This window comes from Cellvibrio sp. BR (assembly GCF_000263355.1).
Lineage (GTDB): Bacteria > Pseudomonadota > Gammaproteobacteria > Pseudomonadales > Cellvibrionaceae > Cellvibrio.
This window is the reverse complement of sequence record NZ_JH668200.1, coordinates 1-115,343: the sequence shown is the minus strand read 5'-3', so window position 1 is coordinate 115,343 and position 115,343 is coordinate 1. Positions and strand designations below refer to the sequence as shown.

The window sequence follows — 115,343 nt, the reverse complement described above, 5'->3', positions numbered from 1 at the left end:
TCTTTTTGTGCTGACATATCAGCCCCCTGTCATATTCATAAACCGCACTATCTGCGGTTCGTCATTGTTGATATCAAAGGTGTGTTTCTCGGGTTTGTGCTGCATGGCGGCGATGATTTGCGCGCGCAGGTCGCTATTGGGATTGCTACTGCCGCGTAAGGTCGCACGCAGATCCACGCTATTTTCCTGCCCTAAACACAGCAGCAGGCGACCGGTGGCGGTGACGCGCACGCGGTTGCAGCTGCCGCAAAAATTGTTGGAGTGGGGCGAGATAAATCCGATCTGACTGCTATAGCCAGCGGCCTGCCAATAGCGCGCTGGACCGGCATTATCGCTACTGTGGTCATCGTTGGCGGCAAGGGGCTGCAATTGCAGGTCGTGTAGCTGCGCGCGCAGTTCATCGCTGCTGATAAATTCCGCCGCGCGCCCGTGTTCATCAATTCGTCCGAGCGGCATCTCCTCGATAAAGCTGATATCCAGACCTTCATCCAATGCAAAGCGCACCAATGCCGGTACTTCATCGGCGTTGTAGTGTTTGAGTGCAACGCAGTTGAGTTTGATGCGCTTAAAGCCAGCCGCTTGCGCGGCTTTGATCCCGGCTAATACCTGGTTGATATCGCCAAAGCGGGTGAGCTGGCGAAAACGCGCCGGGCTCAAGCTGTCGAGGCTGATATTGATGCGTTCAACGCCCGCATCCCTAATCGCCTGGGCATATTGCGGCAAGTGGGTGCCATTGGTGGTGAGGCACAGCTCTTTTAATCCGTTCAACTGGCCGAGGCGTTGTAGTAAATCGATGGTGCCTTTGCGTACCAGTGGCTCACCGCCGGTAATACGCAGTTTGGTCACGCCCAGAGCCACAAAGGTTTCGCCCAAGGTGGTCAGCTCTTCAATGCTCAATACCTCACTGCGCGGCAGAAATTGCATCTCCTCCGCCATGCAGTAGACGCAGCGCAGGTCGCAGCGGTCAGTCACCGACAGGCGCACATAATTAATGGTTCGACCAAAACTATCGACTAGTGACATATAAGGAAGGTAGTTCCCCGTTGCAAAGCAACATTAACAAGTGACAAGGCTGCCGCCGTAGGCGGCCAAACAACTCTAGCGAGCCGTGTCTATTCGCTCAAGGCTTTTTCGGCCCTGCAGCTCTTGCTGGCGCGCAGAATTGTCATTCAAAGCCTGTTCCAAAATGGTGAATAGTTGCAGTGTAAACCGCTTGCGGCCTATTGCAGGGATTTATTTCATCGGAGCTTGATCTGCATCCAACGCAAAAATAGTTTGGTTAATGACTAAAAAATCAAAAATGCAATCCTATGGTGCGCAGTGCACCATCACTTTGTTTTTATATGGTGCATTTTGCGGAAATCAAATTTTTGCATTTTGCTTTTATCTGGTGCGCTCATGCACCAATAAAAAACAGAAAAACAAATTTTATCCCAAGGGGGATCGCGCCGGGCTGTGGCATGTCGGCTGCGTTGTATTTATAAGCATATGAAAATAAAAGGAAAATAATTTTTTTGTAGAAAAAAATGGATATGGCACTGCGTTTGCAATTCCCTGATTGTAAACAACAGGCAGGTAATGTCATGAACCATTTCTTCAAAGCCAATATTCAGGTACTGCCCTCGGCGCTGATAAAAGCGCGCGGCGTAAAGAAAACAGGCGACAGTCAGGAGCGAGCCAAAAAATCACCTGCCGGCAAAGTCTGGTTGGTAGGTGCAGGCCCGGGCGATGCGGAATTGTTAACGCTGAAAGCGCTGCGTGCGATCAATAACGCCGACATTATTTTTTACGATTATCTGGTCAGCCCGGATATTCGCGCGCTGTTCCCTTCGCACATTCCTGCGCACTATGTGGGTAAAGCAAAAAACCACCACAGCATCAAGCAGGAAGATTTAAATCAATTATTGGTTACCCAAGCGCAAGCGGGTTTAAACGTTTGCCGCATTAAAGGTGGTGATCCTTTTGTCTTTGGTCGTGGCGGCGAAGAATTGTTAGAGCTGCGCAGCGCGGGTATCGATGCCGAAGTCATTCCCGGCATTACCTCCGCTTCCGGTTGCAGTACTTACGCCGATATTCCGTTAACTCATCGCGGTTTGTCGCAGGGCTGCACCTTTGTCACCGGTCACGCTGAAAAAAGCTTGGATGTGAATTGGGCTGCACTGGCGCAATTGAATCACACCCTGGTGTTTTACATGGGCCTGACCCGCGCCGATGAAATTGCTACGCAATTATTGGCGGGCGGTTTGGCGGCGGACACGCCGGTTGCGATTATTGAAAACGGTTGCCGCAAAGACCAGCGCGACATTATCTCCACCTTAACTGAATTTCCTGCCGCGGTAATTCGCGAGCAAGTGCAATCACCGGCGCTGATTATTGTGGGCGAAGTGGTGCGCATGAAAGAAAAGTTGCAAGCACAAGTCTGGCAGCACGCCAGCGCAGAGAGTTTGCTGCTGGCCTAGTGGCAGCAGCACAAGAGAAATATTTCAACCGGTTAGCTTTGGCTAGTTAAAACATTCAGTTCAAAGACATAGATAAGCGTTTAATAACGTGAGGCACATATGAAGAAGCGTATTGTTGTAGTCGGTAACGGCATGGTAGGGCACAAGTTTATTGATAATTTGGTAAACCATGCTGAAGCTGATCAATATCAAGTGGTAACTTTTTCAGAGGAGCCGCGCCTTGCTTATGACCGCGTACAGCTCTCCAAATATTTTTCCGGTTCTACCGCTGACGATTTAATGTTGACCAGCGAAGATTATTACCGCGAAAAAAATATCGACTTTATCTTGAAAGATAAAGTGATCGATCTGGATTTTGAAAACAAAGAAGTGATTACCGCATCGGGTCGCCGCGAAGGCTACGACAAATTAGTGTTAGCGACAGGTTCGTTTCCGTTTGTACCGCCAATTCCCGGTAACAATGGTGAGCACTGTTTGGTGTACCGCACTATTGAAGACCTGGAGGCCATTACCAATTCTGCCAGCGTCAGCAAAGTGGGTGTAGTAGTGGGTGGTGGTTTGCTCGGTTTGGAAGCGGCCGCCGCGTTAAAAGCAGCTGGCCTTGAAACTCACGTGGTGGAATTTGCACCGCGCTTGATGGCAGTACAACTCGATGAAGGTGGCGGTAAATTATTGCGCCGCAAAATTGAAGCTATCGGCGTAAAAGTTCACACCCAAAAAGCCACCACCGAAATTGTGGCAGGTACCGAAGCGCGCTATCGCATGAATTTTGCTGATGGCAGCCATTTGGAAACCGATATGATTTTATTCTCTGCCGGTATTCGCCCGCAGGACGAACTCGCGCGCAAATGCGGTTTGGGTGTGGGTGAGCGCGGCGGTATTGTAGTGGACAATAATTGCTTAACCACCATCAAAGATGTCTATGCAATTGGCGAATGTGCGCTGTGGAATAATCGCATTTACGGTTTGGTTGCGCCCGGTTACCAAATGGCAAAAGTAGCGGTATCCCATATTACTGGTGGCAGCGATCAATTTATGGGTGCGGACATGAGCACCAAATTAAAGCTGCTCGGCGTGGATGTGGCATCGATTGGCGATGCTCATGGTACTACTCCGGGTTCATTAAGTTATACCTACAGCAATGATGTCGATGAAGTTTATAAGCGCATGATTGTTTCTGCCGACAATAAAAAATTGTTGGGCGCGGTATTGGTAGGCGATGTAGAGGCTTACGGTACATTGCAACAAATGTGCGTTAACGGTATGGATTTACCGGATGATCCCAACTGCTTAATTCTGCCTAACGTCGATGGCGGCGGCATGGCAATTGGTGTGGATGCACTGCCGGAAACGGCCATGATCTGCTCCTGTTTTGATGTGAGTAAAGGTGCAATTTGTTGTGCCGTACAAGACGGTGCGCGCACCATGGGCGACATCAAAGCCATCACCAAAGCGTCTACCGGTTGCGGTGGTTGCAGCGCATTAACCAAACAAGTGATGGACTCCGAACTGACCAAGTTGGGCGTGGAAGTAAGCAACCATATTTGCGAGCACTTCCCGCATTCGCGTCAGGAATTGGCTGACATAGTGCGCATCAAAAAAATCAAAACCTTTGACCATTTGCTGGATGAACACGGCCATGGTTTGGGTTGTGAAATTTGTAAGCCGGCCGTTGGATCCATTCTTGCTGCTTTCTGGAATGAATATGTGTTGGATGAAAAACACATTGGCTTGCAAGACACTAACGATATTTTCCTGGGCAATATGCAAAAAGACGGCACCTATTCCATCGTGCCGCGTGTTGCCGGTGGCGAGATTACGCCGGACAAATTAATTGTGCTCGGCCAAGTCGCCAAAGATTACAAACTCTACACCAAAATCACTGGCGGCCAGCGTATCGATTTATTCGGCGCGCAATTGCATCAGTTGCCGGCGATTTGGAAAATTTTGGTCGATGCCGGTTTTGAAACGGGTCACGCCTACGGCAAATCATTGCGCACCGTGAAATCCTGTGTGGGTAGCACCTGGTGTCGTTATGGGGTGTTGGATTCAGTGGGCATGGCGATTGAATTGGAAAATCGCTACAAGGGTGTCCGTGCACCGCACAAAATTAAATTTGGTGTGTCGGGTTGTACCCGTGAATGTGCTGAAGCGCAGTCTAAAGATTTCGGGGTTATCGCCACCGAAACGGGTTGGAGTTTATATGTGTGTGGTAACGGCGGTATGCGCCCGCGTCACGCTGATTTATTTGCCACCGGTTTGGATGATGTCACCCTCATTAAATATATCGACCGCGTAATGATGTTCTACATCCGCACCGCTGATCGCCTGCAGCGCACGTCGGTGTGGCTGGAAAATATGGAAGGCGGTTTGGATTACCTGAAGAAAGTGGTGATTGACGATAAGTTATCTATTTGTGCGGAATTGGAAGCGCAAATGGCCTACAACATCAGCCAGTACCAGTGCGAATGGAAAACCACCGTCGAAAACGAAACGCTGCAAAAACGTTTCAAACATTTTATCAACACTGATGCCACCGATGACAATTTGGCTTATGTCGTAGAGCGCGAACAAATTCGCCCCGCGACGGCGCTGGAACGTAGCAACAGCAGCATTCAATTTGTTGAGTTGGTGGATTAGTTATCCGTAGCCCGTATGGAGTCTAACGAAATACGGGGCTTGGAATAAATTAATGATCCCGTAGAGCGCTAGGCGCCATACGGGCTACGAATCAAAAAGTATTTTAGTGAGAAAAAATTATGAGTGATAAACCCTGGGTCAGCGTGTGTGAACTTGATGATTTGTTGCCCGATACCGGTGTTTGTGCGCAGGTAAATAGCAAGCAGGTCGCCATTTTTCGTTCGCGTCGGTTAAATGAAATTTTTGCGATCAGCAATTACGATCCTATCGGCGAGGCGAATGTATTGTCGCGCGGTATTATTGGTTCAATCGGTGATGAAGTGGTTGTCGCTTCGCCACTGTACAAAGAGCACTACAATCTGCGCACCGGTGAGTGTTTGGAAAAACCCGAGTATGCCGTAGCGGTATTTCCAGTGCGGGTTGATGATGGTTTGGTACAAGTGCAGGTCTAGTTAACCGCGCAAAGTGTAAGCGCTGTAGCAATAGTTTTTTGTGAGTACTTCCCCCTCTTCTTCGACTGCTTCATGAGTCGCTTCCACGGGCAAATCGTTTGATTTGCCCTTTTTTATTGCCGCTGATGACGCCTTGCTGGGCAAACATAGCTATTGCCGGCTGCAATCGAGTAAAATTTGGCAAGTTTTATTCCCGCTTTTTTGACGAGACCCCCGTTTATGAGACACGCCCTGGTGTTTATCGCCTTTGCCAGCCTGAGTTTGAGCGCCTATGCCGATGTATTTGCCGTGTTCCGCGAAGAGGACGGCAGTACCCGTTGGCAATATGTGGCCAATACCAGCGCCAGCTTGCTGATATTGGCGTTGCTGATAGTGCTGTTTTTTCTCATTCGCGCCCACTGGCGTGCAGTGCGCTCCAATCGTGCGCTGACCGAAATTAAGGCAACCCTGGAGGAGCGTGTGGCGCACCGCACTGCTGAATTGCAGGAGCGCGAGGCTTATATCGCCAGTATTGTGAATTCCATGCCGGTGATGTTGATTGGCTTGAACCAGAAATTGGAAATTACCCAGTGGAATAAAAAGGCCGAAGAGGTTACTGGTCGCCCACTCAAAGATGTAGTGGGCACAAATTTGTGGAAAGCTTATTCCTCCATCACCCTGACCGAGGCTCAGGTTAAGGCGGTATTGGAATCGGGCGAGACCATGAACATCAAACATGCCCAGCCCGGCCAATACAGTTTTGATATCACGCTTTATCCGCTGGATAAACAGGATGATACCGGCATAGTGATTTTGATTTCCGATGTCACCAAACAAGTCAACGCCGAAAATAAATTAGCCGAGCGCGATAAGGTTTCTGCGATGGGTGAATTGGCCTCGGCGATGGTGTATGACATCAGCCTACCCATCAACAGTATTTTTGCCCGGGTTTCCAGCGCGCGCCAGGAATTGGAAGCGGCGGATTTAGGTGAAGTAAAAGAGTTTTTGTTGAGCGAAGTGGAAATGGTGCGTCAAAGCGCGCAACAAGCTACAGCGATTGCACAAAATTTATTGGAGCTGGCCAGTAGTCATCACGACATCAAGCAGCCCGCAGCAATTGCGCCGATTATGGATCACAGCATTGAATTGGCGAGTCAGTTGTTCAAAGATGCAGAGGGGTTGGCATTTCGCCAGATTAATATCCGTCGCAACTACGCTGCTAATCTGCCGGAAATCCCCTGTTTTCCCGCTGAACTGGCACAGGTATTTGTGCGTTTGATGCGCAATGCATTTTATGCGCTCAACGCCAAACCTTGGCATGACAATGACAAACCCTGGATTAATATTGAGATAGCAGAATTTTACGACTCGCTGTGGATTAAGCTGGCACACAACGGCAAATGTCTCAGCGAAGAAGAACAGTTGGATATTTTCCAGCCCTATTTTGCGATGAACAGTCATCCGGAAAGTTGCCCGGTCGAGCAGCGTTTGTCCTATTCCTACTTCATCATCGCCCATCACCACCGCGGCCAAATGGCAGTCACCTCCGACGAGCAAAACGGCACCTGTTTTAATATTCAATTAGCGCTGGGTTAAGCATTGGCCATGAGTTGTTTGGTGGCGCGCAGTTGCGCCAAATCGCGTACCGGCGGCAAACCAAACAGGCGATGGTATTCGCGATTAAATTGCGATGGGCTTTCGTAGCCGACACGATGGCTGGCTGTCGCCGCATCCAGATTTTCTGCAAACAACAAACGCCGCGCTTCTTGCAAGCGTAAATTTTTTTGATATTGCAGCGGCGTCATATTGGTCACGTTTTTAAAATGGGTGTGCAGTGACGAATTACTCATACACGCCGTTTGCGCCAACTCTTCAATGCGCCAGCTTTTTTGGAAATCCCGTTTCAGCAGTGCAATTACGGCGGCAATTTTTTGCGCGTGGCTATCGGCGAGCGCGATTTGGTGGAGCGCATCAGCCTGGTCGTCTTGCAGCAGGCGGTAGAGTATTTCGCGCTCAAACAGTGGAGCCAGAATCGGCAGGTCAGCGGGATTGTCCAGCAAGCGCAACAGGCGCAGCACAGCATCCAATAAGTGCCCATTGGCCTGGCTTACAAACAGCCCGCGCTGCGACCTGACCGCACGGCTAAGTTTGTCGTGGCTGGTTTGCGGCGAGGTATTTTTGGGTGTGGTTTCAATTAACAAGTCGCTGATTTTTTGTGGCGTTAATTCCAGGCGGACACACAAATAAGGTTTATCCTCGCTCGCCTCAACAACTTGGCCCACCACGGGTAAATCCACAGCGGCGACCAAATAGTGCCTGGGGCTGTAGTTATAAATTTCATCGCCCAGCATGGCGCGTTTACACCCCTGCGCAATAATGCATAGCGCGGGTTCATAGCGCCCATGGATTGCTTCACTCGTGCGGTTGGCGCGATAAATTTGCAGCGGCCCAAACGCGGTTTTGCTCATGCCTTCCTGCGGGGCAAGTTTGAGCGTTCGCGCTACCATCTCCGCCAGAATGGCATCGACACTGGGGCTGGTTATAAGGCTGGGGTCGGCCGCATTCATCGCTTGAATCCTCGTTAATAACACAGCACCGAGTGTAGCGCGTTGGCTTCGTGCCTAGAACCGGTTGCAGCATGAGTCTGGAGGAATAGGCAATAACCCGAGAGTAATTGGCTATCCGCGCGCGCGTGCAAACCCTATATTTACCCTGCCGCTGTGCAATTCCGCCTTGACCTTACCATGGCGGAAGGTTTCAAACTGGCGCTCACCCTATCCGGGCCGGCCAATTTATTTGAGAATCCCCACAAGGGAAGGAGCTGAGTATGCAACACCACCAATCCCTGAATGCTGACATCCGTGAATTTTTACGTGGCGCTTTTTCCGGTTCTGCTGCGCACTTTGAACGCTATGTTGCCGAACAGGTTCGTTGCTGGGGATTTCCGGAGTTTAATCCTGAATGTCGCCATGAGTATCAGGGCTTTTTTAATTTATTGATGGATGTATTTGCTGATGCCAATTGGTCGATTGAGCAATTGTTGACGAGCGATTCAGAGGCCCTGATAACCTTTAGTGTGCAGGGCGTTCATCACGAGGAATTTATGGGGCTGCCAGCAACCGGGTGCCTGCTGACGATGCGCGCGCGTTTGCTCCTGCGGGTAAAAGCCGGGCAAATTAGTGAATCCTGGATGTACGGAAAATCCATTCAACTTATCACCAGCAAGGGTAAGTGTTTTGAGTTGCAGCCCTCGGCTGAGGCGCGTGCGGTAGTTTCATCGCCTCTTACTTCGTTGTGTCACTCGCACCGGTCCCACGCCAGTCGATGACAAAAGCCAACTAACCTGCCGCGCATTTTGTGGAACAATAGTTGTTCCCTAAATACTCGGCAGCTGGTGCTATGGCAGAACAATCCTTGATGAAAGATGGCTTGGGCCGCGCGGCAATCGCGCGTATTGGCAACAGCCTGGCGCAGGTGATTCCACAATTTGATGCGCGGGCATTTGAGGCCGATGCCCGGCGCGGATTGGATCAGCTTGAATTAAAAGCGCGGGTTCATCACCTGATTGATGTTTTGCATCGCCATTACGATTTGCCGTTTAAAAAACTCAGCAACTATTTGCAGCATTTACCCGAGGTGTGGGACAGGGGCAGCGCGGCAGACAATAAAGCCGGTTTTGCCGCTTGGCCGGTGATTGATTACGTCGCCGTACACGGCTTAGCGCACCCCAAAGAAGCGCTGCACACGCTGGAAAAATTAACACCGCTGTTCAGCGCAGAATTTGCGATTCGCCCGTTTATCCAACAACACCCGGATTTTACCTACGCAAAATTAGTGGACTGGTGCGATCACCCTTCCGAGCATGTGCGCCGTTTAGCGTCGGAAGGTTCGCGCCCGCGTTTGCCCTGGGGCATGCGCCTGCCGCAATTTATTCATAACCCCGAACCACTGCTGGGTATTTTGCAAAAATTAAAAACTGACGAGAGTTTATATGTGCGTCGCTCGGTGGCGAATAACCTGAACGACATCAGTAAGGACAATCCGGAATGGATGATCAAGTTGTGTGCAGCCTGGTTGGCCGATTCTCACGAGCATACCAATTGGATTGTAAAACACGCCATGCGCAGTTTGGTAAAAGCGGGCGATGCGCGGGTATTTCCTCTTTTGGGTTATGCCGCTAAACCCAGTGTAACGCTAAGTGATATTACGCTTGCTAAACACACCATTGCCCTGGGCGATGCGCTTGAATTTAATTGCACGCTTAGCGGCGGCAAACGCGCGCAACATGTGGTGGTGGATTATGTGATCTATTTTATGAAAGCCAACGGCAAGCTCGCACCCAAAGTTTTTAAATTAAAAAATATTGCACTTGCTGCCAACGAAACTGTTGTTATTTCCAAGCGCCACTCATTCAAACCTATTACTACCCGCCGCTACTACACTGGTGCACATCAGGTGGCGATCCAAATCAATGGTACAGAAATAGCGCGCCGTGAATTTGAGCTTACACGCTAAGCGCTGACAATTATTTCACCACAATTGATTGGTGTAATCAGAGCAGTGCCAGTGCCTGATTGAGCTTGTCTTCCAGTTCGGATTTCAGGTGCAAATAGTGCCCGAGTTGCAGCCCGGTTTGTTGGGCAATAGTGTCCTGACAGAGCGATAAATCCAGATCGGTAATGTAGCAGGGGTAGCGCTCGCCCTGTTTGCGGCGCTGCACAATGTAATTGGCCACAGCGCTAAATAATTGCTCGCCATAACTGAGCGCAGAAAATTCCTGTTCATCACAAAAAATGGTATAGCGCAGTTGTTGTTCGCTATCCATTTCGGCAATCGCTTTAATGTTGATAAAGTGCAATTGCGACCAGTCTTTTTGCAAGTGACGTGGTTCCGCAATAGCTTGTTGTTGTTTGATGTTGCCGGTGAGTTCGTAAATTAGAATATCTTTCTGTTCACCCGCAGTAATCGTCTGCGCGCTGTTCAATAATTGGCGCTGCAGTGCGGCATTAATAAACGTCACCAGCGGTCGCAATAGGGTTTGTTGGTTGTGATAAGAAGAATGGATGCTAAACAGCGAACCGCGTTCATCAATAATAATGATTTTGGCATCGCTGCCTTCCAGATAATAAAACAAATAAATCGCGCGCTTCTTAGCGGTCTCGCAGATTAAACGCAGGGGTTTGTCGCGCAACCCATAGCGGTCAATCACAATCGGGCTGTAATCGCTCTGTGCTTGCCCCAACCGTTCCAATAATTTTTCGTAACTTTTAAAGCGCTGAATTTGCGGCAGCTGCTGCACAAATTGCAGTACCAAATATTCATCGCCGACTTCCAGCACGTAGCGGCTGGAGCGCGGGCGGGTGCCGGAATAAAAGCAGCTGATCAGGTCGCGCCATAATTCGGTAAGGCGCTGGGTAATATTGTTGCCCTGGCTGCTGCTAAAACAGCGAATGCTCAGCTCGGGCAAACTGAAGGGTTTGCCCGGCGAAAATAAGCGGAAATAATGCAACAGGCAATTGACCAATGCGTCATTGGCATAGTGGCGACAAATCAATTCACCCCAGGAGTTGATGTGAATAACATCGGCATTGATGATCAAATTTTCACGCAGTCCACTGTAACCCAATGCATCGCGTTGGCTGCTGAGCATCTGCATGCCTTTTTTATGTAACTCAACCTGGGGTTCAACGCCGGTATTGATAATGAGCAATATCCGCTCGATGGAAGCCTGGCGGGTAAAGTGTTCGTGCTCTATGGTGAATGGTACCGGCAGCCACTGTTGCAGTGCCTGAATAAGTTGTTGTTTTTGACCGTGGGTAAGTTCAACTTCGCTACCGACAATATCGATTTTGGTGTGGTTTTCCAGAATTTGATTGGCGTGACACCAGAGTAACAATTCCACCAAACTGCGTGAGCGTTTGATGGGCGCCACATCGATATACCGCAGGATCACATCCTGCTGGGTGCCGCGAATCAATTGCCAATTTTTTTCGCCTGCGTTTTTTTGGTCTTGGTTTTTTTCTTCTACCATAAAACACAGTGCATCTTCACTGATGTCGCGCGAAATTCCCGGGTTAATCAATTCTACTTTCCCTGCCTTACGCTCAAAGGCCGCGTGCAGTTTTCGCCCGAGAATCATTAATTCATCGCTGGTGATTGCAATTTCATCGCGATGTTGTTTGCTGAGTTCGTTGAGTAAGCGGTAGCTGTGGTTTAATTCATTCACCAATAACGCGCGCTCGCTAATCACGTGCGGCGCTTTCCAATAGGCGCGGTTGTCCAGCATTAATAGTTGATGGCTGCTCCAACCCCAGTTGGCGGCCATTTTTTCCAACAGTTGTCGCTGCCAGGATTTTTTACGTTTTGCACTGGTGCGGGACAGCGCTTTATTCACCTTAAAATAAAAACAGCGGCGCACTAGATCCAAGCGCTGAAATTGTTGGTGCTGCTCCAGATACTGTTCAATACGCTGGTAGACCATCACATAGGGGTCAAGCAAATCGGCGTCCGGTTCGCTGCTATAAATCGCGCGTTTTAAACTCAGGGCCAATGGCTCGGCGGCGTGAGTGATTGCAGTGGAATTTTCTTCGGACGTAAAACTGCTTAGGCTAGTGCTGCTCGCACTGGCATAGACCTCAAGCAACAATAGTTTCAGCACAGATTTGTAGGGCGATTCAATCGCTTTATAAAGTTGCCAGACGCCCGCGCCAATAAATTCGTTGGCGGGAATATCGGGTAGCCCGCCAAAATCGATTACATCTTGCGATTTAAGAAATCGGCGGCCTACTAATTTTTCACAAAAATCCTGATAGTCGCGCTCGCGTGAAGCGGGCACAAACCACCAGAGTGGAACCTTGCCCGCAAGCCAAAGCGCCGTGCGATAAAACTCGTCCAGTAATAAATAGTGTTGCGCCGAACCGCTGGCTTCGCTGCTTAACCCCTGGTTGCGCTGCTGTGAAAATTCGTCGGCATTCATCAAAAAGAAATGCACTTCCAAGTGAATTTGCTGTGCAGCCCAGGCGCTGATCAATGCGCATTTGCGTTCCAGTTCGTGCAGGGTGGGGTAGTTTGCATCCAGACTGTGGCACACCCATACATCCAAATCGCTGGAGTCGCTTTGGGCAATAGTGCCCACGCTACCCATAATAAACAGTGCATCAATGTAACAATTCTTTTCAGTGAGATCGCGCTGATAATTAAAACTGCGCGCAATAATTTTTGCGTAGCGCAGTTGCTCATCCGTGGGCGAGTATTGGTAAACACCGGCGGGTGTGCTGTGGGAAATATAACCCGGCAGCATGGGGTGATTAACGTGAAACAGCAGCGGCAACAATTGTAAAAATTGCTGCTGACGCTCGGACAGCGCCGCACAAGTGCGGGCATAACGCTGTTGGTTTAAGGTGAGAAATCGCTGCTTCAGTTGGCTGAGTTGTTTGCGGTCAACACCATCGTCTATATCGTGAATATCTATCGGGCGGGAAAACATAGGTCTCAATGTGGCAGATGGTCATTGGTTACACTGTGGGCACGTAAAATATCAGCCAGTGTTGTATAAAGTAACTCCGGGTTCACCGGTTTTGATAAATAACCATCCATGCCGGCGGCTAAACAGCGCTCGCGATCACCGCGCATGGCTTGCGCTGTGACAGCAATAATTGGAATCTGTGCCACGGGAAATTTACTGCTCACCGCACCGGCGCGAATTTGGCGCGTTGCTTCTATGCCATCCATTTCCGGCATTTCCAAATCCATCAACACTGCCGCATAAGGTTGCTCGGCGACTTCCAATAATTGCAGGGCTTCAACGCCGTTGGTGGCAATGGTGCAGCTAATGTTTTTCTTTTTCAAAATACCGCGCAGTACCTGTTGGTTCACCAGATTGTCTTCGGCGATAAGCACGCGGCTATTATCCAGCAGTGCTGTGGTTTCCTGATCGCTGCTGATCGGCGGGCTGATTTCCTGCAGCGATTGCACTTGCGCAATGGTTTGGCCTATCGCATCAAACAGGCGCGATTCACTCACTGGTTTACTTAAAAATTCATCGACTAAAACAGCACTGGGGTCAGCACTGGAAATTTCGTCGCGGTGATAAGCCGAAATTAAAAATACCCAAGGTTTTTTGCGCAGTGTGTGATCGGCTTTAATCAGGCCGGTTAATTGCAAACCATTGATACCCGGCATGCGGTAGTCGAGCAGTACAAAGTGGTAAGGCTGGCCATATTTGTCGGCGTTGCGAATGCGCTCCAGCACATTTAGCGCACAGTCCTCTTCGTCAACTTGCAAGTTAATGCTGCGCGCTGTGCTCGCAATAATAGTGCGCGCGATGGTGTTGTCATCCACAATCAATACACGAATATTGTTTAAGTTGCGCGGTTGGTTGAGCAGGGTTTTTTCGCCCAGATGGCTGTGTTCCAAAACTACGCTGAAACTGACTTTACAACCTTTTTTGGGGCTGGACTCTATTGCAAACTTGCCCTGCATCAAATGCACCAAGTGACTGCAAATACTCAGACCATAAGTATTTTTATCGGTGGAGATGAGGTTTTTGTTAAACACCAGCTGCTCTTTAATCGCCGCCAGTTGTTTGTGGCTCATGCCTGTACCCTTGTCCTCCACGGTGAATTCGAGCATCAGCTGTTTGCGGGTCTGGCGGGTTTTGGCAACGCGCACAATCACTTGATCGGTATTGGAATACTGAAAGGCATTGCTAATTAAATGGCCGAGAATTTGGCTCAAACGCGAGGCGTCACCGCGCAAAAAACGCGGCACATCGGGTTTGATGTCGTACACAATATTGACGTTGCGATGCAGTGCGCTGATTTCAAACAGGCGCGATATTTTTTCAAACAAATGTTCAATATCAAAATGGGCATATTCCAGAATGACTCGTCCCGCTTCAATTTTGGAGAAGTCGAGTAACTGGTTGATAATTTGCAACAATGAATCCGCGGCGGAATTAATACTGGAGAGATAACTCTGTTGCTGCTCATCCAGCGGCGTGTCGTGCAGCAAGTAGCCGATACCGATAATCGCATTCATCGGCGTGCGAATTTCATGGCTGACACGGGCGAGGAATTCGCTTTTGGTTTTGTTGGCCAGGTCGGCTTGCGCTTTGGCGCTGAGCAGGTCTTCGCGAGTTTTAATAAAGTCGCTGATATCGGTATTTACACCCACACAGCGAGTGGCGCGCCCCTCGGCACCGGGTTCAAAAAATTTGGCTTTGGCGTGTACCCAAATCACCTCGCCACTGCGGTGTAGCATGCGGCATTGCAACTGCACGGACTCGCGCCGATTATCCAGCGCAGTGTGGTACTCGGTGAGCATGTTATCCACGTCGTCCGGGTGGACAAAATAATCGCGTAGGGTTTCCAGGTTGCCGGGCAGGTCGCCATAGTCGTAACCGAGCATGCGCAGGTAGCTGCGATTGAAATAAATTTTGCCGCTCGGGATATGCCAATCCCACAGACCGTCGTTAGTCGCCTCCATCGCGTACTGATGGCGCGTATCCCGATCAACCATGGCTTGTTGTTGAAGTTGCTGTTGTTGCAATTCTTGTTTTAGGGAGGCGAGCTCTTCCTCTAGCTGCCGGACTCTGGCTGCCAGTGCTTGCTCAGTTGTTCCTGAATGGGGTGGGTGTTCACTCATATCCCTAACCAGTGCCTCTGTTGTATCCGGGCAAAAACAAGCTGCCAGAATTAAAGCCTAGTTCATTCCGGCGTGAATTCCAGAAATTCAGGCTATCGATCCTGGTTTTGGCGAGGGGAAAATCCACGGCAATAAAAAACGCCGCCCGCGATTAACGGGCGGCGTTTTGAGGTAAGAAACGATCAGTTCAATCAGGCGCGATTGGCAAGGCTTGTTTTGGCGCGCTCAACCGCAGCTTTCACTTGTGCCGGTGCAGTGCCACCGATGTGATTGCGCGCGGCGACGGAACCTTCCAGCGTTAATACAGCAAATACATCCTGCTCGATAACCGTGGAGAAGGCTTGCAGTTCGGCCAGACTCATCTCCGACAAGTCTTTACCGGTTTGCACACCATAACCAACGGATTTTCCGACAATTTCGTGGGCATCGCGGAAGGCAACGCCTTTGCGTACCAGATAGTCCGCGAGGTCAGTGGCAGTGGAGAAGCCGCGTTTGGCGGCTTCGTACATTTTCTCTTTGCGCGGTTGAATCGCGGGAATCATATCGGCGAAGGCGCGCAGGCAGTCTTTCACGGTATCGATTGCATCAAACACCGGCTCTTTGTCTTCCTGATTATCTTTGTTGTAAGCCAAAGGTTGGGATTTCATCAGGGTCAAAAGCGCAGTCAAATGGCCATACACGCGCCCGGTTTTGCCTCGAACCAGTTCAGGCACATCGGGGTTTTTCTTTTGCGGCATGATCGAGGAACCGGTGCAGAAGCGATCCGGTAAATCGATAAAACTGAATTGCGAAGAAGTCCAGAGCACCAGCTCTTCGCTTGCGCGCGACAAGTGCATCATCAGGATGCTGGCGAAAGCGGCAAATTCGATGGCGAAGTCGCGGTCGCTCACTGAATCGAGTGAGTTTTCGGTCGGCGCATCAAAACCCAGTAGCTGCGCAGTGTAGGCACGGTCGATAGGGTAAGTTGTACCGGCGAGTGCCGCAGCGCCCAGCGGTAAATAATTCATGCGCGCACGGCAGTCCATTAAACGTGAATAATCGCGCTGCAGCATTTCAAACCACGCCAACAAATGATGACCAAAAGTCACCGGCTGAGCGGTTTGCAAATGGGTGAAACCGGGCATGATGGTATCGGCATTGGCTTCGGCAACTTGCAGCAGGCCTTGTTGCAAGCGAGTCAATTCTTTTGCGATTGCATCGATTTCGTCGCGCAAATAGAGGCGTATGTCGGTGGCAACTTGATCGTTACGCGAGCGTCCGGTATGCAGCTTTTTACCGGTGATGCCGATGCGCTGGGTGAGCAGCGCTTCAATGTTCATGTGCACGTCTTCAAGGCTGACTGACCAGGTAAATTTACCGGCGACGATTTCTGCACGAATCTCTTCCAAACCGGTGATGATCTGGTCGCGCTCGGCCTCGGTTAGCACTCCCACTTTGGCGAGCATGGTAGCGTGGGCGATGGAGCCGTTGATATCGTGATGGTAGAGGCGGTAATCAAAACCGATAGAAGCGGTAAAGCGCTCTACAAAAGCGTCGGTAGCTTCGCTGAAGCGGCCGCCCCAGGGTTTGATAGGCTGATCGTTTTGGCTCATGAGGAAGTGTCCACAAACTAAAAATAATGAAAGAGATGACGGGCGCGCATAGGCTAAGATTCACCTCTGTACTTTTTACCAAGGTGAGTTACCAAGACAAGTTACCAGAGCTTGCAAATCCAGGCAGGCCGCCGCAGGCCGGGCATTATAGCCCAATGGCCTGTAAATAAGTCGCGGTGCCGCTATGGCTTTTATCCCGCTGTGCAATAGGAATTTATGATGAACACTCAGGACAAAACACCTGCCGCGGGCGCGAGCGAACCAATGCAGCCCTTTCTGACGGATTTATGCAGCAGTCAGTCGGTGTTTTTATTGGTGTTGGTGGCGGAATTACTGGCGCTGCTGCTGACCATTAGCGCCTCGGCCGGGCTACAGCATTTTGACTGGGACAAACTGGCGCTGATCTCGGTGCAAATCCAGTGGGTAGTGCTGTTTAGCGCAATCGCCCTGTGTCGCCTGCGTTTTTGGCTGGGGCGGCAAGATCATGTACGCGCGGGTATTGCCAGTTATGCCCTGGTGCTGGGCATTACCCTGGTGTTATCCAGTGCCGGGCAGTGGATTATCTATGGCGTGAGCGGCCTCGCGTTAGTCGAGGATTACGAATTTGAATTTAACAGCTGGCAGCTGCTGAACAACATGGTTATTGCCGCCATTTTAGGTGGCATTTTGTTGCGCTACCTATATTTGCAGCAGCAGTTGCGCAATCAGCAGCAAGCGGAAATGCAGGCGCGCATTCAAGCCTTGCAATCGCGTATTCGCCCGCACTTTTTATTCAATAGCATGAATTCCATCGCCAGTTTAATTGCGACGGATCCGGATACCGCCGAGCGGGTGGTGGAAGACTTGTCCGAATTATTTCGCGCCAGTCTGGCCGAACCGAGTTTAATTCCGCTCGAACGTGAACTAAGTTTATGTAAACACTATCTGGATATTGAGCAGTTGCGCCTGGGTAGGCGCCTGCAGGTGGATTGGCAAATTGGCGAGTGCAATAAACAGCTAAAAATTCCCAGTTTGATGCTGCAGCCACTGGTTGAAAATGCGATTTTCCACGGTGTGGAGCCATTGCCGCGCGGCGGAAAAATTACGGTTAAGGTATCGCAGAACGATAAGCAGTTGAGCATCGTTATTACCAACCCCTACATGCTCGCGAAAAAAAATCAACCCAATAGCGAACCGGCGCAACGTCACAACCGCATGGCATTGGATAATATCCGCCGCCGCCTGACCGCCCATTTTGGCGCGACGGCGCGGCTCTCCAGCAGTGCAGAAAATGGCGTGTTTACGACTTACATTTTTTGCCCGCTCACACCATAAATTTAACCGGCGATTATTTCCAACAACTGTTCGGAACCACGGGTATGGAATTACTGATTGTTGACGACGAAACTCTGGCGCGGCAGCGCTTGCTGCGCATGGTGGAAAAGATTGATGGCTTTCAGGTGGTGGCCGAGGCCGATAACGCCGAGGCAGCACTCATCGCCATTGCCGAACGCGACCCGGATATTGTATTGCTGGATATTCGCATGCCCGGCCGCGATGGTTTAAGCCTTGCCAAGGACATTAGCCAACTGGAAGATCCGCCTGTTGTTATTTTTTGCACCGCGTTCGATCAATACGCACTTGATGCTTTTGGCACCAATGCTGTCGGCTACTTATTAAAACCAGTCAAAGCAGAGCAATTATTGCAAGTACTGGAGAAAGCAAAAAAGCTCAATAAAATCCAGCGTCTCGCCGTGCAGCAACCAAAAACCACAGAAAATCAGCGCAGTCATATTTCCGCTAAAACTCGCCGCGGCGTGGAGTTAATCGCGCTGGACGATATTCGTTATTTTCAGGCCGATCAAAAATATGTCACGGTTTTTCATCGCGGCGGTGAGCATTTGCTGGATGAAACACTAAAAGAATTGGAAGAAGAATTTAACGGGCGTTTTGTGCGTATCCATCGCAATTCGCTGGTGTCCATCAAACATATTGAAGCGCTGGAGCGCAACGGGCAGGGGCAGTACCACGTGCGTTTGGCCGATACTGCCGCGCGCCCGATTATTAGCCGGCGCCATGTGAGTGATTTAAAAGAATTGTTGAAAATAATCTGATCCTCCCAGTTAATTCATCTGCAATTTATCTGCAAAAAAATCGCCCGTCACTTTCAAAAAGTGCGGGCGATTTTTTTATTTCTTGTGTTGCAGTTATCGCAGCAATCTAAACAATTAACGACAGGTTACTGCCGGCACTTCCACGCTGCCACCGTTGGTATTGCCCTGAAAACCAATCTCCACGGTTTGCCCGGCGGCGATAGTGCCATTCCAGCTCACATTGGTGGCGGTGTAAGGGTTACTGCCACTCAGGTTGGTATTCCAGGAGCTGGTAATACGGTTGTTGCCGGAATACTGCCAGCTGGCGCTCCAGCCCGATTTGCTGGCGGTGCCGGTATTGGTCACTCGAATCGCGCCAGTAAAACCGGAACCCCAGGAATTGGTCACCACATAACTGCAGCTCACGCCGCCGGTATTGGCAAGGCTGCTGGACGCCGCGCTGCTCGATGCCGGTATTGAGCTGGGTGCCGCACTGCTGCTGGACGCTGGCACGGAGCTCGACGCTGCACTGCTGGGGGCTGAGCTACTCGGTGCTGAACTGGCCGTGCCACTACCTTCGATGCCCCAAGGTGCAGGCAATGCCGCACAGCTGGTGCGACCCACACAGCTTTGTTGATTCTCCCAGCCCCACCCACTCGCGGTGGTTACACAAATGGGATAGCGATTACCGTACCAGTTACAGGTTTCGCCGCCCGCGATCGAGCTACTACTAGCCGAGCTTGGCGTGGAGGAAGGTACTGAAGACGACGCTGTTGATGACGAAGGCGCGGAAGACGAACTGGGCGCAATGCTAGAGCTACTGGCAACACTGCTCGCGCTACTGCTGATGCCAGCAAAGTGGGTCGCCAGTTTGGAGGTGGCTTTAATGCCGTTGGCACTGTTGATCAGAAAGTCGCCCCAGATACTTAGCGATGCCGGATTCCAGTTGTTGACTATATCCAGCGGCACGCAACAGCTGCCATTGCCCGACCAGCTCCAACCTAAATAACCGATTCCCATATCCTGCGCGTATTGCAATATCGCCTCTTCCGCCACATTGCTGCCGTTATGCTCGGCGCCAAACTCGCCCACCACAATCGCCAAGCCACGGGTTTGGAAGCTGTTCAAATAGCTCTGCACAATCGCCGCGTTGTTATACACCTCATACATATGCACAGAGAAAACCACATTTTGGAGTGTATCTGCCGCCAAAATGGTGGGCGCGTTGTCGCGCATGGCGTTTTGCCAATCCTGCCCCCAGTTGGCGGCATCCACCATCAACATATGGGTGAGGCCGCCCGCGCGCAGCGCACGGATGGCAGTGATATGGTCATTGGTATAAGTCGCTGCCGAAGTGCTATTGCCAAAGGGTTCGTTGGCGATATTCACAATCACATAATCTTCCTGACCAGTGATGGCGGCTTTGATATCGGCGCTCAGCCAATACTCGGTGGCGCGGCTGATATGGGTGGCAGCCGCGCTCTCGCCGAAGCCAGTAGAGTCATGCACTTCCAGCACACAGACCAGTTTATTGACCTTACATTGATTGATGACGTTGGTGACATCGGCGCCGTTATTACGCGTCCATTGGGTGCCATTGCTCAGTACTACCCGCACCGAGTTGGCGCCAGTCGCTGCGATATCACTGAGCGATTTATTCAGACGGTCGGTGTACCAGGTATGGGCGTGGTTAACCCCGCGAAAGACAAAGCTATTGCCGTTGGGGTCCAGCACCTGGGTGCCATTTACCGTCCAGCCCGCAAAGGCCGGCGCGACCATTGCGGACGCCAGCAGCATTGAAGTGGCTAGCGCCAGAGAAGATTTTTTAACGAGAGATTTTTTGAGCGTTGTCAGGTTTTTCATAATGATTCCTTTTGGCAGTGCGGGTTTTGCCCCATGGGCAAATGACTGCGTTCAAACGTTAGAGTTAGCAAACAGAGTCGTATAAGTGGTTGATTTATTGTTGTAATTAGGTGGTGCCTGGAGCTTGGTGAACAGCTACAAACCCGACCATCGCCCCGATGGGTTATCGGAAAAACGAAACCCTGATGTTATTGTTGGGGGGATGGGTAGATGTTTGTAATCGGTTACATATTAAGCCCATTCATTCGCCAACAACAAGCGCTTGAATGGCGGGAAGGGAGTACTGGTGCACAAAGTGGGAATTCTAAGGAGGATTAAAACGCCAGAAGCTAAGTGAGTTGATTGCTACGGATTGTTTGGCAGTGCATTCAGCGACTTTTAACGGAAACGGAAAAAACTGTTAATGGTCAGGCGCCCCTCGCGCGGGTTTGCGCTTAAACCCAGTGTTGGATTGATATCGCCCGAGTGCAGTAAATTGCTGCGATAAACAATGCAGCGATTAAATTTTACCGGCACCTGTCCAATGCGTTGGAAAAGTTCGGTATCGCCATTGATGTAATCAAATTCGCGTCGGTTCTGCGCCATCAATTCCTGTTTTACTGTCTTGAAATAATCCGCCATGCGCGGTTCGGTAATGGTTTCATAGCCACTGCTACGGTGCCGGTAAAACGAGGTGCCGCCAAATTGTTCCTCGCATAAATAATGCACCATCGCAAATTGCAGTGGGTCTGGTGTGTCTATGTGGGGTACGGCTTGAATGGGGCGCAATTTATCGGCGGGTGTGGTGGTGAGTGAAAATGCACACAAGCTCAGTTCGGCCCGTGAGGGTTCGGCAATTAAAAAATGTTGTTTTACCAGCGGTGCTACCAAGGCAAGGCTTTGTTGTGCGTAAATCGGATCGACCGGTTTGCGCAGGCCGGGATAAAAATCGCTGGCCTGCGCACTAAAACCCGGCGCATTGCAGGCCTCAGCAATTAACTGTTCCGGTGCAGTGGCAAACTGGTCGATAACCAGCAGCGGATTTTTTTCCTGCCCTAAATACTGAACCTGCACTTGCCACTGGTTGTGCATATCACGCCAATCCAAGTTGTGCATTTTTTTTCTGGATCAGTGCGTAAATCTGCCCGAGTGAAGCAATCATGGTGTAGATGGGTTTTAAATAACCCTGCTGCTGTAACTGCATCAGTTGCTCGCTACCCAGTTGTGCCAGTGTTTCTTCATTGATGGTATATAAACCCTGGATGCGCTGTTGCTGTTGGTTGGCAAAACTGATGTCCAGTGCCATGGGCATAATCAAATTTAGCGCCAGTAACGTTTTGATAAACACCTGGGTCTCATTTTCGCCGTTAATGAGCGCGGCGAGGCGTGTTTTTGCTTGCTGTAAATAATCGGTCTCTTGCCCACTGCTATCAAAAATAGCTTCGCCTTTGCCGGTTGTTAATACATTGCTCTCCATATCGATACAAATAATGGTTTGCCCTTGCTGTTCGCCAATAAAAAATGGCTGGCGCATAATTTGTAGCGGTGTGTAAATTCCCTGCCATTGATTGTTTTGCCAAAACAGATTTTCCCCAGCGGTAAAACCTAACAATGCGCTACACACAAACTGGCCGGTCTCGCTATTTTTACTAAATACTATGGGGTAGTGCACCACCAGTTTTAAAAATTCACTCAGCACCACCGGCACCATATGTTGGTGTGCACCCAGCGCTTCAATGCGCTCCGGGTCTATACGCAGTTGTTGGTGGTGTTGATTATGCAGTGCGACAAATTGCGTCATGTGATTGTCTCGTGTGCGATTAAATAATAATTACAATGTTTGCAAACCATGCAGGTGAATTTTTTGCAGCAACTCGCGGTTGCTCGGCAGACTGCGTGTCACCTGTGCAATGGTTTTTTTATTTTTCATAAATTGTTCTTGTGCAAACTGGTTGTCGCGCAGCAGGTGTTCGCTGTAGTCGTAACAGGTTTCAAAACCCATACCGTAAAGCACATATTGATAACTGGCGGCTGGAAACACTTCGTTATTACTGGTGAAGTCGTGATCACCTGGCGGCTGGTAGCGCCACAACTGCATTAATTCTTGCAGACTTGCAGGAATAGTCGCCGGGTCGCGGTTGTCTATCCAGAATGTGTTGTCGGTGCGTTTACTTAAAATGTAATGCAGTTTCAGGAAATCAATAATGCGATCCCAGCGGTAGCGGAAGGTTTCGTTAAAACGTTTGGCGGTGATATCCATCACCGCGCGGCAGGCGGGCAATTGTTCGGCGATCATGCTGGCCGATAGCTCCACTAATACCAGCGCCGAGGCTTCCAGCGGTTCCAGAAAACCGGCAGACAAACCCACGGCCACACAATTATTTTTCCAGAAAATATCGCGGTGGCCGCAGGGCAGGGGGATTTTGCGCAAGCTGGAATTGTTAAACGCCGGGCCAATATAGGCGGCGAGTTGTGCGGTGGCTTGGTCTTCACTGGTATGACGACTGGAATATACGTGACCGACACCACGGCGATGAATTAAGCCTATATCCCAAATCCAACCGGCGTCCTGCGCGGTGGAAATAGTATGCGAGGCGATAGGAGCGTCGTCGCTGTCGTAGGGAATTTGCACGGCAAGTGCATTATCAATAAATAACACATCGCTGCAATCCACAAAGGGCACTTGCAAGTGCTGGCCTAACAACAGTGATTGAAAACCGGTGCAATCCACAAATAAATCACCGGAAATTTCACCGGCTTGTGCGGTAGTGACTGAGCGAATATCGCCATTGTCGGCGGAATTAATACTCACCACATCGGCTAACACATGCAGTACGCCGAGTTTTTCGGTGCAGTGTTTTTGTAAAAAGGTGGAAAATTTTCCCGCATTTAAATGGTAAGCGTAATTGGCGACGGAATTAAATTCCGGGGTGGTAATCATTTTAGGCGCAAGGCCTAATTCGCAAATGGCTTCCTGAAAACAGGTCGCTGCGGAAAACGATTCTTGCAGCTGTTGCTCGTTGCGCAGCGCTTGCCAATGGGCCGCCATATTGGTTTTGCCAAAACCCTGCGGCAGCATTAAGGGGTGATAATAAAAATCATCGGGTGTGCCAGTGACCCAGCGGGCAAATTTTGCACCCTGCTTAAACGAGGCGTCGCACTCGCGAATAAAATCCGTTTCGGAAATGCCCAGTTTCATTAAGGTAGAGCGCATGGTGGGCCAAGTGCCTTCGCCAACGCCGATAATGGGAATAGTGGGGGATTCAACCAGTGTGACACTAATCGTGCTGCCGGTTTGGGTGCGATGTTGCGCCGCGATACGCCCGGCGGTAAGCCAGCCTGCGGTGCCGCCGCCGACAATGACAACTGATGCAATTTTATTATTCATGGTGTGCTCGCAGTTAAAAAACTAAAACAACTAAAGCAGCTGAAATAAAAAGGGCCGCTGCAAATGCAACGGCCTAAAATCATAGCGTTATGGCTATGAGCTGTTTAACAACGGAGAAAGTTTTTAACCGGTTTTGCATTAGAAGCTGGCTCTTACACCAAGTGCCCAGCGACGGCCACTGTCTTCAACCAACAAGAGTTGATTGGCGTAGCGACCACGTTTGTGCACATATTCTTCGGTCAGGTTGATGCCTTCAACAAATACGGTAATTTCATCGGTGATGTCGTAACTCGCACTCAAGTCCCACTGCTCGTAGTCTTCAACAATAGTTGGGCCATTGCCGTTACTTTGGGTGAGCGATTGCACAAAATCACCGCGTTGGTTGTAGGCCAAACGAATCTGGATCGGCCCTTGTTCATAGAATCCCACCAGGTTCATTGAGTCGCTCAAACCGGTCAGTGCGAACACTTGAGTCACATCTGCAGGGTCAAGCTCGGCATCGCTATCTACCAACGTGGTGTTGAACATCACACCAAAACCGGTTTCGCCGAAGGTATGCTGAATACCTAATTCAACACCATCCACGGTGGCATTTTCGCCGTTGTTCGGTAGGGTATTTTTAAATACCGCGACTGAATCACCCGCGTCAGGTGCATTGGTATTGGTACCGGTGGAAGGGTCGGTGAGTAAGCTGCCGTTGGGCAGGGTGAAGGTTTTATCGGCAACCGAGTTAACAATAAAGTTGGCTACATCTTTTTTGAAATAACCCGCGGAGACATAACTCGCATCGTCGTAATACCACTCCCAGGATAAGTCGAAGTTATCAGACTCAAAGGGTTCCAGTGCAGCATTACCACTGGTGGAGGTCAGGTTGCCACCTTGGCGAGTGGTAGTAATAACGGTTACCGGCGCCATGCTGGTGAGTGTAGGGCGCGTCAAACTTTTTGAAGCGGCAGCGCGCACTACCATGTCATCGGTGATTTCCAGTTTGATGCTCATATTCGGCAGAATTGCATCGTAGCTACTGTCTTCGCTAATTGCTTGCGCAGTGCCAAATTCGGCGAGCATTTCGGTTTCATCCAGAATGCGCAGGCCGGTTACTGGTGCTTCGGTACCACGTACTTTTACATCTGTGGATTCAACCCGCACGCCACCAATCGCAGAAATTGGCATGCCGCCCAGATCGCCTGCAAACTCAGATTCCAAATAAAACGAGATAGTGTCTTCATCAACCACAAATGAGTTATCGCGTTTTACGGCGTCAAAATTGCGACCACTGGTGCTTTCCAAATACGCAAATTGCGCTTCCCCGTCGTGTGCCAACCATTGGGTAGGCATACGGCCACTGCCACTGACATCGCTCAGGAAATCGCTACCAGCATCAAACACATATTGCATATCGGCAGGAATAATCGGCGAGTCGGGGTAGCCGCAATAAGTACAGTGAATGCCTACACCTTCGTTGTCCCAGCGATCAAGTGCTTTGCTCTCGGTAGAAAACATGGTGCCGAATTTAACTTTTACCAAACCTGAGTCTGTGCCTTCATCCCAAGTGCCGTCCATTTTTAATTGGCTCACTTCATCTTCAACGGCCCAACCGCGGCGCAACATTACGTGGGCGCGGCTGTTGTCTTTGTCGAGGAAATCACCAACGCCCGCAGGTGCAACATAATTTGGCGCGCTCGGATCGCGATAGGCAGTGCCATCCAATTCCTGTTGACCGGAAAAAATGTCGGGACTGGCGGTATCAAATTCGCTTGCTACCGGAAGTATGCCGTCATCGACCTGGAAGCGAACACGGTTGGCGTAACCAATCAATGACAATTGATCGCCACCGCCGTTATTGGCATCGCGCTCAGCTTTGGAATAGGTTGCGTCAAAATTTAAATTTAATTTATCGCTCACTTGCCAGTCAGCGTTAAATCCGAGCAGCGATGTTTCGGTGAGGCGATCAAATTTTTTCGCGTGCATGTCGGTGGCCAAACCCACTTCCTGACGCAAATCAGTCACTGTGCCATTTTCATCAGTAATGGCATCGGTGATGTTAGGCGCGGTAAACCAGTGGCCGTAAGAGAGCGCGTTGGTTTCAATATCAAAATCAGAATAAATAGCATCGGTGGTGATGGTTAAATCATCCGAGGCGGCAAATTGCAATACCAAGGATGCGTTGGTACGGGTGCGTTCTTCAAAGGTGACTTTGTGATCGTAATTGCGCGGTGAAAAAATGGTAGTGCCAGCGGGAACACCTGCGCCGCCATTTAATTCTTCAGTGGGGATGCCTACGTTTTCCAACCAGCCGTCCATTTGCGCCTGATTTAAACGGGTGTCGCGCTCTTGATGGGAAACAGCAAGCAGTACACCGAATTGACCATCGTTAAATACATTGCTTACCAAGCCGGAAATTTGTGGCGTGGTTTCTTCGCTGTTCTCTTCCATTGCCGCTTTTACACTGCCAGCAACTTTGAAATCGCCAATTGCAAATGGGCGTGCCGTTTTTACGTTAACGGTTGAACCAACACCGCCAGATTGCATGGTGGCAGTTGACGTTTTGTGTACTTCCAAACCGCTCACCAATTCCGATGCAACCGTATCGAAACTAAATGCGCGCGACATATTTTCGGTAGCCATTTGGCGACCATTAATTAACACGGTATTAAATTCCGGGCCAAAACCGCGCACGGTAATTAATTGACCTTCACCGCCAGAACGGTCGATAGATACACCGGTAATGCGTTGTAAAGATTCGGCGACGTTGGTGTCGGGAAACTTACCAATATCTTCCGATGAGATGGCATCCACTACACCGCCTGCGGCGCGCTTAACATCCATTGCGCGCTGCAAACTGCCGCGAATACCGGTAACCATTAATTCTTCGACTTGGTCGTTTGCGCCAAGCGGGGCTGTGGTGTCCTGCGCTAATGCCTGTACACCTGCCATGGAGGTGACAATACCGATAATAGCGCTGAGTTTATTTTTATTGTGCATTGAATCCAACTCCTCAAGAGACTGATGGGTCGTGATAGTCAGCAGACCTTTCTCGTCAATCTTTACACTGAGGTTGGTATTCGCCACTAAAAGCCGTGCGGCTTGTTCGATGGAATAGCGACCGACTAATTTATTCGTAGTTATTTCCATTGCGTCATTAAATGGAAACAGCAACGTAATATCAGCCTGTTCAGCAAACTCAGTGAGCGAAAGATCTGCCCGTTGCTGAGGAATATTGAACTGGATAATTTTGTCGAGGCTATTATTTTCTGCCTGCGCGGACAGCGGTGTGCCGACCGCGAGGGCAAACAGTAACATTCGAAAAATCGCCTGCTCGTTTACCTCAGCCGCGAGCATCTTGCTCGCGTGCTTAATAGACGAGGGGCCATTTTTTTTCCGCCATCTCATAGGAAATATTTGCACAGTAAACACTTTATTCTAGTTATGCGCAGCGGCGGGAGTGTGGCTGGCGGCTGCGTTTTTTGTTAATAGAGCAATAGGCTAGTGCTTGGAGCTTAAAGGCTTGTGTGTCAGGGAACAAGCGTTGGCGCATTAATCTTTATCATAGCCTAGCTTACGGCAGATATTTTGCTGTGTGGTAATCGGTTGCAGTCTGTAAGTGCGGAATAAAAACAGGGTTGGTGACTTTTGGTCAAAGTGTTAATAAGCTGTAAGTGAAGACAAAACGGGAGATAAAAGCACAACATATTAAAAAGCTGGCCGCTAACAACAGGGAGTGCAAGCGGCCAGCCGTGTGCGATTAATTATTTGGCGCTTAAACGGATTTTATTGTTGCCCATGCGCTGGTTATGAATATTAAAATTCTGCTCAAGTGCAGCGAGCAATCCATCCACATCACCCGCTTTAAATAAACCGGCAATGCGCTCCTGTTTGATGCTTTCATCTGCCACTTCAAACTGCACCGAGGTGTAGCGGTTAATTTCCACCAGCGCTTCTTCCAGTGTTTCGCCGCGGAAAACCAAATTGCCTTGGCGCCAGCTGAGCTTGGCGACTATTTCATTGTCATCCACTTTGGCGATGGTCTCGCGCTCGGCGCCGAGCATAATTTTTTCACCCTTGGATACTGCCAGTGCACTGGCAGGTAAGCGTTCGGCTACGATTTTGTCGATAGTTTGTTGTACCGTTTTTTGCGCTACCAATACTTTGCCATCAGTCACCAGCAATGCAACTTGATTGTCGGTTTGCAAACGCACGTTGAACGCCGTACCTACTGCCTGCACCACTTTGTTGCCAGCCATCACGCTCAGGGGGCGATCCTTGTCGTGGGCGACTTCAATATTAATTTCACCGCGTTCCAGTAAAAATAAACGGTGATCATCGCTGTATTTAACGGTGATGCGGCTGTTGGTATTAAGTACCAGTTGCGAGCCGTCGGGTAGGTTAACGTTGGAGTGCTCGCCCACCGCAGTTTCATAAACGCCATCCACCACTTGCTCCTGAAATGGCAGCAGCGCCAGCAATTGCCCGGGGACTTGGGGCGCAAGGTTCCAGCCGATCACCACCGCCAGAAGTGCAACGGATGCCGCAATCGCACCGTAAAAGCGCGGTTGGCGCGTTGGTTTGGCGGGTGCCTGAAACAAATCCGCAAGGCGGGCAAGGCTGTCCATTTTGTCCCACAGCTCGGCCATTTCAAACAGTACGCTGCGATGCTGCTCGCTAGCGGCGAGCCACTGCACCAGTTCTTGTTGCTCGGCACTGGTCAGTTCGCGATCCATACGCGCGATCCATAGGCTCGCCTGGTCGTAAATCGCCTCGCGGTTGGGAAACTCAATAATATTGCTCATGATTTGCTCCTCTCGCTCGGAGCCTTGGGTAACGTCGTTGATAGCGAATCGCCGCCCTGCTTCAAACTGGCCATGTATTGGGCGCAGCGTTTTATGCCGGTTGCGATGTGTTTTTCCACCGTGTTTTCACTGATGTTCAAGCTCAGTGCAATTTCTTTCTGCGTATAGCCGTACACCTTTTTTAGGACGAACGCTTTGCGACATTGTTGTGGCAGTTGGCGCACAGCCTCGCAAAAAAAGCCAAATTCCTGGTTCGCCGCTACCCGGTCAAAGGTATCGTCGGCGCGGGTGGTGTAACCCGCCACCTCCAAATCCAATTCATCATCCAGGCTGACGCTCAGCCGCGTTTCGGCGCGCTTCAGGTGATCCAGCGCCAGGTTTTGCGCTGTGCGCAACATAAATGAACGCGGAAACTGGATCTGTTCCGGCGCATCCACCTGACACACCCGCACATAGGTTTCCTGCACTATGTCTTCCACTTCTTTCGGCGGTACCAGGCGCGAAACCGCGCGCGCCAGGGTGCTGCGCAGGGCGATAAACACATTTGCGATGCTATCGTTCTGCGCCGGTTGATTCGTTATTTTTTGATTATTAGACATGGGCTCTAGCCACCAAGGTGATTTCCTCATAGTCCATGACGATAGACTAAGAATATTCCGCCATCGGCCCCCGCAAATAAAGCAAAAAATCCAGATTAATTGCTCTCCAAAAACAAAAAATCCCGAACTGAACCATTCAGTCCGGGATTTATGTCATAACCCCACAAAAATTTTATTTAAAAGGAGTAAGCGGCGCCGAGCATAAACACCAATGGGTCAATCGCCACATCCACACTCGCGGCGTGGGCGCCATCCACATAAATGCGGGCGGTGGTTTCTATGTCGATTTTCCAAACGGCTGCATTCAAATACCAGTTGTCGGTGAGCTGCAGGTCGGCACCCAGCTGCAAGGCGAGGCCAGTGGAATCTTTGAGTGAGAGGTCGGTATCGCCATTTAGGGCACTGTCCAAGGTAGCGCTGCTGCTGGTATCAAAAAAAGTGGTGTAATTCAGGCCGATACCGGCATAGGGTTGGAATTTGCCTTGGCTCAGCGGGTAATACTGCAGGGAGATGGTGGGCGGTAAATGTTTGGTACTGCCGATATCCACCCCTTTGAGTGCACCGCTGCCGACAATGTCGTGTTCAAACGGCAGGGCGGCCAATACTTCAATACCGATGTGCGGTGTGGCAAACCAGGTGCCGGAGAAACCGAGGCCGGTTGCATCTTCTACATCCACCCCACCGCCTAATACGGTGCCGCTACTGGCGTCGGGTGCAACCTGGGCAACACCGACACGCACTAAAAAATCGCCGGCTTCATGCGCTTGTGCGAGTGGTGCAACGCAGCTGCTGCCGATAACCAATGCCATAACTAATTGACGCATTTTCTTTTCCTCTGCTGTTAAAACTGTTGTTAATTCACAGAGGCAGTGTTACGAAAATTCCCGTTGTTAAAATTGATATATATCAATCAATACCGGCGCAGGAAAAAATAAAAAGTTAAATGAAAATTATTTGATATGACGCAAAGTCGCGCGATTTTTTAAATGGTTAACGAGTTGTTTCCGGCACAAACGAAAATCCGTCCGGGTACTGGTGATAGCCGTCGAAATCGCCTTTGCTCAGTGGCACACCGGCAGCGCGGGCGATGGCGTAAGCCATGCTGAGATGAAAGAAAAAATTGGGCAGAGCATAGAGCTGCGCATATTCCGAGGCGGGTAAATGCAACTTGGTGAAACCTGCCTGGTCGCTAATGATGGTGGTGGCGTGAATAAAATCTGTAGCGGGAATGGCTTGCAAATAATCAATGGTTTGGGTGAGTTGTAACTGCACTCCGGCGTAAGTGTCATCGCTATTATCAAAAGTAATGCGCGGGCGCGCACTGAGCGGGCAACAGCAGCGCAGCGAAAAGTTGGCCGCAGTGCGCAGCTGCGCCAGTAACGGCAACATGCCTGGGTGCAAACTGTGTTGCAGCAGAGCATTGTCGCCACCGCTGTGGCGATCAATTTTTTCCACAATTACTTTCAGTTGTTGCAAGTAATGGCAAAAAATCGCGCCGGGATTAATGCTGTGGTTATTCATGCGTCAGGCAACTATCCACGGTTAAATAACCGGCGCCAACCGGTTTTAGCTTGTTTGCTGGATTGTTCATTGGTTTCAGTGGCGACAGCTTGTTGTTGCTCGGCGCTGTTTTCGGCAAGCTCGCCCGACTCTTTGGCCTGTTGGAAAAAAATTAACAAACGTCCCACCATTTCGCGATCGTAATCAAAGGGTGAAAATTCCGTCAGGCTGTGTTGCGCTAAAAAATCGCGCAGATTTTTTTCAGCGGGTAAATATTTCATGCTCCAATCCTGAAACAGGCGGCGCTTGGTGAAACCTTTCAATAATACTTTAGCGTTCTTGTGGCGCGGGTCGTTGCAAATGCGTTGATAGGTTTCCACTACCGCATCGCGCTGGCCTTCCAAACATTGGAAAAAATAACCATTGCCGTAATAGAGCACACCGCCCACTTCGGCGCGGGCGTTATTGCGGCGCGATTCGGTCAGAATCCGCCCCACTTCCAGCTCAATTCCCTGATCGGCAGCGTCAAAGGTCGCTTCACTGGCGTACACCAGTCTCACTAAATCATCCACAATTGGGCTCCTCTATTGCGGCGGTGCGCGCAGCGGTATGCGCGTGGGTTATTCAACAGCATACTCGGACAACAGCCCGCGTTAATGGTGCCCAATATAGCCCCATTTAACGCGGGCACGAGCTTATTTCTTTCTGAAGAGTAGAGTCACGCGGTTGGATTCACCAATCATCCGGTTCTGGTTTTTCTGCGCCACGGTGCCACTCAAGCTGGGCAACAAGCGCCAGACATTGTCGTCCGCTTGTGGGTTGTCCTTGGGGTTTTTGTTGATGTCGCTGCTGCCCACTAACTCAAAACCGGCGGCGGTCATGGCCGCAACAATCGCCGACTCTTTCAAATAACCACGGCTGCCATCCGCCCAGGCGTCGGGTTTATCTTCACTCATGGCATGTTGCACTACGCCCACCAAACCGCCCGGTTTTAATACGCGATGGGTCTCGGCCAGTGCCTGTTGCAGGTAATTGCCCTTGGCGTCAAAACGCGCCAAATTGTGCAGGGCACGGATAAACAATACCGCATCCGCCTTGCCGGTTAATTCGGCGGGTAAATCCGCAAAGGTATAGGCTTCGGCCTTGGCGCTACCCCAATTTTTGGCATCGCTACTCCATTGCGCGGGCCACGCTTTGCGCTTTTCAATAAATTCCGGCGTGGCAAAACCACCAAATTCCGGCCACATCGCCAGGCTGTAATCCACCCCGATCAAACGGCCATTCGCGCCCAAGTAAGGCATCAGGATTTTGGAATACCAGCCATCGCCCGGCAGGGCTTCAATCACCACATCACCGGGTTTAATGCCAAAAAATGCCAGCGTTTCCACCGGGTTACGTGCCGCGTGACGGGCTTGGTGTTCTGCCGGCATGGCCTGGGTAATCGTTTGCAATTGCTGTTTATTCTGTGCGCTCAAGCCAGTGCCGTCGCTGTCGGTAGCACAGCCGTGAAGCAATATGGCTGCAGCCAATAGGGCGATTTTTTTCATGGGTAAACTCCTTGCAAATTTTGCATTAACAAATGGATTCGTAATCCGCACCAAAACGGATGTCCATTATTCGCAGATTTTTGCAGGGAGATAATTATTTTTTGTAAAGCGGGGGATTTTGGTTGGGCGAGGCAAACCAAACCCGCCATCCGGCGGGTTTGGTTTTTTTGGGCCTAATGTTATTTAAATCAATACACCAAGGTCTGCATTGCATGTGCAGGAATAGTGACTTTGGTTTCCTGATCGCCGATGTACAGGCGGTAGTTGATGGGGGTGTCGTTGCTATTCATCACTACGGTGGCGAGTGTGTTGTCGGTATTTATAAAAGAGGTAACTTGTAACAAGCTGCGACTGGCGGCAGCGCTTACGCGTTTGGCTTCCGGGCGGATAAATTTGGAGAAGTGACCCAAATAATAATAAGTCGGTGTGTAAATTAATTCGCCATTCGTGTCCGCGTGAATCGGTGCGAAACAAAAATTGCCGACGTGGTTAGGGCCGCCAGTGTGGTCGAGCAGAATATTCCAATCCGTCCAGGCGACTGCGCCGGAATTAAAATCGTTAATGATGGAATCACCGTAACGTTCGGCGTTGGGCCAGTAGTGATAGCGCTCGGCGTTGAATTTCTCTACCGTTGCTTCGGTGAGCAATAAATTCACATTGGGGTATGCCTTGGCAACTTCGGCAACGTTGTTGTACATAGGTTTGCCACCCGCCCAGGTTTCATACCAGTGGAAGCCGATGCCCCACACATATTGCGCCGCTTCCGGGTCGCCCATAATGGTGTTGGCGCGATGCACAATTAAATCGCGGTTGTGATCCCACACAATAATTTTTTTATCGCCCATGCCGGCTTTTTTGAGCGTGGGGCCAAGGTGATTTTTTAAAAAGTCGCGCTCTTCATCGGCGGTATAAATCATGGATTCCCACGTCTGTTTTGCCATGGGTTCATTTTGAAGTGTCAGGCCCCAAATCGGGATGCCTGCCTTCTCGTACGCCTGAATAAATTTCACATAATAATTGGCCCAGGCGTCGCGGTACTCGGGCAATAATTTTCCGCCTTGCAGCATGTTGTTGGTGTCTTTCATAAACGCCGGCGCACTCCAGGGGCTGACGTAGGTGGTGATTTCTCCACCGGCCGCTTTAATGGCCTGTTGCAGCATGGGAATGCGATGTTTTTTGTCAGGTGCTATATCAAACGTTTTTAATTCTTTATCACCTTCTTTGATGTAGGTGTGACTGCGGCTGGCAAAGTCGGAGCTGTGAATCGTGGTGCGCAACAGGCTGTAACCTATGCCGTCTTTTTTGTCGTAATAAGCGCGCAAAAATTCCGCTTTTTTCGTGCGGCTGAGTTTGGCGTAAGTCTCGGCACTGGCATCGGTAATAGCGCCGCCGATACCCAAAAAGGTTTGATATTGTTTTTGCGGATTCACAAAAATCGCAATATCCGTTTCCGGTGCTTGTTGTGCCGGTTGCAATGTAAGGTTTTCACCCTGACTCAAACGCAAATTGCTGTCTTTAGCGGTGGTATACACGCTCAGGGTTTTGGTCGCAGAGGCGGTATCTGCGGCGTGCAGCGCACTACTTGCGCCGGTTATCGCCAGTGCGATAAATAATTTTGTAAGCTGTTTTTTCATCGATTTTTCCATCAGGTTAATTAAGCGAGGTGGACGTAATAAAAAACCTCCCGTTTGCGCGGGAGGTACAAGGGGCATTGCTAAATTGCGCTGCCAGGGGGAGTTATTGCGCTTTGATATTGATCCAGTTGAGGTTCCACTCTTTGCCGATGGAGCTGAGCTTGAGTGTGTAATTACCGGGCTGCAGAGCAATCGCCCCACTGCTTTGGGTGATGTAGGTCTGCCAGCCGCCAGTGGGTGCGAGGGTTTGGGTATCCACAATCGCACCGTCAATCAGTGCATTAAAACCGGTGCTACCTGTTTGTGACGCGAGGCGGTACTCAATGATGTAATTACCCGCTGTTTCCACTTTGATTTTGTATTCCACAAAATCGCCCGCTTCAAAATGCCCCACGTTTTGTCCGCCGCCGCTATCACCGGTATTTTCGCTTTGGCTGCCACTCTGGGCGGTGTAATTTTCCGCTTCGATTTTGGCGGGCACCGGGGTGAAAAGTATGGGTGTATTCACTGCATCACTGGCGTAGCTTTCGGCGATGTTGTTGCGCGCGGTCACTGAGTAGTAATAGGTTTGGTCTTCACTCAGGTTGCTGTCGGCATAGCTGGTGACGGCGAGGTCTTCGGCGATTAACGTGCCTTTGCTGCCCGCCGAATTGGAACGGTAGACGTTATAGCTAATGTCGGTACCCGGTGTTGCAGTCCAGGTCAGCGATGCGTTGGTGCCGGTTACTGTCAGTGCCAAACCGGTAGGGCGATCCGGGTAGTCGAACACATCGTTGTGTTCATCGGTCACCAGCCAATGCGCCAGACCTTCATGCACGTCGTAACCGACTTCGCCGTAGCTGGTAAATAACGCTTCAATCTCCTCGATGGGCGCGGTGGTGAAATCCACTTTGCCCGCGCTATCCACCACATCTTTACCGGCGACCGGTTCTTCTTCGATCAGGTAGATCTCGGCCCAGGTATTGGTGCTGCCGTTGCCTTTAAATACGCCGCTAAAGTTGTAGGTTTGGCCGCCTTTCAGGGTGATTTGCTGGTAGAGCGCACCGTTGATTTCACCTTCCACACCGCTCGGGCGAGTGATGTGCAGTACCGCGCCGTCGCTGCCGGTTGGGGCTTTGCTGGTGTCGGTATTGTTGTAGTTAAAATTGAGCGCGCCGCTGATGGTGAGTTCAGACCAACCGCCTGCCGCGCCAAAGTTGCCATTAGCGATCAGCTCCTCGTTGGTGGCGGTGTTTTTGAGGCTGATGCTGTCGAAGGTCACATCCGGGCTCGCGCCGCCGTTGGCACCGGTTTTTATCACCAGGTAATAGGTTTTATCCTCGGTGCCGCCGGTGGTAATGGTGGTGGCTTTTTTGGCGCAGGCCTCGGCAAAACTGGAGTCCCAGTTGTTGCAATCCCAGGTGCTGGCTTTGGTGATCATGCCCACACCTGTGTCCAGGCTGGTGTTGATCTCGTTGGTCACCATGCCCCACAGGCCGTTGCCCTGGCCGCCGGCAATCGTCACTAACTTGTACGACCAACTGGTGGATGCCCAATCGTAGCCCGCAAAAATATCGTAGGTCGCACGGCCGATTTTGCCGCCCAGCTCCAAACCAGCGCCCTGCCAGGGCTGGAATTCACCCATCAACATCGGGGTTTGCAGTTCCTCGAGTTTGGTATCCCAGAAACACACGCCGCCTTTGCCGTCCTGACCGCATTTCAGCCAGTCGCGGTGGATATCGTAATGGCTGTCGTTGGGTCTATCACCAAACAGGCCGGGGTAGGGGTGGAGTTGAAAGGCAACGTTGGTCATACCCTGTTCAGCCGGGTCGCCATACACATCAATGCTGCCGTAATGGCTGTGCAACATAATGATGTGTTTATCGTCGATGGCGCGGATGGTGTCGTACAGCTCCAACACACGCTCGGCCATGTCTTCCGGGGTGGAACCCCAAGGTTCATTGAGCGGGTCATAAGCGGCGACGACGGGTTCATCTTTGTAGCGGGTAGCAATCTGCTCCCACAGCCACTTGGTGCGATCCTGATATTCGCTATTGGTCCAATACTGATTCTGGCCGGAGCAGCCGGTGTGATCATTCGGCGTTTGGCCGCCCAGTGCGCCGTGCAAATCCAGAATCACATACATGCCGCGCTCTTTCGCTTCGGCAATTGCCCAGTCAATGTAATGCCAAGCGTCTGCACGCAGGGTTTTTGGGTTCTTTTCGTCTTCGATCACGTTCCACAAAATCGGCAGGCGTACCACATTAAAACCAAAGGCCTGCAGCTGATCCCAATCGCGCTCCTTGATCCAGTTGTCGCGGAACAGTTTGATCAACCGCTCCTTTTCGTCGTAACCAAAACGCTCGGTCAGCTCGGCCTCCAGCGTACATTGGTCGTGCACACCATTGCCGCCCTGGCCCATCATCCAAAATTCCTGTACCAACCAGTTGCCCAGGTTGGTGCCTTTCAGGTGAACCTGCCTGCCGCTGGCTTTCACCCACTTGGTGCCATCGGTTTTGAGCATGGTCAGCCCTTCGGTATCCGGCGCGAGGCTGCTGCTCGCCGCGCTGGACGACGAAGGCGCAACCGATGACGCCACCGAGGAGCTGGAAGGCAACCCGGCCCGCACCCCCTTGTCGCCCTTATCGCCACCACAGGCCACCAAACCCAGCAAGCAGGCGCTGAGCAGGCTGAATTTAAAAGCAGGGGCGATGATTGAAGAAAGCCGGTTTGTGTTGGTGAGAGTTGTGTCTTGGGGGGATAAATTCTGTTGAGTCATAGCATTGTCTCTTATTCTGTTGATGCTTATTGTTTGCACCCACACGGGTGCTAAACGCATCTTTCCCCAAGACAATGCTCTCCCGCGCCCGACTAAATTTATTCGAACCGAAAAAAGTGAGGTTCGGGTAAATACACCCGAGGTATTTGTTTAGGCGAACGTCCCACCTTGTTATTTTGGATGTGGATCTACCGTAAGTGGGGACGTAGGTTGGAAGAGCGCAGCGACGTCCGGCATAAATCGGCCAAAGTGGTGTTTGGCCGGGTAAGGAATGGTTTTGATAAATGGTTGTGAGGGCTGGTTCAGTGCGCGCCGTTAATTTCTACCGGCGTTTATACCCGCGTTTTGTTGCAGTAAAGTCTGGCCCGGCGCTATCTCGTATCTGGTGGAATGCGGAGGCGTGGTGATCTAACGTTATGAGAGCTAAGGCTGAATATCTTTCCAAACCCAAACAAGACCTTGGGTATAGGCTGAAGCCTTTGCACCCGCATGAGCCATGTTCTCTACACCGTAGTTCATTAGCTGCAGATTCGTGCTTTTCCTATTTTTAATTTTATTCTGGAATTCAGAAACAGATGCTACAAAAGCTGGGGCTTCATTCGACCCAAAGGAGATAAAAAGCCGGGCGCTGAACTTGCTGTTTGCCTTAAAGAATTCATCATCCAATTGACTGATGTATTCATTGTCCCAAGGAATTGCAGGGCTAACTGCAATACATCGCGCAAACAACTCTGGTTCGCTGTACATGGCATAAAGTGCAAATAGTCCGCCAAATGACCAGCCTGCTATAGCGCGCTGACGGGTATCAATCCGGTATTCACTTTCCACTTTCGGGATAATCGTCTCTTTAATAAACGTCAAAAATGCTTCGCCACCGCCCGAATCACGAACAAAATTCTCGTCCTTTGTCGGTGTTAAATCCTTTGTGCGTAGCGCCGTATAGTTGGGCTTTACACCGGAATAGGTAATACCAACCATCACCAATTCCGGTACAGCTTTGTCGAAGGCCAGATCTTGGTAAATGGAATTCAACAATGGCGCGTCCCATTGCGCATCGGTGTAATACACTATGGGGTAGCGTTTATTGGGCGAGTTTTTATAGCTGGCGGGCAGCGATATAACCAACTCATACGCAATACCCGATGGTGACTTTATTGCCACCTTGTGAGTATGCGGTAGCTCAAAAGTTGTTGTGGAATTTAACTCGGCAGCCAAAACCCGTAGCGACAGCATTGCGCACAAACAAAATAAAATCGCGATCCTTAAATTAAACATGATGTAATCCTTGAATTTGTTTCCTGGTGTCGTAAGTTTTTTATGGTTTTCTGGTAAAAATATATTTTTTCAAAGGTATATTTCGGCAAGAAGCTAGCGTTGGCACTTACCGTAGGTTGCCGGTGAGGAACGAACCGCAACATGACATTGCTTCCGATTGCGATTCAAAACCCTCATGTGACCAATCTATAAAAAACGATAACTTTAAAATTGACAATGAGAGCGGTAAAGAAAGCGACCGAACGTCGCAGTTCGGCCAATATCGGACGTTGAGAATAAACTAACTCCTTAAGTAGAAAAGGTAATTTCAGCGTGAGCTTCATGAACTTTCTACCTCGTCGCTTGTTAGTCATTTTTCAAGTCTTTAGGCACTTGAAACCAACTTCCTTTTTTCTTAGTTATAAATCGTTGTAAAGATACAGAATCTAGTTTGTCGATATCAAAATCTGCATAATCGCGATTATTTGCAGGAACCTCTCTAAAACTTTTCACTTGATCGAGAAGTTTGTCGTTACTTTCCTGCGACAAGGGTAGTTCAATCTCTTTAGGTTTACGCCATCCAGTCCCCATGAGATCCCATAATTGAGAAGTTAAGAAGTCACCATCGGTTGGCGGCTTGCTAGCAAAAGACAGTATGCCCTTGTCTTTTATTTCTTGTGGCAAATTCATATAAAGTTTGTTCAAAGCAGTTAAATCAGCCTTCAAATCTGGCCCCCAAACAAATAATTGATCTTTTTTCAGAAATAACGGAGCTGCTCGTTTATGTAAATTATCACCAGAAACAAATAGCTTACAGAATGGCAAATAGTGTAGATAAGCAATATCAATTTTATTTGAAGGCCTGTCAGGGGAAATAAATCCTCTTGACACACAAATATGAAAAAACACCTCCACCTTAATTACATGAGCAACGTAAGGAGCATAACTAGTAAGAGGTGGAAACCCACTTACTTGGTACCGTTGAACAATCTGCCGATGTAATTCTCTGGGAATTGCAAATGAAGTTAAAATAAACTCTATTAAATCATATGGTTTACTATTAGATTTCACTAAAGAGTTGGCCGCAGTATATGCATCATTGATGTTTTTACATTGTGTAATATCTACACCTAATTTTTCTGCATAGCTCTGTGAATTTTCAAATGTCATAGCTTTTACTTGAGCTCGCCATTGTTTAGCGAAGTCACGCTCGATTTCCATATATTCGCGGTTTTGCCATCTGCTAAATGCTTTTGCTTCTGGTGAGACACCAAAAGCTACACCTTTCTTTTCGCCAGAGGTTACAGGCTTACCACCAGCTAAAATAGGCCGACCATCCATAACGATTTTTTGACCAAGCAGGTTGTTTATAAGTAAGTCCATATGATGAACATTTGGTGAACCACCCATTTCAGGTGTTTTTGAGGCTATTTCGCCTACAATTTGATCTGGAGTTCGACCTTTACTCATTTCTTTAGCCAAATCAGCTAATGTTTCGATATAAAAAAGTGGGGAAATATTTACAAGATAGAAGTTATCAAACCAAACTGATTCATCAATGCTCAAGGATTGTAAAAACGATTTATCAAAAATGGTAATAGGGCCCATAGCCTATCCTTAAGTGACTAGTGAAAATTTCAGCGCACATTTCTAACTTTACTCATTTCTATAATACTTACTAATCACCCGAAGCCAGATTAACCCGTCCTATACTCAAAAGTTTTATCTATTAAGACGCGCCAACAGACAATTGCGGGAATTAGATTTTCTGTAAGTCAGGCAACAACGCCTAAAATTTAGGTGATTGAATAGATTTGTTGGGCATGGCTGCCCAACCTACGGCCTAATTGACGCGATTGTCAGGGCTATCTGGGCACTCACCTTGAGGACCACAATGAAAATCAACATTAACGGTGTTGTGTGACCCATCAAAATCCAAGTATGAAAGCTTAGTAGAGCAGACTTTAAATTTTTCTAATTGCTTGGAGAATTTTTTATCCGACAATGCATGAGGATCAAATCCTGCAAATGCTTTATATAGACCCGTCACTTTACTTGAGACACTGTATGTTTTACCGGCCTCGACGACCCTATCTGCAAAATCAACTCTATGCATTGTCCAAATTTTACCGTCGGCACAATTAGTTGAAGGGGGATACTTTATCGTTAAGTCATAGATAATAGCCGGCTTACTACCTATGTTAGATACAGCAATATTAAATGCATCCGTGTCAATATCAGTCACATTAACAACCAAATTAGCTTTTTCACTATCAAGTAATTTCTTTGCTGACTCATATCCCATAATTGCTAACGAAACTACAGCTATAGCAGTACCAACATATAGTGATATTTTTTCTACAATTCTAGGCTTTCCTTGGGAAGTTCCGCAGTGATGGCATTTTTCTGCTTGTTGCTTTATTTCTTGTTTACAAGATTTACATTCTTTTGTTGGCATTTTAGATAAAAGAACCTTAGATAATCATAATGTTTGAAGCCAACCTCGCACGGCAGCGCGTCGGACTGGGCTCATTTGTTATGTTGCGCTTGCGCCATATTTTTTCCAGTCAGCATTTTCAGTAAGCGTAGAACGCCACATTGGAATACTTTTACAACCGTCAATTCGTTTAAGGGACGCAACCACATTTTTTCTCAGGCTCGGATTCAGCCATGGGCTCAGAGTTATTCGCACAATCGATGACAAATTGATAGGTATGTTTAGGAACGTAACTTCTTCAGTCTTGGATTCCCAAAGTGCCCGTGATTCGTTCTCGTGCTTGTATGGAATTCTTTTTATGAATGGAAGCTCAACGGTCTTGGGCCGAGTATTTCGTAGGTCACCAACCTTTAAATAGGACACTTCTTTGAACTTCACGCCTTTCACATTATTGAAAGTGCTTTCTAGTTCGGAAGCGTTGAAGTGAATGCATACACCCGACGAACCTGATGAGAACACACGCCAATGGTGGTATGTCTCAGATTCGCGAGTAAAACAGAGCGCTAATACTGACTTCAGATTTTTCTTGTTCTTGTATGTGGAGAGAAAAAATGAGTCGTTTTTATCGTCCCAAGATGATGGGTCCAAAAGCGTAAGCTCTCTATTTGTCAGTATATGAATAAGAGCCGGTAAATCTGTGTATCTTCTATAGCTTGGACCAACCATGCCAGCTCCTATTTAGCAACATAACAATGTAATTAGATGGAATTTTTCCGCATTTCGAACCGGATTTTTTCCATCTAAGATTTAAAGGTTATTTAATAGCATACCTTCCAATCACGCGCCATTACTGGCTTTCATCCGCGTCATCATATTCTGTTGTCGGATCGAAAGGCGGAATGCTTCCGACTTAAATTCCCTTTTAACGGATTTTATTAAGGTAAAGATCTGCCCAACCATTCATTACTGCACCAACTTCCGCTTTGGCCACACTGCCGACCTTCAATCTGTTGCGGTTCGTAAACTCAGTCGACGCGACCCGCCACAACCTACGGGTACATCGCCGGTATTAATTTCGGCATCAGCTTGCAAATATTTTGGATAATTGGAAATAAAAAAATCTGCGTTGCCAAAGCAAGCAAAAAAACGAGCGAGGGTGTTTGGAGTGGGGAAGGAGCAGTGCTTTTAATATCCGTAATCCATAGCAGCCAAGTCGTGTATCCAAAATCCGTAATACATTTCCTTGTGGTGCTTACTGCTGTCGTCATTCCTGTGACGGGAACCGCATAGGGTATGCGGTTTGATGTGCGGGGTAATATTACAGCTTATTACAATCTGTGCAACGCGCTTTTGGGGAAGGTTGGCGCCTTGGTTTTGGATGAACCAAGGCGCGGTGTTTATTTTAATGGGAAATGAATATCGGTAATAAGGTCGCATTCGTCGACCTCATGGATGAAATTCACGTAGTGGAAAAAGCAGGGGTAGTCGCGAACTTCTTCGCCACTGTTTGGCAGCCATTCGCGATAAAACGCGTAGATGGTCGTGTCGAGGTTATTGTAGCTGCCGGTGTGGCGAATAACGGCGCATTTTCCGCCGGGAATTATTCCTGCTTTTACATCGTAATCGTTCTCGGGGATCTCTGTATCGATGGTGCCGCATACATCCCAACGAAATTCTTCTGGCCCAGTGGTTTTTGGATCGCTATAGGGAATGCCGAATGTCTTGCTGGTTTTTACCGGCGAGAGTCCGGTAGCTTTACGCCATGCAATAAATTTTGCCGCAGTTTCCAGTGTTTTTTCTGGTGCTCCCCGGTGTTCAATGAATGCAATATTTGTTTTTTCAAAATTAATGACGTTGACCTTCATGGTTATTTCTCCGTAAGGTTTCGGCTGAAATTGAAACCGCATATGCCATTCTGGCCAATTGGGTTCCGCCCTGAATTCAGAAGGCGATTTATCAAAAGTGCGTTTAAAGGCCCGCGCAAATGCTTCCGGGCTTTCAAAGCTGGCTTCCAGTGCGATATCAATAATCCGTTTTTCACTTTCAAACGCTAAGCGATAGGAGGCTCGTTTCAGTCTGGTCAACTGAATAAAGCGTGTCACACTCATGCCCGTGTAGGCCATAAATACCCGATGAAAATGGTATTTGGAAAAAGCGGCAACATCACTCATTCGCTCAAGTGTTAAATCCTGATTGAGGTTCTGATTAATGTATTCGCAAACACGGGCGATGCGTTTGTCGTAGTGGTTTGTCGGGTTATTGCTCATGCCAATCCTTCATGTTTCAGGTGCAGTGCATAATGCGAGTTTTTCGCGTGCCTTGTCCTGATTGAGATTGCGCAGTCTAGTGATTTTATGGTGGTGTTGCACAAACAAAAAAGCCGATGCATTGCTGCATCGGCAAAGGACTGTTGTTAATTAACTGCCTTAACAACAGGGCTAGAGAGAAAATATTTTGTTAAAAAATTACAGCGGGTTTAATTGGAACCAGTTGATATTCCAACCGCCTTTTCTGACAAAAATCGATAAATCCTGTTGCCCCGCCGTGAGGTAAACAGTGGTGGAAACGGTTTGCCAGTTTTGCCAGCCGCCGGTGTTGGGCATGTTGATGGTGCCTAAGTCCGAACCGTTTCTACTGAGCACCAAAATGCCGCCGGTATAGGGCGATGCCACACGCACTTGTAGTGTGTAATTGCCGGTGGTGGGGATGTTGATGGGGTGGCTCATCCAGTCGTTGTCGTCGGTGCTGGCGGCGTTGAATCCGCCTCCGGCGTCGGTGGTGGTTTCCATGCGGATGCCGTTGTGGTCTTTAAACATTTCCGCTTCGATGCGCGTGCCCACGGTTGGTTTCCAATTCATCCAGGTGGCGATGCTTTCATTGCGCACCAAGGGTTGGGTGGAGAATTGGCGGAACCAGTTTTCGATTTGCGCGGTGCTGGCATTACTCACGTTAATCGGGCTCATGCCACCGCCATTGCTGCTGTTGGTGACCATGCCCCAATTCCAGCCGCTGGTATCGCCGTTGGAGCCGTTTTGTGAGGTGGTTTTCCACGCCCAGTTGGTCGCCGCCCAGCCGTAGCTGTTGTAGATGTCGTAGGCTTTGCGTGTCATCTGGCCGCCGTAGCTGCCCAGCAGTGTCCAGGGTTGGAATTCGCCGACGAGGAAGGGCGTTTGCAAGCTGGTGATTTTGTTACGCCAATCGCAGCTTTCGCCCAGGCCGTTGGGATTGCAGTGCAGCCAGTTGGCGTACATGTTGGCTTGACCGGCGCCGTAAGCGGCGGTGTCGTTCCAGCCCCAGAGGCCGGGGTAGAAGTGCATCCAGGTGGATACGTTGGTCAGGCCGCGGCTGTTGGGGTTGCCGTAGGCATCGATGCCGCTGTTATGGCCGGGCAGCAAAATCACGCGGGTGGGATCTTTGGCGCGTACCACGTTGAACAGTTCGTAGGAGCGGTTGGCGAGGGTGGTGGCGTCGGTGCCCCAGGGTTCATTCAGCAAGTCATACGCGGCGACGGCGCTGCGGCCGTTGTAGCGCTGGGCGATCATGTCCCACAGCCATTTGGTGCGGTCCCAGTAGCTCGCGTTAGTCCAGAGCTGTGCCGCGCCGATGCAACCGTCGTGCTGCTCACTGGCCGCCGCTTGCCCGCCGACGGTGCCGTGCAAATCGAGGATGGTGTACATGCCGCGTTTTTCCGCTTCATTGATCGCCCAATCCAGGTATTGCCAGGCGTCACTGCGCAAGGTGTAGGGGTTGTATTCGTCCTCGATCAAACTGTACAGGAAGGGGATGCGCACCACGTTCATGCCCATGGCCTGCATCATGTCGAAGTCGCGCGCGGTGATGTAGTTGTCGCGGAACACTTTCATCAAGCGTTCTTTTTCCCCATTGCCAAAGCGCTGCGCCATCACCGATTCCAGTGTGCACTGGTCGTTCACTGCGCCGCCGCTGTGGGAGATGATGCCGCCCATCATCCAGAATTCCTGAATCAACCAGTTGCCCAGATTGGTGCCGCGCAAATCCACGCGCTGGTTGGTAGTGGCGTTCACCCACAGGTGGCCGCTTTGTTTGATCGCGGGCAGCGGCGTCCAGCTTTGGGTTTGCACCGGCACAACCCTGAACCAGTTGAGGTTAAAACCACCGGCATTTACTTTGATGCCAAAGCGATGCACACCCGCGCTCAAATTCACGCGCTGTTTTACCGTCGTCCAGTTCTGCCAACCGCCGGTATTGGGCAGGGCGAAGTTGCCATAGGCCGGTGTGCCGCCCGCTTCTTCAAAGGTGATGTTGCCACCGCCGGTTGCACTGGCGACACGATATTCAATGTCGTATGCGCCAGTGGTGGGGATATTGACCGGGCTATTGCTGTAGGAGAGCCAGTCGTTGGCATCGATCCAGCCGACGTTTTGGCCGCCACCGCTATCGCTGGTATTTTCCAGCTGAATGCCATTCATATGACTGTAGGCTTCGGCTTGTATGGTGGCGGGCACATTGACTTGGCTGGTTGCGAGCTGACTCAGGAGTGCACTGGAAAGGCCCAGTGCAAGCACTGACCAGGTGCGAATTGCTGATGGTTTCATGGGTTTATACCTGTGACGTTATTGTTATTACGGTTTACGCGCCCCCTATTCCGCGTTACTGCGTTTCCTTGTTGTGGTTCTTATTGATGTCGGTCGGGCGGCGTTGGCTGCACTCTAGGCAAGCGTGTAACAGCTGTCGTTCGACAGCGGCGAAAGGGTGCAAAAAAATGTAAAGCGAACCCGTTCGAGCAAACAAAAACTGCTCGAACCATGGGCGTAAAAGCCGCTAAATAGCGGGAATTGATGGGGGTAGAGGCACCCCTTTGCACTGAACCTGGCGGTGGTGTGCCACTTCGCTGCCGCAATAGATTTATGCTGGCTCAGGGCTGGCAGTTTCTATAGTATCCCTTGTGACACAACCAAGGCGCGTTCAACCACTACAACAGCGTCACAATAAAAAGTATTCGGGGATCACCTATGGATTTTGTAGTTTTCAATTTTCACGACGTTATTTTGCTGATGACCGCCATGCTCTGCGGTTTTTTTGCGCTACTGCTGATTGCTACCAACCCGCCCAACAACATCAGCAATTATTTTCTCGCGGCTTTTTTAATCGCCCATGCCTTTATTCCATTGCATGAATTAATTCTGTGGGGAGCCGATTTCAAATTGCAGGTGCGCACCCATGCGCCCGGTATTTATTTTATTGGTGGCTTCGCCTACTACCTGGATGCGGTGCTGCTCTACTTTTATGTGAAGTCACTGGTATTCCGCGATTTCCACCTGCGCCCCAAGGATTATCTGCACCTGCTGCCGCTCGCATTATTCGGTGTATTTATGCTGCTGGCCTTCTACCGTTTCCCCGCCGCTACGCGCCTGGAGTGGATCAACAGCGAAGCCTTTGTGTACAGTTTTGGTTATATCGGGATGGATTTCTTTTGTAAGTTCCTGCGTGTTGGCTACTGCGTGGCAGGCTTTTTGCTGATCTACAAATACAAAGGCATACTCAAAAACACCCATTCCAATATTGAAAAGGTGGATATCCTCTGGCTCAAAATATTGGTGATGGGCTTTTTGGTGGTCACCGCGATGGAGGCATTTCTGGCGCTCTCCAAAGCGATTGGTTTTGCCGCCGGTTATGATTTTCAGGCGCCGCACCCCAGCGGCAACGTGATCGAATACATCGGCTTGAGTGGTTACTACGCGCTGTTTGTATTGGTTTGCACCCTGGTATTTACCAGCATGCGCTACTTCAGCAATTTTGAAGCGGTGCGCCAAAAAGACAGCAGCAATAGCGGTCGTGAACCGGCTAAAAAATCCGCGCAGGAAAAACTGCTCAACCCCGAGTATGCAGAAAAAATCGACAGCATCATGCGCAGCCAAAAAACCTATCTCAATCCGGATTTAACACTGGATATGCTGGCTGAAAACTTGTCGATCCCGGCGAAAGATTTATCCATGATTATCAACCGCCATTTCAATTTAAATTTTTACGAGTTCATCAACGGCTACCGGATCGAGGAAGTGCAAAAGCGCCTGCTGGATCCGGCCAATAAGGATAAAACCATCACCGACATTTATCTGGAAGTGGGGTTTAACAGTAAATCGGTATTTAATACCTTCTTTAAAAAACTGGTAGGGAAAACACCGTCTGAGTATCGCCAAAACCCGCAGAAGGTGGCGCTAGCCGCTAAATAATTTCACTACTGGAGCTAAGGAAAACATGATCAACAGCCACAGCACACACAGCAAGCAAACTACAAAAAAAATCAGCACCAAAACACCACTGGCGATTGCCTGTGCCATATTGCCATTACTTGCAGCACCCAGCTGGGCAGCAAGCGAATCGGCAGCGGTAGAAGAAGTGATTGTCACCGCCGCAAAACGCGAACAGCGCCTGCAGGATTATGCCGGTGCACTCAGTGTGGTGAATAATTTTCAAGGCGTAAAAAACATTGGCGATATCGCCGCGCAAGTGCCGGGTTTAAATATTGTGGATGCCGGCCCGCGCAACCCCACCGGCTTAATTATTCGCGGCCTGCGCATGGATGAAATTGACTCCAATGATTTGGGTGGCGATGGTGCCCTGGTGACAAGCTACGTCGATAATATTCCGCTGCAAGGTTATTTTGTACCGCCGTCTTTCAGCCTGAAAGATCTGCAACAAATAGAAGTGGTACGCGGCCCCCAGGGTACACTTTACGGTAATGCGTCTGTTGGTGGTTTGATTCGCTACGTGACCGCCAAACCGGATTTGGAAAAATATTCAGTACGTGCGAGCGGTGAACTGTCACAAACCAAACACAGCGACGATTTAAGTTACGACACGGATCTGGTAGTGAACACGCCATTAATCGATAACACCCTTGGCCTGCGTTTATTGCTCGGTAAAACCGACAATGCCGGTTTTATCGACAACCCCTATTTATTGAGCGGCGCGCAAGAGGACATCAACGACGACCAAACCAAACAGGCGCGCGTTAGTTTGCTGTGGCAAGCGAGCGATAATTTCTCGCTCAATAGCAGCTATCACTATCAAAAAATAAATGTAGGTGATCGCCAGGCCGCGAATGAAAGTTTTACCGGCGACGACTACACCGCCTCCAGTCGCTACTTGCAACCCATGGAAGGCGAACTGCAATTGGCAAGCATCGACGCCACTTACGATATGGGTTTTGCCACACTCACCGCGAGCGTGAATCGCTACGATTATGCGCATAACGAGCGTGCGGATCAGACGGATTTGTACATAGGTCTGGATGCTGCTTACTACGACAATGCTTACTTTACACCCTTTGAAGATCTTTCCGCTTACAACGCCAGCACGGTGGATGTGGTGAAAGACAGTGCTGAATTGCGTTTGGTCTCTGACAGTGAGCAGCCTTTGCGCTGGCTAATCGGTGGTTTTTATAGCCGCGATGATCTTGATGTTTATATGAGCGATTTTGTGCCCGGCTTTAATGACTATCTGGATGCCGGCCTAGCAAGTGATGCAGAGTACATTGCGACCCAGCAGGAAGTGCTCGATGAATATTCAGCCTATGGTGAGTTGGCTTACGACTTGACATCAAAATGGGAAATCAGTGGCGGTGCTCGCTTTTTCCGTTACGACGATAAATTGAATGTGACTAAGGCTTACCCCTTTGAAGATTTTGCAAGTGTTGAGCGGGGCGATGATGTTATCGATGGCACCCTGGGCAAATTGGGCAGCCGCTATAAATTTAATGAAGATCTGAGTATTTATTTCAGTGCAGCCGAAGGCTTTCGCCGTGGCGGCGCAAACCTGACACCACCCGGTGTAACTACTAATACCTTTTATGATCCGGATAAAGCCACCAGCTATGAGTTGGGGTTACGCAGCGAGTGGTTCAATCAACAATTGCAATTCAACGCCGCGGTGTTCTCCACCGAGTGGGAAGACATCCAAGTAAGCACCACCGCTGAAGATGATGGCCGCTCCATTACCGCCAACGCGGGCGAAGCGCGCTCCCAAGGTGTTGAGCTGGAAGTATTTGCACAATTACCCGGCGGCTTTAGCCTGCGCAGCAATTACACCATTATCGATGCCGAGCTGACCGAAACCGTGGAGGCTGTTGACGCGTTTGACGGTGACCGTTTACCCGGTTCACCACGCACTCAGTTCAGCGTGGCGCTGGATTATTTGCAAGCGATTGGCAGCGTGGAATGGGATGGTAGCCTGAGCTTCCAACGTATGGGCGAGGTATACACCGCACTCAACGAAAGTTATTTCAATTATCAACAATTGGATAGTTACAACACTGCCAATGCACAGGTTGGTGTAACACTGCGTAATTGGCGCTTGGGTGCTTTTGTGAATAACATCGCCAATACCCGTGGGATTACCGGCGGCCGCGCGGATGATTTTTATGGTGACCAAGGTCAGTTCGAATACGTCACTCGCCCGCGCACCGTTGGTCTGTCGGTGAGCTATGAGTATTAACAATTGATAGTACCCTTATTTAAATAATCACGCGGTATCGTTTCAGTCGCTTTCCGGGAAGAGGGCGACTACACAATCAAAAGGCCGTTGTATTTGATGTGTTGTTCACCTAGGGATTCCACATACTTAATGACAGGAAATAATCAAGATGGCAGCAGAAAAAAAGAAAGACAGTGACAAAAAGGCGGAAAAAAAGACTGTTAAAAAAGTCGCCGCCAGTGCAGCTAAACCAGTAAAAGCAAAAAAAACCAGCAAAGCACTGACAACTACTGATTTGGTAATCAACGTGCCGTTGAATGGTCAGGTTATTAAGACCTTTGAATTGATGCCAGCGAAAAGCCTCGCGACTGGGCCGGGGGATTGGATTTTTACCGAAGAGGGCAGCACTACCGATATACAAAATCTGGAAGTGACGTTTGAGCCAAACCCTTCTGCATTAAACCGTCAGTTTGAGCGTGCAGTGCTGGTTGTGAAAATCAAACAGAACCCTGCTTCCGGTGGCACCTGGCGTTTTGCGCTGGGCGGTGTAGCAACTGACAACCCTGATAGTGACCCTAACAACGATGTAGCCTTGGATATCATCGACAATGGCTACACTATGATCGTCTATGTGCACGCGCTGGAGAATGATGCAGAAAATATTCCATTTGGTTTTGTTGCTTCCTTGACGAACCAAAACACCGGTGTTGTCACGATTTATGAATCACAGGATCCGCGCGTAATTATTACTCGTCCGCGCTAGTTGGTTCTCTCTCCGGTGCATCGCTGTGGTGCACCGTAGGCGCTCATTAATTTTATGAACTCAGTGCTTTCGCAGAGCGAGTTAAACCAGGAAAAATTAAACCAAGTTGGGTGGATTTTTTCCTCCAGTGCTTTTTTGATGTTGACTAGTGCTGAAGTTCGTTCATTTGCTTGTGTGTAAACAATTGCTGCTGTGTAGGGCGTGTCAATATTTTCTTTGTCTAGTTTCTGAAGAAGTAACAAGTGTTCAATTGCTTGTGAGTGTTCCCCCAAATGGCTGTGCGCCAATATCTTCGCCTTTAATTCTTCTGGATTTTCACTTGTCGATGAAATTGAGTTGATAATTTTTCGATATTTTTTAAATGCAGAATCTTTTTGATTGTTATGGTGTAGTGCATCGGCAAAATTTAATAGTATTACCATGTTGTTGGGGGCAAGTGAATTTGCTTGCTGTAGTTTTGCCGCAGCTTGTGGAAAATTATTGTCGAGTAGATAAGCTAGCCCGAGATTGCTCAAGTTTGTTGCGTCGATGCGATTTTTAATTGCAGTATTAAAAGATGCAATCGCTTTTTTTGTATCGCCTTCAGATAACGAAATAGCGCCGTGGATTTGGTTTGCTTTGTAAGAGTCAGGTGATTTTTCAAGCGCCAACGCCAAATACTTTCTCGCTTCAGCTAAGTTGCCTGCTTGCCAGTAGGTGATAGCAATGTTCTGATAGTTTGTTGCTGATGGTTTGATTTTCAGTAGCTTTTTGTAAATGGCTATTGCCTTTTTGTAATTGCTTTTTCCCAGCTCTATATAAGCTTCCAAGCTTAAAACAACTCCCAAATTGGACTCCCTGTCTCTTAGTTGTTCAATGATATCCTCTGCTTTTTTCTTGTCGTTTTCGGCATCAGCCAGATAAAAAATATTAATTAAGTGTTGAGTGCTTTCTGCATTTTTTCGTTGGTTGGAAGTCACAATGCGTTTAAATTTTTCGAGATAAATAGGTTCCGATGTTTCATAGTAAAGATCAAGCGCCAAGTCTCGGTATAATGTTTGTGCTTCGATCAATGCACTAACATTATTAATCGAGTCTATCGCTGACAGTCCTTCAGGCGTTGCTCCATTGAGTAAATAATCCTGATAGGTTGACAGATAAGTTGTGTAATCGCTTGGTGTGAATTGAGTGTGATGAGCAATACTATTTTGCTGATAGATCAATTCGATATTTTTGTATACTAAACTCGCCATCGTAAGATAGTTGTCGGTTAGTACATCAAATGTTTTTGAGTGGGATGTGCGCAAGCGTGAATGATCGGCATTGATGCGTGTTAACGCTATTCTGCATATATCATCTTTGCAATTTATATCGGTGCTAATTATTTCATCGGCAGCTGTCGCTCGACGGATGTTATCTATATCACCATTGGTGTCAATTATTTCCTCGCGGGGGATGAGATAGTAGCCATCTTCTATCGCTAAGATACCTTGCTGAATAGAATCAAACACAGCTAATTTCACTAATTCCTGCTGCGACTCCTGCATCCCCTCTGCTGTCAACTTGGGTGGAATCACCGCGATATACTTGGGCGGTTTGGGTTGCAATTGCCACACAATCACACCGGTAATTATCAATACGCTCAGTGCTGCGGAACTCACTACAATTTTATTGGCAGCAATATAGTTTTTAATTTTTTTCCAAGGTGAAACCCTGGGTAGTGCAACCGCTGCAAAGCGCGTTTCAAAGGTGGGGTGGTCTTGTGTGCGTGCGCTGCGCGTGATGCCGTTGTTAATGTTGGTGTGCGGCATTGCCAGTGCTTGGGTGTCATCGCTGGCAATATTGTCGTGCACATTCATTGCACTGAGTTTTTTAAACTGCGCTGCCACCCAATGGGTATTATCCGGGCGTTTGTTCGGATCTTTGGATAATAACTGCCCCAGCAAATCCACAAACTCGGCGGGTAAGTCCGGGTTGTGTTGGTGCGGTGGAGTGGGCGGGTGCGAAATAATGCGCTGCATTATTTGCAGCTTGTTGCCGGTATCGCCAAAGGGGTGTGCGCCGCACAATAATTGGTAGGCCAAAATGCCGAGCGAAAATAAATCGCTTTTAAAGCTGATGCTTTCACCCATCGCCTGTTCGGGCGACATGGAGCAATAACTGCCTGCGACATGGTCGGTGAGCGTCGCATTAAAATCCTGGGATTTGGCGATGCCCAAATCGGTAATTTTTGCCTGGCCGCGTTTATTGATCAGAATATTTTCGGCTTTTAAATCGCGGTGAATAATGCCGGCGTCGTGGGCGATGGCCAAGCCTTCCGCAATTTGGGTCAGCCAGTGCAAACGCTGCGATAGCGGTGTTACATGTTCACGCAAATAAGTTTGCAGGTTCTGGCCATCCACTAATTCCATCACTAGCGCCAGTTGGTCGGGCGCCTCGATAAAATCGTAAATCTGCACAATATTCGGGTGGTTTAATTTGGCAAGCAGCAAGGCTTCGCGCTTAAAACGCTCGATGTAATGCGCTTCAAACAATTCAGTGCGCAAACATTTAATCGCCACCTCGCGCTCCAGGCGGGTATCGCGTGCGCGGTACACCAAACCCATGCCGCCACGGCCAATCGCCTCCTGCACTTGGTAGTGCCCGATTTGCAGGGGGATGGTGGTGTGTGGCTTGCTGTCCATAGGGCGATCAGCAATCCTTCAGGATGGAGGTGGCGGTCAGTTGATCGCCTTTGTAGATTTTAAATTTATCGCAGCCAAAGCGAATTTTGCCACCGCGTCGCTCCAGCAGGCACTGCTGGCCCAGTGCATCGGGCAATAGGTCAGCCAATTGTTTGCGCGCACGGAAAATTTGAATATTCATGTGGGTGCTGTCCAGCCCCAGTTCCGCTGCGAGTTGATCAGCATAAACCCAGCCCTGGCTTTTGCTATCCAGCCCGCGTGCGGCGTCTTCAGCGCGGTGGCGGGCGAGTTGCAATAGCAGGTAGTGATGGGTGCGCACGGCCAGATCCAGCACTTGTTGCTGGCGCAATTCAAGCTGGGTCGTTTCTTCATCCAGGCTCAAATTAAACACAAATTCAAAATCGTTAATGTGGCGCGCGCTTTTTATTTCGGTAGGGCCGTAAATGTTGGCGCGTACAAATTGCCAGTGGCCGGTAGAGAATTGCACCAGGTCGCCATCGTTAAGCGGCAGGGCTTCGCCGTGTTCGGCTATGGCTTCCTGAAACCACTGTTGCGCCTGCTCGTCAAAATAGAGTGCTAATTCGGGGGCGTCGCCATCGGGCAGCAGGTGATAGCGGCTGAGGTAAATCGGTGAGGTTTCGCTCAGCGAGCGATTTAACGGCCACAAGATATCGTTGGGCGCCCGCAGATCCATCACCCGAAAACCGGGGTCAGTTTGCGCGGCGAGCACAATTTCATCGTTAACCGCCAGTTCGCGGGTCTCGCCCTGCGCCATGGCGATGCCATTAATCCAGGTGCCGTTAAGGCCGAGGTTTTTAATGCGCCACTGTTCGCCATTCCATTCAATGGCGGCATGCAATTTGGATACGTAGGGTTTGTCGATATGGGTGTCCACACTGTTGGCGAGTCTGCCAAAGGTGTGATGAGGGGCGAGAGGAAAATAGGCCTCTGCAGCGACATCCAACAAATAAGCCATAGCGGGTCCGGATCAAGTCTTTCTTTGTATTGGTGTAATTGCGTGTAATGGTCAAAAGCGCTCAAGGCTCATAGATTGCCACAAGATGCCGATGTTTTCCCAGTTATCGCCCCTGTGAGTCATGAGAATATCGTTATGATTGCCCTTTTTCAGGCCGTAAGCAGTTACAAAAGTCGGGCGCGCCCAACACGCAAGTTTAATCAGTCCTCGGTGCCGCGCTGGGTGCCGGTGAATAAAAGTTTTATCGCGCTGACTAAAATGATCCTGCGCTCCGCTGCTGCTCGCCTTGGCCTTGAGCAGGCGGCAGTGACTCTGCGCTGCCTGAATCACCAGGGCTATCGCCATTTATTATTAGTTGATGATGTGCGCGATTTATTTGTCGCGGCTTCCGGTGGTGCGGAAGAGTTTATTATTTCTACCCAAGAGGCAAACAGCTCACCTTTTCAAGGCTTTGATGCCGAGGCGGCGCTGAGTTTGCCGGTTAATTTTAATACGCCGGAAAATGCATCCCAGCGTCTGGGCTATTTGGTGGTGCAAATGGCACCCGGTGTTCACCCCAATGATAGCGAGGTCAAACAGGAGTTGGGGTTGGTAATTGAGGAAATTGTGCGGGTTATTAGCCGTTATCAATCCCGCTATCGCTCCATTCACTGGTATGGCGACCAATGTTTTTGGGTCGGCAACAGTACTGTATTGCGCCAATTGGATCAGTGGATAGATCAATTGGCCAAAAGGAAATGTCCGGTGCTCATTCGCGCCGACAAAGGCGCGGGCAAAATTATTGCCGCGCGTCGCTTGCACGACATTTCCTGTAGTGAAAACGCGCCGTTTATTGAATCGGATTGTCGCGAATGGGAGGAGGGTACGGCCACCGCGATTCTGCAATCCCTGCGCAGCTGCGCCACCGGCGGCACTTTGTTTTTGCGCAACCTCGATGCCCTTTCGGTGCGCGATATCCACGCACTGCGACACTTTTGTCTGCAGTGGATGGCTGCTACACGCAGCGGTAATTCCCTCGGTTTGGTATTTAGCTTGAGTCGCGCCAGCATCGACCCGGTTGCCATAGGCTTGGGGTGGATGATGCATTTTGTGCATAGCCTGCAACTGCCCACACTGGTGGAGCGCGAGGATGATTTGCGCGATCTAGTGCAGTTTTTCATCGCCGAATTTGCCCTTGCCGGTGAGTTGGTGCTGGATGAGGCTGCCGTGCAATTGGTGGCAAATCACCCGTTCCCCGATCATGTGGAAGGCCTGAAAAATCTCATCAAACAATTGGCACTGCGCAACAACGGCGATTTGGTGAGTGCCGCGGATGTGGGAGCATTGCTGCCTCGCCATTAGTGCGTCGCTTGGGTTTCTTGCCTGACCTGACCGCTCCTGATTATTCTTTTCCCTCCCAGCATTCTGCACTCCGGCACAGCGGCGTTTTGTTGTGAGCCTGAGGGTGCAGGGTTATACTGCCTCGTCTCTTATCCCGACTCTTTTATTCTGCCCCTGTTTTTTTCCACTTAGGAATCGGGGTGTCATCGGACTTTGGTTATGCAAAAAGTAGTTATGCACAAAGTAGTTCTGCAAAAAGCCCTGGTTTTATCCCTGTTGACTGTGGTGTTTACCGGAGGGCTTATCGCCTGTGGCCAGAAAGGCCCACTCTACTTGCCGCAACAGCAAAGCAAACCGCAACCTCAAGTTGAGCCGCAGCCTGAGGTTGAAACAGCACCTGCCGAAAAACCTGCACCGGTTGTTGCCCCTGAGCCAAATACTGATCCGTCCTAATCCGTCTTACCGCTTTCCAGATCGAGATTTTTTATGCAGCATTTCACTGAACGCAACGGCGAACTCTACGTTGAAGACACTCCACTGAGCGCTGTTGCTGAACGCTTTGGCACACCCTGTTATGTTTACAGCCGCGCCGCTTTTACCCAGCAATATTTAGCTTACGCGCAAGCATTGGGTTCGCACCCGGGCATGATTTGTTATGCGATTAAAGCGAATTCCAATCTCGCGGTTTTAAATATGCTCGCCAAACTCGGCGCCGGTTTTGACATAGTTTCCGGTGGTGAATTAGAGCGTGTATTGCGCGCCGGCGGCCAGCCATCGCGCATTGTGTTTTCCGGCGTGGGTAAAAGTGCCGATGAAATCGCGCGCGCCTTGGATGTAGGTATTTTCTGCTTCAATGTTGAATCCGAAGCGGAGCTGGAATTGCTGGCGCAAATCGCCGCTGAGAAAGGCAAAATCGCCAACGTTTCGCTGCGCGTAAACCCGGATGTGGATGCCAATACCCACCCGTATATTTCCACCGGGTTGAAAGAAAATAAATTCGGTATCGCCATTGAGCGCGCACCCGCAGTTTATGCACGCGCGGCACAGTTGCCCAGTTTGGCGATTAAAGGTTTGGATTGTCACATTGGTTCCCAGCTCACCCAGCTCACACCGTTTTTGGATGCGCTCGATCGTTTATTATTGTTGGTTGATGAGCTTGCTGCCAGCGGTATTACTATTTCGCATTTGGATTTAGGTGGCGGTTTGGGCGTGACTTATCGCAATGAAACCCCACCACCGGTGGCGGATTACATGGCGGCGATCAAAACCAAATTGGGCGATCGTAAATTGTCCTTAATGTTTGAACCCGGCCGTTCCATTTCTGCCAACTCCGGTGTGCTCTTGACCAAGGTGATGTTTTTAAAACCCACCGAGCACAAAAATTTCGCGGTGATTGACGCAGCGATGAACGACAATATTCGTCCGTCCTTGTATCAGGCATGGCAAGACATCCGTCCGGTAAAACCGCGTGTGGGCGACGCGAAAAAATGGGATTTGGTGGGCCCAATTTGTGAGACGGGTGATTTCCTCGGTAAAGATCGCGAGCTGGCAATTGAAGCAGGTGATTTACTGGCGGTAATGTCCACTGGCGCCTATGGTTTCAGCATGAGCTCTAATTACAACACTCGTGGTCGCGCAGCAGAGGTGGTAGTGGATGGCGATCAAATCCATTTGGCGCGTGCGCGCGAAACCTTTGAAGATATGATTCGCGGCGAAGCCCTTTTGCCTGAGTAAGTGTTGCCAGAATAAGCGGGAAAAAATATGCGGTTACGTTTTAGCAAAATGCACGGTTTGGGCAACGACTTCGTAGTTATCGATGGCGTGGGTCAGAGTGTGCGTTTAACACCGGAAAAAATTCGCTACATTGCCGACCGCAATTTTGGTGTGGGCTGTGATCAAATTTTATTAGTAGAAACACCCGAGAATCCCGACGTGGATTTTCGCTATCGCATTTTTAATTGCGACGGCAGCGAAGTGGAAAACTGCGGCAATGGCGCGCGCTGTTTTGCGGTGTTTGTACGTGAGCGCAAACTTACCGGCAAAAGTGTGATTAAAGTAGAAACTGCTGGTGGCCTGATTGAACTGCGTGTGCAGCAGGATGAACAAGTCAGTGTGGATATGGGCGCGCCGCGTTTGCAGCCTGCGCAAATCCCGTTTGTCGCCGATTCACAAGCTGTAACTTATCCGTTTGACGTTGCGGGTAAAACCTACGACATTTCTGCTGTCTCCATGGGTAATCCACATGGTGTGCTGTTGGTGGACGATGTAAAAACCGCACCGGTGGCGGAACTTGGCCCGCTGATTGAAAACCACGCGCGTTTTCCGGCGCGCGTGAATGTTGGTTTTATGCAAATTGTGTCGCGCAATGAAATTAATTTGCGTGTGTTTGAGCGCGGTGTAGGGGAAACTCTTGCCTGCGGCACTGGTGCCTGTGGCGCGGTAGTCGCAGGGCGTTTGCGCGGCTTGCTGGATCAACAGGTAAAGGTAAATTTGCCCGGTGGCAGTTTGCAGATTGATTGGCCGGGCGAAGGTCAGCCGGTAATTATGACGGGGCCAGCGGTTACCGTTTTCCATGGGCAGATAAAAATCTAATAACCTAGAACTAAAGGCTATGACCGAACATAAACCGACACTTGCCGATCCTCTCGAGCCGGAACAAATCGAAGCTTGGTTGCGCGAGCATCCGGAATTTTTTGAAAACCATCCGGATTTATTAGCCGAATTGAGCTTGCCGCACGAATCTGGCTCGGCAATTTCGCTGGTGGAACGGCAGGTAGCGATTCTGCGCGAGCGCAATATCGATATGCGCCATCGCTTGAGCAAACTGCTCGACAATGCGCGCGACAACGACAAGTTATTCGATAAAACCAAGCGCCTCGTGCTCACCCTGTTAGAAGGGCAAGACATGGGCGATATAATCGATGCGCTGCACTACAGTTTTGATAAAGATTTCTCGATTCATTTCACCAGCGTTATTTTGTTTGGCAACCTGGAAAAAGTGCCCAGCAGTCAGGCCCGTGTCGTGAGCATTGCTGAAGCCCGTGAGCATTTGGGCGCACTGTTAAAAAATAGCCGCGCGGTGTGCGGTACGCTGGGCAGCAAAGAATTGGAGTTTGTATTTGGCAATCACGCCAGTGAAATTGGCTCGGTGGCGGTAGTGCCGCTGATGCACGGTAGCGCCTTTGGCCTGCTTGCCATTGGCAACCGCGATCCAAACTATTATCGCTCTAGTATGGGCACCTTATTTTTAGGTTATATTGCAGAAGTTCTGAACCGTTTATTACCTAAATATTTGCCACGCTGATACCCCCGCGCAGCTGGCGTGCCGGAACTACTATGACTGATCAACTGCATGACTGAGCAACTGCCACCTGACCATAAGCTTTCCTCTCCTACCAGTGCTGAAAATCCTGTTGCGGTGCCCGCATTGCCTTTTGCGCATGAATTGGCTGCGTTTCTCACCTACATGCGCAGTGAAAAACAATTCTCTCCGCTCACCCAACAAAACTATCAGCGCGACTTGGAAAAATTCCGCAACTATTGTGCGCAAAAAAATCTCACGGATTTAAATCTGGTAGCGATGAGCCATGTGCGTAACGCGGTTGCGCATTTGCATCGGGAAGGCTTGGGCGGGAAAAGTTTACAGCGCTGGTTGTCATCGCTACGCAGTTTTTTTCAATTTTGTATTCGTCGCGGGTGGATGAAAAATAATGTTGCCGATGGCATCAGTGCACCCAAATCCCCCAAGCTGTTACCCAAAACCATGGACGTGGATCAAACCGCACAATTTGTGGCTGTGGAAGGTGATGACTTTATTAATAAACGCGACCGCGCGCTGCTGGAGTTAATTTATTCATCCGGTTTGCGTTTGGCAGAAGTGACCAGTTTGAATCTGAACGATATCGATTGGGGCGAAGCCATGCTCACTGTCACCGGTAAAGGCCGCAAAACCCGCTTGCTGCCCGTCGGCGCCATGGCAATTGCCGCACTAAAAGAGTGGCTTGTCGCGCGCCGACAATACACCCAAGACAACGAGCCCGCCCTCTTCACCACCCAGCGCGGCGGCCGCATCAGCCATCGCGCGGTGCAAATGCGCATGCAACAATTAAGCATCACCCAGGGTATGGATAACCCGATCCACCCACATATGCTGCGTCACTCTTTCGCCAGCCATATGCTCGAGTCCAGCGGTGATTTACGTCTAGTGCAGGAATTGCTCGGCCACGCCAATATCTCTACTACCCAAATCTACACCCACCTCGACTTCCAACACCTCGCCAAGGTTTACGACAAAGCGCATCCGCGTGCGGGGCGTAAAACTGATCCAGATGCGGAATAATTTTCCACGCTTATCATTCACAACAAGCTTTGCACTTTCATTAACGGATAAGCGCGTTGCACTGCGCTTACGCTTTGCTGCAATAGTTGGTCGGCTTTAATTGGCCCGAGATATTCGCACAAACCCACGTAAGTGAGATTAATCACCTGCTGCATTAAAGGGATAGTAGGGGTGGTGCCGGTGAGTGGTTCGATTTGATTGAGCCAGCTTTGTAATGCGCGGCGGTCGTTGGGTGGCAGCGGGATTTTTTCTATATTTTCCAATACGTACAAACGCACCCGTGTTGCGTTGTCGCCTTTGGCGCTGTTGATTAGTTGCTCTACTAATGCCATAAACATTTGTAGTTCAGGTGAGCTGTGGTTTTTGTTGGCAGCACTTTTGGTTGCTGTCGCAATGGGAGCGTTATGCTGTTCCTGTCGATTGTCTTGCAATGATGAAAAAGCGGCGACTAATGCTTGCAGCATTCGCGAGCGCATATGCGCGAGTTCAATATCGCTACAGAGTTCACGCAGATAATGTTGTAGTGCAAAGGTAGGTTTGTGGGCATATTTTTCATCCCACAATACCAACGCTTGCGCGAGCGTTTGGCCGTGAATAAAGGGCATTAATGCCACTTCAACGGCTTGGCGTTTTTGTTCGGGTGTCACATGAGCCTCGGTTTTATAGAAAGCGATTAGCGAGTGGTTTTTAGTGCGCAGTTAACGCTGGGCGTTTAACGCCTCTTGATTCAGTGCGCGGGTATCCTGAAATTCCGGGTAGCCAATTTCGGCGTGCTCGGTGAAATCCAGCCCGCGTTGTTCATGCAAACTGCTGGCGCGCATGCCCACCAATTTATCAATTAAAAAATATGCGCAATAAGCAATGCCAAAGCCCCACACCAAGGCGACGCCAATACCAATAAGTTGTACGGTAATGCGGCTCATATCAAACATGTCGCCCGCATAAAAAATTCCCGCTGCCAAGGTGCCCCAAGCACCGCAAAAACCATGCACGCTCACTGCGTCCACTACGTCGTCGATTTTGCAACTGGTTAATAATTTCGGGCCGAGGAAACTAATAACACCTGCGATCACTCCGGTGAGCATGGCAAACAGCGGCTCCATGGTGGCGCAACCCGCGGTGATACCAACCAGACCGCCGAGGCTGCCATTGACCGTGCCGGTTAATAAAATCGCCTGCTTACATAATTTGCTGATGAGCATATAGCCCAGCGCGCCGCTGCAGGCCGCCAAGTGAGTATTCAATGCGATTTTGCCGATGCTGCTATTGGCCGCCACCGTGGAGCCAGCGTTAAAACCAAACCAACCGAACCAGAGAATAAAACCGCCCAGTGCGACCATGGTTAAGTTGTGGCCGGGAATGCGTCGCGCTTCCCCGCTGTGACTAAAACGGCCGAGGCGCGGCCCTAAAATTATCACAGCGGCCAAGGCGATCCAGCCTCCCATGGAATGCACAACCGTTGAGCCTGCGAAGTCGACAAACCCCATCGCTTTGAGCCAGCCATCGCCTTGGTAATTACTGCCCCATGCCCAGCTGCCAAATACTGGGTAGATGAACCCGGCAATCACGCAGGCGCCAATTAAATACGCATGAAAATGCACGCGCTCTGCCATGGCGCCGCTGGCGATTGTTGTCGTGGTAGCGGCAAACATCATTTGAAAAAATAAAAAGGTCCAATCCCAATCACTTAAATCTGCCGGTAAAAAATGACTGCTGCCAAACCAGCCGGTGGTATTAATGCCAAACATCAAGCCGTATCCCAGTGCCCAAAAAAGTAAACTGCATACGCACACATCCATGTAGTTTTTCATAATGACATTCACCGCGTTTTTCGCGCGCGACATGCCACTTTCCACCAGCGCAAAACCGGCCTGCATAAAAAACACCAGAACACCTGCGAGCACCACCCAACTGCTGTTGAGTGAGCTGCTTAAATCGGCGATGGAAGTTTCGCTGGCATGACTGCCGGCACTGAGCGAGGAGAAAAAGAAAGCAAGTGCAAGATAAACGAATCGCATAAGCACCACCTTTGATATGAATGAAGGTAGTTTTGCAACTCATGTGCCATTTAGGGTGGCCGCCCAACGGCGTGCTTTAGTTGAGACGTAGCAATGAAATTTGATAGTCCACTGCACTTTTGTTGTGCTTTTTATTTTGTATGGTGCATCGCATTGCACTGAAATGATCAGTGCGATACGGTCGCTGTTGGTTGGCAGGTTTTGCCTATCAAATAACGATTGCGTTCCAACAACTCGGTGAGGTTGTCAGTTTGCAGTGCGCCATCAATTAAAATTTCTTCGGTGCTGTTTTCCTGGCTGCGCAGAATGCCGATTTGGGTAAACATCAGGGCGTCTTTTACTGGCAGGGTTTGGAAATTATTTTTGCCCATGTGTTTGCCGTTGACCCAGACTTCGGTTGAACCCAGTTTTGGGTTTGTTGACCAGTGAATATGCAAGGCGACGCGGTGCCATTGGCCGGGTGCGGCGCCCTTGGGCAATTTCCACAACACATTTTTTGCAGCGGTTTCCTGAAAACTTAATTCACTGCCTTGAATGTTAAAGCGAAACATTTGTTGCCAGCTTTTGTCGGATTCCCAATAACCCAATTCGTGTTTGTGTTTGCTCAATTCTTTCGGCAAATAAAAACTAAATGCAAAAAAAGTATCGCTCCCTTCCTGTGTGCTGCCTTCATTGTTTTCACCTACCGTATAGCGATGGTGAAATTCACTGCGGTTCAAATCTTTATTGCCGTGCCACAAAAATGATTCATCACCGGTGAGTGTGATTTTTCCGGCGTACTTGCCGTCAAATACGCAGTCTGAAATCACCGAATGTCCTGCGGGATTAATCGGTGTGCTCCACTGGCTCATATCGCCGGTTTCAAAATCACCCTGCCAGAGAATGCTGGCGCTGGCATTGAGTGTGTAAAAACATAAGGCTAGGGTTGCTGCTTGGAGTACTTGTTTCATGGGCGTTATTTTCTTTGGTTGTAGGGTTTTTCGATAATTAAGTCTTGCATGTAGCTTGCCTGCTCTGCTTTTTTATCGCTAGTGAAAAGCAGTCGCCAAATGCGAATGCTTTTCGCAGCTAGGCTCACAGAAGGGCAGAGTTCTCTGTGATGTATTTTTTCATTTCTTTGCGGCTGATCCTAAACTCAACTTCACATTGCAAGGTTTCTTGGTCATCACTTTTGTTCACAAAAACCACATCATGTCTTGTTAAGTAGAAGTAACCTGATTCGGTTGGGCACCCCTCCTCTATTTGCTTTATTTTTAATGCTTTGGTCAGGCCGCTATTAAGCTTTTTATTTAACTCTACACTCATGCTGCGTTCAATTTCATTATTGATTTCAATTTCTTCGCCAGTTTTCAAGTTGTATGTTATTGCGCCGGTTCTACCTTTAGTGTACGGCATTCCAGGGCAGTACCAAGAGTCTGAAAACTTGAGGCTGAAAATTTTGTCATTTGTCAGAGTAACTTCTGCATGAAATTGTTTATCCCCATTTTGATCATCGCATTGAAACTCTGTGGTCATTTGTAAAATGGAAGCATTGATTTTCTTAATTGTTGGGCTGTTGTTTAATATTACTGGGTATTCGATATTTGTTTTCCAGTGTCCCATGGGAGAAGCGTCATCTTCTCTAGTGAAGAATATAGTTTTTGTTTCGTATGTTTCCTCTTTCAATATAGGCTCGGCGTTTGGTTTGCATGAGCACAATAGGGGAATTAAGAAAGCAAGGATTCGAAGTGTTATTTTTACGTCATGCATATTTTTTGTATTCGGGGAGGCACTAGTTGCTATCAAATGCCCAAAATTTTGGGCATTTGATGATTGCTGGTGAGGTTAGTTTTATTCTTCTAAAGGACGATCTAGCTCTTTTTTTAATTCAAGTGCCTTTTTTTTGCTTTCTTCCAATCGTTGATAAATGTTTGGCCCAAAAAGAGGGATTAATAATTTATCTTTATGTAATGCCAGGGTTTCATTGTTGGTGGTGTTCAGCCAGTCTTTTTCGACGGCATTTTTAATAGGGTTATTTGAAATGAAATTTACCCGTAAGCTATCTTCTATTGGTTGTGTTGTTTTGTCTGCAACCTCAAAAAACTCATGGGAGGAAATATTTTGATTGGGGCTGTAGGTAAATGTCAGCTCTAAATACGCATCGGAAGTGAGTGGCATGACAAAGCCAATTATTATTTGATTTAAGGGGGCTGATACACTGTATCCTATCCATTTTTGATCATTATAGGTGTAGTCACGATAATGTGATCGCAATTGATCGCCAACTAATGAGCCAATTCCAAAGTGATATGCATTTTCTTCGCCGTAATTTTTTTTGGCTTCAATGTTTAATGGATTATATCTCTGATGTAAATGATCATAAATCATTGTTATAAAGTCCATGCGATCTGCAAGATTAAACTTTTTATCATGAAGTAGCTTTTGTTTGTTGTCTGGAGCCCTCTGAACCGATATGTCCATCATCACAGTACCAATTTCTTTTCCAAAAAAACCTGGTTTTTTAATGTCCCACCAGCGGCGGATAATGTTTCCGTATTCGGGGTCGGTAAATTTCTCCAAGTCCTGAATGTCCAGTTTTTCTACCATGTTTTCCGCAGGCATATCTTTGCTAAAGTTTTCAGGCATTGCAAAATGGAAAATATTGCCTGATAAATCTACCTGCCGTGTATACATTGTTGGTGCGGCGTTAGCGGTTAATCCTAATAATTGACTCAGTCCGAGCATCATAGAAATCATCATCAATTGAAAGGTTTTAGTTGTTGGCATAATGAATTTCGTTAGTTGCTATCGCATGCCGAAATTGTTTAGGCATGTGATAGCAACTGAAAGGTTGGGTTTATTCTTCTAAAGGTTTATTCATTTCTTTTTGCCATTCCAGCGCACTTCGCTTTCCTTCCTCAATTTCTTGATGAATGTTAGCGCCAAACAAAGGTACTAAAATAGCGTTGTAGTTTTCATTCATGACTTCATCGTTGGTTTTATTGAGCCATGCTTTCTCCACCAGATTCTTTATTTCATTTTCTGGTAGATAATCAACTTTAAAACTATTTTCTATAGGTTGAGTTGTTTGATGGGCGATATTTTGAAACTCTCGAGGGGGTACGTTTTGGTTGGGGCTATAAGTAAATATAACTTCCAAATAGCTGTTCTTGTTAATAGGTAAGGCACGTCCAGCAATTAACTGGTTCAGTGGCGCTGCTACTGAGTATCCAAGCCATTTTTGATTGCCATAAATATGGTCTCGATAGTTTGAAAGTATTTTTTCTCCTAGTAAGGAACAGCAACTGAAATAGTATGCATATGTTCCCGGCAGCTCTGGTTCGATTTCACGGTTTAGTTGGTCGAATCGATTGTGGAGTTGCTCGTTGATCATCATCATGAAGTCAAGGCGATTGGTAATATTAAATGTTTTTTCACTAAGGACTTTTTTCTTATTTTTGGGGATTCTTTGAATGGATATATCCATCATTACAGTCCCAAGTTCTTTGCCAAAAAAACCTGGTTTTTTAATGTCCCACCAGCGTCGGATAATGTTGCCGTATTCCGGATTGTCGAATTTTTGCAGATTTTCAATGTTAAGGATTTCAATCATGTTTGCAGCAGGCATGTCTTTGCTGAAATTTTCGGGCATGGAGAAATGAAAAATGTTACCCGACAGGCTCACTTGGCGTGGGTATATTTTTGGTTCGGCGTTAGCTGTTAATCCTAATAATTGGCTCAGTCCAATCGTCATAGAAATTATCATTAATTGAAGGGTTTTATTTGTCGGCATAATGAACTGCGTTGCTTGCTATCAAATACCCAAATTGTTAGGTATTTGATAGTTTCAGATAGATTGGTTTTATTCTTCTAAAGGACGATCCAGCTCTTTCTTTAATTCAAGTGCCTTTTTTTGGCTTTCTTCCAATCGTTGATAAATGTTTGGCCCAAAAAGAGGGATTAATAATTTATCTTTATGTAATGCTAGTGTTTCATTGTTGGTGGTATTAGGCCACTCATTTTCTATCACTTGTTTGATTGGGTTATTTGCCGCGTAATTTACCCGCAGACTATCTTCTATTAGTTGAGTTGTCATATGTGCGACGTCTAAAAATTCATTGGGGCTAGCGTCGTGATTGGGGCTGAATGTAAAAACCAGCTCAATATAAGTATCTTGAGTGACTGGTGTTACCAGTCCCACAATTAGCTGAGCGTTAGGAGCAGTAACTGTATAGCCAATCCATTTTTGACCATTATAATTATAGTCCCTGTAATCAGATTCTATTTCTGATCCAAGTAGGTAGCAAAAGTCTACGCTATAATCGCCGTCGATCCCGCCCTGTCCCCGGTAATTTTTATTAAGCTCATCGTAGCGTTGATGCAATGTGTCATTGATCATCAATAAAAAATCAAGACGGTTTGCAATATTGTATGCATTGATATGAATTAATTTTTTCTTGTTATTCGGTACTCGCTGAACAGAAATATCCATCATTACCGTGCCCAGTTCTTTGCCAAAAAATCCAGGCTTTTTAATGTCCCACCAGCGGCGAATGATGTTGCCGTATTCGGGATTGTCGAATTTTTTCAAATCCTCAATATCCAGTTTTTCTACCATGTTTTCCGCAGGCATATCTTTGCTAAAGTTTTCAGGCATTGCAAAATGAAAAATATTGCCTGATAGATCTACCTGCCGTGGATATATTGTTGGTGCGGCGTTAGCGGTTAATCCTAATAGTTGACTCAGTCCGGACATCATGATTATTCCTAGTAATTTGTAGACCCTGTTAGTTGGCATAATGATTCTTTTCGTCAGGTTTAGGGTAAATAATTGGGGCGCGGTTTTACGAGCTTGGATGCTGTTTTTTCGGTTTTGTTAAATGCTTTTTGGATGATGTTCCGGCCTTTGCCGGGGCCATTGTCCATGTTGGCATCCCAAGCTTTCTGATCTTGCATTAAGGTATGAGGGCTTTGCGCTACTGAGCCATTAAATACATGGCTGGAATATACCAGTGACCCTAACAACTTACGTGGATTTAAGGTGTTCATCCCGATTAAGTTAGGCACCATATCGTAGTCATTGGCGCGAATAGCGAGAACTTTAATTCCTGCGCGGGAAAACAACGGCTTGGAACGCATATTGTTATTGGCGTTAGCATGGAAGGCGACGCTTTGTTTATTCAATAGTTCACCCTTATCCGGGTTGCGTATACCGTTCAGTCGAAGCTTGTTAAGCGCCCAACTGCTCTGGCTATTCAACAAATAACGTACTCCTTCTGCGAAAATAGCACCGCCTTGGCTATGTGCAATCCAGCCGGTCTCATTACCGGCAGCTTGGGTCTCAGCTAAAATTTGTGCGAATTTTTTGGTCACTGGTGTTGTGATTCCCATCTTGTCGCGGAAGGATTCCCAAGTATCACCTGCGCCGCCAACACTCGGGTTGTGGAATAGCGTGTACTCCTGCAGGTTTTTGAATTCGTACTCCAAATGGCTGCCCATTAACCAGGATGCTTTTGCCAAATTATTAGATTGACCATTAACGGCAGCGTAACGGGTGGCGACAGACTCAACACGAGCACTCACTTGCCAAATACCCTGTTCACTTCTCTTTATCTTGTAGAGGGCTGCTTGTTCTTGTCTGTCGCGTTGCTTTTGTAAGCGATCAACTGGTTGTATGTTGTAAACAATTATTTGGCCATTCGCGATTCTATAATCTGCTCGGTAATAATTGTTTTCCAGTTTATAGGTGCTGACGCTTCCTTTTAAGACTTTGGCTTGATTGGGTCTAGGGATGGAGCGCAGGCTTTTCAATAAGCTCGTCAAATCCCCGCGTTGTTGTGACGTTCTTTCCTTTTTCAGAATGAAGTCCGCGTAGCCACTTAGCAGCACTTGGTAGCCCGCCGTGCTAGCTTCATTCTCTAGATCTGTATCTGCAAATGGTACAACCCCTTGCGAATTCAACATCGCCACATGCTCTGGCGAGGTCTGTATTGCACCATAACGGAATGTTAGCTGGGTGAATTGGTTGATGCTGGTATCCATAAAAAAATCTCCTTTTTGGGGTAGGTGTAAACAAGCGCGATATTAGCCAATTGATCGATACAAGAGGAATGTTGAAACCAAACTTAATGGTGATGATGTGAACTGCGTAGGAGGAAAATTGCATCACATAAAAAAGCCGATACAGAGTACCGGCTTAAACACTTGCTGGTGAGAGAAATTGTTTAGGCGGGCGGATTGCCGATGGTGCCGCCAACAATGGGTTGGAAGGCGGTGAGGCGGTCCATCATGGTGGCGTTGCCCAAGCCGTGGCCGCGGAATAAGGTGCCGAATTGGTTTTGTTGGCCGTGCAGTGCCATGTAGTTGAGCACGACGGTTTCTACTAGCAGATTAACGTTGTTTGCCGCCGGGCTGCCGGAGGTTTCTACGTCGCCACTGGGGCGCATAAAACCAATTTGTTTTCCGGTGAGGCTGCCGTCCAATTGCTGCGGGCGGCCGCCTGGGTTGTAGACGAGGAAAAAGGAGCAGGCGGTTTGTTGGTCGTCGCCGGTCCAGACGCCTTTGCCGCGCCCGGCCATGGAGTCGTCGATCATGCCGTTACTGAATACCGAGCCGTCGCTGAAGACGTAAATCATCAGCGGCATATTTTTGCGTGCGGCGTATTCGAGGCAGGCGCCGATGCAGCGGCCGGCGCGTTCGTCGCGTACTTCGCCCGTTGAGCGGTCGCCGGTGTGATAGTCGTAACCGCCCATGGTGATGGTGCCTGCGCCCGCATAACCGTTAATAACCAGCTTCATCACTGAAGCGGTTTTGCGCAGTTCGCCGTCGCGATCAAATTCGTCGAACGAAAAAATGCCGTTGGCGCCGACTATATCGGCATCGGCAATCGGGTCTATATCTGCCGGGTTGCCAAAGCGTGCGGCCAAATCCGCGCTTTTGACATAGCCGCAGCGCAGCAGCTCTTTGAGCTGGGCGTCTTTGCTGGTGCCGAGGCTGGCCATGGCGTTGAGTTTGGCATCGCTAATGCGATAGATGGATTCCATGGTTTTGACTATGTCTTCCTGACTCATCAAATCCACCAGATCGCCCACATCCACCAAGCCTGTTACGTCGTTGGGGTTATCCACTTTAGTGGGACGAACTTCCAGGTTGATCAGCGAGGCGGGCGCCATGGAGTTGCCACCGGAATCGCTATTGCGCGAGCCGATGAGATCCACCAATGAGCCTGCGGCACCGGCTTTGTAAATGCCGTACATAGGATTGTGCGGGTTGTTGCCAGTGTCGTTTTCCGAGCGGGCGGCGATGACGGCGCCGTTGATATTGGCGGCGGTGGTGGCTTGGACCTTGGAGTTAATACCTGCCAATAACTGCGAGTCGGCATGGAATAACAAGCCGAGGCTGTTATCGATCAGCGTGGCGGCAGTGGAGGCGGTGGGCGCCATATCCGCCGGTAAGCCCTGTTTGCTATAGCCTGCCGCGCTGAGGAAATCCTCTTGGCCGCCGCGTTGACCGACCAGCACGTTGGAGCCTGCAAAGTTGGCGCCACCGGCGAGATCGAAACAGATAAACGGAATCTTGCCCGCGCCCTGGGCGGCAATACCACAGGCATCGCGCGCGGCGGCGATATCGGCAGATAGGCTGACATCGGCCGCGTAGGCGGGGTTGGTCAGAATGCTCATCAGCGAGCCGCCAATGAGTGTGCCTGAGCCGAGTTTAAAGCCTTGGGCGATCAGCTCGCGGCGGGTGACCGGGCGGCGATGGTTATTGAGCAGCAGCGGGGCGTCCGGGTGCAGTGGTTTTTTGAATTTGGCCATGTCGGGTTCGCTCCGGTAATTATTGCAACAACATAACGGCGCTTCCGAGGGAGGCGGCGCAAGTGGCTTTAACGGTGGTTAGGGTGCGGTCGGCGGCGCAACCGCTGCCACAGCTGGTCATGTTGTCGATCAATTGGTTCAGTTCCAAACGCAGCTCGGCGGGGTCAGCTTGACCATCGAGTTGGCTGTGTGGATTGGCGCCATCGGCCACTTCATTGGCTAACAGGCGCGTCAGCAGCGGTTCGATAATCAAGTCGCGTTTTTCGGGTGTGTCAAAGGCGACATTGGCGGCGGCGCTGAAATCAAAGCCGGGGAAAAGCGCCGCACGCGCCGTATTGGCCGCGCTGGAGTTACCCACTACCGCGTTGCAATAGGCCACGGTCAATTGGGTGATGCCCATTTGCTGCGCAGCGAGGAAACCGTCCAGATTGGTCAGTGTTGGCAGCTGCTGTTTCACCTTTTCATAGGTGCTGGCAACCAGCGTATTGGTGGCAGGAATACCGGTCATTGCCGCCAAGCTGGCATTGATCTCCGCAAAATCGCGCAGACCAAGGGTTGGTTGGTCGGGAATGTCGGCCGGCGCTGCCGGTGGGGGCGGTGTAGCGACTACCCGGGTGTAGGAGCTGCTGCCAATCAGGTCGAAGGTGAGGAAGAATACATCCTCCTCGGGACCATTTTTGGCTTCAACCACAGTGCCCAAGGGTGACAATGTTTGCCGGCCATCGGTGAGTTCCCCGGCGGCTAGCTGGGTATTGATGTTGGCAAATACCTGGCCTACCGGTGCCTCGGTGCCGTTGACCCCAATGCGAATGCCTTTGAGGGGAACAGCGCTGGTCAGTGCACCATCGCCCAGAACGGTGAAGAACGGCGCGGCAAATTGGTAGCCGTAATCGTCGATTTGCTGCACTTCAAACACGATAAAACACTGACCGCTGGTGCCTTCTGTCGTGGTGGTAAAACAGGCCGGCTGGTCGATTAACTCGGACACGTTAAACAGCAGCAGGTAGCGCGCGCCTACACCTACATCAAAGTTGGTTTTGATATCACCTTCGCTCATGGCGCGTTTGTGAATGGCGAGGAAGCGCAAGCTGCCCGCCCAAGGGCGATTGCCCGATACCTCGTTACCCACCACCAGTGCATGGCCATTGTCCCAGTCTTTGAGGAAGGCGCCAGCGGTGGCGTCGTTGTCGCCAGTGAATTCACCGTTGACATAGAGGCGCCGGCCGCGAATCGGGTCAAAGCTGAGCACCACATGCTGCAGTGAAGCCTGGGCGCGCTCGTCATTGTCATTGGTAGCGAGTACCGGTTCGCCATTGGCATCGCTTTCGCCGGTGCGATTCATGCCGATGTAGTTGTAATCGTACTGTCCGAGGGTGAAGTTGCGCTCGGTAGTGCTGCCGGAGTAGCTGACGATGCGCGCCGGATTGTTGTCGTTGGCGCCCTGGTCAAGGCTGTCGGGAATAATCCAGGTCTCAATGGTGTATTCACCGGAGCCGAGTAACAAGTCGTAGAGTTTGCGGCTGCCACTCACGGTCGCTTGGGCGCGGCCGGTATCAGCAAATTTCACGCCCCAAGCGCTGCTCCAGCTAACATTGCCGATCAGGTTGAGGTCGGCAACCGGGTCTACACCTGAGGTATCAAACGCCACCGTGCCCTTGCCGGTTTTGAATTCGTATTTGGCGATGATGTCGCTATCGATGCGGCCGCCGCTGCTGAGCACAAAGGCATCGCCCAAACCTACTGCTTTGCTGACCACCAAATCGGGGTCAACTTCGATGGCGGTGATGCTGTCAGCCAAGGCCTGGATGGCGGCTTGCATTTGGTTGGCGCTGGCGGCGCAGTCATTGTCCCAGCAGTTGTGGGAGTCGGCGCGCAGGCGTTGTACCAAACGCGATTGTGCCGGGTTGTCCAAGCGCATTCTGCTTTTGGCGGCTTCGTAGGCAACCGCGATATCACTGCTCGCCAAGTAGGGTTGTTGGCGCGTCGCGGCGGATTCCGCGTGACAAGCGGCGCAGTATTCGGTCAGCAACGGATAAACATTAGTGGCAAAACTGCTGCTGTCGCTAGGGAAGCTTTTGGTATTGTCGATGGCGCGATCAGCGGGTGCCTTGAGCACCACATCGTTAGCGCTGGTTTCCCGCGGACCTGCCCACTTGTTAATCCAGCCAGTCATGATGTCGGCGCAGGCACCTGCATCGGCCAACCAGCAATTGTGGCCGCCAGCCACTTTGGTGACCAAACGCGATGACGCCGGATCACTCAAGGTCACCAGTGCTTCATCAATCACCGAGGCATAGGCGAGGTTGATATCGTCGCCACGGGCGAAGGTGGGGGCTTGAACCTGATGACAGCCGCCGCAGCGGTCTTCGCGCGCCATGTTGATCCAGAGTTCGTTCTGGAATTTGATGATGTCTTCTGTGCCCGCCGGTTTTTCACCGCGATAGGTAAAGTTATCGCCGCCGGTGGCAGGTGGAGGAGGGTTATTGGGGGTGACTTCGCTGCCACTGCCCGAACCACCGCAACCACCCAGTAGGCCAGCAGTGAGGGTGAGTATCGCGAGCGCGGCTCTCCCCAATTTGGGTTTATGCCACTGTAAAAGTGACGATGCTGTTGTTATGCGCATTTTCATCACCTTATTCACCTTTGCAGTAGTCAGCAGTGTCGATAAACACTTGTTTGAGGTTGTAATTTGCGTTGGCGAAAGCCGTTGTCATAGCCTCTACTTTGCTGCGGTCGGTGCTATCGGCGGGTTTGCGCAGGCACACATTTTGGAACACTTTCTCTACCTGGCAGCTGGCAAAGGCCTGGCTGTGTGCCAGCTCCCTATTCATGCTTTTGGCGCCGGTTCCGCTGCCGGGCAGGCTGCTGTCCCAGCCCAAATGTACGTTCATGCCTTGGCGCCAATAGTTCTGCCAATCGTCATTAGTGGTTACATAGCCGTATTTGAAGGTATTGGAATTAATGCGGTATTTCTTTTCCACCCGGCTTTCGGTATCCGGGTCGAGGGTGCCTTCGGTGTTGTAGTGAATGCTGCCATTCAGGCCATCCGGGTCGGCGTCTACATCAAATTCGTAATCGTAATAGGCATAAGCTTTGGCGAGCGGGTCCATACCGTTGTGGCAGCCAACGCAGTTGTTGAGGAATACGCGGCTATCGCCACCGGGGCTGCGGCTGACGTCCTGACGCACAAAATCCGGCGTCAGGCTGGTGTCGTGTACCTGTTCCAAATCGCGGCACAGGTGGTTGATGAGCGTAAAACGAAACATGGCGCGGTTGGTACCGGCGATAAAAAATGCCTTGGCGGCAGCGCGGCTAGTAATCACGCCCGAGGTGGCATCGGCCGGTAGGCCATTTACGCTGGACTGGGTGCGTCTGACCAGGGTGTCCTTCAAGCTTACGCCCTGGTTTTCGATCGCCTCGTAGTGGCTATTGTTGCTATTGGAGTAGGCGGGCAGGCCAGCGGCGCTGCTGGTGTAGATCACATCATCGTAGAGCGCGCTGCGGAAGTCGGCTTCATCGCGCACTAAACCAATGACCGTGGCGGTGTAGTCGTTGAGCGGCGCAAATACCGTGCGGTCGCGATTGGTCCAGGGCGTGACCATATTTTTCAAGGTAACGCTGTAAAAGGCTTCGTTATCCATAGCGATACGCACGGCGCTGGCCACTTGCCCGGCTTCGATCTCGGCGCTCATTTGCGCCAGTACCGTTTCGGTGGGTGGAACCCCGGCAATGCGGTTGTGAATTTGCAGCGCTTGTTCGCGCGACCCGGCATAGCTGGCGCTGCTAAACGCCAGCAGCGCAGCGAGCCCGGCGTAGGGTAGGCAGCGCGCCGCTTGGGTAAATAAGCGGGAGTTAGTGTTGATCACGGTTGCTCCTGGGTAAGAGGTCTGCATCCGGGCGCCGAACGGCGCGGATGCTATTGGTGTTGTTAAGGTTCGTGCTATGCAGTGAATATGCCGGACATCATTGGACTGGCCGCTGCAGCCGGGATACTTTTCAAGAATTAGAAACAGTTCTCCAAAATATCCTTTTGGCGCCAGATTTCGGCCTTTGCCAAGGCAAAGGTCAGCTCGGTATTGTTATTGGCGGGGCGCCAGACCGCGAGAGCGCTGACGCAAAACGTCCTGGTTAGGGTTACTGAATACTGCCGGGGAAAAGTAGCTGACGAAAAATGTCAGATTAGTATGAAGCTGGGCAAGTGCTGCAATGCGGCATCATCCTCGTCTTTTTCAATCTTCCAACCGGCTCATTGCAGAATCGAGACCTGAGTCACAATCATTGAGGCGACAGCGGTTGAATATTGTGCGCGCTATGACGCGCTAGTCACTATGCTCTAGCATGCGCGCCATTCCCGTCGCCATAATCACAACTGGCGCGACTTTTGATAAGAAATGCCTTTTATGGGTGATGAGCAAAGCCCTTTGTAGGGCAAAACCCCCTTTACATGACTTTCCGGATTCTGGGCCACTGGCTATGACGCAATTTGTTACTCCATCGTTTTTCCTGTCCCCCTGGCTGGTGTTTGGCTCGCTGCTGACACTCACCGCCTGTGGCGGTGGTAGCTCCGGCGGCGGTTCCAACGGTGGTCAGGATCCAGACCCGGTGGTGGTGGATATTCCCGTGGCTTACATCCAGCGCCCGCTTCCGGTGGATGAAGACGGCGAACCGGTCTACCCCGATGTGTTTATGCCCGACAGTTTTAACCCTGGCGGCGAGCTCTACCTGAAAGCGCGCGCCACGACGCAAGCAGAAGTGGTGAATATCACCCGCGCCGCGTTTGCGGAGCATGAATTTTTTGATGCGGAAAACCCCAACTACGACGTAAAAGATGTGGCGGTCGATTCGGCCGGTACCCGTTTGTTATTTGCCATGCGCGCGCCGCTCGACCCGGATCTGGACGAGGACGACGAGGATCAGCCCACCTGGAATATCTGGGAATATCACCTCGCCACCAAAGTTCTGCGCCGCGTCATCAGCTCCGATTTTGAAGCCGAAAAAGGTCACGATGTCAGCCCCCGCTACCTGCCCGACGGCCGCATTATTTTCAGCTCCAACCGCCAAAAACGCAGTAAGGAAATCCTGCTCGATGAAGGCAAGCCCCAATTTGGCGCCGTCACCACCCAGGACAACGACATCACCAGTTTCCTGCTGCACAGCGTGAAGGATGACGGCACCGATATCCAGCAACTCAGCTATCACCTCAGCCATGACCTGCAGCCGCAAGTTATGCCCGATGGCCGTTTGGTATTTATGCGCTGGAGTGGCGAGCAACTGAGCTTTTACAGCGCCAACCCCGATGGCACTGACGTGCAACGCTATTTCGGCGATGAAAGCCTCAATCAACCCCTCGCCGATGATATGACCGAAGTGCCGCGTCTGTTGCGCCCACAAATATTGCCCGACGGCCGTATTGCCGCTATCTATTTGCAAAACGGCTTGCAACTGGGCGGCGATATGGTGGTAGTGGATGGTGCCGACGCGCTGGAAGGTGCGGTGCAATCCTTGTCGGTGAAACCGGTCAATATCGCCACCGATCTGGTGTCACTACATGGCCGCTTTGCCTCGCTCTCGCCACTCTACGATGGCACCAATCGCCTGCTGGTCAGTTGGAGCCAGTGCCGCTTACTGCAGACCGAGACCGCCACCACGGCGGCGCGTCTCCAGCCCTGTTTACCAACCTTGTTGATTGATGGTGTGCCTGCCGAAGGTTATGAGGAGGCGCCACCCTTTTATGGCCTGTGGATTTACGACCTGAACAACCAAACCCAATTGCCGGTAGTGCTTGCCGAAGATGGCAAAGTGTTTACCGAAGCGCTGGCATTGGAGCAAAGCGCCTATAACCCGGCCTTTATCCAGCCTACTACCGACCCGGATCTGGCGGCGCGCAACCTTGGCTTGCTGCACATTCGCAGCGTATATGATTTGGACGGCGCGTTTAACGCCATGAACTCTGGCGCCGCCGACCTGCAAGCGATGATTGCCCGCCCCGCCGATCAGCGCCCCGCACGGTTTATCCGTTTGGTGAAAGCTGTATCCCGCATTGATGACGATACCCTCGACGATCAGGACGACAATATTTACGGCAACCTCTTTAACGGCAATAACGGCATTCAGGAGATCCTCGGTTACGCGCCGGTGGAGGCCGACGGTTCGGTGATGGTGACAGTGCCTGCCGATGTCGCATTTTCCCTGGAAATTCTGGATCGCGATGGCCGCCAAATCAGCGCCAACCACAATACCTATTTGCAATTGCGCCCCGGTGAGCAAATGACCTGTAACGGTTGCCACGCCGCCAATAATGAAACGGCGGTGCATGGACGTAACGATTTACCTGAATCACCTGCGTCGATTAACCCAGGCGCATTGAGTGCCATCAACTTCCCCAATACCCAGCGTTACGAGCGTTTGGGTGTACCGATTGCCCCTGAGATGGGCGAAACCATGGCGGAGTTTGCGGCGCGTTCTACCTTTTGTGAGGAAACGGTCAATGGTCAGGTGTGCGGGCCTATGGCTGGCCCGGCTCAGGATCAAAATTTGCGTAATCCAACAGTAGATTTACTGTTCCGCGATCTGTGGACTGCGCCCGGTCTGACCCCGGCAGAGGCGTTTTCCTATCGCTATAACGATTTGGTTCCCGGCGCCACCGCCGACCAAATCCCTGCACCAACACCGGCTGCTTGCCGCGAGGAATCCAGTTGGAATGCCAACTGTCGGGTAGTGGTTAATTACGAATATCACATCCAACCGCTGTGGGAGCGCGAGCGTGAACCTATGACGGTGACTGATCCTGAGTTGGCTATCGCCAGAACGGCAAATACCTGTGTTGCCTGCCACTCTCCCGCCGATGCCGACGGCAATTTGCAGGTACCAGCCATGCAATTGAATTTGCTGCGCGCCAAAGAAAACGCCAACACCGAAATGCGCTCTTACCTGCAATTGTTAAACGGTAATCAACGCCAGATCCAATTCTTATATGAGGGCGGTTTGGCAGTGTTGTTGCCCGTATGTGAATTTGAAGACAACTACGATTTTATTCCCCAGTGTGAAGTATTGCTGGATGAGGAGGGCATACCCACCTGTGATGGTCTAGTCGACTGCCCCTTTGAATTTGCCAACGAAGAAACCGGTGAATTGCAGTTGGATACTTTAGGCAACCCGGTGCCGCGTATGGAAAACACCGGCTTCTTGCCGCCGCCCATGAGTCGTGGCGGTGCTAATGCCAGCAATCGTTTCTTTGATAAATTTGAAAACAATGGCACTCATATGGGATTCTTGAACGCGGCCGAGTTAAAACTCCTGTCCGAATGGCTGGACACCAATGGTCGCTATTACACCAATCCCTTTGAATTGGCTGTCCCTAACTAAATAGCCTAACTAAAAAAGCCCAACTAAATAAGCAAGATAACAATGACAACAACAATCATCACAACAACACACGGAAGCAAGGCATGATTGCCAGTGCACGCAGAATCCTGAAAGGGCGCTATTTAATAATGAGTTTGTTGCTCTGCGTGGCGCTGCCAACGCAGGCGCAGTGGTTTAATTGGTTTTCACCCGACGAACCGCTGCAAGTCGTTATTGATGATGCGTTTATCAATGTGTATGCAGGCCCCGGTAGCGGCTACCCGATTTTCCATGTGGTCGAGCGCGAAGAAGTGATCACCCTGTTATACAGCCGCACCGATTGGATCAAAATCAAAACCAAACGCGATCTGGAAGGCTGGATTAAACGCGATGACATGAAGCTCACGCTGTCGCCCGATGGCAGCAAACCGGATTTCCCCGATAACCAACAAGCCGATTATTTGGTGGATCGGTTTGAACTGGGCGCGGCCTACGGCGATTTTGCTGGCGCCGATAGTTTGACCATGAACCTGGGCTATCGCTTTACTAAAAATTTATCGGCCGAAGTGCGCTACGCGGAAAACACCGGCCAGTTTTCTGACAGCCAAATTCTTGCGGCGGCAGTGTTATTTCAACCATTTCCCGAATGGCGTGTATCGCCGTTTTTTAGCATTGGCAGCGGCAAAATAAAAACCTTTCCCAGCGCCACGCTGGTACAAACGGAAGACCGTGAAGACAATTTAATGCAAGCCAGTTTGGGCGCTTATGTACATCTCACCGGGCGTTTGTTTTTGCGCGCGGACTATACCAATCATTACGTGCTCACCAGTCGTAATACCAACGAAGAGGTTAATGAATGGAAACTCGGTTTCAACGTCTTTTTCTAAGCGCAGTGCTGCTTGGGATTTTCAGCATCACCCAGCCGGTGTTCGCGCAAGATGAAGGCAGTGATGAGGATGAACTGGAACAGGTAATCACGCCCGACATTAAACGTCGTCAAATCAAAGAAGATGATTTGGATACGGAAAATTTTGAGTTGGGGGTGTTTTACGGTTTTTTATCCATTGAGGATTTCGGCACCAATGGCGTGGCCGGGGTGACGCTCGCCTATCACATCACCGAAAGCTTTTTTGTAGAGGCCGCTTACGGCACCAGTAAAACGCAAAAAACCAGTTATGAATTATTGAGCGGTGGCGTTGAACTCTTGACCGATGATCAGCGCGATCTGGCGTATTACAATTTATCGCTGGGCTACAATTTTTTGCATGGCCAAATTTTTATGTCGGACAAGTGGACGTTTAACAATCACTTTTATCTGATGGCGGGTGCGGGCAATACCGATTTTGCCGCAAAAGATTATTTCACCACCACCATCGGCGCGGGGTTGCGTTTTTATACTACCGATTGGTTGGCGCTGGATTTAAGCATGCGCGGCCACAGCTTCGAACATGAATTATTTGGTGAGGCAAAACGCATCACCAATTTGGAATCGCGCTTGGGTGTGTCGGTATTTTTTTAATCCAGAATTTTTTTGAATTGATGTGGAGTTGATTATGTTGTTGTATAAGTCGTTGCATAAATCGTTACACAAAAAACTGGCAACTATTACCGCCGGAATTGCACTGGGGTTAAGTTCATTGCTGGCGCTTGCGGAACCCGCGCCGGATTTCACCTTGCCCAGCAGCAGCGGTGAAAATGTGCGTTTGGCGGAACAGCGTGGCCAAGTGGTGATGCTCAACTTCTGGGCCTCCTGGTGCGGCCCGTGCCGTCAGGAAATGCCATTGTTGGATGAAATGTCCAAGCGTTACAGTAGTGCCGGTTTTGTGCTCTACGGCGTGAATGTGGAAGAGGATAATACCGATGCAAAAAAACTCATCCAGCAATTGGGCGTGACCTTCCCGATTTTGTACGACGCCGAGAGCAAAGCGAGCAGCCTTTACAATGTAGATGCCATGCCAACCACGGTGCTTATCGATAAAAAAGGTGAAATTCGCTACGTCAACCGCGGTTACAAACCGGGCGACGAAAACAAATACCGCGACCAAATTCGTGAGCTGATTAAAGAATGATAGCGCGCCTCTCCTTGCTGCTCGCGATGCTGCTGTGCATCGCCGCCTGTAGTCCCATCAAGCCCTGGGTTAAACCCTATGAACGGCAAAAAATTGCGGACGAAATCATGAGTTTTGATCGCGATCCGATTGCGGGCAGTTACTTGCATCACGTGTACGATGCGCGCGAAGCGGCACGCGGTGGTGATGGTGCATCGGGAGGTGGCTGTGGTTGTAATTAATCGCCTGCTGATTTTAGGTTTTACACTCATGGCGAGTATCGCGCACGCGGCAGTATTACCCGATGAACGCATCGATATTCTCTACCACGGCTACGACGGTGGGGGTGCGCAAATTGATGGCCCTTCCATTTTAGTGCGCAAAAGTATCGGCAGTTCAGTATCGGTCGCCGCGAATTATTATGTGGATATGGTGACCAGCGCCTCTATTGATGTTGAGGCGACTGCAAGTCCCTACAGCGAAGAGCGCAAAGAGCAGGGCTTGAGTGCGCAATATATGGTTGATCGCTCCACCATTTCGGTGGGCTATGTCAGCAGTAAAGAAAATGACTACGATGCCACTACTTATAGTTTGGGTATCGACCAAAGTTTTTTTGGCGATTTAACCACGCTTGGTTTTGGTGTGAGTTTTGGTGAGGATATTGTTGGGCAGAATACTGACCCGACCTATAAGCGCGATTTACAGCGACGCAAATACAGCATCAACGCCTCGCAAATCATCACTAAAAATTTATTGGCATCGCTCAGCTTTGATAGCGCCAGCGATCAATGTTTGAATTTGGCGGACACTGAAAGCTGTTTGAATAATCCCTATCGCTCGGTGCGGTTTCTTACTGGCACCGGTGGTTATGCTTACCAGGGCGAAATTTATCCGCATACCCGCAACAGCGATGCCGTTGGCTTGCGGCTGATGTATTTTCTACCCTATCGCGCTTCATTGCGCGCAGAACTTCGCCAGTTTTCCGATAGTTGGGGGATAGAGTCGGAAAATGCGGAGCTGCGCTATTTGCACCCTTACGGCGAACGCTTTTTGTTTGAAGTGAAATACCGTATTTATGACCAAACCGGTGCAGATTTTTATGCGGATTTATTTCCCTTCCGCGACGCACAAAATTTTATGGCGCGCGATAAGGAGTTGAGTCCTTTTTCATCCACCGTGCTCGGGTTGGGCGTCACCTACAAAGTTCCGGCGGGCACTATTCCCTGGTTTGAAAAAAGCACCGTTAATCTCTACTGGGATCACTTCAATATCGACTATGACGACTTCCGCGATGCCCGTGTATCGCCCACGGAATTCGCCGCTGGTAGCGAACCGCTCTACAGTTTGGATGCGGATGTGATCCGGTTCTATCTTTCCTTCTGGTTTTAACTCTCCCATCCCGTTTCTGATCCAGCGCAAGCTATCGCCCGTAAGGGTGATATTTTGCGCCTTGGTCTCTATAATCCCGAGCCTTTTCATTGGTTGCACACAGCTGCCGCCATTGCGTTTCTGCTAATAACAAGTGAGAGCACTGTGTCCCCTGACCAGATATTGATTGTCGATTATGACGCGACCTGCGCCGCCGGTAGCGGAATGGATGAGCTTCGCGCCGCGCTTGCGACCCAGCGCTCCGGCTTGCGCCCGAACGATTTTCCCGGCTGCAATTTGCCTACGTGGATTGGTCGTGTCCCGGCAATTGATGATTATGTGTTTGCGCCGGAATTGGCCGCGTGGCAGAGCCGCAACAATGCGCTGATCGCCTTGGGCTTACAGCAGGGCACACTGCAGCAATCGCTGGCGCAACTGGTTGGACGTTTTGGTTCGGCGCGCATCGGGGTGGTGATGGGTTCCAGCACCTCCAGTATCGACCGCTCGGAAGAGGCCTATCGCCATTTGGACGAGCAAGGCCAGTTGCCAGCAGAATTTCTGCAAGAAAATGTACTAAATCCCCACGCCCCCGGTTTGTTTGTGGCGCAACTACTCGGCCTTGATGGCCCCAATATGACGGTAAATACGGCCTGCTCTTCCTCTGCCAAAGTCTTTGCGACCGGCGCGCGTTGGCTGCGTGCGGGTATTGTGGATGCGGTGCTGGTGGGGGGCGCTGATACCCTGTGCCAAAGTGTGCTCTACGGTTTTCACTCATTACAGTTGGTGTCCGAGTCCCAGTGTCGCCCCTTTGACGGCGCGCGCGATGGCATCAATTTGGGTGAGGCCGCCGGTTTTGCGCTGCTGGTACGTGGCGATGACGCCCAAGGCATTGAGCACACTGGCATCCAACTCAGCGGCTATGGCGAAAGCTCGGATGCGCATCATATGTCCCACCCTCACCCCGAAGGCGCCGGTGCGCGTTTGGCGATTGAGCAGGCGCTCGCGCAAGCGGGTTTGGCGCCCGCGCAGATCGACTATATCAACCTGCACGGTACAGCGAGCCGCGCCAATGACCATATTGAAGGCAACTTGGTGGGTGCTATGTTTCCAGCATCCACGCTTGCCAGTTCGACCAAAGGTTGGACTGGGCACACCCTTGGTGCGGCGGGAATTCTCGAATCGATTTTTGCGCTGGAAGCCCTAACCAGCGGATTGGTGCCGGGCACCTTGAACCTGGCGCAGGTCGACCCGGAAATCGCTATTAGCATGAGCGCGGCCAACCAAAGCGCAGACTTAACCCACGTGATGAGCAACTCCTTCGGCTTCGGCGGCAACAACGCCTGTTTGATTTTCAGTCGTGCGGAGGTGGCAGCATGAGTACTCCGCTAGGTAATAAAGCGTCGATTGTGGTGGATTTGGTGGGAGTTGGCGCCTGGGGCCCTGCGTTTAACAACTGGGCGGAGCTGCAAACGCTGTTTGCCAATCCCGCATTGGGTGAAGCATTGCAGTGGGCGACACCAGTGCCCAAACCGGAAATTATCCCCGCCAATGAACGCCGGCGCGCGCCCTTGCCGGTACGCGCCGCCGTTGAGGTAAGCTGGCAGGCATTGCAGCAATCGGGCTTGGCATCCAGCGATGTGGCCTGCGTATTTGGCTCCGGGCTGGGTGATACCGAAATCACCGATTATATGTGCCGGGTATTAACCACTGCCGAAAAGCAGCTATCGCCGACCAAATTCCACAACTCGGTGCACAACGCCGCCGCCGGTTATTGGACCATCAGCAGCGGCTGTATGAAATCGGCCAACTCGATTGCGGCCTACCAAAACACTGCCGGTTTGGCATTGCTTGAGGCGATGATCCAGTGCCAGCAGCACCATGAGCCGGTATTGGTCACCCTGTTTGATACTGCCGCGCACGATGCCTATCGCCAGATTTTTGCCTGCGAGCAGAGTTTTGCCGCCGCGCTCTTGCTGGTGCCTGCGGGTACTGCCCATACGCCAATGGCGCACTTGGTGATGGCGGATGAAACCGCTGCAAGTGTTATAGCGCCAGATTTACCCCACGACCAGCTGGACAAACTCTACCGCGATAATCCCGCCGCCAAGGTGCTGGGTTTGCTCCAGCAACTGGCGGCCAAACGCAGTGGTGACTGTGTGTTTGAGCTTAGCCCGCGTCGCGCCCTCAAGCTTGTTGTGAGTTTTTAGCCAATGAATAGTCCTGAGATATTGGATGCTGCTGAGCTGGCTTCGGGTCATATCACCCTGTGGGATGTGATTATCGCGGGCGGCGGGCTGGCGGGTTTGGGTTTGGCTAAACAGCTCAAACAGGCCAATCCTGAGTTATCGATTGTGGTAGTGGAAAAGCAGGGTTTTCCGCGCCCGCGTGCCATCGCCAAGGTGGGGGAATCCACGGTCGAAATAGGCTCCCATTACCTGTCGCATCACTTGGGTTTGCTGCAGCACCTGAAAGACAAACACCTCAAAAAATTCGGCATCCGTATATTTTTTGGCGAACCGGCCGATGATTTTTCCCGGCAGGACGAGCTGGGTGCCAGCCAAACCTTTGGTATTCCGACCTATCAGATTGATCGCGGCGATATCGAAAACCACCTCGCCGCCGAGCTGCAGGCGCTGGGTGTCACCTTGATCGATAAGGCCGATATTCTGCAGTTGGATGTGCGCGCTGAAACTGGCACTGCCTATGACAAGCAGCTGGTTATTCGCACTGCAACCGGTGAACAAACCCTGCGCGGTCACTGGCTGGTGGATACCGCCGGGCGCGCCAGTTTGCTTAAAAACCATCTCAAACTTGCGGCCAAAAACGAGCATAAATCCAACGCCGTCTGGTTCCGTATCGACCGCACTATCACCCTCGATGATTGGTGTGAGAATCCCGAATGGCAGGCGCGCTGTATGCCCGAAGGGCGCCGCTGGCTAAGTACCAATCACCTGGTCGGGCCGGGCTACTGGGTGTGGATTATCCCGCTCGCCTCGGGTGTGAGCAGCATCGGCATAGTAATGGACGACATCGCCTTTGACGCCAGTGGTATTGCGGATCAAACCTCGGCTATGGCCTGGTTGGCGCAACATCAACCGCGCTGTGCGGCGGCGATTGGCGATGCCAGGTTCCTCGATTTTGTACTGCTGCAGGACTACTCCTACGACTGCAAACAACTGTTCAGCGACCAGCGCTGGGCGATTGCCGGTGAGGCCGGTGTATTTGCCGACCCCTTTTATTCCCCCGGCAGCGACTTTATCGCCTTTGCCAATGGTTTTATCTGCTCGCTGATTACCGCCGAACGGCGCGGGCAGGATATTCGGGTGCAGGCGCTGGTGTATGAAAAACTGCTGCGCTCCATCTACCACAACACTCTGTCGCTCTACACCGGTCAGTACGGTGGTTTTGGCGACCGGGTGATGATGGGGTTAAAACTCCTGTGGGATTACAGCTATTACTGGGGTGTGCTCTCGCTGCTGTATTTCCGCGACGCCCTGTGCGACTTTGAGCGCATCCGCCCGCTGGCGGGTGAATTGCAAAAAGCCCAGCAGCTCAACCAATCCATTCAAGCCCTGTTCCGCACCCGCGCTGAGCGCCGTTTACAGCTGCCCAATCGCGGCGTGTTTATGGATCAATACCAAATCCCCTGCCTGCAGTTTTTCAACAAGGTGTTGATGGAGGCGCCGGTATTACCGCTGCCGGAGGAACTGGCGCGCAATATGGCACTGGTAGAACAAGTGGCAGCAACGGTGCGGGATATGTTGGGCGATGCGCCTGAGCTTAGGATTAGTGATGCTGAGCGCGAATTGCTGGGGGCCTATCGGTTGAAGATATTAGGGGATGGCGGTTGAAAATACTGGGAAATGGCGGCTTAAGATTCTCGAGTGATGCTTATTTGTTGCGTAATTCGTGATAAAACGCCAACAGCTTAGCGCGCGGCAATTTGCCGTTTTCTTCGCGCGGTAGGGCATCCACCATCAACAGCGGGCGCGGCATAAATACCGGGTCCAGGTGCGCGGCAAAACGGGCGCTGAGTTGTTGTTTGGTGATGTCTGTCCCGACCACTAAAGCGACCGGGCGGGTCACGGTTTGTTGACCCGCTTCCGGCATAAATACCACGCCATCTACCACGCCCGGGGTGGCGAGCAGCAGTTTGTTCATCTCCACTAGCGAGCCGCGTTTGCCGGCGATTTCGATCATGTCGTCGCTGCGCCCGAGCAGGCGGAAGTGGCGGCCATCCGCGGTTTCAATCCGGTCCTGTAGCGGCTGCTCTTGCGGCAGGTGGCTGCCGCGAATCACCGATAAATCCTGTGCCAATTCCAAGCCATCAAATAGCTGCCACAGATCCGTTTGTGCGCTGCGGCGGCGCGCCATGGAACCCACTTCACTGCAGCCGTAAACTTCAATTAACTCACCCGCAAAACAGCTTTCTGCTGCCTGCGCCAAGTCTTGCGACAGCGGCGCGGTGGCGCAGAGTATTTGTTTGACGGGCGGCATGGCCACACCGCTGTGCACCAGTGCCCTTAGGTGAACTGGGGTACTGATCAGCAAACGCGGCGCCGGTAATGGTTGCAGTGCTTGGGCGACATCGAGCGGAAACAGCGGGCGCGCATCGCTAATGCACAGGCGGCTAAACAGCGGCAGTAGCAGGGAGGTTTCCAGCCCCCACATATGTTGGGCGGGCACAGTGGCGAGGGCGAAGCGCAGCTGTTCGCGGTAGTCATCGCCCAGCATTGCCTGTGCGTTCATGCGGCTGCTGGTGACAAAGGTGTGCCAGGGTTTGAGGTTGGCTTTGGGTTGGCCGGTGGAGCCGGAGGTAAAGGCGATGGCGGCAAGTTGATCGGCGCAGATATGTGGAATGTCGCGGCAAGCGTCGGCGCGTAAATCGGTTTCGTTAAGGTTGAACTGCGGGCAGGAGTCGAGCAGGTTTTCCAAGCCGTCGTGCAGCACATAACTAGCGGGATATTGCTCGCGCAGCAGCGCTTGGGTGGCCGGGGCGCGGTTCTGCGGCAGCAGGTTAGTCTGCCCGCGCACCAGCGCCGCGCAAAAGCCGAGGGTAAATAAATAGCGGTTATCGCACAGGTTGATGGCAAAACCCGCCTCGGGCAGGCGCTCGGCCAAACCCAAGACCTGGCCGATAAAAGTGCCCACACTGATCTCGCCCGCCGCGCCGCCTAATGGGCTTAGGGCGCTGCTGAGATGGGCGAAACAATCCTCCACCCGGCGCTCCAGTAAGGGCAGCCGGGCAGGGGGTTGCTTGGAGGTCATCGCGGAGTCGATGGGCATAGCACGAAGGTTAGCGCTTACTTATTGCTATTGGTCTGTACAAACTCGGCCAGTGAGGCGAGGGTGGCAAAGGCCTTGCGGGTGCGCTCGTCGTCGGCTTGCATTTGCACGCCGTATTTTTGCGAAATGGCCAGGGCGATTTCGAGTGCGTCGATGGAATCCAGCCCCAGGCCATCGCCAAATAAGGATTCATCCGGTGCTATCTCACTCGCCGCTATATCTTCCAGATTCAGTGCTTCTACCAGTAATTCGGCCATTTCCAATTGGGCAGCGGTTTGCGCAGACATAGGTACCTCGGAGTTATTGTGATGGATCGGCGTTATCGGCCAATCGTCGATGAAAAGCGGCGCAGTTTAGCGGCTTTGTGCCCCAAAATCACCCGCACTGCCTGAGACTTACCTTAACCTAACGGGAGTTTTTGGGTAAACTCGCGGCCTTTCACGTCACTCAGCCCCCAACCATAAGACACTGTTATGCCTATGCTTCGCCAGCACTATCTGCCCGCCAGTGCGGTGCCAGACACCAACCAACTGCTCACCCAACCGGGTGTTTTGGCCTTGGTGAACTTTGGCGACGCCTGTGTGCCGGGCGCGCAGCCGGGCATTATCCCGCTGGGTATGCCCTCGCTCAGCGATCAACCTTGGGAGGTGATTCGCTACGGCGATTCAGTCGCCCAGCGCGGGGTGGACGAACACTGTCACTGGAGCCTGATTGAGGATGTACTCTGCGTCGCCACCTGGATTGCACCGGAGGATTGCAGCGACATAGAGGCCGCTACCGAAGTGGCCTATGGCCGCCTGTTTCGCGTGATTCAGGCCAAGGGCTTTCCCTATCCCTTCCGCATCTGGAACTTTATGCCCGATATCAATCGCGGGGATGGCGACCGCGAGGAGTACAAGAAATTCTGCGTTGGCCGCCAGCGTGCGTTTGATGACTACCATGTCGCGCCGCAGGAGTATCCCGCGGCCTCGGCGCTTGGCCATCACACCAAAGGTGCGGTTGTCTATTTGCTCGCCGGGCGCAATTCCGGGGTGCATCACGAAAACCCGCGCCAGCAACCGGCCTATCACTACCCGCGCGAATACGGCCCGACCAGTCCCAGTTTTGCCCGCGCCACCAGCCTTGCGCTGCGCAGCCGGGAGCAGGTATTTATTTCCGGCACTGCCAGCATCATCGGCCATAACACCCAGGCGGTGGGCGATTTGCAGCAGCAGCTGGCCATCACTCTCGACAATATCCAGCACCTGCTGCGGCATGTGGAGCACGCGCATGCCAAGCTAAGTGCGATCCGCGTCTATCTGCGCCACGCGCAGGATGTGGCGGCGGCCCAGGCTTTTTTAGGCGCGCGCCTGCCTGCTGATGCTGTCAATTTTATCCACGCCGATATCTGCCGCAGCCAGCTGCTGGTGGAAATTGAAGCCCTGGCTTCACCCGGGGTATGAGCCAGCTCAATCGCTTCTGGCGCCTGCTGGCAACGGCTTTCTCCATCGCGCTGTTTGCCGCTGGCGCCTTGCTGCTGGCACTATTGCTGGCACCGCTGATCCGCTTATTGCCCTGGTCGGAAACCCGTCGTCGCCATCTGGCGCGCCACAGCATCCAGCGCTGGGTGCGGCTGTATGTGGCGATTATGCGCAGCCTGGGGTTGCTCTCGGTGGAGTTTGACGGGGTCGCGGCGCTGAACCAGCCGGGAGTGTTGGTGGTGGCTAATCACCCCACACTGCTCGATGCGGTACTGCTGATGTCGGTGATGCCCAATGCGACGTTTATCGTCAAAGCGGCGATGGCCCACAACCCCATTACCTGCTGGATAGTGGCGCTGGCCGGTTATATTCCCAATGACGAAGTGGGCGTGGAACTGGTGGAAAAAGCCGCTGCCGCCCTGCGCGCCGGTGAAACCCTGATGATTTTCCCCGAGGGCACGCGCACCGAGGGCGATGAACTCACACTGAAACGCGGTGCCGCCAATATTGCGCTGGCGGCGGCTTGCCCATTGCTGCCGGTGGTGATTTATTGTAAACCGCTAACCCTGCGCAAGCGGGAGCCCTGGTATCACATACCCCATCGCCCGCCGCATTTTATCCTGCGGGTACTGCCGCCACTGGAGTTGGCGGCGCTGGTTGACCCCAGTCAGCCGCCCGGTCTGCAGGCCCGTGCACTTACCGCTGGGCTGTACCAGTGCTTGCGCGATGGGCTGAATAACTGCCAGCGCGATGAACTGCAGAAGCAGCGCTAAAGCTTGTATAATCGCGCGCCGGTCGCGCCCAGCGCTACCTAATGGACGCCGTCCCGAGCGCGTCACCCTAAAAAAGAGTTAGCAAAAGATTCCCACTATGATTCATACCCGTGACAGCCTGTTGACGCGCATTGCCGACATACTGCAAGAGCAATTTGATGTGGAGCCAGGCTCCATTACCCTGGACTCGCGCCTGCGTGAAGATCTGGATATCGACAGCATCGATGCGGTGAATTTGATGATCGAATTAAAATCCATTACCGCCAAACAAATCACCCTGGAAAATTTCCACCAGGTAAAAACCATCGGCGATTTAATTGATGCCATTCTGGCGTTTTTAAGTCAGGAAAACGCTCAAGGTCAGGCCGCTCACTAATGCCACGCCGCCGCGAACCCGCTGCACTGCTCAGTGTGGATACTGCCATCACTGTGCCGTTTTTTGATGTGGATTCCATGAACATTGTGTGGCATGGCCACTACTGCAAATATCTGGAAGTGGCGCGCTGCAATCTGCTCGATAAACTCGGTTACAACTATACCGATATGAAAAATTCGGGTTTTATGTTTCCGATTGTGGATATGCAAATCCAATACTTGCAGCCACTGGTATTTGAGCAGCAAGTGATAGTGACGGCGAATTTGGTGGAGTGGGAATATCGCCTGAAAATTCATTACCTGATTCGCGACGCGGCAAGTGATGCCCTCTTGAGTAAAGCGCAAACAGTGCAAGCGGCGGTGGATGCCAAGACCAAGCTGTTGCGCATCGGCAGCCCCGATGCGTTACTCGAAAAAGTAAAACCCCTGTTACCCTAAACCCTGCGGCGCAAATTTCTATGAAAATAATGATGCGACCCACTCTGGCTTGCCTGTTGTTATTCAGCGTCATTGCCAATAGTGCGATGGCGGATGGCCGCGCTGCAAATGCGCAAGTTAATCCTGCGGAATTACTCAAACACTATTTACCGGAAAGTTGTTATCAAACCGGTCTGTATAAGCAACAAAAATCCATCGCCGGCATTAATAAATTGTTGGAGACCGAAGGCAGTTTTGCATTTGCTTGCGATAAAGGTTTGCTCTGGCATACCGCTGCGCCGCTGCAGGAAACACTGGTCTATCAATTACAGGGCACAACCCATTTGGTGCGCGCTGACGGCAGCAGTCAAAAACTCTCTGGCGCTGTGCAACGTCAGCTGGGGCAAATGCTCAATCATTTGCTCGGCGGTAATAGTGCTTACCTGGAAAAAACCTTTGCCATAGTGGCAAGCGACACAGGTATTCAATTAACACCGCGCAAAAAGCGCATGGAAAAATTCTTGCGCCATATCCACATTACTCGCAGCAGTGATGCAGTCACTATTCGCCTGCAACACCAGGGCGATGAATACACTGCAATTCGTGTGTATGAGTTGCAACCTCTGCCATCACTCAATGCCGATCAATGCGTGCAACTGTTGGCCACAGCGCCGGTGGCATTAGCTTGCGCGCAATTATTAACTCCCTGATTTTTATTTAAGTGGACGCGTTATGACGCAGCAACTTTATCGCCGCTGGTGCAGCGCGGCTCTGCTATTGCTAACACTGGTGGCGCTGTATTGTTTTTGGGCAATCAACCGCAGCGGCCTGCAGATAGATACCAATCTGCGCAGCTTGTCGCCTTCGTTTACCCTGGACGCGGCCGTCAATCACGCGCTCAATAAAATGTCGGCCGATGCGGCGCAACAATTTATATTGGTATTGGCCCACCCGGATGAAGAGCGGCTCGCCGACGCCAGCGATGCGCTGCGCGCGATGATCGAAACCGATGCCGGTACTATCGCCTATGTTGATCGCAGCGAGTTGCTCGAGCGCTACATAAATCAGCTGCAAATGCATCCCTTTCATATTCTTGGTTCCGAGGCGCAGGCGACATTGGCCGAGGGCGATGCCGAAAAAATACTCGCCTTGGCGCAAACTAATTTGTATGGGGCGGGCGGCGCAGTGCGTTTATTGCCACTCACCACTGACCCGTTGGGCTTTGCCAATGAATATGCGCTGGGTTTATTGGATCGTCTGGCCTTAAACAATAGCGATGAAATACAAGCAGTAATACGCGGTCAAAAAACACTTTTTATTGCTGCACATCAGTTGCAAATAAACAGCGACGCATTGGAAATGAATCAGCAGGATCTGGCGCTGCTGAGTATCAAGCAATTTATGGCGCAGTTAAAAAATGAATATCCCGACGTGGAAATTATTCAATCGGGCATTTTATTTTTTGCCGCCGATGCTGCGCAGTCGGCTCGCGCCGATATAGATACTATTAGCACGGGTTCGATGATTGGTGTGCTGCTGTTAATCCTCTGGGTATTTCGCGGTCCGCGTGCACTGCTCTTGCCTGCGTTGTCGATTGGCATGGGCTTGGCGTTTGCATTTGCTGTCTGTCATTTCTGGTTTGGTTCGATTCATGTGCTCACTCTGGTATTTGGCTCCAGTTTGATTGGTGTAGTGGTGGATTACGCACTGCATTTTTATTATTTTCAGGCGCACCATCCGCAAAGTGAAAATCGCCTACCGCTTTATCGCGCTTTATTTTTAAGTTTACTCACCAGTGTGATTGGTTTTAGTGCGCTGGCTTGGTCGGGTTTGGCGGCACTGCAACAGGTGGCGGTATTTGCCGTGTTAGGGCTGGTATATGCCTGGTTGATGGTAATCGCCTTGGGACATTACTTAACCAAGGGCGTAAAAGTATACGATTCAAGTTTGCAGAAAATGGTTCAGGGGTTGTTGCGCCTGTTTGGAAAATTTCCCTCGCGTGGGATTGCGCCGCTAATCGCCGTATTTTTGCTGAGTGGTTTTTTCGTAAACGATTTTGAATGGCCTGTTAGCGACAATCCGCGCAGTTTTTTTGCAGCCAACCCCCAGTTAATTGAGCAGGAGAAACAAGTCAGCGCCTGGGTTGCCAGCCACGAGCCAGCCAGTTTTATTGTAGTGCAGGGCGACAGTGCACAGCAGGTCTATGATCGTATCGCCGCTGTCCAAGGGTTGTTGGGCGAGCAGGGGCAGTTATTAGGAGTGCATCGATTTTTTCCTTCCCCCCGTGAGCAGCAAGCCAATTATCAGCTTAATCAACAGCTTTATGGTGCGAACCCGCTCGCGCAGCAATTTATTGATCGTCATGAACTCAACGAAATATCGGCAGCCAATTTATCACTCGCCTATGCCCAGCAGGAAAATAATCTATTGAATCCGGCCGATTTTTTTATCGATCATGAAGCCGCGCTGCCACCGCTGTGGATTCAGAATGACACTGCATTAAATGCATTTCTGTTAATTCCCAAAGGTATGGACACCGATGTGATAGCGGAAAAACTTGCTGCGTTTGAAGGGGCATTTTTTTTCAGCGCCATGCAGGACTCGGAGATGTCTATGAAACTGCTGCGCCATTCCTCAATGGAATTGTTGTTATTGGCCTTATTGTTAATGGCGCTGTTGTTGCTCACCCGCTATCACTGGAAAAAAATGTTACAGCTAATTGCCATTCCGTTATTTGCGGTGGCAGCCAGTTTGATTTTGTTGGCACTGTTGGATATTCCGCTCACATTGTTTCATGTGATGGCCTTGTTTTTGGTGGTTGGGCTGGGTATGGATTATGTTATTTTTATCGCCGAAATGGCTGACAATACCGTAGAAACTTTATCGGCTGTGGCAATTTCGTCGACTACTAATCTTTTATCTTTCGGCTTATTGGGCTTGAGTATTTTGCCGGCGGTAAGCGCCTTTGGTATTGCGCTGTTTATGGGCAGCTGTTTTAACTTGCTGGGTGCGTTAATGCTGGCCAGTCGCAAGTGGTCGGCAAGTAAACAATAGCGCGCTCACCCTGCTTTCTTTTTTGTACATCAACTAGGGGCTAAAATAATGAGTAAACAACGTGTTCTGGTGACTGGTGCCAGCCGTGGCATAGGTAAAGCCTGCGCCTTAAAACTCGGCGCCGATGGGTTTGATGTGTGTGTGCATTATCGCTCCGGTAAAACCGAAGCCGAAGCGGTGGTCGCAGAAATTATTGCCAATGGCGGTAGCGCCAGTTTGATTCAGTTTGATGTGTGCGAGCGGGAAAAAGTGAGCGAGACTTTGCTCGCGGATATTGAAGCAAACGGCGCCTTTTACGGCGTGGTGTGCAACGCCGGTATCGCCGCCGACAACGCCTTTCCTGCGCTTACCGGCGAGCAGTGGGATTCAGTCATTCACACCAATCTCGATGCGTTTTACAACGTGTTGTATCCGCTGGTAATGCCGATGATTCGCCTGCGCAAAGGCGGCCGCATTGTTACCTTGTCATCGGTGTCTGGTGTGATTGGCAATCGCGGCCAAACCAATTACAGCGCCGCCAAAGCGGGCATTATCGGTGCCACCAAAGCCTTGGCGATTGAGTTGGCCAAACGCAATATCACTGTTAACTGCGTTGCACCCGGCGTAATTGAAACCGATATGATCGAAGGCATTTATCACGATGAAGCGATGAAATTAATTCCCATGCAACGCTTCGGCAAAGTGGATGATGTGGCCGCCACAGTGAGTTTTTTAATGTCCGATGCAGCGGGTTATATTACCCGGCAGGTGATTAGTGTGAATGGGGGCATGTGTTAAGGTAAAAACGATTCCCCCTTTTTTCAAGGGGGATTTTTTATACCCGCTTAAAAATCAGCGAGGTATTAACGCCACCGAAGGCGAAGTTATTACTCATAAAATACTGCGCTTGTAATTCGCGCACTTCATTTCTGATGTAATCCAGCTGGCCGCAGTTTTCATCCACATCATCCAAATTTAAATTGGGCGAGAACCAGTTTTCATTCATCATTTCTATGCCGAGCCAGGCCTCTAATGAGCCGCAGGCGCCGAGGCTGTGGCCGATATAACTTTTTAAACTGCTAAAGGGAATATGGCTGCCCATGACTTGTTGGGTGGCGAGTGATTCGGCGATATCGCCGTGTACTGTGGCAGTGCCGTGGCCGGAAATGTAGTGGATTTGTTCGGCATTTAACTGTGCGTCCTGCAAACTTTTTTGCATGACTTTTGCCATGGTTGCCTGATTGGGGCGCACTAAATGATTGCCGTCGCAATTGGTGGCAAAACCGACAATTTCCGCCAGGATATTTGCACCGCGCGCAACGGCGTGGTTCCAGTCTTCCAAAATTAAGGTGCAGGCGCCTTCACCTAACACCAAGCCATCGCGCTGCGGGTCAAACGCGCGCGGCGATAATTCCGGCGTGGCATTTTTTAAACTCGCGGAATAGACCGTATCAAACACTGCGGCTTGGGTGGGGCAGAGTTCTTCGGCGCCGCCGGCGATCATAATGGTCTGTTGGCCGCTGCGAATCGCTTCATAGGCAAAACCAATGCCTTGGCTGCCTGCGGTACAGGCGCTGCTGGTGGTGTACATGCGCCCGCAGGTGCCAAACAGCACGCTGATGTTGACTGCCGCCGAGTGGCTCATCATGCGCAAATACGTGGTGCCATTTAATTTGGCCATGGATTTGTGTTCAAGCAGGCCAAAAAATTCCATCGCTGCGTCGCTACTGCCAGTGGCAGAGCCGTAAGCTACGCCGGTCGCGTCACTGCTGATAAGCGGATCTTTAAATAAGCCTGCGTGAATTAATGCCTGTTCGGTTGCGGCCACCGCCATTTGCGCCACTCGGCCCATGCCGCGCTTTTTTTTCTGGGTGTAATGGGCGGGCAAAATAAAATCATCCACGGGCGATGCAAGGCGGGTTTGCAATTCCGGGTATTGATCCCACTCGTGCATGTAACGCACGCGATTTTTTAATTGCAAAATATTGGCGCGGATAGTTTTCCACTCGTGACCCAGTGCGGAAATAGCACCGGCGCCGGTAATTGCGACACGTTTTGTCACGCACTTGCTCCTGTTGTTGATGGAATTTCCTGCTGTTCCTGGTCGGTGAGCGGCTTGCGAAATACCGATAATTTGGCGGACGCGCAGCGGCTGTGATCGCGCAGGTTGATAATCTCGCACTGGAAATTGGCGAGGCTATCGCCCACCACCGCGACTTCGCTGCAGCGTACTTGCAATAGATCACCGGCGCGAAAATAAGGTACAAACGCTTCGTATTTGCGCGTGCCCAATAACAAACCTAAATGCGGCGCCACTGTGCCCTGCTGCAATTGATAACCGGCAATCAATGCGGCGGTCTGCCCCATGTATTCCACACCAATCCAGCTGGGTACACCTTTGCCTGCAATAAAAAATGACGAACGTTCGCTGATGGTAATTTCCGCGCAGGAAAAATTCTGCCCCAATTCAATCACACGATGAATTAACAGCATGGGTTCGCGATGGGGAATTAACTCGTAAATGCGACCATCAATCATGCGCGGCTGCCTCTGCTTTTGCTACCGACTCTGTTGCCGATTGGCTGCTGGCCCAGTAGGGATAAAAATTAAACCACTGCAGCGGTGCACGCGCCGCCTGCTGCTCCAGTGCGCTGGCGTATTGTTGCGCGTAGGCGTGTAATTGTGCGCCGCCGTCTTTGCGCGGCAGGGTTACCTGTTCGGCAAAAGGCACCAATTCAAAATAAATCTTGTGCGCCTGGCGGTAGGAAAACATTAATTGCACTTCACATTGCAATACTTTGGCGAGCATGTAGGGGCCAATGGGCAATTGTGCCGGGCGACCTAAAAAATCCACCGTCACCGTGCGCGCCTCGCCGCTTAGCGGAATGCGATCACCGGCGATAAATAACCATTCGCCATTATCAATTTTGGCTTTGAGTTGCAGGATAAGTGGAATATCCAATTCATTCACTTGATAAATATGAATGCGCGATTGCGGATTAATTTTTTGCATCGCCATCACAAAATTGGCCGAGTGCTGGTCGTAAACCAAGGCATTAATCGTGCGCGCTTTATAGCGCTGCACAAAGCCGCGACAGTATTCCAGATTGCCCAAGTGGGAGCCGATAATTAATTGGCCCTTGGTTTTGGCCATAAATTGTGCGAGTAATGGCTCGTTGGCGATTTCAAAATCCTGTTCATTAATCGGTGTGCTCCAAGCCAGGAGTTTATCCAGAATACATTGGCCAAATGCGTACATATGGCGAAATACATCGCTATAACCTGGAATTTTACCTTGCCAGTAGGCGGGATATTTCTGTGCGTGGGTGCGTAAAAATTCGAGTGATGCTGCACGCGCACGGCGATTGAGCAGAAAAAAATAAGCCATGATGGGGTAGAGCAGAATATTAAAAAACCGGCGGCCAAATACTCGCTGCAACCAGAGCAACAATAAAATGCCGCGAATGGTGCCCGACTCTTGCAGTGTGGACCAGTGCGCCTGTTTTTCGGCCGTCGTGTTTGTCATTAATTGCCCCGCAGTCGCTGCCATAACAGCAATGGCAGGCGTACTAACATGCCGAGCATTAAACGGCTGTGCAATTTAATCAGCAGTAAATTGTCGCGCAGGTAATTAAAGTGCGACACACTCTGCGCCGGGTAGATAACCTGGGTGTTGATAAAAATTAAGCGGGTATTTAACCACACGGCTTTCACCAGCAGTTCGGTATCAAAATCCATGCGGTTGCCAACAAAATAATGGTCGAGCACCTGTTCAATTTGCGCTAAGGGATAAACACGAAAACCGCACAATCCATCTTTAATTTTTAGCGATAGGGTTTCCAGTGCGACCCAAAAATCCGTGACCTTGCGCCCGTACACCCGCGCCTTGGGCGCCGATGCATCAAATACCGGTTTACCACAAATAATCGCCTCGGGGTGCTGCTGCGAAAGCTGCACAAATTTTTCAATGTCGGCGACATTGTGTTGGCCGTCGGCATCAATTTGCAGGGCGTGAGAGAAACCCAAGCTGCGCGCAAATACCAACCCCGCTTTTACCGCCCCACCTTTGCCGCGGTTGCGGCGCAGCGCATAAAAATGCACGTTGGAATATGTTGCGCTGGCGGCGGCTACCTGCGCGCAGCTTTCAGCGCTGCTGCCGTCATCGACAATCACCAGCGGCAAACCACTGGCAACCAACTGCGGCAAAAACGCGATAAATTGGCGCTCGTGGTTGTAGTGCGGAATTAATAAACAATAACTCATAGTGGTTTACTGCGCTGGGGAGGCCTGGGTGTGAAACACCAGTTTGCCTTCGGAAAAAATGCTGTCGCCCTGATGATAGCGAAATTTCACCGCGCTGCTGTCTGCTGCAACACTGTAGTCGAGACTTAATTGCAAACTCTGCCCGGGCAGTATTACCTGCTGGAATTTCAAATTGTCGATGCGGATAAAATTATCGCCCAGCGGAAATAGGTATTGGGCCAATTCGTTGGCCCAGTGGGTTTGTACGACTCCTGCGACTACTGGTTGCTGGGGAAAGTGACCTTCCAGCCAGAGCATTGCGTGGTTAATCGTTATATCTATAACACACTGGTTTTCCGTGCGATTGATGCCGTCAAACTGCGGCCAGTGCGCTGTTGCAAAGGCGGTGCGCAGCTGGGCAAGGGGGCTTGGATTGCTCATGGGTTATTATCGATTGAGTTGTCTTGCGGTGTAATTATGGGCGCCATGATACTCCAGCACCGGAGCTAACCCAATTGTTATAACTCGGTGTTGCCCGCCGCCTGATCGCGGTATTTGTGGATGTAGTAGCGGCGATAGCTGTATTCCAGCGCAAAAAATACCGCGAAAAAAACATAGGAGAGCAGGCCGCTGTAGAGCGCCCAGCTTTTTAGGCTGGCAAAAAAGGTGAGGTAAAGTGCAACTAGGGCATTGCCCACCAATAGCACTGCCCATATCGCGGTTAATACCCGGGTATAGGCTTTGGCGCGGGGGGTGATAGTTTCACCGGCAAGGCGTGCGAGGCGCTCGATCAGGCTTTCCGGGGCGCGCAAACTGAGGGCAAAAAACAGTGCCATACAGAGGCTGATTAATACCGGGTAGAGTTTTAGCAGCAGTTCGCTGTTGGCGATTAATAGCGCCAAGCTGTAGGCGAGTGCCACCAACAGCAAGCCTAGCTCAGCATGTGTTTGCGCCTGCCCCTGACGGCGTGCGGCGCCGAATTTGGCCAGTGCCAGCACCGCCAGTACCAGCGCAAATAACGCGGGGCTGATGTGTTGTATGCCCAGATAAACCAGCAGTGGATAGGCGATGGAGACAAGCACCAGTATTAAGCTGAGCAGGGGTTTCATGGTGGCGATTTTTTCCTCTGGCAATCCGATCAGCAGTATAGGGTGGGCGCAAGAATAAAAAACCCTGCCGTAGCAGGGTTGGTAAGTGATTGTGATTAACGCGTAATCGGGCGGTAGTCGTCCATCTCCCGGTGGGGCATGGGCGTCCAGTTATCGGCCGGAACGGGTGGAATTGGTGCCGGGCTTGGCAGGGCTGGTTGTTCCTGCGCAAGCAGCTGGTTCATTTGGGTTAACACCGGGTCTTCGCTGGTTTCGTTCGGGGTTACGAAAATTTTGTGTGCGCGCGCGCCGCGCCCCCAATCCAGGCTGCTGGAATAGCGCACCAGCGGCGCCGACAGGACCAGCCCCGTGAGCACTGGTAACAGCCACCAGAAAAAAATAGGCGCATAGATGTAAGTCACGCAACCCCAGAGCAAGGCGGCGAAGGTCATTTTGGAGGTGCGTGCGATACATTCCCCCCAGGGGAGCAGGCGGCCTTCGCGCTCCTGTGAATCCCAGTTCACTTTAAAACCGAGCAGCACTGAAATCACAAAATAGGCGTGATAGATCATCATGATCGGGGCGATTAATACCGCAAAAATTGTCTCGATAATGGTGCCTTTAATGATCGCCCGCGCCCCGCCAAATTGTTTGCGGCGGTGGGTGAGGGTAACTATGACCCCGAGCAACTTTGGTCCCATCAACAGCAGGGTAGTGAGCAAAATCAGCGCAATAATTAGCTCGGTTTTGGCGATTGGCCAGTTGGGGTAAAGCTGGTGAATATCGGTAAAGTAGACATTGGCGTTAATGGCGCGTACTACAGCATCGGCGGTACTTAGCACCAGCATCAACATCCAGATCAGTGATGTGATGTAGGCCACGGCGCCCAATAAAAAGTGCAGGCGGCTAATGGGGTGCAGGTCTTTGGTGTCGATAATGCCCAGATGCTGGATGTTGCCCTGTACCCAGCGGCGGTCGCGTTTGGCGTAGTCGATAATATTGCACGGCACTTCCTCGTAGCTGCCCTCCAGATCCGCCAACAGGAACACATCCCAGCCTGCGCGGCGCAGCATGGCAGCCTCGACAAAGTCGTGACTGAGAATATCGCCACCAAAGGGGGCTTTGCCTGCCAGCGTCGGGAGACCGCAGTGATCGATAAAGGCGCGCATGCGGATGATGGCGTTGTGGCCCCAATAGTTGGCGGCATCGGTCTGCCAGAAGGCGAGGCCGGTGGCGAGCATGGGGCTGTAGAGCACGGCGGCAAACTGCACAAAACGACCAAAAAAGGTGGTTTGGCGCACAGGGATTGGAATGGTTTGAATCAAGCCGCAGCGCGGGTTGGCCTGCATGGCGCGCACCATTTTCAGCAGGCAGTCACCGGCCATAATACTGTCGGCATCGAGCACAATCATCTGCTCGTAGTTGGCGCCCCAGCGCTGGCAGAACTCGGCGAGGTTGCCCACTTTGCGGCCAATATTTTTTTCGCGGCGGCGATAAAACACCTGCTGGCCTAAATCGCCCAGACGCTCCTGCAGCAGTTGCCAAGCATCGCGTTCGGCTTGGGCGATGTTCAGGTTGGTGGTGTCGCTGAGCAGGAAAAAATCGAACTTGGCTATCTCACCCGTTTTTTCCAGCGAGCGCAGCGTCGCCTCAAAACCGGCAATCACGCGATGGGTATCTTCGTTGTACACCGGCATGACGACGGCGGTACGGGTGTTAATGGGCGCGTCATCGGCAGCGAGGTTTCTGGTGGATTTAAGGCTGAGCGGGTCGATGCGCAGCATCTGCAGCACAAATCCAAACGCACCGCTCCAGAAGGCAAGGCTGAGCCAGGTAAAGCTGATCCCAAACAGCACCAGAATAATAGTTTCCAGGGTGTTGAGTTCGTTGGCGCTGAGGATATCAAACATGATGTAAACCCCGCTGACAGCAGTCAGCAGGCTCAGGATCACATAGATATAGCGGCGCAGCGATTTGCCTGGGATGCGAATGGCATCCGCAGGCACTTGTGTCAGGTCGGCGGGTGAGCGCAGGTTTTCGGTCATATTAAATGGCATCCGGATACCAGACATAACTCCATACTTCACTCAGGCGCTGGTCGCGCAACTTCAGGTAGAGGCGCATGTCGGCGACGTTGTTACCCTCTGGTTCCAGCTTGAATGAGGCGCGCCAAGTACGGCCATCGGGCAATTGGCGCACACTCAGTTCGCTAATGGTGCCGGACGATTTCTGCAGCTCAGCCACCAGCGGTGAATCGGTAGAGAGGTTTTCCAATTCGCCGCCGCGGAAGTCAATTACAAATTTGCGTTTGCTCACAGGCGGTGGATTGGCCTGACCCGGGTTGGCGCCCCAGCCGATACGGGTGCGGATTACTTTGGCGCCAACATTTTCCGGAAGATGATCGTCAAAGCTGCGCAGGCGATATTTATAGGTGGCGCTGCTACCGGCTTTCATTTTTTTGGCAGGCACCCAGTAGGCAACTACGTTATCGTTAGTTTCACTGTCGCTGGGGATCTCCACTAACTCGGCGCGACCTTTACCCCAGTCCCCTTCGGGCATAATCCACATGCTGGGACGCTTCTCGTAGCGCGCTTCCATATCCATGTAGTGATCAAAATCGCGGTCGCGCTGCAACAGGCCAAACCCGCGTGGGTTCTCATCCAGCATGGAGGAAACGCGCAATTGGCGATGGTTGCTGATTGGGCGCCAGATCCACTCACCGTTCGATGCTGCCATCAACAGACCGTCGGAATCGTGAACTTCGGGGCGGAAGTCATCCACAAAGCGCGTGTGGTTTTCACCCCACATATACATGCTGGTGAGCGGGGCAACGCCTAATTTTTGGATGTCTTTGCGCGCAAACAGGCGCGCTTCAACGGCCATTTCTGTGGGCGCACCCGGCATGATTTCAAAGCGATAGGCGCCAGTGATGGATGGGCTGTCGAGCAGGGCGTAGATCACCACGCGGGTGTCCGTGGGCGCGGGTTTGATTAACCAAAACTCGCGGAACACCGGAAATTCTTCACCTTTGGGTTCGGCGGTATCTATCGCCAGGCCGCGCGCTGATAAACCATAGGCGAGGCCCGGGCCTACCATGCGAAAGTAGGAGGCACCCTGGAACACCACAAACTCATCTTTGTAATCATTGCTATTGAGCGGGTAGTGAATGCGGAATCCGGCAAAGCCGATATTGTTTGGCGCCACGCCGGCAAGTGGTGCGGCGGGGCCGTCGTAACTGAAAAATTCTTGTTTGAACTGCACAAATGAATCCGGCGTGTCATTGGCCATATGCAGGACTATAGGTTCGCGATAGAGAAAGCCGGGGTGAAACAGCTGCAACTCAAACAGCGACTCCTTGTGCCAGATGGCGGCTTCAGGACGGAAGCGGATCGCGCGGTACTGATCGTAATCCATGTTGGCCAGCGCATCGGGAATATTGGCCTCGATGGGTGCGTAGTCGCGTTTGGCCAACTTTTGTGCGCGCGTTGCAATGGCATCGAATAACGCAGGGGCGGCTATATCGCTTGCGGCAGCAGGTGCTATCGCCGGTGCCTGCACCGGGGCAGTTTGTGCCGCAGCCAACCCGCTCCCCAAACCCAGTGTACAGCTGACCACCAACCCGAACAGGCGCGCACGTGCGCTGGGCCCAGTCTCGGTTTTTTTGTCGTTACACAAGATGCTCATCCAGTTTACTCCGCATTGGATTTTTAAAATTAATCGTAGAAAAGTTTGTCTGCCCTGTCTTGATGCCGGGGGCGGGTATTGAAAAAAAGGGGAATAATGCATCGCCATTGATCAATGACACGAGAGGTTATTAAGCGCGGCGCATTGTAAACCATCTGTTACTAAAAATAGCGGCTTTCACGCACAGCTCAAGGCTTTTTTTGCGCTCGGGATAAATCGGCGTGGTGCTTCGCTCGTGGCCTATGGCTGTTTCAAAAAATCGTATTATTGCTAAATAGTCTTTGCGCTTGGTTTGCCATCAACTTAACTCAATCATAGAGCAGTAGAAAGGAGGTAAGTGATGCCAAATTTAGCGGAACAAACAGTTGCACCCCAACCCAAGCTCTTGCCTGTTGTGCGGCGGGTTATTGAGCAGTTGGATGCGCTCTATATGGAAAGTGCCGGTAGTGTTAAGGCCAAAAGTCAGCTGGCCGATGTCTACTCGCATTGGCTGGCTGGGGGGCGAACCGGGCCATCGGGATTGCGCTACTACGTACAGGCCTTGGGTGCGCAGCTGGGGGATGAGGATTCCCGCACGGTATTTGCCGAAGCGGCAGAGCGGGTGTTGATTCATTTGCAGTCGGGTTATGCCAACTGACAAGCCAGTATTTTTTGTATAAACCGGTTTATCTCGCAGCCAGAGATAGCCGGTTGTTTACGTTGAGGTGCTACACTCCAAAGCATTACTCTTTTTTGTGTTGGTGCGATGAGTGAAATGCCAAGCATAAGACGCTACATGCGCGAAAATCCCATAGCAGCACGGCTGTTAGGGCTCATTATTATCAGCAGTTCTATTATCACGTTGGTTGCCGTTTTGCTGCAGCTGCACAGCAATTTTAATGACGATATCGCCGCGCTGGAAAAACGTATCGATCAGGTGCGGATTAGCACTCTCGCGAGTATTACCAAAAGTTTGTGGGGGTTTGACCAGGAGCAGCTGAATATCCAAATCCACAGTGTGCTTGCGGTGGATGATGTAGTGCAGGTTCGGGTTATTTGGCACGATTGGAACAACGCTGAACAGACGCTGGTTGCCAGCAATAATATTTACGATCCCAAAGACCTTGAAACCAAACGCAGTCAGTTTCTGGTGCGCAGTTATCCGCTTATCTACGAAGATGCCAGTACCCCACAGCAGCAGCTGGGAGTGCTCACGGTTACGGCCAGCCTCAATAGTATTTATGACAAGTTGTGGCAGCGCGCTGTATTTATCGCTTTGGTACAGGGCACCAAAACCCTGGTTATTGCGCTGTTTATCGTCTGGTTAGTGCACACCCTGCTCACTCGCCACATGAAGGCGGTTGCCAACTATGCGCGCAACCTCAATTTGGAAACACTCACCAAACCGCTAAAACTCAAGCGCCTGAAAGTAAATTCTGCGCCCGATGAACTGGATAATGTGGTCAGTGCGATCAACCACATGCGCGAGACATTACTTGACGATATCGAGCAGCGCCATGCAATTGAAATCGCGCTGTTAACCGAGAAAGAAGAGAAGCTGGAAACCCGTCGCCAAAAAAATGCAGCGGAAGATGCCAGTCGCGCCAAGAGCCAGTTTCTCGCCACTATGAGCCATGAAATTCGCACGCCGATGAATGGTGTAATTGGCATGCTGGAAATGCTGCGCGACACGCCGCTGGATGACAATCAAAAACATTACATCGATGTTATTCACCGCTCGGGTGAAACCTTGCTCACCATCATTAATGACATTCTTGATTACTCCAAAATTGAAGCCGGCAAAATGGAGTTGGAGGAGACCACCTTTGAGCTCGACGAACTGGTCGAAAACTGCGTCCAATTATTTGGGGCTACGGCTAATAAACGGCAAATAGAACTCTTTGGCGGCCTATTGCCCGGTGTGCCGCGCTGGTTGCGCGGCGACCCAACGCGCTTGCGTCAAATTATTATCAATCTGCTGGGTAACGCCTTTAAGTTCACCAGTGAAGGTTTTATTTCACTGCAGGTCAGTGTTTTGCAGCAGTTGGATAATGATCGGGTAGAGCTGCACTTCGCGGTGCAAGACAGTGGCATAGGTATAGATATGTCCAGCGCCGGCAATTTGTTCGACTCTTTCAATCAAGCCGATGCATCCACCACGCGCAAATACGGTGGCACCGGGTTAGGTTTGGCGATTTGTAAAAGCCTCGCGGAGTTGATGGGTGGCAAAATTGGTGTCGAGAGCGAAAAAGGCCGGGGCTCAACCTTTTGGTTCACGGTCAGGTTGGCGCAGGAATCGGTCTGCGATTTGACGAGCGCACCCCCTGAAAAAAGCGAGCATTTGCTGCGTAATAAAAAACTTTTGTTAGTCGAAGGTGGCGTGATGCTCGCTGAGTTTATCGCCCGCTGCTGCAAAGATTGGGGGGTAAATGTAGAGGCTGCACGCTCGGCAAAAACAGCACTGGCACAGCTTAAACATGCCATGCACTCCGGTGAGCCATTTGATTTTGTGGGTGTCGATTATTCCCTGCCGGATGCCAGCGGCCTGGAATTTGCCCAATTACTGCGAGATGTACCGGAATTTAGCGAACTGCCGCTATTTATGTTTAGCCCCGGCGATGTGTATCACGACCAACTGCAATTGCGTCGCCTGGCTGTTCACTCCGTGGTGCGCAAGCCCATTTCAATGAAGCTTTTACAGCGCGAGCTGATCGCCCTGTCAGGTCACGAAGCCGCCCCGGAATTACCCAGTGAGCGCAATAAACAGCAGGATCTGGCCAAGTTCTCCCATTTGCGGGTATTGGTTGCCGAGGATAATCCGGTGAATCGCATGGTAATTAAAGGGCTGTTGGGCAAGCTCAGCATAGTTCCTGTATTCGCAGAAAATGGTGTTGAAGCTTGCGATGCTGCACAGCAGCAAAAAAATCGGTTTAACCTGGTTTTGATGGATTGTGAAATGCCGGAAATGGACGGCTTTGAAGCGACTCGCAGCATTCGCGATTATGAGCGGCGCGAGGGATTAACGCCCATTCCCATTATCGCCCTCACTGCCCATGCCCTGCAGGAACATCGCGAAGCAGTATTCGCCTGTGGCATGAACTACTACTTATCCAAGCCCATCACGCTGGATACACTCTATGCTGCATTTGACGCTGCAGGACTTTTATCACCGCCCACATAGGGCGCCCCTATAGTGGTGATTGGTTTTTTCTCCTTGCCTGTGTTCGGGTCAATCCTTATGATGGCGATCACTAATTGGGTACGCCCACCACCAGCTAACCTATAGGTTTGGAGTTATTTATGAGTAGTGATGCAATCGTTCATGTTAGTGATGCCAGCTTCGAGCAGGACGTATTAACAGCAGATTTGCCTGTGCTGGTAGACTTTTGGGCAGCCTGGTGCGGCCCTTGTAAAATGATCGCTCCTATTCTTGATGATTTGGCTGAGCAATTCGAAGGCAAAATCAAAATCGCCAAAATGGACGTAGATGCCAACAAAGATACCCCGGCTAAATTTGGTATTCGCGGTATTCCTACGCTGATTATTTTCAAGAACGGCGCGGCTCACGCGACCAAAGTTGGTGCACTGAGCAAACCGCAATTGGTTGATTTTATTAATTCATCCATCTAATTGCTCCGGGCCATCGCAAGATGGCCCAATTTGTTTTTGCACTTACAGATTTTTATCGCTATACTCCGAACATCCAATGTTTGTTCCTCTCCGAATCTCCTTCCCGATTCTAAAAACACAGACGAACAAACTCTAAATTCCCTGCTGTTGTTCTTGCCCCGGTATCTGACACGCGAATAAACCAATCGACCAGTTTTCTGCTAACAACAAATGAATGGACTTACCTATGTCCATCATGGAATCAAAGCTGGTTAACTAACTATCCGCAGAATTCTCGTCAGATTACCTTGCAAACCGCACAGCATAACTGTGTTTAGTTTTCTACAAACGTTTAATTTTCTAAAAACAATATCGCTCTCGCGATCATCTGCAATAAACCTACATCCATCTATAAAGTCTTTTCTATGAATCTAACCGACCTTAAAAAGAAACCGATTGAAGAATTAATTGATATCGCCCATGAAATGGGATTGGAAAATATCGCCCGCTCGCGCAAACAGGACATTATTTTTAATATCCTCAAGCGCCACGCCAAAGGCGGAGAGGATATTTACGGGGACGGGGTTTTGGAAATTTTGGTGGATGGATTCGGATTTTTACGCTCAGCCGACAGTTCGTATCTAGCAGGTCCCGACGATATTTATGTTTCACCCAGTCAGATTCGCCGCTTTAACCTGCGCACTGGCGATACCATCTCCGGCAAAATTCGCCCCCCCAAAGAAGGTGAACGCTATTTTGCCCTGTTGAAAGTTAACGATATTAACTTCGACAAACCAGAAAACTCCCGCAATAAAATTCTGTTTGAAAACCTCACGCCGCTGTTCCCCAATATTCGTCTGCCGCTTGAAGCGGGCAATGGTTCTACCGAAGACCTCACCGGTCGTATCATCGATTTGATTGCTCCCATTGGTAAAGGTCAGCGCGGTTTGATCGTGGCGCCACCGAAAGCCGGTAAAACCATCATGATGCAAAATATTGCGCAGGCGATTACGCGCAATAATCCCGAGTGTCATTTGATTGTATTGCTGATCGACGAACGCCCGGAAGAAGTAACTGAAATGCAGCGCTCAGTGCGCGGCGAAGTGGTTGCTTCTACTTTTGATGAGCCACCTGCACGTCACGTACAAGTGGCCGACATGGTGATCGAGAAAGCCAAGCGTTTGGTTGAACACAAAAAAGACGTAGTGATTCTGCTCGACTCTATCACCCGTTTGGCGCGCGCGTACAACACTGTGATTCCTTCATCCGGTAAAGTATTGACCGGTGGTGTGGATGCGCATGCGCTGGAGCGCCCCAAGCGTTTCTTTGGTGCGGCGCGTAACATCGAGGAAGGTGGCAGTTTGAGTATTATCGCCACTGCACTGGTTGATACCGGCTCCAAAATGGATGAAGTGATTTACGAAGAATTTAAAGGTACCGGCAACCTGGAATTGCACCTTGATCGCAAAATTGCGGAAAAGCGTATTTATCCCGCAATTAACGTGCGTCGCTCCGGTACTCGCCGTGAAGACTTATTGATGAAAGAGGATGAGTTGCAGCGCGCCTGGATTCTGCGTCGTTTGTTGAACGATATGGAAGACGTTGCCGCAACAGAATTTTTACTCGACAAGTTGAAAGATTTCAAAACCAACGACGAATTCTTTATGTCGATGAAACGCAAGTAATCCCTCCCTGCCTTCCCCTGGAAAAGGGGGTGAGGTTGTGTGTGGATTTAAAGTTGTAGCTTGTAGCCCGTATGGAGCGCAGCGTAATGCGGGAAATTCAAACCCGTATTTACTGCACTCGATACGGGTTTTTCTTTTTTTACAGTGTTCTTTTTTTACTCTTATTTTTTAACAGTTTTTATAATTTCGATTTTTTTAACTTTGGCTTTACGACTCGGGTTGTCAAGAATATGAAATACAAAGACCTAAGGGATTTTATCGATTTGCTGGAGGCGCGCGGTTTATTAAAACGCATCAAGCAAGAAATCGACCCCAACCTTGAAATGACAGAAATTTGCGACCGCACGCTGCGCGCCGGTGGCCCCGCGTTGCTATTTGAAAATCCCAAAGGTTATACCATTCCGGTGCTGGCCAACTTATTTGGCACCCCCGAGCGAGTGGCTTTGGGCATGGGGCAGGAGTCGGTAAGTGCGCTGCGCGAGGTGGGCAAGTTGCTCGCCTTTTTAAAAGAGCCGGAACCACCTAAAGGTTTTAAAGATGCCTGGGATAAATTGCCTTTATTTAAACAGGTATTAAATCTGGCTCCCAAAGTATTGGGCAAAGCCCAGTGTCAGGATGTGGTGCTGGAAGGCGATGCCGTCAATTTGGATCTGTTGCCAATTCAAACTTGTTGGCCGGGTGATGCCGGGCCCTTGGTGACTTGGCCGCTTGTTGTTACCCGTGGGCCGCACAAAGAGCGGCAGAACCTGGGTATTTACCGCATGCAAAAAATCGGTAAAAACCGGCTGATTATGCGCTGGCTTTCCCATCGCGGCGGTGCGTTGGATTTTCGCGAATTTCAAATTCAAAACCCCGGCAAAAATTATCCCGTTGCAGTTGCTCTCGGTGCTGATCCCGCAACTATTCTTGGAGCGGTAACACCAGTGCCGGATACTTTGTCTGAATACGGTTTTGCCGGATTGTTGCGCGGCGATAAAACCGAAGTGGTGAAATGTATCGGCAACGATTTACAAGTACCCGCATCGGCCGAATTTATTTTGGAAGGCTATATCGCACCCAATGATTTGGCGCCCGAGGGGCCATTTGGCGATCACACCGGTTATTACAACGAAGTGGATAATTTTCCGGTATTTACCGTCGAACGTATTACCCATCGCCGCGATCCTATTTATCACAGCACCTATACCGGTCGTCCGCCAGATGAACCCGCTATTCTCGGTGTGGCACTCAACGAAGTGTTTGTGCCGATTTTGCAAAAACAATTTCCGGAAATTGTGGATTTTTATTTGCCACCCGAAGGCTGTTCCTATCGCATGGCAGTCGTCACTATGAAAAAACAATATCCCGGTCACGCCAAGCGGGTGATGATGGGTGTGTGGAGTTTTCTGCGGCAATTTATGTACACCAAATTTGTGATTGTCACCGACGATGATATTAATGCGCGCGATTGGAACGATGTGATCTGGGCGATGACCACGCGCATGGACCCGGCGCGCGACACAGTGATGATTGAAAATACACCGATTGATTATCTCGATTTTGCCTCGCCGGTTTCCGGTTTGGGTTCCAAAATTGGTTTTGATGCCACTAACAAATGGCCCGGTGAAACTGTGCGCGAATGGGGCACACCTATTGTGATGGATGAACAGGTAAAAGCGCGGGTTGATGAGATCTGGAATGAATTGGGCATAGATTTGCCATCCGCCTATTAATAACCGGAGTGTGCGATGAGTTTGCAAGAAGAGTGTTTTCTCGATTGCCCCTACTGCGGCGAGCCGATCAGTGTGCTGGTGGACTGCTCGCTGGAGCAGCAAACCTATGTGGAAGATTGCCAGGTCTGCTGCCAGCCAATGGTGTTACAGGTGACAGTTGATGAAGAGGGTATAGCAAGTGTTTACGCCCAGCGTGAGGATGAATAGCTGCTAGTATCTGTAATCGATAACCTTGGTTTTAAGCGGTTTATGGGTTATAAAACTTTTGGTGTGTCTGTCGGTAGCTGAATCATTCCATTCAAAAAAGGGGTTTTAACATGAGCATCGTAAAAGAATTCAAAGCCTTTGCTATCAAAGGTAATGTGGTGGATTTAGCCGTGGGTGTGATTATCGGCACCGCCTTCGGCAAAATTGTGTCGTCATTGGTGGGTGATGTGGTTATGCCGCCAATTGGTTACTTAATTGGTGGGGTTAATTTTTCTGACCTGGCATTTACTTTACCGGCGTTGCTGGAGGGGCAGACTCCGGTTTTGGTGGCCTACGGTAAATTCCTGCAAACGCTGATTGATTTCACCATTATTGCGTTTGTTATTTTTATGGTTATTAAAGTGATCAATCGCTTAAAGAAAAAGGAAGAGGAGGCTCCTGCTGCTCCCCCACCACCCAGCAATGAAGAGTTATTGCTGACCGAAATTCGCGATTTATTAAAACAGCAGCAAAAATAAAAGTGACGGCTGGCAGATAATAATCTCTGCCAGTGCGATAAAAAAATAGGGCGATCCCGTTAAACAGGGTCGCCCTATTTTTTTGGCAACTACTGTCAACTATTCTTCAGTGGGGGGATTTAATAACACCCAGCTTTCCAATTCCGGATGAAAAAATCCACACTCGCGATAGGCTCGCTCGATGGTGCCCGTGCGTCGCAGCTGCGCCACGCCCAGACTCAAGGCGCGGTAAAACTCCGCAGCCAAAGGGTGTTTTTTGCTGACTGGCCAGTGGCGGCTACCGCTGATGGCAATTTTTATTCCCTCGATGGGCACGAGCTTGATGTTATCCACCTGAATTTCTTTGCCGGGATTATTCGCCACCGGCGAGAGCGTAAAATCCACACGCCCGGCGTTGATCATCCGTGCGATGTTGATCCAGTTAGGCGTGTACATAATTTTGTCGAAACCCAATTGCTGCAGGGTATCCAAATCGGGTTTCCACTGGCGGCTGGTGGCGACTTTGAGTTGGGTGAGTTGCGCAAGGGTTTTGCTGTTAAGGGCGCGCTGATTGTTGGGGGAGGTATAAAGCCCCACAACAAATTGCCCCTCTTTTACGATGGGTGCGGAAATGTGCAATTGATCCTGTTGGCCAATTAAATCCTGATACCAAATCGTTCCGCCAATGCTGAGCGTTTTACCATCGATCACATTGCGAATACTGCGAAAATAATTTTCCTCATCGGCAAACTCTATGGGCTGCTCAAAACCTCCCAGTGCGAGTGCTTGCTGCATCAACACTAATTCAATTACATCGCGGCGTGCGTAGTTGCCGCCATAAAAGCTAATTTCCTGTACATCGCGCCCGGCTAAAAATTGGGTGTAATCGCGATGGATATCGGGCAGTACGGCAATAGTGGCTTTGGGTTGAGCCGAGAGCGGGGCACTGACAAAAAAACTTGCCAACAGAATCAAGCAAGCGGAGAGCCAACAGCCTAGGGAAGTATTGATTCGCATAAAGGTCAGTATCTGAAAATGCTGTGAATGAGCCATGGCCTGGTGATGTACATACCCGTTTTAGTGTGGGCGCCATTTGGCCAATCGTCCAGTTTCAGAGTATGGGCTGGCCGCGGTACATGCGCACAGGCTTTTCAGCCACGGGCACGCTGGGAGCCAGAATTTCACTGCGCACTATGTTGTCACCGCCGGGTGTTTCCTGGGTTGCATCTTCCAGTACGGTTTGGCCGCGATATACCTTCACCACCTGGCGCGGTATTTCTTTGGTGTTCTCACTAACCACCGGTTCCAACAGGCTGGCCCATTCCGGCCCCGCCATAAATAGCAGCTCTTTGATCAAGGCTTTAGTGATAGTGTCTTTGCTGTGCTGGTGATAGTCGGCTAACTCTTTCAGCACATCCGGGTTGGCCATTTTGACGCTGGGCTTCATGGCCGCGTCAACCCGGCGCCGAATTTCGTACACCAAATCGACCATGGGCTTAGTGTATTGCATGCTCCGCTCTCCTCAGTCTTGGGTGGGAATCGTGATCCCAGGCTATGAGTTGAGCAAAAATCAGACCAAGGCCGGAAAGCCTGTAAATCCTTACTTTTATTGCTATTGCTTCTATTGGTTGATATTTATTGGTGCGCGTTGGCTTTTTTGGTGCACTCTTGTGCTGCTTAAATGTGCGCTTATGAGTGCCCCTTTATCAGCGAATAAGGTGATCCATTTCACGTGCAGGTTGTGAACACTGTGTCTCCCCGATCACTTGCGCTGGTACGCCTGCCACAGTCGCGCGCGCAGGTACGTCTTTAATCACTACACTGCCTGCACCAATTTTGGCGCATTCGCCCACGGTGATATTGCCCAGAATCTTGGCGCCGGCGCCAATTAACACGCCTTTGCGCACTTTGGGGTGCCTATCGCCGGCTTCTTTACCGGTGCCGCCCAGAGTGACCGACTGCATGATGGATACCATGTCCTCGATCACCGCTGTCTCGCCAATCACAATGCCGGTGGCGTGATCAAACATAATGCCCTTGCCGATACGCGCAGCGGGGTGGATATCCACCGCAAACACCGCCGAAATACGGTTCTGCAGGAACAGCGCAAGTGAATTGCGCCCCTGATTCCACAGCCAATGCGCAATGCGATAAGCCTGCAGCGCGTGAAAACCTTTGAAGTAAAGCAGTGGCGTTACCAGCGAGCAGCAGGCGGAGTCGCGCTCGCTAACCGCGAGTAAATCCGCACGCACCGACTCCACAATGCTCTGGTCTTTTGCCATGGCCTCTTCGATGACTTCGCGAATTAACATCGCAGGCAGCGCGGGGCTATCGAGTTTATTGGCGAGGTGGAAGCTGAGTGCCGCTTCCAAGGTGTCGTGATTGAGGATGGTCGAATAAAGGAAGCTGGCGAGTACCGGTTCGGCCTCGGCTTGTTTGCGGGTTTGCACGCGAATCGATTCCCACAAACTGTCGATGACAAGGGCGCTGGTGGCGGCGGTGACGGTGGCATTCATGGCCAGATCCTTATTCGGAGAAATAAAAAACCATTATTGGGGGCATAGGCGAATAATTCCAGCGCCAGCAGCTCGATACGTTTAATAAATGACCAGCGGTGGTTCGTTCATCGCGGCCAGCTGCTCGCGCAACTCCAGAATATGCTCGCCCCAATAGCGTTCGGTGTTAAACCAGGGGAAGTGACGGGGAAAGGCCGGGTCGGTCCAGCGCCGCGCCAGCCACGCACTGTAGTGCATGATACGCAGGCTGCGCAGGGCTTCGATCAAGGCCAGTTCCGCCAAATCAAAATCGCAAAACTCGCGGTAGCCTTCCAGCACTTCCGCCAGTTGCAAGGTCTGCTGCTCGCGTTCGCCGGAGAGCAGCATCCACAAATCCTGAATCGCCGGGCCCATGCGTGCATCGTCAAAATCGACAAAGTGGGGCACCTCTTCGCGCCACAAAATATTGCCTGGGTGACAGTCGCCATGCAGGCGAATGGGCGTGTAGTCCACGCGTGCGAATAGCGTTTCGCAGCGCGCTAATAAATCGGCACCCAAAGTGCGGTAGGACTCGCGCAGGCTGGCGGGGATAAAATCGTTCGCCAGCAAAAAGTCGTAACTGTCGCGCCCAAAGGTTTGGATATTCAGCGCCGGGCGATGCACAAACGGGCGCGCTTGCCCCAAGGCATGAATGCGCCCGAGGGTGCGGCCGAGCGAGAGCAGCGCATCAAAGTCATCCAGGTTGGGTGCGTGGCCGCCTTGACGTAAGTAGAGCGCAAAACGAAACCCCTGAAATTCGCGCAGGGTATTGCCCTCGTCGTCGGCCATGGGTGGCACTACCGAAATCTCCAAGTCCTTTAGCGCTTGGGTGAACTCATGCTCTTCAATAATCTGTTCATTGGTCCAGCGCTCGGGGCGATAAAACTTCGCGATCAAGGGGCTCGCGCCTTCAATGCCCACTTGATAAACGCGGTTCTCGTAACTGTTGAGCGCCAGAATGCGCGCATCGGTTAAAAAACCGGTGCTGTCGATAGCATCCAACACCATATCGGGCGTGAGCAGTTCGTAAGGGTGGGCTTGGTTCATGGGGAGCGCTCGCAAAAGTAAGCCGTGATTGTACGCCGCTGCGCGCTGGCGTGCTTGCCCAAGCCGATTTTGCGGCGCAGATCGTTTTATCCTGGCTAAATTTTGAAGGAAGCGGTTAAAAATGCTACAAGTAACACTCTGCCGATCAGAGTAGACGCACTGTTTGCCAAAGCCTCCAACAATAGCCACAGCTAACAAACGGAATTCCTATGATTAAAATTGCCTTCTACAACCTCAAAGGCGGCGTGGGTAAAACCACCACCGCGGTCAACATGGCCTACATGGCGGCCGCGGCCAAAAAAAATGTCATCCTCTGGGATTTAGACCCGCAAGCGGCGGCCAGTTGGTTTTGTCAGCAAGAACCCGGCGCGGGCAAGGCCATCAAGCTGTTCAACAAAGGCAAATCCATCGGTGAGATGGAGTTGTTCAGTCCCTATCCCAACCTGATGTTAATCCCTGCCGATTTGAGCCTGCGCAGTTTGGATAGCGAGTTTGATGAGCTGAGCAAAGACAAAAAATTCTTCAAACAGCTGCTCAAGCCCCTGAGCGAAAAAGCCGATGTGCTGATTTTTGATTGCCCGCCCACGCTCTCGCCCAGCGTTGAACAGCTGTTGCAGGAAGTGGATATTCTGTTGATCCCGATGATTCCCAGCCCGCTATCGATCCGCGCGATGGAGCAAGTGGTGGAGTTTCTCGCCAGCAAAAAATCCGCCCCCAAACGCATTGTCGGTTTTTTTAATCAGGTAGATATGCGCCGCAACCTGCACCGCGAGGCGATAGACAACAGCAAAAAAATGCCGGTGCCCATGCTCAAAACCTGGATCCCCAACGACTCCGCCGTAGAGCAAATGGGGCTGCGACGCGCACCACTTACCAGCTACAATCAACGCAGCCGCGCGGCACTGGCCTATCTCGATCTGTGGAAAGAAATAGCGCGCCTGCTGAAAGCCGCGGCCAAAGAAAGTGAATGATCGCTCTGCGGTTAAAGTCTCACATCACACAAACGAGTTATCTGATGATCAAACGTTGTTCCCAATTGTGTCTGGCTGGTCTGTTATTTGTGTTGGCCGGCTGTGCAACCCACTCTGACTACCCAAGTTACCCAGCGCCCCAACCGCAAGAGCCGGTTAAACCAGCGCCCGTAGTTGTCCAACCCCAGCCCGGCGCAGTCACACCATCACCTACACCTGCTCCCGCGATGGTACTTAACCCCGCTGCTGTTAGCCTCGCCAAACAAGCGCGCGGCCAGTATCAAGCGCAAGACTACCAAGGTGCCATCGCCACCGCCGAACGCGGTTTGCGCATTGAGCGGCGCGCGGCAGATTTGTATTTGGTGCTCGCGCAAAGTTATGTGCAGTTGGGTTCCCCCGATAAAGCCAAAATGTTTGTGCAACAAGGCAAACGTTTCGCCACCCCCGGCTCAGACGCCGCCCAAGGTTTGCTGCGTTTGGATTTGTTGCTGGGAAATTAATCCCGTCAGCTCCCCAAGCCAGGCTTGTGAACCGGACAGAAAAATCAGGTGAACTTTGCCGTGAATATTGCAACGCAAGTGCGCTTAGCACTTGCGTTCGCATTTGTACTCTAGGTGAATTTTGCGTTTCTGGATTGTCTGCTGGTGCTGGAGCAAATGTATGTCTTGCGGAGCATTTTTTTATAGCGTCCCCAAAAAAACATCCAAATCAACACTCCCTGTAACCCCATCAACACTCCCGCTTTGCGAATACTGCCAAAAATTATATGTGCTCCAACCAAATGGAATTTTTGGTGCAGCCACACCATATTCCGCGACCCAGAGTGGGTACTTGGAAAAATCAGTATTGATAGTTTGATTCCAAAATGAAGGGCCGGTGTAAATCATGGGCGTTCGGCCCAGAGCTTTTTCCACAGTGTCCAGCCAGATTTGCAAATTCGCGGCGACGCTGTTGCTGCCGTAATTGCCTTTAAAAATTTCAATATCCACAACCGGCGCCAAATCATTCGCAGCGAGTGAACCTACGGCATTAATAAAATTATTAGCTTGGCTAACAGGGTCATCATTCGTTTCGTAAAAATGATAAGCGCCGCGCAAAATACCGGCTGCTTGTATACCTTGCCAGTTGGTATGGAACTGCGGGTCAGTGTAGGTATTACCATCGGTAGCTTTTGCGTAAGCAAACGCAATTCCCGCCGCCTTAACTTTTTTCCAATCCACCGCGCCTTGGTAATGGGAAACGTCTATACCTTGTGGTTGGTTGTTGGTAGTCATGAGATGATCCTTTGAACTAATTGTTTATTTATTTTTTGGTGTTCTTAACGCGATCTATGTTAGGGAAAAGTCGATTTATTCTAAGTGGTGTTATAGATCAATTTGGTTGGGGCGGCTTTCGGCAAATGGCGGACCTAGGTGACGGGGTACTCAGCAAGAGAAAAGGCCGATTTTGATGCCGAAGCTGCCGATTTTTTACCACAGTCGCTTGTTAAGTGATTTCAATTTCTTCGTCTAACTTTCCGCGCAACTCAAATAATTCTAGTAGCTTTATTGCTTCGTTTTGTAGCTTTTTCCATTCAAGAGTGGCTTTAATTTCTTTAAATGGAGGCATATTTTTAGGCGTAGATTCACAATATTGAAGCCAAAGCATATGAAACGCCAGAAGATTACTTCGTTCCTCCTTTGTAAATACTGGCTCAATGTAAATAGTGATTCTTCCTTCGTCTACGAAGTCTTCCCATAGATTTATCATTTCATCCGGTCCAAGCAGCTCCCAATCTTCGTTGCAAGCATAACCAGAAAGCACTTCCATAATTCTATTTCTAAGCCTTTGGGCCAATAGCTTTTCAGATATTTCAGACAAAGCTCGATTTCCTTTTTTTAGCTCACTTAACGTTAAGCACAACGGCAGTTTGTAAGTTGTGCGTTTTGCTGCGCCTTGTTAAGTGTTTGCACACAATTTTTCATAAATTACCTGCCGCTCTTTTTCAGAGGCATTGTCAAAACGTTCGAATAACCCAAAACAATAGAGTCTCTCGTTCATTGTCATGCCGCCAATGCCTAATATTGCTTCATTCTTGAAGCTAGACCAAAGCTTATACAGATGGCTATGAGTTTCTTCGCTGGATATCCAGAAGTTGCCGAAGAACCTTTCGATTGCATTAGCTAGCTCTACCACATCCGTACTATCGGTTTTCCAACTGCTTAGATGCGAAACTAAACAAGTAACCACTTCATCGCTTGAATATTTTTTCGCTTCTTTAATGTATTCGTCGTAATTCATTTTTACACTTAACGTCGCGATAAACGGTGGTTTTTAAGTTGCACTTTTGCCGTAAAATGGAGCGAAGCGGAATGGCAAAAGAGCAACTTAAAAATCCATCCGTTTGATTGCTTTGTTAGGCTTTTATTTAAAATTACCGAAAACAATAAAATAAGCAAGCGCCAAACAAAGCAAACCGATTAGCGCAAGAGCACCATTTTTTGCATTTCTGAAGGCAGGTTCTCCTTTCTTAACTCGATTCCATTCCATCTTTAAAAGAGGGCGAGAATATTCTGTAGCAATCTGAATTGCCTTCATAGTTTCAGTGCTATCTGATTTTTCAGCTAGTGCGGCATTCTGTTTTTGTATAGCTACGCCTAACAAGCGGATAAGTTCATTGTGTTCAATGTCTTCGGAGTTCAGCCGAAGTTGAATTCGGGAATATACTTCGGCAACTTGATACCTTATTTCACTAATTTTTTCCGGTGAAATTTTAAATTTATTTTTATTTTCAGATTCTTCTGTAAATATGAACTGTTCTTCTGTAGCTCGCGCAAATGCTCTTGCACAAGCAAAAAAAATTGAAAGGTCTTCTCTAAGAGCGTCAATCCACGCCTGCCTAAATTCTGATATCTTTTGCTCTTTGGTTAGCGTTAAATTAACGAAAGAAATGATCGCGGTTATTAGTGAAGCAGTAACCGTTGCCATAGCAACAATGGAAAACACTGGTAGTTCCGAAGACATATATTACTTCTCAGGCTTGAGCTGGTCTTACCCACAAAAAGTAGACACCCTAACTATGCAGCCAAGG

Annotated in this window: 97 protein-coding genes (1 of these 97 running past the window's edge); 42 read left to right on the top strand and 55 right to left on the bottom strand. The window is 50.5% G+C overall.

Going from position 1 to position 115,343, the window contains the following annotated elements; genetic code table 11:
* On the bottom strand, positions 1–17 hold the 5' end (the start) of the coding sequence (moaB, locus tag O59_RS00500; protein ID WP_007638377.1) for a molybdenum cofactor biosynthesis protein B. Its footprint begins 499 nt before the window's first position; only the first 17 of its 516 coding nucleotides appear in the window; its start codon is at positions 15–17; its stop codon lies beyond the left edge, outside the window.
* 1 nt (position 18) lies between these two features.
* Positions 19–1,023, bottom strand: coding sequence for a GTP 3',8-cyclase MoaA (gene moaA / locus O59_RS00495; protein WP_007638375.1), 1,005 nt, complete (start codon positions 1,021–1,023; stop codon positions 19–21).
* A gap of 560 nt (positions 1,024–1,583) precedes the next feature.
* Between moaA and cobA the strand changes: the two genes are divergently transcribed.
* From cobA to O59_RS00470, 4 genes are all read left to right on the top strand, one after another.
* Complete coding sequence (gene cobA, locus O59_RS00485; RefSeq protein WP_157152425.1) at positions 1,584–2,459, top strand: uroporphyrinogen-III C-methyltransferase; 876 nt, start codon at positions 1,584–1,586, stop codon at positions 2,457–2,459.
* A gap of 99 nt (positions 2,460–2,558) precedes the next feature.
* Positions 2,559–5,099, top strand: a complete 2,541-nt coding sequence (nirB, locus tag O59_RS00480) for a nitrite reductase large subunit NirB (protein ID WP_007638372.1) — start codon at positions 2,559–2,561, stop codon at positions 5,097–5,099.
* A 119-nt stretch (positions 5,100–5,218) separates the two neighbouring features.
* Positions 5,219–5,551 (top strand): nitrite reductase small subunit NirD, encoded by a 333-nt coding sequence (gene nirD / locus O59_RS00475; RefSeq protein ID WP_007638371.1) that lies wholly within the window; start codon positions 5,219–5,221, stop codon positions 5,549–5,551.
* Positions 5,552–5,770: 219 nt separating this feature from the next.
* Entirely contained in the window at positions 5,771–7,126 is a 1,356-nt protein-coding gene (locus O59_RS00470) for a PAS domain S-box protein (protein WP_157152424.1), read from the top strand.
* On the opposite strand, the gene O59_RS00465 is transcribed toward O59_RS00470, so the two are convergent.
* Positions 7,123–8,097 (bottom strand): AraC family transcriptional regulator, encoded by a 975-nt coding sequence (locus O59_RS00465; protein ID WP_007638362.1) that lies wholly within the window; start codon positions 8,095–8,097, stop codon positions 7,123–7,125. The genes O59_RS00470 and O59_RS00465 overlap by 4 nt on opposite strands.
* A gap of 260 nt (positions 8,098–8,357) precedes the next feature.
* Here O59_RS00465 and O59_RS00460 point away from each other — a divergent pair, with 260 nt between their 5' ends.
* Together O59_RS00460 and O59_RS00455 are read left to right on the top strand one after the other, a co-directional pair.
* Entirely contained in the window at positions 8,358–8,858 is a 501-nt protein-coding gene (locus O59_RS00460) for an ester cyclase (protein ID WP_007638360.1), read from the top strand.
* A 71-nt stretch (positions 8,859–8,929) separates the two neighbouring features.
* On the top strand, positions 8,930–10,045 hold the full coding sequence (locus O59_RS00455) for a hypothetical protein (protein WP_007638358.1): 1,116 nt from the start codon (positions 8,930–8,932) through the stop codon (positions 10,043–10,045).
* Positions 10,046–10,082: 37 nt separating this feature from the next.
* Here O59_RS00455 and O59_RS00450 read toward each other — a convergent pair whose 3' ends face one another.
* The 3 genes from O59_RS00450 to argH form a co-directional block, all read right to left on the bottom strand.
* Positions 10,083–13,016 (bottom strand): class I adenylate cyclase, encoded by a 2,934-nt coding sequence (locus tag O59_RS00450; protein ID WP_007638356.1) that lies wholly within the window; start codon positions 13,014–13,016, stop codon positions 10,083–10,085.
* 5 nt (positions 13,017–13,021) lie between these two features.
* The gene (locus tag O59_RS00445) at positions 13,022–15,175 is read right to left on the bottom strand and encodes a PAS domain-containing hybrid sensor histidine kinase/response regulator (RefSeq protein ID WP_007638355.1); all 2,154 of its coding nucleotides are present in this window, start codon (positions 15,173–15,175) and stop codon (positions 13,022–13,024) included.
* A gap of 191 nt (positions 15,176–15,366) precedes the next feature.
* Positions 15,367–16,767 carry an argininosuccinate lyase gene (gene argH, locus O59_RS00440; protein ID WP_007638354.1) on the bottom strand — a complete coding sequence of 467 codons (1,401 nt, stop codon included), beginning with the start codon at positions 16,765–16,767 and terminating at the stop codon, positions 15,367–15,369.
* 216 nt (positions 16,768–16,983) lie between these two features.
* Between argH and O59_RS00435 the strand changes: the two genes are divergently transcribed.
* Positions 16,984–18,081 (top strand): sensor histidine kinase, encoded by a 1,098-nt coding sequence (locus O59_RS00435; protein ID WP_007638353.1) that lies wholly within the window; start codon positions 16,984–16,986, stop codon positions 18,079–18,081.
* A gap of 44 nt (positions 18,082–18,125) precedes the next feature.
* Positions 18,126–18,860, top strand: a complete 735-nt coding sequence (locus O59_RS00430; protein ID WP_040390956.1) for a LytTR family DNA-binding domain-containing protein — start codon at positions 18,126–18,128, stop codon at positions 18,858–18,860.
* Between the two features lie 114 nt (positions 18,861–18,974).
* Here the strand turns inward: O59_RS00430 and O59_RS00425 are convergent, their stop codons facing one another.
* From O59_RS00425 to O59_RS00330, 18 genes are all read right to left on the bottom strand, one after another.
* The gene (locus O59_RS00425) at positions 18,975–20,702 is read right to left on the bottom strand and encodes a cellulase family glycosylhydrolase (RefSeq protein WP_007638349.1); all 1,728 of its coding nucleotides are present in this window, start codon (positions 20,700–20,702) and stop codon (positions 18,975–18,977) included.
* Between the two features lie 378 nt (positions 20,703–21,080).
* Positions 21,081–21,797: a DUF6445 family protein gene (locus tag O59_RS00420; RefSeq protein WP_040390954.1), complete on the bottom strand. Its 717-nt coding sequence runs from the start codon at positions 21,795–21,797 to the stop codon at positions 21,081–21,083.
* Positions 21,775–22,482, bottom strand: a complete 708-nt coding sequence (locus O59_RS00415; protein WP_007638345.1) for a SapC family protein — start codon at positions 22,480–22,482, stop codon at positions 21,775–21,777. The genes O59_RS00420 and O59_RS00415 overlap by 23 nt, the downstream gene beginning before the upstream one ends.
* Before the next feature lie 30 nt (positions 22,483–22,512).
* The gene (locus O59_RS00410) at positions 22,513–24,069 is read right to left on the bottom strand and encodes a tryptophan halogenase family protein (RefSeq protein WP_007638343.1); all 1,557 of its coding nucleotides are present in this window, start codon (positions 24,067–24,069) and stop codon (positions 22,513–22,515) included.
* Positions 24,070–24,207: 138 nt separating this feature from the next.
* Positions 24,208–27,372: a TonB-dependent receptor gene (locus tag O59_RS00405; RefSeq protein WP_232283015.1), complete on the bottom strand. Its 3,165-nt coding sequence runs from the start codon at positions 27,370–27,372 to the stop codon at positions 24,208–24,210.
* A 446-nt stretch (positions 27,373–27,818) separates the two neighbouring features.
* A complete protein-coding gene (locus O59_RS00400) occupies positions 27,819–28,859 on the bottom strand; it encodes a FecR family protein (RefSeq protein WP_007638340.1) in 1,041 nt (346 codons plus the stop codon).
* On the bottom strand, positions 28,856–29,458 hold the full coding sequence (locus O59_RS00395) for an RNA polymerase sigma factor (protein WP_007638339.1): 603 nt from the start codon (positions 29,456–29,458) through the stop codon (positions 28,856–28,858). Before O59_RS00395 ends, O59_RS00400 begins: the two co-directional genes overlap by 4 nt.
* Before the next feature lie 176 nt (positions 29,459–29,634).
* The gene (locus O59_RS00390; RefSeq protein WP_007638337.1) at positions 29,635–30,282 is read right to left on the bottom strand and encodes an OmpW family protein; all 648 of its coding nucleotides are present in this window, start codon (positions 30,280–30,282) and stop codon (positions 29,635–29,637) included.
* A gap of 166 nt (positions 30,283–30,448) precedes the next feature.
* The gene (locus tag O59_RS00385; RefSeq protein ID WP_007638334.1) at positions 30,449–30,979 is read right to left on the bottom strand and encodes a DUF1993 domain-containing protein; all 531 of its coding nucleotides are present in this window, start codon (positions 30,977–30,979) and stop codon (positions 30,449–30,451) included.
* Between the two features lie 11 nt (positions 30,980–30,990).
* Positions 30,991–31,530 (bottom strand): BLUF domain-containing protein, encoded by a 540-nt coding sequence (locus O59_RS00380; RefSeq protein WP_007638332.1) that lies wholly within the window; start codon positions 31,528–31,530, stop codon positions 30,991–30,993.
* Positions 31,531–31,653: 123 nt separating this feature from the next.
* Entirely contained in the window at positions 31,654–32,505 is an 852-nt protein-coding gene (locus O59_RS00375) for a class I SAM-dependent methyltransferase (protein ID WP_007638331.1), read from the bottom strand.
* A 188-nt stretch (positions 32,506–32,693) separates the two neighbouring features.
* Positions 32,694–34,139, bottom strand: a complete 1,446-nt coding sequence (locus tag O59_RS00370; protein ID WP_040390952.1) for a glycoside hydrolase family 30 beta sandwich domain-containing protein — start codon at positions 34,137–34,139, stop codon at positions 32,694–32,696.
* Positions 34,140–34,242: 103 nt separating this feature from the next.
* Complete coding sequence (locus tag O59_RS00365; protein WP_157152423.1) at positions 34,243–36,897, bottom strand: cellulase family glycosylhydrolase; 2,655 nt, start codon at positions 36,895–36,897, stop codon at positions 34,243–34,245.
* A gap of 423 nt (positions 36,898–37,320) precedes the next feature.
* Entirely contained in the window at positions 37,321–38,112 is a 792-nt protein-coding gene (locus O59_RS20780) for an alpha/beta hydrolase (RefSeq protein ID WP_232283014.1), read from the bottom strand.
* A gap of 405 nt (positions 38,113–38,517) precedes the next feature.
* The gene (locus O59_RS21760) at positions 38,518–39,759 is read right to left on the bottom strand and encodes a hypothetical protein (RefSeq protein ID WP_007638299.1); all 1,242 of its coding nucleotides are present in this window, start codon (positions 39,757–39,759) and stop codon (positions 38,518–38,520) included.
* 235 nt (positions 39,760–39,994) lie between these two features.
* Positions 39,995–40,609: a hypothetical protein gene (locus O59_RS00345; RefSeq protein ID WP_040390948.1), complete on the bottom strand. Its 615-nt coding sequence runs from the start codon at positions 40,607–40,609 to the stop codon at positions 39,995–39,997.
* A 1,376-nt stretch (positions 40,610–41,985) separates the two neighbouring features.
* Complete coding sequence (locus tag O59_RS00335; RefSeq protein ID WP_007638297.1) at positions 41,986–42,855, bottom strand: GyrI-like domain-containing protein; 870 nt, start codon at positions 42,853–42,855, stop codon at positions 41,986–41,988.
* Positions 42,856–43,053: 198 nt separating this feature from the next.
* Complete coding sequence (locus O59_RS00330; protein ID WP_007638296.1) at positions 43,054–45,162, bottom strand: carbohydrate-binding protein; 2,109 nt, start codon at positions 45,160–45,162, stop codon at positions 43,054–43,056.
* 417 nt (positions 45,163–45,579) lie between these two features.
* Here O59_RS00330 and O59_RS00325 point away from each other — a divergent pair, with 417 nt between their 5' ends.
* The 3 genes from O59_RS00325 (at position 45,580) to O59_RS00315 (ending at position 49,805) form a co-directional block, all read left to right on the top strand.
* A complete protein-coding gene (locus O59_RS00325) occupies positions 45,580–46,800 on the top strand; it encodes an AraC family transcriptional regulator (RefSeq protein WP_007638295.1) in 1,221 nt (406 codons plus the stop codon).
* Between the two features lie 25 nt (positions 46,801–46,825).
* Entirely contained in the window at positions 46,826–49,063 is a 2,238-nt protein-coding gene (locus O59_RS00320; protein WP_007638294.1) for a TonB-dependent receptor, read from the top strand.
* Between the two features lie 148 nt (positions 49,064–49,211).
* Entirely contained in the window at positions 49,212–49,805 is a 594-nt protein-coding gene (locus O59_RS00315) for a DP-EP family protein (protein ID WP_007638293.1), read from the top strand.
* On the opposite strand, the gene O59_RS00310 is transcribed toward O59_RS00315, so the two are convergent.
* A complete protein-coding gene (locus tag O59_RS00310; RefSeq protein WP_007638292.1) occupies positions 49,802–52,468 on the bottom strand; it encodes a serine/threonine-protein kinase in 2,667 nt (888 codons plus the stop codon). The genes O59_RS00315 and O59_RS00310 overlap by 4 nt on opposite strands.
* A gap of 7 nt (positions 52,469–52,475) precedes the next feature.
* Positions 52,476–53,444 carry an FHA domain-containing protein gene (locus tag O59_RS00305; protein WP_007638290.1) on the bottom strand — a complete coding sequence of 323 codons (969 nt, stop codon included), beginning with the start codon at positions 53,442–53,444 and terminating at the stop codon, positions 52,476–52,478.
* 135 nt (positions 53,445–53,579) lie between these two features.
* Here O59_RS00305 and O59_RS00300 point away from each other — a divergent pair, with 135 nt between their 5' ends.
* The 6 genes from O59_RS00300 (at position 53,580) to xerC (ending at position 59,103) form a co-directional block, all read left to right on the top strand.
* Positions 53,580–54,785, top strand: a complete 1,206-nt coding sequence (locus tag O59_RS00300; RefSeq protein WP_007638289.1) for a sigma 54-interacting transcriptional regulator — start codon at positions 53,580–53,582, stop codon at positions 54,783–54,785.
* 198 nt (positions 54,786–54,983) lie between these two features.
* Positions 54,984–55,217 (top strand): lipoprotein, encoded by a 234-nt coding sequence (locus O59_RS00295; RefSeq protein ID WP_007638288.1) that lies wholly within the window; start codon positions 54,984–54,986, stop codon positions 55,215–55,217.
* 33 nt (positions 55,218–55,250) lie between these two features.
* Positions 55,251–56,498 carry a diaminopimelate decarboxylase gene (lysA, locus tag O59_RS00290; protein WP_007638287.1) on the top strand — a complete coding sequence of 416 codons (1,248 nt, stop codon included), beginning with the start codon at positions 55,251–55,253 and terminating at the stop codon, positions 56,496–56,498.
* 27 nt (positions 56,499–56,525) lie between these two features.
* The gene (gene dapF / locus O59_RS00285; RefSeq protein ID WP_007638286.1) at positions 56,526–57,356 is read left to right on the top strand and encodes a diaminopimelate epimerase; all 831 of its coding nucleotides are present in this window, start codon (positions 56,526–56,528) and stop codon (positions 57,354–57,356) included.
* A 19-nt stretch (positions 57,357–57,375) separates the two neighbouring features.
* Complete coding sequence (locus O59_RS00280; protein WP_007638285.1) at positions 57,376–58,068, top strand: DUF484 family protein; 693 nt, start codon at positions 57,376–57,378, stop codon at positions 58,066–58,068.
* A gap of 48 nt (positions 58,069–58,116) precedes the next feature.
* Entirely contained in the window at positions 58,117–59,103 is a 987-nt protein-coding gene (gene xerC, locus O59_RS00275) for a tyrosine recombinase XerC (RefSeq protein WP_007638284.1), read from the top strand.
* 17 nt (positions 59,104–59,120) lie between these two features.
* Here xerC and O59_RS00270 read toward each other — a convergent pair whose 3' ends face one another.
* The 11 genes from O59_RS00270 to O59_RS00220 all read right to left on the bottom strand — a co-directional run bounded on the left by O59_RS00270 (position 59,121) and on the right by O59_RS00220 (position 72,780).
* Complete coding sequence (locus tag O59_RS00270) at positions 59,121–59,750, bottom strand: hypothetical protein (protein WP_007638283.1); 630 nt, start codon at positions 59,748–59,750, stop codon at positions 59,121–59,123.
* 51 nt (positions 59,751–59,801) lie between these two features.
* Positions 59,802–61,121, bottom strand: coding sequence for an ammonium transporter (locus tag O59_RS00265; protein WP_007638282.1), 1,320 nt, complete (start codon positions 61,119–61,121; stop codon positions 59,802–59,804).
* Positions 61,122–61,288: 167 nt separating this feature from the next.
* Positions 61,289–62,071 carry a polysaccharide lyase gene (locus O59_RS00260; RefSeq protein WP_007638280.1) on the bottom strand — a complete coding sequence of 261 codons (783 nt, stop codon included), beginning with the start codon at positions 62,069–62,071 and terminating at the stop codon, positions 61,289–61,291.
* A 124-nt stretch (positions 62,072–62,195) separates the two neighbouring features.
* Positions 62,196–62,786 (bottom strand): hypothetical protein, encoded by a 591-nt coding sequence (locus O59_RS00255; RefSeq protein ID WP_157152422.1) that lies wholly within the window; start codon positions 62,784–62,786, stop codon positions 62,196–62,198.
* Positions 62,787–62,951: 165 nt separating this feature from the next.
* Positions 62,952–63,887 carry a hypothetical protein gene (locus O59_RS00250; RefSeq protein WP_007638274.1) on the bottom strand — a complete coding sequence of 312 codons (936 nt, stop codon included), beginning with the start codon at positions 63,885–63,887 and terminating at the stop codon, positions 62,952–62,954.
* A 70-nt stretch (positions 63,888–63,957) separates the two neighbouring features.
* Positions 63,958–64,854 carry a hypothetical protein gene (locus O59_RS00245; protein WP_040390944.1) on the bottom strand — a complete coding sequence of 299 codons (897 nt, stop codon included), beginning with the start codon at positions 64,852–64,854 and terminating at the stop codon, positions 63,958–63,960.
* 108 nt (positions 64,855–64,962) lie between these two features.
* Positions 64,963–65,859 carry a hypothetical protein gene (locus O59_RS00240; protein WP_007638265.1) on the bottom strand — a complete coding sequence of 299 codons (897 nt, stop codon included), beginning with the start codon at positions 65,857–65,859 and terminating at the stop codon, positions 64,963–64,965.
* A 59-nt stretch (positions 65,860–65,918) separates the two neighbouring features.
* A complete protein-coding gene (locus O59_RS00235) occupies positions 65,919–67,142 on the bottom strand; it encodes a hypothetical protein (protein ID WP_007638263.1) in 1,224 nt (407 codons plus the stop codon).
* A gap of 182 nt (positions 67,143–67,324) precedes the next feature.
* Entirely contained in the window at positions 67,325–68,914 is a 1,590-nt protein-coding gene (locus O59_RS00230) for a hypothetical protein (protein WP_007638261.1), read from the bottom strand.
* A 19-nt stretch (positions 68,915–68,933) separates the two neighbouring features.
* Positions 68,934–71,537: a LamG domain-containing protein gene (locus O59_RS00225; protein ID WP_157152420.1), complete on the bottom strand. Its 2,604-nt coding sequence runs from the start codon at positions 71,535–71,537 to the stop codon at positions 68,934–68,936.
* Between the two features lie 10 nt (positions 71,538–71,547).
* Positions 71,548–72,780, bottom strand: a complete 1,233-nt coding sequence (locus tag O59_RS00220; protein ID WP_007638257.1) for a hypothetical protein — start codon at positions 72,778–72,780, stop codon at positions 71,548–71,550.
* A 607-nt stretch (positions 72,781–73,387) separates the two neighbouring features.
* On the opposite strand from O59_RS00220, the gene O59_RS00215 reads away from it, so the two are divergent.
* From O59_RS00215 to O59_RS00175, 9 genes are all read left to right on the top strand, one after another.
* Positions 73,388–76,279, top strand: a complete 2,892-nt coding sequence (locus tag O59_RS00215) for a PD40 domain-containing protein (RefSeq protein ID WP_007638255.1) — start codon at positions 73,388–73,390, stop codon at positions 76,277–76,279.
* An 83-nt stretch (positions 76,280–76,362) separates the two neighbouring features.
* Positions 76,363–77,145, top strand: a complete 783-nt coding sequence (locus tag O59_RS00210) for an SH3 domain-containing protein (RefSeq protein WP_007638252.1) — start codon at positions 76,363–76,365, stop codon at positions 77,143–77,145.
* Positions 77,115–77,777, top strand: coding sequence for an outer membrane beta-barrel domain-containing protein (locus O59_RS00205; protein WP_040390941.1), 663 nt, complete (start codon positions 77,115–77,117; stop codon positions 77,775–77,777). The genes O59_RS00210 and O59_RS00205 overlap by 31 nt, the downstream gene beginning before the upstream one ends.
* Positions 77,778–77,811: 34 nt before the next feature.
* On the top strand, positions 77,812–78,327 hold the full coding sequence (locus O59_RS00200; RefSeq protein ID WP_040390940.1) for a TlpA disulfide reductase family protein: 516 nt from the start codon (positions 77,812–77,814) through the stop codon (positions 78,325–78,327).
* Complete coding sequence (locus O59_RS00195; protein ID WP_007638246.1) at positions 78,324–78,548, top strand: DUF4266 domain-containing protein; 225 nt, start codon at positions 78,324–78,326, stop codon at positions 78,546–78,548. Before O59_RS00200 ends, O59_RS00195 begins: the two co-directional genes overlap by 4 nt.
* A complete protein-coding gene (locus O59_RS00190; RefSeq protein WP_007638245.1) occupies positions 78,535–79,695 on the top strand; it encodes a DUF3570 domain-containing protein in 1,161 nt (386 codons plus the stop codon). Before O59_RS00195 ends, O59_RS00190 begins: the two co-directional genes overlap by 14 nt.
* 144 nt (positions 79,696–79,839) lie before the next feature.
* Positions 79,840–81,051, top strand: coding sequence for a beta-ketoacyl-[acyl-carrier-protein] synthase family protein (locus O59_RS00185; RefSeq protein ID WP_007638244.1), 1,212 nt, complete (start codon positions 79,840–79,842; stop codon positions 81,049–81,051).
* Entirely contained in the window at positions 81,048–81,881 is an 834-nt protein-coding gene (locus O59_RS00180; protein ID WP_007638243.1) for a beta-ketoacyl synthase chain length factor, read from the top strand. The genes O59_RS00185 and O59_RS00180 overlap by 4 nt, the downstream gene beginning before the upstream one ends.
* A gap of 3 nt (positions 81,882–81,884) precedes the next feature.
* Positions 81,885–83,525 (top strand): NAD(P)/FAD-dependent oxidoreductase, encoded by a 1,641-nt coding sequence (locus O59_RS00175; RefSeq protein WP_007638242.1) that lies wholly within the window; start codon positions 81,885–81,887, stop codon positions 83,523–83,525.
* Between the two features lie 40 nt (positions 83,526–83,565).
* Here O59_RS00175 and O59_RS00170 read toward each other — a convergent pair whose 3' ends face one another.
* Together O59_RS00170 and O59_RS00165 are read right to left on the bottom strand one after the other, a co-directional pair.
* On the bottom strand, positions 83,566–84,960 hold the full coding sequence (locus O59_RS00170) for an AMP-binding protein (protein ID WP_007638240.1): 1,395 nt from the start codon (positions 84,958–84,960) through the stop codon (positions 83,566–83,568).
* A 17-nt stretch (positions 84,961–84,977) separates the two neighbouring features.
* Positions 84,978–85,247, bottom strand: a complete 270-nt coding sequence (locus tag O59_RS00165) for a phosphopantetheine-binding protein (RefSeq protein WP_007638238.1) — start codon at positions 85,245–85,247, stop codon at positions 84,978–84,980.
* A 186-nt stretch (positions 85,248–85,433) separates the two neighbouring features.
* Here O59_RS00165 and O59_RS00160 point away from each other — a divergent pair, with 186 nt between their 5' ends.
* The 7 genes from O59_RS00160 to O59_RS00130 all read left to right on the top strand — a co-directional run bounded on the left by O59_RS00160 (position 85,434) and on the right by O59_RS00130 (position 91,816).
* The gene (locus tag O59_RS00160) at positions 85,434–86,402 is read left to right on the top strand and encodes a hypothetical protein (protein WP_157152419.1); all 969 of its coding nucleotides are present in this window, start codon (positions 85,434–85,436) and stop codon (positions 86,400–86,402) included.
* Positions 86,399–87,193 carry a 1-acyl-sn-glycerol-3-phosphate acyltransferase gene (locus tag O59_RS00155; RefSeq protein WP_007638234.1) on the top strand — a complete coding sequence of 265 codons (795 nt, stop codon included), beginning with the start codon at positions 86,399–86,401 and terminating at the stop codon, positions 87,191–87,193. The genes O59_RS00160 and O59_RS00155 overlap by 4 nt, the downstream gene beginning before the upstream one ends.
* 97 nt (positions 87,194–87,290) lie before the next feature.
* The gene (locus tag O59_RS00150) at positions 87,291–87,569 is read left to right on the top strand and encodes an acyl carrier protein (RefSeq protein WP_007638233.1); all 279 of its coding nucleotides are present in this window, start codon (positions 87,291–87,293) and stop codon (positions 87,567–87,569) included.
* On the top strand, positions 87,569–88,006 hold the full coding sequence (locus O59_RS00145) for a thioesterase family protein (RefSeq protein WP_007638232.1): 438 nt from the start codon (positions 87,569–87,571) through the stop codon (positions 88,004–88,006). The genes O59_RS00150 and O59_RS00145 overlap by 1 nt, the downstream gene beginning before the upstream one ends.
* Positions 88,007–88,035: 29 nt before the next feature.
* On the top strand, positions 88,036–88,695 hold the full coding sequence (locus tag O59_RS00140; protein WP_157152418.1) for a hypothetical protein: 660 nt from the start codon (positions 88,036–88,038) through the stop codon (positions 88,693–88,695).
* A 22-nt stretch (positions 88,696–88,717) separates the two neighbouring features.
* Positions 88,718–91,039 carry an MMPL family transporter gene (locus O59_RS00135; RefSeq protein ID WP_007638230.1) on the top strand — a complete coding sequence of 774 codons (2,322 nt, stop codon included), beginning with the start codon at positions 88,718–88,720 and terminating at the stop codon, positions 91,037–91,039.
* A gap of 48 nt (positions 91,040–91,087) precedes the next feature.
* Positions 91,088–91,816 carry a 3-ketoacyl-ACP reductase FabG2 gene (locus O59_RS00130; RefSeq protein ID WP_007638229.1) on the top strand — a complete coding sequence of 243 codons (729 nt, stop codon included), beginning with the start codon at positions 91,088–91,090 and terminating at the stop codon, positions 91,814–91,816.
* 37 nt (positions 91,817–91,853) lie between these two features.
* On the opposite strand, the gene O59_RS00125 is transcribed toward O59_RS00130, so the two are convergent.
* From O59_RS00125 to O59_RS00090, 8 genes are all read right to left on the bottom strand, one after another.
* A complete protein-coding gene (locus O59_RS00125) occupies positions 91,854–93,080 on the bottom strand; it encodes a beta-ketoacyl-ACP synthase (protein WP_007638227.1) in 1,227 nt (408 codons plus the stop codon).
* On the bottom strand, positions 93,077–93,556 hold the full coding sequence (locus O59_RS00120) for a hypothetical protein (RefSeq protein WP_007638225.1): 480 nt from the start codon (positions 93,554–93,556) through the stop codon (positions 93,077–93,079). The genes O59_RS00125 and O59_RS00120 overlap by 4 nt, the downstream gene beginning before the upstream one ends.
* The gene (locus O59_RS00115) at positions 93,549–94,544 is read right to left on the bottom strand and encodes a hypothetical protein (protein WP_040390939.1); all 996 of its coding nucleotides are present in this window, start codon (positions 94,542–94,544) and stop codon (positions 93,549–93,551) included. The genes O59_RS00120 and O59_RS00115 overlap by 8 nt, the downstream gene beginning before the upstream one ends.
* Positions 94,544–95,281, bottom strand: coding sequence for a glycosyltransferase family 2 protein (locus O59_RS00110; protein ID WP_007638223.1), 738 nt, complete (start codon positions 95,279–95,281; stop codon positions 94,544–94,546). Before O59_RS00110 ends, O59_RS00115 begins: the two co-directional genes overlap by 1 nt.
* 6 nt (positions 95,282–95,287) lie before the next feature.
* Entirely contained in the window at positions 95,288–95,701 is a 414-nt protein-coding gene (locus O59_RS00105) for a hypothetical protein (RefSeq protein ID WP_007638222.1), read from the bottom strand.
* A 77-nt stretch (positions 95,702–95,778) separates the two neighbouring features.
* A complete protein-coding gene (locus O59_RS00100; protein WP_050976918.1) occupies positions 95,779–96,369 on the bottom strand; it encodes a hypothetical protein in 591 nt (196 codons plus the stop codon).
* 95 nt (positions 96,370–96,464) lie between these two features.
* Positions 96,465–98,420: a glucans biosynthesis glucosyltransferase MdoH gene (gene mdoH / locus O59_RS00095; RefSeq protein WP_232283013.1), complete on the bottom strand. Its 1,956-nt coding sequence runs from the start codon at positions 98,418–98,420 to the stop codon at positions 96,465–96,467.
* On the bottom strand, positions 98,395–100,032 hold the full coding sequence (locus O59_RS00090) for a glucan biosynthesis protein (protein ID WP_007638219.1): 1,638 nt from the start codon (positions 100,030–100,032) through the stop codon (positions 98,395–98,397). Before O59_RS00090 ends, mdoH begins: the two co-directional genes overlap by 26 nt.
* Positions 100,033–100,372: 340 nt before the next feature.
* Here O59_RS00090 and O59_RS00085 point away from each other — a divergent pair, with 340 nt between their 5' ends.
* The 7 genes from O59_RS00085 (at position 100,373) to mscL (ending at position 107,742) form a co-directional block, all read left to right on the top strand.
* Positions 100,373–100,669 carry a hypothetical protein gene (locus tag O59_RS00085; protein ID WP_007638217.1) on the top strand — a complete coding sequence of 99 codons (297 nt, stop codon included), beginning with the start codon at positions 100,373–100,375 and terminating at the stop codon, positions 100,667–100,669.
* A 117-nt stretch (positions 100,670–100,786) separates the two neighbouring features.
* Positions 100,787–103,192: a response regulator gene (locus O59_RS00080; RefSeq protein ID WP_040390938.1), complete on the top strand. Its 2,406-nt coding sequence runs from the start codon at positions 100,787–100,789 to the stop codon at positions 103,190–103,192.
* 119 nt (positions 103,193–103,311) lie between these two features.
* Positions 103,312–103,641, top strand: a complete 330-nt coding sequence (gene trxA / locus O59_RS00075; RefSeq protein ID WP_040390936.1) for a thioredoxin TrxA — start codon at positions 103,312–103,314, stop codon at positions 103,639–103,641.
* A gap of 404 nt (positions 103,642–104,045) precedes the next feature.
* Complete coding sequence (gene rho / locus O59_RS00070; protein ID WP_007638212.1) at positions 104,046–105,305, top strand: transcription termination factor Rho; 1,260 nt, start codon at positions 104,046–104,048, stop codon at positions 105,303–105,305.
* Positions 105,306–105,535: 230 nt separating this feature from the next.
* On the top strand, positions 105,536–107,017 hold the full coding sequence (gene ubiD / locus O59_RS00065) for a 4-hydroxy-3-polyprenylbenzoate decarboxylase (RefSeq protein ID WP_040391213.1): 1,482 nt from the start codon (positions 105,536–105,538) through the stop codon (positions 107,015–107,017).
* Positions 107,018–107,032: 15 nt separating this feature from the next.
* Positions 107,033–107,224 (top strand): CPXCG motif-containing cysteine-rich protein, encoded by a 192-nt coding sequence (locus O59_RS00060; RefSeq protein WP_007638210.1) that lies wholly within the window; start codon positions 107,033–107,035, stop codon positions 107,222–107,224.
* A 110-nt stretch (positions 107,225–107,334) separates the two neighbouring features.
* Complete coding sequence (gene mscL / locus O59_RS00055; protein ID WP_007638209.1) at positions 107,335–107,742, top strand: large-conductance mechanosensitive channel protein MscL; 408 nt, start codon at positions 107,335–107,337, stop codon at positions 107,740–107,742.
* Positions 107,743–107,841: 99 nt separating this feature from the next.
* On the opposite strand, the gene O59_RS00050 is transcribed toward mscL, so the two are convergent.
* The 4 genes from O59_RS00050 to O59_RS00035 form a co-directional block, all read right to left on the bottom strand.
* Positions 107,842–108,738 carry a hypothetical protein gene (locus O59_RS00050; RefSeq protein WP_151055850.1) on the bottom strand — a complete coding sequence of 299 codons (897 nt, stop codon included), beginning with the start codon at positions 108,736–108,738 and terminating at the stop codon, positions 107,842–107,844.
* Positions 108,739–108,832: 94 nt separating this feature from the next.
* Positions 108,833–109,231, bottom strand: coding sequence for a hypothetical protein (locus O59_RS00045; RefSeq protein ID WP_007638206.1), 399 nt, complete (start codon positions 109,229–109,231; stop codon positions 108,833–108,835).
* A gap of 196 nt (positions 109,232–109,427) precedes the next feature.
* Positions 109,428–110,198, bottom strand: a complete 771-nt coding sequence (cysE, locus tag O59_RS00040; protein ID WP_369728130.1) for a serine O-acetyltransferase — start codon at positions 110,196–110,198, stop codon at positions 109,428–109,430.
* A gap of 120 nt (positions 110,199–110,318) precedes the next feature.
* Complete coding sequence (locus tag O59_RS00035; protein WP_007638204.1) at positions 110,319–111,302, bottom strand: serine/threonine protein kinase; 984 nt, start codon at positions 111,300–111,302, stop codon at positions 110,319–110,321.
* Positions 111,303–111,511: 209 nt separating this feature from the next.
* On the opposite strand from O59_RS00035, the gene O59_RS00030 reads away from it, so the two are divergent.
* Both O59_RS00030 and O59_RS00025 read left to right on the top strand, forming a co-directional pair.
* Positions 111,512–112,273, top strand: coding sequence for a ParA family protein (locus tag O59_RS00030; RefSeq protein WP_007638203.1), 762 nt, complete (start codon positions 111,512–111,514; stop codon positions 112,271–112,273).
* Positions 112,274–112,317: 44 nt separating this feature from the next.
* A complete protein-coding gene (locus O59_RS00025; protein ID WP_007638202.1) occupies positions 112,318–112,773 on the top strand; it encodes a tetratricopeptide repeat protein in 456 nt (151 codons plus the stop codon).
* Positions 112,774–112,953: 180 nt separating this feature from the next.
* Here the strand turns inward: O59_RS00025 and O59_RS00020 are convergent, their stop codons facing one another.
* The 4 genes from O59_RS00020 to O59_RS00005 all read right to left on the bottom strand — a co-directional run bounded on the left by O59_RS00020 (position 112,954) and on the right by O59_RS00005 (position 115,276).
* On the bottom strand, positions 112,954–113,547 hold the full coding sequence (locus O59_RS00020) for a glycoside hydrolase family 25 protein (protein ID WP_007638198.1): 594 nt from the start codon (positions 113,545–113,547) through the stop codon (positions 112,954–112,956).
* Positions 113,548–113,758: 211 nt separating this feature from the next.
* A complete protein-coding gene (locus tag O59_RS00015) occupies positions 113,759–114,133 on the bottom strand; it encodes a hypothetical protein (protein WP_040390931.1) in 375 nt (124 codons plus the stop codon).
* A 78-nt stretch (positions 114,134–114,211) separates the two neighbouring features.
* Positions 114,212–114,553, bottom strand: coding sequence for a hypothetical protein (locus tag O59_RS00010; RefSeq protein ID WP_007638194.1), 342 nt, complete (start codon positions 114,551–114,553; stop codon positions 114,212–114,214).
* A 123-nt stretch (positions 114,554–114,676) separates the two neighbouring features.
* On the bottom strand, positions 114,677–115,276 hold the full coding sequence (locus tag O59_RS00005; protein ID WP_040390929.1) for a hypothetical protein: 600 nt from the start codon (positions 115,274–115,276) through the stop codon (positions 114,677–114,679).
* Positions 115,277–115,343: the final 67 nt, after the last annotated feature.

Coding starts and splice junctions, on each gene's coding strand:
- moaA (WP_007638375.1), bottom strand. CDS start 1,023: ATGTCACTAGTCGATAGTTTTGGTCGAACCATTAATTATGTGCGCCTG.
- cobA (WP_157152425.1), top strand. CDS start 1,584: ATGAACCATTTCTTCAAAGCCAATATTCAGGTACTGCCCTCGGCGCTG.
- nirB (WP_007638372.1), top strand. CDS start 2,559: ATGAAGAAGCGTATTGTTGTAGTCGGTAACGGCATGGTAGGGCACAAG.
- nirD (WP_007638371.1), top strand. CDS start 5,219: ATGAGTGATAAACCCTGGGTCAGCGTGTGTGAACTTGATGATTTGTTG.
- O59_RS00470 (WP_157152424.1), top strand. CDS start 5,771: ATGAGACACGCCCTGGTGTTTATCGCCTTTGCCAGCCTGAGTTTGAGC.
- O59_RS00465 (WP_007638362.1), bottom strand. CDS start 8,097: ATGAATGCGGCCGACCCCAGCCTTATAACCAGCCCCAGTGTCGATGCC.
- O59_RS00460 (WP_007638360.1), top strand. CDS start 8,358: ATGCAACACCACCAATCCCTGAATGCTGACATCCGTGAATTTTTACGT.
- O59_RS00455 (WP_007638358.1), top strand. CDS start 8,930: ATGGCAGAACAATCCTTGATGAAAGATGGCTTGGGCCGCGCGGCAATC.
- O59_RS00450 (WP_007638356.1), bottom strand. CDS start 13,016: ATGTTTTCCCGCCCGATAGATATTCACGATATAGACGATGGTGTTGAC.
- O59_RS00445 (WP_007638355.1), bottom strand. CDS start 15,175: ATGAGTGAACACCCACCCCATTCAGGAACAACTGAGCAAGCACTGGCA.
- argH (WP_007638354.1), bottom strand. CDS start 16,767: ATGAGCCAAAACGATCAGCCTATCAAACCCTGGGGCGGCCGCTTCAGC.
- O59_RS00435 (WP_007638353.1), top strand. CDS start 16,984: ATGATGAACACTCAGGACAAAACACCTGCCGCGGGCGCGAGCGAACCA.
- O59_RS00430 (WP_040390956.1), top strand. CDS start 18,126: ATGGAATTACTGATTGTTGACGACGAAACTCTGGCGCGGCAGCGCTTG.
- O59_RS00425 (WP_007638349.1), bottom strand. CDS start 20,702: ATGAAAAACCTGACAACGCTCAAAAAATCTCTCGTTAAAAAATCTTCT.
- O59_RS00420 (WP_040390954.1), bottom strand. CDS start 21,797: ATGCACAACTTGGATTGGCGTGATATGCACAACCAGTGGCAAGTGCAG.
- O59_RS00415 (WP_007638345.1), bottom strand. CDS start 22,482: ATGACGCAATTTGTCGCACTGCATAATCAACACCACCAACAACTGCGT.
- O59_RS00410 (WP_007638343.1), bottom strand. CDS start 24,069: ATGAATAATAAAATTGCATCAGTTGTCATTGTCGGCGGCGGCACCGCA.
- O59_RS00405 (WP_232283015.1), bottom strand. CDS start 27,372: ATGTTACTGTTTGCCCTCGCGGTCGGCACACCGCTGTCCGCGCAGGCA.
- O59_RS00400 (WP_007638340.1), bottom strand. CDS start 28,859: ATGAGCAATATTATTGAGTTTCCCAACCGCGAGGCGATTTACGACCAG.
- O59_RS00395 (WP_007638339.1), bottom strand. CDS start 29,458: ATGTCTAATAATCAAAAAATAACGAATCAACCGGCGCAGAACGATAGC.
- O59_RS00390 (WP_007638337.1), bottom strand. CDS start 30,282: ATGCGTCAATTAGTTATGGCATTGGTTATCGGCAGCAGCTGCGTTGCA.
- O59_RS00385 (WP_007638334.1), bottom strand. CDS start 30,979: ATGAATAACCACAGCATTAATCCCGGCGCGATTTTTTGCCATTACTTG.
- O59_RS00375 (WP_007638331.1), bottom strand. CDS start 32,505: ATGAAAAAAATCGCCCTATTGGCTGCAGCCATATTGCTTCACGGCTGT.
- O59_RS00370 (WP_040390952.1), bottom strand. CDS start 34,139: ATGAAAAAACAGCTTACAAAATTATTTATCGCACTGGCGATAACCGGC.
- O59_RS00365 (WP_157152423.1), bottom strand. CDS start 36,897: ATGACTCAACAGAATTTATCCCCCCAAGACACAACTCTCACCAACACA.
- O59_RS21760 (WP_007638299.1), bottom strand. CDS start 39,759: ATGGGCCCTATTACCATTTTTGATAAATCGTTTTTACAATCCTTGAGC.
- O59_RS00345 (WP_040390948.1), bottom strand. CDS start 40,609: ATGCCAACAAAAGAATGTAAATCTTGTAAACAAGAAATAAAGCAACAA.
- O59_RS00335 (WP_007638297.1), bottom strand. CDS start 42,855: ATGAGCAATAACCCGACAAACCACTACGACAAACGCATCGCCCGTGTT.
- O59_RS00330 (WP_007638296.1), bottom strand. CDS start 45,162: ATGAAACCATCAGCAATTCGCACCTGGTCAGTGCTTGCACTGGGCCTT.
- O59_RS00325 (WP_007638295.1), top strand. CDS start 45,580: ATGGATTTTGTAGTTTTCAATTTTCACGACGTTATTTTGCTGATGACC.
- O59_RS00320 (WP_007638294.1), top strand. CDS start 46,826: ATGATCAACAGCCACAGCACACACAGCAAGCAAACTACAAAAAAAATC.
- O59_RS00315 (WP_007638293.1), top strand. CDS start 49,212: ATGGCAGCAGAAAAAAAGAAAGACAGTGACAAAAAGGCGGAAAAAAAG.
- O59_RS00310 (WP_007638292.1), bottom strand. CDS start 52,468: ATGGACAGCAAGCCACACACCACCATCCCCCTGCAAATCGGGCACTAC.
- O59_RS00305 (WP_007638290.1), bottom strand. CDS start 53,444: ATGGCTTATTTGTTGGATGTCGCTGCAGAGGCCTATTTTCCTCTCGCC.
- O59_RS00300 (WP_007638289.1), top strand. CDS start 53,580: ATGATTGCCCTTTTTCAGGCCGTAAGCAGTTACAAAAGTCGGGCGCGC.
- O59_RS00295 (WP_007638288.1), top strand. CDS start 54,984: ATGCAAAAAGTAGTTATGCACAAAGTAGTTCTGCAAAAAGCCCTGGTT.
- lysA (WP_007638287.1), top strand. CDS start 55,251: ATGCAGCATTTCACTGAACGCAACGGCGAACTCTACGTTGAAGACACT.
- dapF (WP_007638286.1), top strand. CDS start 56,526: ATGCGGTTACGTTTTAGCAAAATGCACGGTTTGGGCAACGACTTCGTA.
- O59_RS00280 (WP_007638285.1), top strand. CDS start 57,376: ATGACCGAACATAAACCGACACTTGCCGATCCTCTCGAGCCGGAACAA.
- xerC (WP_007638284.1), top strand. CDS start 58,117: ATGACTGAGCAACTGCCACCTGACCATAAGCTTTCCTCTCCTACCAGT.
- O59_RS00265 (WP_007638282.1), bottom strand. CDS start 61,121: ATGCGATTCGTTTATCTTGCACTTGCTTTCTTTTTCTCCTCGCTCAGT.
- O59_RS00260 (WP_007638280.1), bottom strand. CDS start 62,071: ATGAAACAAGTACTCCAAGCAGCAACCCTAGCCTTATGTTTTTACACA.
- O59_RS00250 (WP_007638274.1), bottom strand. CDS start 63,887: ATGCCAACAACTAAAACCTTTCAATTGATGATGATTTCTATGATGCTC.
- O59_RS00245 (WP_040390944.1), bottom strand. CDS start 64,854: ATGACGATTGGACTGAGCCAATTATTAGGATTAACAGCTAACGCCGAA.
- O59_RS00240 (WP_007638265.1), bottom strand. CDS start 65,859: ATGATGTCCGGACTGAGTCAACTATTAGGATTAACCGCTAACGCCGCA.
- O59_RS00235 (WP_007638263.1), bottom strand. CDS start 67,142: ATGGATACCAGCATCAACCAATTCACCCAGCTAACATTCCGTTATGGT.
- O59_RS00230 (WP_007638261.1), bottom strand. CDS start 68,914: ATGGCCAAATTCAAAAAACCACTGCACCCGGACGCCCCGCTGCTGCTC.
- O59_RS00225 (WP_157152420.1), bottom strand. CDS start 71,537: ATGCGCATAACAACAGCATCGTCACTTTTACAGTGGCATAAACCCAAA.
- O59_RS00215 (WP_007638255.1), top strand. CDS start 73,388: ATGACGCAATTTGTTACTCCATCGTTTTTCCTGTCCCCCTGGCTGGTG.
- O59_RS00210 (WP_007638252.1), top strand. CDS start 76,363: ATGATTGCCAGTGCACGCAGAATCCTGAAAGGGCGCTATTTAATAATG.
- O59_RS00205 (WP_040390941.1), top strand. CDS start 77,115: ATGGAAACTCGGTTTCAACGTCTTTTTCTAAGCGCAGTGCTGCTTGGG.
- O59_RS00200 (WP_040390940.1), top strand. CDS start 77,812: ATGTTGTTGTATAAGTCGTTGCATAAATCGTTACACAAAAAACTGGCA.
- O59_RS00195 (WP_007638246.1), top strand. CDS start 78,324: ATGATAGCGCGCCTCTCCTTGCTGCTCGCGATGCTGCTGTGCATCGCC.
- O59_RS00180 (WP_007638243.1), top strand. CDS start 81,048: ATGAGTACTCCGCTAGGTAATAAAGCGTCGATTGTGGTGGATTTGGTG.
- O59_RS00175 (WP_007638242.1), top strand. CDS start 81,885: ATGAATAGTCCTGAGATATTGGATGCTGCTGAGCTGGCTTCGGGTCAT.
- O59_RS00170 (WP_007638240.1), bottom strand. CDS start 84,960: ATGCCCATCGACTCCGCGATGACCTCCAAGCAACCCCCTGCCCGGCTG.
- O59_RS00165 (WP_007638238.1), bottom strand. CDS start 85,247: ATGTCTGCGCAAACCGCTGCCCAATTGGAAATGGCCGAATTACTGGTA.
- O59_RS00160 (WP_157152419.1), top strand. CDS start 85,434: ATGCCTATGCTTCGCCAGCACTATCTGCCCGCCAGTGCGGTGCCAGAC.
- O59_RS00155 (WP_007638234.1), top strand. CDS start 86,399: ATGAGCCAGCTCAATCGCTTCTGGCGCCTGCTGGCAACGGCTTTCTCC.
- O59_RS00150 (WP_007638233.1), top strand. CDS start 87,291: ATGATTCATACCCGTGACAGCCTGTTGACGCGCATTGCCGACATACTG.
- O59_RS00145 (WP_007638232.1), top strand. CDS start 87,569: ATGCCACGCCGCCGCGAACCCGCTGCACTGCTCAGTGTGGATACTGCC.
- O59_RS00140 (WP_157152418.1), top strand. CDS start 88,036: ATGATGCGACCCACTCTGGCTTGCCTGTTGTTATTCAGCGTCATTGCC.
- O59_RS00135 (WP_007638230.1), top strand. CDS start 88,718: ATGACGCAGCAACTTTATCGCCGCTGGTGCAGCGCGGCTCTGCTATTG.
- O59_RS00130 (WP_007638229.1), top strand. CDS start 91,088: ATGAGTAAACAACGTGTTCTGGTGACTGGTGCCAGCCGTGGCATAGGT.
- O59_RS00120 (WP_007638225.1), bottom strand. CDS start 93,556: ATGATTGATGGTCGCATTTACGAGTTAATTCCCCATCGCGAACCCATG.
- O59_RS00115 (WP_040390939.1), bottom strand. CDS start 94,544: ATGACAAACACGACGGCCGAAAAACAGGCGCACTGGTCCACACTGCAA.
- O59_RS00110 (WP_007638223.1), bottom strand. CDS start 95,281: ATGAGTTATTGTTTATTAATTCCGCACTACAACCACGAGCGCCAATTT.
- O59_RS00105 (WP_007638222.1), bottom strand. CDS start 95,701: ATGAGCAATCCAAGCCCCCTTGCCCAGCTGCGCACCGCCTTTGCAACA.
- O59_RS00100 (WP_050976918.1), bottom strand. CDS start 96,369: ATGAAACCCCTGCTCAGCTTAATACTGGTGCTTGTCTCCATCGCCTAT.
- mdoH (WP_232283013.1), bottom strand. CDS start 98,420: ATGTCTGGTATCCGGATGCCATTTAATATGACCGAAAACCTGCGCTCA.
- O59_RS00090 (WP_007638219.1), bottom strand. CDS start 100,032: ATGAGCATCTTGTGTAACGACAAAAAAACCGAGACTGGGCCCAGCGCA.
- O59_RS00085 (WP_007638217.1), top strand. CDS start 100,373: ATGCCAAATTTAGCGGAACAAACAGTTGCACCCCAACCCAAGCTCTTG.
- O59_RS00080 (WP_040390938.1), top strand. CDS start 100,787: ATGCCAAGCATAAGACGCTACATGCGCGAAAATCCCATAGCAGCACGG.
- trxA (WP_040390936.1), top strand. CDS start 103,312: ATGAGTAGTGATGCAATCGTTCATGTTAGTGATGCCAGCTTCGAGCAG.
- rho (WP_007638212.1), top strand. CDS start 104,046: ATGAATCTAACCGACCTTAAAAAGAAACCGATTGAAGAATTAATTGAT.
- ubiD (WP_040391213.1), top strand. CDS start 105,536: ATGAAATACAAAGACCTAAGGGATTTTATCGATTTGCTGGAGGCGCGC.
- O59_RS00060 (WP_007638210.1), top strand. CDS start 107,033: ATGAGTTTGCAAGAAGAGTGTTTTCTCGATTGCCCCTACTGCGGCGAG.
- mscL (WP_007638209.1), top strand. CDS start 107,335: ATGAGCATCGTAAAAGAATTCAAAGCCTTTGCTATCAAAGGTAATGTG.
- O59_RS00050 (WP_151055850.1), bottom strand. CDS start 108,738: ATGCGAATCAATACTTCCCTAGGCTGTTGGCTCTCCGCTTGCTTGATT.
- O59_RS00045 (WP_007638206.1), bottom strand. CDS start 109,231: ATGCAATACACTAAGCCCATGGTCGATTTGGTGTACGAAATTCGGCGC.
- O59_RS00035 (WP_007638204.1), bottom strand. CDS start 111,302: ATGAACCAAGCCCACCCTTACGAACTGCTCACGCCCGATATGGTGTTG.
- O59_RS00030 (WP_007638203.1), top strand. CDS start 111,512: ATGATTAAAATTGCCTTCTACAACCTCAAAGGCGGCGTGGGTAAAACC.
- O59_RS00025 (WP_007638202.1), top strand. CDS start 112,318: ATGATCAAACGTTGTTCCCAATTGTGTCTGGCTGGTCTGTTATTTGTG.
- O59_RS00020 (WP_007638198.1), bottom strand. CDS start 113,547: ATGACTACCAACAACCAACCACAAGGTATAGACGTTTCCCATTACCAA.
- O59_RS00010 (WP_007638194.1), bottom strand. CDS start 114,553: ATGAATTACGACGAATACATTAAAGAAGCGAAAAAATATTCAAGCGAT.
- O59_RS00005 (WP_040390929.1), bottom strand. CDS start 115,276: ATGTCTTCGGAACTACCAGTGTTTTCCATTGTTGCTATGGCAACGGTT.